This is a genomic window from Streptomyces sp. NPDC002730, from assembly GCF_042888805.1.
Lineage (GTDB): Bacteria > Actinomycetota > Actinomycetes > Streptomycetales > Streptomycetaceae > Streptomyces.
In genome coordinates, this window is the sequence record NZ_JBIAQG010000011.1 from 281130 (window position 1) to 373401 (window position 92272).

Consider the following 92272-nt stretch of genomic DNA (forward strand, 5'->3'; position numbering starts at 1 on the left):
AGACGACGCAGACCTCGGGACCGGCGTGGACGTACACACCGCCGTCGGCCTCGCGGGCGATCGCCGAGCCGACGACATTCACCACGCCGAGGACGCGCGCGCCCTTGCGCTTGAGCTCCTGGACGGCGGCGAGTACGTCGTACGTCTCACCTGACTGGGAGACCGCGATGTAGAGGGTGTCGGGGTCCACGACCGGGTTGCGGTAGCGGAACTCGGAGGCCGGCTCGGCGTCCGCGGGGATGCGGGCGAGGCCTTCGATCAGCCCGGCGCCGATCATGCCGGCGTGGTACGAGGTGCCGCAGCCGAGGATCTTGATCCGGCGCACGCCGCGCGCCTCACGCGCGTCCAGGTTCAGGCCGCCCAGATGCACGGTGGAGAACCGGTCGTCGATGCGGCCGCGCAGCACGCGGTCCACGGCGTCGGCCTGCTCGGAGATCTCCTTGTGCATGTACGTGTCGTGGCCACCCATGTCGTACGACTCGGCCTCCCACTCCACGGTGGTCGGCGTGGCCGTCGTACGCGAACCCTCGGTGGTGTACGTGCGGAAGTCGTCGGCCTTGAGGGTGGCCATCTCCCCGTCGTCGAGGGTGACGATCTGGCGGGTGTGGGCGACCAGCGCGGCGACGTCGGAGGCGACGAACATCTCCTTCTCGCCGATGCCGAGGACGACCGGGGAGCCGTTGCGGGCGACGACGATGCGGTCGTTGAAGTCGGCGTGCATCACGGCGACGCCGTAGGTGCCCTCGACCAGCTTCAGCGACTGGCGGACCTTCTCCTCCAGGGTCTCCGCCTGGGAGCGGGCGATGAGGTGGGTCAGCACCTCGGTGTCCGTCTCGGAGAGGAAGACGACGCCGTCGGCGACGAGCTTGGCGCGCAGCTCGGAGGCGTTGTCGATGATGCCGTTGTGGACGATCGCGACCTTGTTCTCGGGGTCGAGGTGGGGGTGGGCGTTCTCGTCGCTCGGGGCGCCGTGGGTGGCCCAGCGGGTGTGGGCAATGCCGGTGGTGCCGGCGAAGCGCTTGGGGACACGGGCTTCCAGGTCACGGACCCGGCCCTTGGCCTTGACCATCTTCAGCCCGGCGGTCTTGGGGCTGGTGATCACGATGCCCGCGGAGTCGTAACCCCGGTACTCCAGCCGCTGCAGGCCTTCCAGCAGCAGCGGTGCCACATCACGCTTGCCGATGTAACCGACAATTCCGCACATAAAGTCTCTTCCCCTCCATAGGTCAGTGGTGTGCCCGGCAGGCCGGTCAGCCGTAGACGATGCGGCGCAGCTGCCGGAGCGAGAGCTCCGGCGGCGCCACGGCGCGGTGCGGCAGTTCGGCCGCGATCCGCTCGAAGATCTCCGTGTTCGCCAGGCCACCGGACTGCAGCTCGCGGTGGCGGCGGCGGACGAATTCTTCGGTCTTCTCGTCGAAGTACGCCAGCACGTCGAGTACCACCCGGGCTGCCTCACCGCGCTGGAGCGCGGTGCTGCGCACCAGATGGTCGATGAGTTCGTCGTGTGACGATGGGCGGCGTTCGAGCACCCGTAGATATTGCTGGGTGACCTACGGTGTTTGCAACAATCCTGCCCGATTCCGGGCAGATGTCACTCAGAGGCGCTTCAGAACGGCCTGTTTGGCGGTCGCGAACTCGTCGTCCGTCAGTATCCCGGCCTGATGCAGCTCGCCCAGTTCACGCAGACGGCGCAGCAGCGCGTCATGATCGTCGCCGGACGGTGCGGCGGCGGGTGCGGGTGCGGGTGCGACTGCGCCCGGCGTGAGCCGCGGGGGAGTGTCGACGGGCGCCGGGGCGTACGGATGCGGCATACGGGCCACCACGGCCGCCGCGACCAGCGCCATCAGCGGGTCCTTGCGGAAGCCCCACAGCTCCACGGCGTGCGGGTCGTACTTGGGCGGGGCCTTCGTCGGGGCCTTGGTCACGGCGAAGCGCAGATAGCCGTTCTCCAGGCCGATGGAGGGCAGCCACTCCACCGACTCCACATCCTCGAGCGCGAGCGTGCGCGGGCCGCCCGAGGACTTGGACTCCTCGGTCTTCCAGTTCCACTCCAGCCGGATCCGCTCCCCGTCGAAGGTGGCGGTGCCGTCGCCCGCGCCGACGGTGATCGGGAGAGCGGGCCCGGGCAGCAGATAGCCGGTGACAGGGCTGGTCTCCACCCGGTCGAGCAGCAGGGCGTTGCGCACCTCGTCGACGAAGTACTCGGCGACGCCGGTCCGGTCGTTCTCCACCGTCAGCCGGTAGGGGTCGGAGCCGTCCTCCAGCTTGCCGCCGGTGATCTGAAGGAGCGGGTCGGCGCCGTTGCGCAGCCGCAGCCGCAGCCGTCCCGACTTCTTTCCCGGCTCGAAGGAGATCCCGGCGAGCGCCGCCAGGGGTACGGCGACTTCACCGAGGGTCTTCCGCAGCAGGCTCACACCTTTGTCGCTGCCGGGCACGATGCGCACCGTGTCCCCGTCGAAGGTCCAAGTGCCGTCCTTCTGGATGATTTCCGCCATGCGGGGATTCTCCCACCGGCGGTGGCGTACGTGGGTTCGCCCAGGGCGAGTTGGCGAGGGCCCCGGCCCAGGTGATTCCTGTCGGGTCCGGGGGATGTGCAGCGTGGTCTACACCTTGACCGGAGTTGGGGCTCGCGGTACGCATGATGACTGCCGTTCGGTTGCTCAGCACCACAGTTGCTATGCCCGTCGAAGGGACCCAGCCTGTGAGACAGCCCAGAACGTTCCCCCGTCTGTTCGCTTCGCTGCTGCTCGTCGTAGCGGCAGGGATCTCCACCGTCGGGGCCGTGCCCGCGGGCGCGGAACCGGCTCCCGCCGTCCGCCCGCTGGGCCAGATCGTCCCCGCGCCCGCCTCCGTACAGCCGGGCGGAGCGCCCTACACCCTCACCCCGTGGACCCGTATCCGCGTCGACGACCACTCCCGCGCGGCACGGCAGATCGGCACGTACCTCGCCCGGATCCTGCGGCCCTCCACCGGCTACGCCCTGCCCGTCACCGACGACCACCTCCCTGGCGGCATCCAGTTGCGGTTGAGCCCCCGGGACCAGGGCCTGGGCGAGGAGGGCTACCGGCTGGTGTCCTCGCGCGGCTCGCTCACCCTCACCGCCCACAAGCCCGCCGGACTCTTCCACGCTGTACAGACGCTGCGGCAGCTGCTGCCGGCCTCGGTGGAGAAGGACAGCAGACAGCAGGGGCCGTGGAAGGTCGCGGGCGGCACCATCACCGACACCCCGAGGTATGCCTACCGAGGCGCGATGCTCGACGTCTCACGGCACTTCTTCACCGTCGACCAGGTCAAGCGCTACATCGACCAGCTGGCGCTCTACAAGATCAACAAGCTGCATCTGCATCTCTCCGACGACCAGGGCTGGCGGATCGCCATCGACTCCTGGCCGCGTCTCGCCACGTACGGCGGCTCCACGCAGGTCGGCGGCGGACGCGGCGGCCACTACACCAAGAAGGACTACCAGGAGATCCTCGGCCACGCCGCCTCGCGCTATCTGGAGGTCGTCCCCGAGATCGACATGCCGGGACACACCAACGCGGCGCTCGCCTCGTACGCCGAGCTGAGCTGCTCCGGCATCGCGCCGCCCCTCTACACCGGCACCGACGTCGGCTTCAGCTCGCTGTGCGTGCCCAAGCCCGTGACGTACGACTTCTTGGACGACGTGGTACGTGAGCTGGCCGCGCTCACCCCCGGCAGATACCTCCACATCGGCGGCGACGAGGCCCACTCCACCAGCCATGCCGACTATGTGGCGTTCATGGACAAGGTGCAGCCGATCGTCGCCAAGTACGGGAAGACCGTGGTCGGCTGGCATCAGCTGACCGGCGCCGCACCGGCGAAGGGAGCGCTCGCCCAGTACTGGGGCCTGGACGACACGAGCGACGCCGAGAAGGCGCAGGTCGCGCGGGCGGCGCGGAACGGCACCGGGCTGGTCCTGTCGCCCGCCGACCGGGTCTACCTCGATATGAAGTACAACAAGGACACGCCGCTCGGCCTGGACTGGGCCGGCTTTGTGGAGGTGCGGCGCTCCTACGACTGGGACCCGGCGACGTATCTGCCGGGCGCGCCCGGATCCGCGGTCGCGGGTGTCGAGGCGCCGCTCTGGTCGGAGACGATCTCCACCAGCGACCACATCGAGTTCATGGCCTTCCCGAGGCTGCCGGGGGTTGCGGAGCTGGGGTGGTCGCCGGCGTCCACGCATGACTGGGAGGCGTACAAGGTGCGGCTGGCGGCGCAGGGGCCGAGGATGGCGGCGCTCGGGATCGACTTCTACCGCTCGCCGCAGGTGCCCTGGCCTTCGGGCTGAGCCCGACCCCCGGGGCTCCGCCCCTGGGCCCTGCGCCTCAATCGCCGGCGAGGCTCCTGTTGGGGCTCCGCCCCAAGCCCCGCTCCTCAAACGCCGGAGGGGCTGAAGTATCAGCCCGTCCGGCGATTGAGGACACTCCCCCTACGCCCTGCGGGCGTGGGGGGACCCCCTGAAGGGCGTACGGGGTCCGGGGCGGAGCCCCCCTCGCGGCGGGGCGCACCTGTTGCGCCGCTGTTCACACCTCGGCGGACTCGGTCTCGGCCTCCTTGCGGAGGCCGTCCTCGCTCACGCCGCGCTTCCAGTAGCCGACGAACGTGACGCGGCGGCGGTCGAGTTCACGGTCGCGTACGAGATGGCGGCGCAGCGCCTTCACGCTGCCCGACTCGCCCGCGATCCAGGCGTACGCCGCACCCTCGGGCAACTCGGCGGCGCTGACCGCCTCCAGGGCGGACGGCGCGCCCTCGTCCCGTACCAGCCAGGTGATCTGCGCGTCCGCGGCGGTCTTCAGCTCCTGGCGGTCATCGCTGTGCTGCACCTCGAGCCAGACCCGGGCCTTCAGGCCGGCCGGCAGCCACTCGAGGATCGCCGCGGCGGCCGGCAGGGCCGTCTCGTCGGCCCAGATCAGCACCCACTCGGTGTCCACGGGCGGGCGGCAGCGTACGGCGGTGTTGTCGGCGACGGCCGGGCCGAGCACCATCACGCGGTGGCCGGGTGCGGCCCGGCCGGCCCAGCGGCAGGCCGGTCCGACGCCCGCCCCGTCAGCGGCCGACGTCGCGGCGTGGATCGCGAAGTCGATGTCCACCTCGCCCGCCTCGCCCGGGAGTTGGCGCTGCTCCCGCACCGTGTACGAGCGCATCACGGCCCGTACGTCGTCGGGCAGCGCCCGCCAGGCGGCGAAGACGGCGCTGCTGTCACCGGCGTCCACGGGAACCACGGGCGCGTCCTGGTCCGGCTGCGGAAGGAAGAGCGAGAGGGACTGGTCGCGGCCTCCGGCGGCGAAGTCCTTGAGGTCCTCGCCGCCGAAGGTGACGCGGACCATGGACGGGCCGAGCTGCCGGGTCCGTATCACCTGCAGGTCGAAGAAGCGGAACGGGGCGGGCTCGGCCGTCGTCGTCATGGTCAGGCGACCTTCTTCGCGGTCTCGATGGCCTTGGCCAGGTCCTCGAGGATCGGCGCGCACTTGTCGTAGGAGTAGATGGGCTCGGTGACGCGCGGGAAGACCTGTTCGGCCTTGACCGCGGGCAGCTCGGCCCAGGTCGGCTTGGAGGTGAGTGCGGCGGGCTGCAGGGCCGAGGTGCGGTTGTCCATGATGATGATGTCGGCGCCGTACTTGCCGACGTTCTCCCAGCTGAGCTCCTCGAAGAAGCCCTGGGCGTTCGCCTTCGGCTCGACGAACTTCACGCCCAGCTCCTGGAAGTACAGGGTGTCGGCGGACATCTTCGGCACGGAGACGTAGAAGAGGTCCTGGCTGGCGGAGCCGATGAGCACCTTGATGTCCGGCTTGGCCTTGGCGGCCGCGCGCAGCCGGGCCGCGGCCTTCTCGAAGCGGACCTTGGCGGCAGCGGCCTGCTTGCCCTTGACGTCACCGCCGAGGGACTCGGCGAGCTCGGCGTGGCGCTGCAGCGCCTTCTGCATCGTGGTCCCGGCCGCCCACAGCAGAACGCTGGGAGCCAGCTTCATGATCTTGTCCTTGGACTGCGGCGGGACGTACCACGGGTCGTCCTTGGCCCACATATTGGTGATCAGCAGCTCGGGGCTCAGGGCCGCGTACTGCTCGATGTTGAACTCGCCGTATACCTTGCCGATGATCTCGACCTTGTTGATGTCGAGGTCGCCGGCCTGGACGTCGGGCTTGCCGTCCTTGCCCTTGGTCGGGCCGAAGACGCCCTTGACCTCGACGCCGTAGTCGTACAGGGCCGCGGCGGTGCCGATGAACGCGACGATGTTCCTCGGGGTCGTCTTCAACCGGACGTTCGTGCCGCGGTCGTCCTTGAAGGACCAGGGGCCGGACTTCTCGGCGGCCTTGCCCGAGCCGCCCTTGTCGTCGCTCTTGCCGCAGGCGGCGAGCGCGATGCCGAGCCCGAGGGCGCTGCCCGCGGCGAGCACGCCGCGACGGGTGAGATGGGAAGGACGGGCGTTGGGCATGATGATGTCCGTTTTCGTGCGTGCCGGTTCGGCCACTGGCAGTTCGAAAGGCAGGTTAGCCTAACCTTAGCTTCTGTCCAGCGGGCGTCTGCCGCGATGCGCACACCGAGGCCCGATGCGCAGACCGGACCCCGAGGAGCCTGCCCGCAGCCGGTCCGAAAGCGGCCCGAACGCGAACGGGGGGCGACCCTTTCCAGGCCGCCCCCCGTTCACGCGCGCGTCAGCCGGACAGGCCCAACTCCCGTGCGATCAGCATCCGCTGGACCTCGCTCGTGCCCTCGCCGATCTCCAGGATCTTGGAGTCCCGCCACATCCTGGCCACCGGGTACTCGTTCATGAAGCCGTAGCCGCCATGGATCTGGGTGGCCTCGCGGGCGTTGTCGACGGCGACGGTCGACGAGTACAGCTTCGCCAGCGCCGCCTCCTTCTTGAACGGCTCACCCTGGACGAGACGCGAGGCCGCGTCCCGCCAGCCGACCCGGGCCATATGCGCCCGCATTTCCATGTCGGCGATCTTGAACTGGATCGCCTGGTTGGCGCCGATCGGCCGTCCGAAGGCGTGCCGCTCCTTGGCGTACTTCACGGACTCGTCCACACAGCCCTGCGCGAGCCCGGTCGCCAGCGCCGAGATGGCGATCCGGCCCTCGTCGAGGATCCGCAGGAACTGGGCGTATCCGCGGCCCTCCTCGCCGAGCAGGTTGGCGAGCGGTACCCGGACGTCGTCGAAGGACAGTTCGCGGGTGTCCGAGGCGTTCCACCCGACCTTGGAGTAGGGCGCGGCGACGGTGAAGCCGGGAGTGCCGGACGGGACGATGATCGAGGAGATCAGCGGCTTGCCGTCGGGCGTGCGGCCGGTGACCGCCGTGACGGTCACCAGGCCCGTGATGTCCGTACCGGAGTTGGTGATGAAGCACTTGGAGCCGTTGATGACCCACTCGTCGCCGTCCCGGACGGCCGTCGTCCTTGTGCCACCCGCGTCCGAGCCGGCGCCGGGCTCGGTCAGCCCGAATGCGCCGAGCAGCTCGCCCGAGCAGAGCCGCGGCAGCCACTCCTGCTTCTGCTCCTCCGTGCCGAAGCGGTAGACCGGCATCGCGCCCAGCGAGACGCCCGCCTCGAGCGTGATCGCGACGGACGAGTCGACGCGCGCCAGCTCCTCGAGGGCGATGCCGAGGGCGAGATAGTCGCCGCCCATGCCGCCGTACTCCTCGGGGAAGGGCAGGCCGAACAGGCCCATCCGGCCCATCTCGCGGACGATCTCGTACGGGAACTCATGGCGCTCGTAGAAGTCGCCGATCTTCGGTGCGACGACGTCGTGCGCGAACGCCTCGACGGTGCGGCGCAGTTCCTCGTGTTCAGGGGTGAGGCGATGGTCGAGCGACATTGCTACGACTCCTTGTGGGAGAGGGCACGCACGGTGCGGGAGGGGCTTGGACGGCCCAGCTGTTCGGCCATCCACGCGCTGGTGGCGGTGAGCCGGCCGAGGTCGACCCCGGATTCGATGCCGAGGCCGTCGAGCATCCACACGAGGTCTTCGGTGGCGAGGTTTCCGGTCGCGCTCTTCGCGTACGGGCAGCCGCCGAGGCCACCCGCGGAGGCGTCCACGGTGGTCACACCGTGCTGGAGCGCGGCGAAGGTGTTGGAGAGGGCCTGCCCGTAGGTGTCGTGGAAGTGCACGCCGATCGCCGAGGTGGGCACACCCTCCTCGTTGAGCTCGGCGAGCAGGCTCTGTACATGGCCCGGCGTGGCCACGCCGATGGTGTCGCCGAGACTCAGTTCGTCGCAGCCGAGGTCCATCAGCTGCTTGGCGACCCGGACGACCTGGTGGACCGGGACCGGGCCCTCCCACGGGTCGCCGAAGCACATGGAGAGATAGCCGCGGACATGGACCTTGTCGGCGCGGGCCTTGGCGACGACCGGCTCGAACATCGCGAGCGACTCGCCGACGGTGCGGTTGAGATTGCGCTGCGCGAAGGTCTCGGTCGCCGATCCGAACACGGCGATCCGGCGCGCTCCGAGGGCCGTTGCCCTCTCGAGCCCGCGTTCGTTGGGTACGAGGACGGGCAGCGCGACGCCTTCGATGTCGCCGAGCAGCGGGAACAGCTGCTCGGCGTCGGCGAGTTGGGGCACCCACTTGGGGTGGACGAAGCTGGTCGCCTCGATCGTCGTCAGACCGGCGTCGGCGAGCCGGTGGATGAACTCGGCCTTGACCTCGGTCGGAACGACCGTTTTCTCGTTCTGCAGCCCGTCGCGGGCGCCGACCTCGTGGATACGGACGCGGGGCGGCAGATCCTGCACGGGAACGGCCATGGGCAGCCCGTCGGTCATGCTTCCTCCCTCGGGGTGACGACCGCCAGGATCTGGTCCATGGCGACGGTCGAGCCGGGTGTGACGTCCAGCTCGGTCACGGTGCCGGCGTGCGGGGCGGAGATGACGTGCTCCATCTTCATCGCCTCGACGACCAGCAGACTCTGGCCCGCGTCGACCTCGTCCCCGACGGCGACCTTCACCACGGTCACGGTGCCCGGCATCGGTGCGGCCAGGGTGTCGGCGCCGGCGTGCGCGGCGCCGCTCAGGGAGGCCTCGACCGGGTCGTGGTCCAGGACGTGCCAGCTGTCGCCGTCCCGGCCCAGCCAGGTCCCCTCCGGGGAGGGGGCGTGGGTGAAGGTGTGGGTGACGCCGTCGAGTTCGATCGTCACCCGGCCGGGCTCGAGCGCGACAAGGCGGATGCCGGCCCCCCGGCCGGGCAGCTCCGCACCGGCCGCCGCCGCGGCTTCGCCGAGCGCGATCTCCGTGGTTCCGCCCACCGTGCGCGTGCGCACATGCACCGGGTCGCGGCCAGGGATACGGAAGTCATGGACCGTCCAGGCGGGGGTGCCGCCCAGGCGCCAGGCGTTCGACACCGAGAAGGGGTCCACCCAGCCCGCACCCCGCCGCGGGCTCAGCCCGGCCAGTCGTACCGCCGCGGCCGCCGCGTACACCTCGTCCGGGACACCTTCCGGGACCAGGTCGTCCGCCTCGCGCTCCACCAGGCCCGTGTCCAGGTCGCCGGAGACCACCGACTCGTGGGCCAGCAGACGGCGCAGGAAGCCCGCGTTCGTCGGGACGCCGAGGGTGACCGTGTCCGCGAGAGCCGCGCGCAGTTTGCGCAGGGCGGTCGGGCGGTCGGGGCCGTACGCGATGACCTTCGACAGCATCGGGTCGTACAGGCTGCCGACCTCCGTGCCCTCGGCCAGGCCCGAGTCGGTGCGCACCCCGTCGCCCTGCGGCTCGTGCAGCGCGAGGACCGTGCCGCCCGAGGGCAGGAAGCCGCGTGCGGGATCCTCGGCGCAGACACGGGCCTCGACCGCATGGCCCGTGAGGCTGATGTCCTCCTGCGCGAAGGGCAGTTGCTCGCCCGCCGCGACCCGCAGTTGCCACTCGACCAGGTCCAGGCCGGTGATGAGCTCCGTCACCGGGTGCTCGACCTGGAGGCGGGTGTTCATCTCCATGAAGTAGTACGCGGACGGGTCATGGCCAGGGACGATGAACTCCACCGTGCCCGCGCCCCGGTAGCCGCACGAGCGGGCCGCCTGGACCGCGGCCTCGCCCATCGCGGCGCGGGTCTTCTCGTCCAGCAGGATGCTCGGCGCCTCCTCGATGATCTTCTGGTGGCGGCGCTGCAACGAGCACTCGCGCTCCCCGAGGTGGACCACATGGCCGTGGCCGTCCCCCAGGACCTGGATCTCGATGTGCCGGGGCCGGTCGATCCACCGCTCCACAAGGAGGGTGTCGTCGCCGAAGGAGGCACGGGCCTCACGGCGGGCCGCCGCGATCTCCTCGAGCAGCGCCGATTCCACCCGGGTGAGCCGCATGCCCTTGCCGCCGCCGCCCGCCGAGGGCTTCAGCAGCACCGGCATGCCGATCTCACGGGCGGCAGCCGCCAGTTGATCGTCCGTCAGTCCCGAACCGGACGAGCCCGGCACCACCGGGACGCCCGCCGCCTGCACCGTCTCCTTCGCGCGGATCTTGTCGCCCATCAGCGAGATCGCCGAGGCGGGCGGGCCGATGAAGACCAGGCCGGCGTCGGCGCAGGCCTGCGCGAAGCCCGCGTTCTCGGCGAGGAAGCCGTAGCCCGGGTGGACCGCCTCGGCGCCGGTCCGGGCCGCGGCCTCCAGAAGGCGCTCCACGCAGAGATAGCTCTCGGCCGCGGGCGCCGGGCCGATACGGACCGCCGTGTCCGCCTCCCGTACATGCCGTGCGTCCGCGTCCGCGTCGCTGAAGACGGCGACCGATCGGATGCCCATCGCGCGCAGGGTGCGGATGACCCGTACCGCGATCTCGCCTCGGTTGGCGACCAGGACAGTGCTGAACATGGAGGTCCTCACATCCGGAATACGCCGAAGCCGGGCTCACCCAGCGGGGCGTTGGCACACGCGGTCAGGGCCAGACCCAGCACCTGCCGGGTCTCCAGCGGGTCGATCACGCCGTCGTCCCACAGCCGTGCCGTGGCGTAGTAGGCGTTGCCCTGCTGCTCGTACTGCGCGCGGATCGGCTCCTTGAAGGCCTCCTCCTCGGCGGCGGGCCACACCTCGCCGCGCCCTTCGAGCTGGTCGCGCTTGACCGTCGCCAGCACCGAAGCGGCCTGCTCGCCGCCCATCACCGAAATCTTGGCGTTCGGCCACATCCACAGAAAGCGCGGCGAATACGCCCGGCCGCACATCGAGTAGTTCCCCGCGCCGTACGAGCCGCCGACGACGACCGTCAGCTTCGGCACCCGGGTGCAGGCCACGGCCGTGACCATCTTCGCGCCGTGCTTGGCGATACCGCCCGCCTCGTAGTCCCGGCCGACCATGAAGCCCGAGATGTTCTGCAGGAAGAGCAGCGGGATACCGCGCTGGTCGCACAGCTCGATGAAGTGCGCGCCCTTCTGGGCGGATTCGGAGAACAGGATGCCGTTGTTGGCGACGATGCCGACCGGATGGCCGTGGATCCGGGCGAAGCCGGTGATCAGCGTCGTGCCGAACTCCGACTTGAACTCCGCGAACCGGGAGCCGTCCACGATCCGGGCGATCACTTCGCGTACGTCATAGGGGGTGCGGGAGTCGACCGGCACCGCGCCGTACAGCCCGGCGGGGTCCACCTTGGGCTCCTCGGCCGGCTCGACCGACCAGGGGAGCGGGCCGCGCTCGGGGAGCGTCGCCACGATGTTCCGTACGATCCGCAGCGCGTGCGCGTCGTCCTCCGCGAGATGGTCGGTGACGCCGGAGATCCGGGAGTGGACCTCGCCGCCGCCCAGCTCCTCCGCCGTGACCACCTCACCGGTCGCGGCCTTCACCAGCGGCGGGCCGCCGAGGAAGATCGTGCCCTGGCCCCGCACGATGACCGCTTCGTCGCTCATCGCCGGGACGTACGCCCCGCCGGCCGTGCAGGAGCCGAGGACCGCCGCGATCTGCGGGATGCCGGCGCCGGACATCCGCGCCTGGTTGTAGAAGATGCGCCCGAAGTGCTCGCGGTCGGGGAAGACCTCGTCCTGCATGGGCAGGAAGGCGCCGCCCGAGTCCACCAGATACACACAGGGCAGACGGTTCTCCAGAGCCACTTCCTGGGCGCGGAGGTGCTTCTTCACCGTCATCGGGTAGTACGTGCCGCCCTTGACCGTGGCGTCGTTGGCGACGACGACCACCTCGCGGCCGCTGACCCGCCCGATCCCGGCGATCACTCCGGCGGCCGGGGCCTGGCCGTCGTACATCCCCTCCGCCGCGAGCGGGGCGAGCTCCAGGAAGGGGGAGCCCGGGTCGAGGAGGGTGTCCACGCGGTCGCGCGGCAGCAGCTTCCCGCGCGCCGTGTGCCGGGCGCGGGCCTTCTCGCCGCCGCCGAGGCGAGCCGCCGCCAGTCGGCCGCGCAGGCCGTCGGCGAGGTCCTGGTGCGCCGCCTCGTTGGCCTGCCAGGCCGCCGAGGCGGGATCTGCCGCGCTCGCCAGCACGGGTGCCTGCTGCATCGTCTTGAGCCCCCTTGCCCGTACGACTCCGTTGTCGCTTCCGTACGAGGATCAGTTAATGAGCGTTAACGCGTTTCCTCCAGGTTAACGAGCGCTAACAGGCTTGTCTAGAATCAATGCCATGACCACCAGGACGGATGCGCCGAAGCGCCGCGAGCAGATCCTCAAGGAGGCCGCCCGCCTCTTCGCCGAGCGTGGCTTCCACGGCGTCGGCGTAGACGAGATAGGGGCGGCTGTCGGCATCAGCGGACCCGGGCTGTACCGCCACTTCGCGGGCAAGGACGCCATGCTCGCCGAACTGCTGGTGGGCATCAGCGAACGGCTGCTGAGCGGCGGCCGGCTACGGGTGGAGGAGGCCGATGCCGACCCCGAGGTGCTGCTCGCCTCCCTCATCGACGGGCACATCGACTTCGCTCTCGACGACCGACCGCTGATCACCCTTCACGACCGTGAGCTGGACCGGCTGCGCGACAGCGACCGCAAGCTGGTGCGGCAGCTGCAGCGGCAGTACGTCGAGTTGTGGGTCGCCGCGGTACGGGAACTGCATCCGGAAGTCCCCGAGGCGGAGGCGCGGGCGGCGGTCCACGCGGTGTTCGGCCTGCTCAACTCGACGCCGCACCTCGGCTCGTACGGCAGCGGCCTGCCCGGCCGGGCGGCGACGGAGACACTGCTGCGGCGCCTGGCGCACGGGGCCTTCGCGTCGCTGACGGGCTGAAGGCCCGCGCCGGGCGCGGCCGCCGCAGGTCATCGGCCGGGTGCGTCCAGCGTTCGGGATGCCCGGCACGCTGCACGTACCTGACGGCACAATGGTGCTCATGCCGATACCCAGCCGCGCCGCCCTTGTCGACCACCTCGTCCGCTCACGTATCGCCGGAGACGTTGCCACCCCCCGCGACAACAACCTCTCCCACTACCGCAAGCTCGCCAACGGCGACCGGCACTACTGGCTCGGCCTTGAGCTCGGCGACCGCTGGACCGACGAGCAGGACGTGCTGGCCGTGATGGCCGAGCGGTGCGGCGTCAGCGACGATCCCGGGCACCGGCAGGGCCAGGACACCATCGACCCGGAGCTCACCGTCGACGCCCTGGAGCGGATGGCGGCCCGGCTGCGCAAGGCCGTCGCCGGCCGGCAGCGGGTGCTCTTCGCGACCGGTCACCCGGGTGGGCTGCTGGATGTGCACCGACAGACCGCCGACGCGCTGCGGGCCGCCGGCTGCGAGATCGTACGGATTCCGGGCGGGCTGACGGCCGACGAGGGCATGGTCTTCCAGTTCGCGGACGTCGCGATGCTGGAGCGCGGCGCGACCCTGTGGCACACGCACTCACCGGCGCCCATGGCCGCGATCCTCGACGGGCTCGAGCGCGAGGGCCGCGAGCTGCCCGATCTGGTGGTCGCCGACCACGGCTGGGCCGGGTGCGCGGGGCAGCGCGGTCTCGACTCCGTCGGATACGCGGACTGCAACGACCCGGCACTGTTCATCGGCGAGGCGGAAGGCACCCTCCAGGTGACCGTCCCGCTCGACGACCATGTCACCGATCCGCGTTTCTACGACCCGATGACCGCCTACCTGCTGGACGCGGCCGGCCTCTCCTGACCGAGGCCCGGTGTCGGATCCAGATACACGCGCCGGATCGCGGGGAAGCGCTCCCGCAGCTGCTCCTCCGCCTCCTCGCACGCCCACTCGATCTGCCGGGCGCTCGAGGCGTCCCGGAAGTCGACCTTCGCGGCGATCAGGATCTCGGCCGGGCCCTGGACGAGCGTGGTCAGCTCCAGTACGTCCACGATGTGCGGGACGGTGAGGATCTCCTCCCGTACGGCTTCGCGCATCGGCTCGGGGAGCGGGCGGCCGATCAGCAGCTGGGCGTTGCCGCGTCCCAGCACCCAGGCCACGTAGACCAGCAGCACGCCGATCAGGACCGACGCGACACCGTCCCAGACGCCGGAGCCCGTCAGCTGCCCGCCGAGCAGTCCGCCGGCCGCGAGCAGCAGACCGGCGAGCGCCGCGGTGTCCTCCAGGACGACCGTCTTGACCGTGGTGTCGGGGGTCAGCCGCAGAGAGCGGCCGACCGGCGCCGCCGGCCGTGCGGCCTCGGCGCGGAACTGCCGGATGCCCGTACGCAGCGAATGGCCCGCCAGCAGGAAGGCGACGCCGAGCACGATGTACGAGACGAGTGGATCGCCCGGTTCGGCGCTGTGGGTGAGCGTGTGGATGCCGTCGTAGACGGAGAACACCGCACCGCCGACGAACGTCGCGACGGAGGCGAGCAGCGCCCAGACGTAGCGCTCGGGGCCGTAGCCGCGCGGATGGTCCTCGTCGGCCGGCTTCGCACTCCGCTTGAGGGCGGTGAGCAGCAGCAGCTCGGTGACCGTGTCGGCCACCGAGTGCGCGGCCTCGGAGAGCATGGCGCTGGAGCCGCTGATCGTGCCGGCGACGGCCTTGGCCACGGCGATGCCGAGATTCGCCACCGCCGTGAAGATCACCGTGAAGGTGCTCTCCCCTGTGCCCGCAGGCTCATCGCTCGTGCCCGCAGGCTCATCGCTCGTGCTCGCAGACTGTTCGCCGGTGCTCGCAGGCTGTTCGCTCATGTACCGGACCGTATGTCCGATCAGTGGGGTACGCGAACGACGCCTTCCTGGATGACGGAGATGGCAAGCCGCCCGTCCTGGGTGTAGATCCGCGCCTGGCCGAGACCCCGGCCGCCGGACGCCGACGGTGACTCCTGGTCGTACAGCAGCCACTCGTCGGCCCTGAAGGGCCGGTGGAACCACATCGCGTGGTCCAGCGAGGCGCCGACCACGTCGCCGACCGCCCAGCCGCCGCGACCGTGCGCCAGGAGCACCGAGTCGAGCAGCGTCATGTCGGAGACATAGGTGGCGAGGCAGACATGCAGCAGCGGGTCGTCCGCCAGCTTGCCGTTCGCCCGGAACCACACCTGCGAGCGCGGCTCGCGCGGTTCGCCCACGCTGCCGTACGGCGGAGCGTCGACATAGCGCAGATCGACCGCGGCCCGTGCCTCGAGCAGCCGCTCCACGGTGCCGGGGTCGACGAAGTCGCCCGCGTACCGCGGCAGGATCTCGGCCGCCGTCGGCAGGGTCTCCGGTGCGGGCGCGGACGGCATCGCCGCCTGGTGCTCAAGTCCCTCCTCGTACGTCTGGAAGGACGCGGAGAGGTGGAAGATCGGCTGCCCGTGCTGGACGGCGACGACCCGGCGCGTGGTGAAGGAGCGGCCGTCGCGGATGCGGTCGACCGTGTAGACGATCGGCGCGCCCGGGTCGCCCATGCGCAGGAAGTACGCGTGCAGGGAGTGCGCCGTGCGGTCCTCGGGGACGGTGCGGCCCGCGGCGACGAGCGCCTGGGCCGCGACCTGTCCGCCGAAGACGCGCGGTACGAGGGCGGAGCGGGACCGGCCCCGGAAGATGTCCTGCTCGATCTGCTCCAGGTCGAGCAGATCGAGCAGGTCGTCAAGTGCTGGGCTCATGGGAGGAAGGTAACTGTCCTTACAGGCCCATGGACTTGGCGATGATCGACTTCATGACCTCGCTGGTGCCGCCATAGATGCGGTTGACGCGGTTGTCGGCGTAGAGACGAGCGATCGGGTACTCGTTCATGTAGCCGTAGCCGCCGTGCAGCTGGAGGCACTTGTCGATGACGCGGTGGGCGACCTCGGTGCAGAACAGCTTCGCGGACGCGGCTTCGGCGGGCGTGAGTTCGCCCGTGTCCAGAGCCTCCAGCGCGCGGTCGGCCACGGCCTCGGCGGCGTCCACCTCGGCCTGGCAGGCGGCCAGCTCGAACTTGGTGTTCTGGAAGTGCGCGACCGGCTTGCCGAAGACCGTGCGGTCCTGCACGTACTGCTGGGCGAACCGGACGGCGGCCTTGGCCTGCGCGTACGCGCCGAACGCGATCCCCCAGCGCTCGGAGGGAAGGTTCGCGCCGAGGTAGTAGAAGCCCTTGTTCTCCTCGCCGAGCAGGTCCTCGGCCGGGACCTTGACGTCGACGAAGGCAAGCTCGGCGGTGTCGGAGGTCTTCAGGCCGAGCTTGTCCAGCTTGCGGCCGACGGAGTAGCCCGCCGACTTGGTGTCCACCGCGAACAGGGAGATGCCGAAGCGGCGGTCGTCCTCGCGCGGGGCGGAGGTGCGGGCACACACGATCACGCGGTCGGCGTGCACACCACCGGTGATGAAGGTCTTGGCGCCGTTGAGGACGTAGTGCGTGCCGTCCTCCGAGAGCTTGGCGGTGGTCTTCATGCCCGCGACGTCGGAACCGGTGCCCGGCTCGGTCATCGCCAGCGCCCACATCTCCTCGCCGGTGACGAACTTCTCCAGGTAGCGCTTCTTCTGCTCGTCGGTGGCCAGCATCTGGATGTACGGCAGGGCGAGCAGCACATGCACGCCGGAGCCGCCGAAGTTGACGCCCGCGCGGGCCGTCTCCTCGTACATCACGGCCTCGTACTTGTGCGACTCGATGCCGGCGCCGCCGAACTCCTCGTCGACCCGGATGCCGAAGACGCCCAGCTCACCGAGCTTGTAGTAGAAGTCGCGGGGCGCCTGGCCGGCGGCGAACCACTCGTCGTAGACGGGCACGACCTCGGCCTCGATGAAGGCGCGGATGGTCTCGCGGAACGCCTCGTGGTCCTCGTTGAAAACGGTACGGCGCACGGGACGCCCCCTTCCCTTTGCGGCTGACCGCCGCCGCTCTCGCGGAGGTGGTTCACCGCCATCGTGATTGATCAAATGATGGACTAAGCGCTTGCTCAGACTGAAGTTACCGGTCGGTCACCGGGGCTGTCCAGGGTGGGGATCGGTCGTACGCGTCACAGTCTCGGCTCGGTTCCGGCTCGGTTCCGGCTCGGTTCCGGCTCGGTTCCGGCTCGGTTCCGGCTCACAGGGAGCGCAGGGCGAACCAGAGCTCCATCCGTACGTCGGCGTCGTCGAGGTCCTCGTCCAGCAGCGTCGCGCAGCGGGCGATGCGCTGGCGGACGGTGTTGCGGTGGACCTCCAACGCCGCGGCCGTACGGTCCCAACTGCCGTGCAGGGAGAGCCAGCTGCGCAGGGTCTCGACCAGGGCGGGGGAGTCGACGAGCGGGGCGAGACGCATCCGGGCGTGGGCGGCCGCCTCGTCGGGCGAGAGCAGTGCGGCCAGGGAGGTGCCGCGGTGCGTGACCACATCGGTGCGGGTGGCAGCGGCGCGGTGGACGGCCCTGGCCGCCTGGGTGTCGGCGGCGCCGAGCTCCTCGGGGCGGACGGGGGCGCTCACGCCGAGGACCCAGCCGGGCTGCGGGGTCACCTCGCGGTCGGCCGGGAGCAGGATCCGTACGGTGCCGTCCTCGGCCGGGTCGACGAGCGCGCTGCCGAGCCCGGCGCCGAGCGCGGACGCGGCGAAGGGCGTGCCGCGCTCACCGCGCGCGTGCACGACGATCCACCGGTCGGCCCCCAGCAACGGGGCGGTCTCAGCGGGCCGCGCGCCGAGCAGCAGCCGTACGAGAGCGGTACTGCGCCCGGTGCTGTCGGCGCCCTGGTGGGGCGCGGTCAGCAGCGAGAGCAGCACGACGGCGACACCGGCGACGGTGTGGTCACCGGGCTCACGGTGGGGAGTGGCGAGGCCGAGGACGAGCCCTTGGCTGCCGCCGAGGGCGTAGGCGGCGAGATGGGTCCCGCCGACGGCGTCACTGGCGGACGCGGGCGCGGGCCGGCTGGTTTCCCCGGCGGGCGGCCCGCCGTCTGCCGGGCCTCGCCGCGAAGCGGGCGCGGTGGGCGCGGTGGGCGCGGTGGGGTCGGGGGGCGCCCCCTCGGTTCGGGCAGGGGCGGGGTGGGGGACTTCCTCCGTGCCCGCCGACGACGGGTTCACCTGCGGATTCACCGCCTGCGGGTTCGCTCCCTGCGGGCTCACCACCTGCGCCAGCCGCTTCAGCGCCGCCCACGCCTCCGGGCCCGGAGTGCCCCCCGCGGCCGACAGCTCCGTGCCCGAGGCGTCGAGCAGCACCGCCTGGCCGCCCAGGCGGGCCGCCAGCTGGTGGAGGACCGCCGGGACCGGGTCCGGGCGGGCCGCCGCCGTGGCGAGTCCCTGCTGGGCCTGGGTCACCCGGCGCAGCTCCCGGTGGCGGGCCTCGGCCATCAGCCGCCACACCGCGCGGGCCACCGCCGTGAACGGCGTCTTCGGTGGGACCTCCAGCAGCGGCAGTCCGTGCCGGTCGCACGCCTCGATCAGCGCGTCCGGCACCGTGTCGTACACCGGCGCGACGCCGAAGCCGAGTGCTGCCGCGCCCGCCTGCACAATGCGCGACACATACCTGTCGGGGTCCTTCAGCAGCACCCCGGCGCTCATCAGCAGCTCGCCGCCGAGCAGATACGGATAGGGGTCCTCCATCTCCGAGGTGTGCACCCAGTGCAGCACCGTGCCCGCCTCCATCGGCCCGGCGATCTGGCGCAGGCCGAGATCCTCGCGGGCGAGCAGCGCGGCGAGAGGGATACCTGGGGTTGGTGGGGCTGCTGCAGTTTCCGGCATGGACGGTCCATCCATCAGCGGTGTTGAGAATGGATAAAACGTACACTTCAGCGTTGCTTTCCAGCCACCTAGCGTCGTCTCGCACAAGACCTGAGGACCCCGGGGGACGAGACGGAAGGAAAGCCGATGGCTGTCGACTACGCAGTAATCGTTGTCTATCTGGCCGGCATGCTCGGCATGGGCTGGTGGGGCATGCGCCGCGCCAAGTCCAAGAGCGAGTTCCTGGTCGCGGGCCGCCGGCTCGGCCCCTCGATGTACTCCGGCACCATGGCGGCCATCGTCCTCGGCGGCGCCTCCACCATCGGCGGCGTCGGCCTCGGCTACAAGTTCGGCCTCTCCGGCGCCTGGATGGTCTTCACCATCGGCCTCGGCCTCCTCGCCCTCTCGGTGTTCTTCTCCGCGCGCATCGCCCGACTGAAGGTCTACACCGTCTCCGAGATGCTCGACCTGCGCTACGGCGGCAAGGCCGGTCTCATCTCCGGCATCGTGATGTGGGCGTACACGCTGATGCTCGCGGTCACCTCCACGATCGCGTACGCCACCATCTTCGACGTCCTCTTCGACCTCAATCGCACCGCCTCGATCATCCTCGGCGGCGCGATCGTCGTCGCATACTCGACGCTCGGCGGCATGTGGTCGATCACCCTCACGGACATGGTGCAGTTCGTCGTGAAGACGGTCGGTGTGCTCCTGCTCCTGCTGCCCATCGCGGTCGTCAAGGCCGGCGGCTTCAGCGAGATGAAGGCGAAGCTTCCCACCGAGTACTTCGACCCGCTGGGCATCGGCGGCGAGACGATCTTCACCTACGTCCTGATCTACACCTTCGGCATGCTGATCGGCCAGGACATCTGGCAGCGGGTGTTCACGGCGCGCAGTGACAAGGTCGCGCGGTACGGCGGCACGGTCGCCGGTACGTACTGCCTCGTCTACGCCCTGGCCGGCGCCGTCATCGGAACCGCCGCCAAGGTCCTCTACCCGAAACTGCCCAACGCCGACGACGCCTTCGCGACCATCGTCAAGGACGAACTGCCCATGGGCGTACGCGGACTGGTACTGGCCGCGGCCCTCGCCGCCGTCATGTCGACGTCCTCCGGAGCGCTCATCGCCTGCGCCACCGTCGCCAACAACGACATCTGGTCGCGAGTGCGGGGCCTGACGTCCCGGAACGGCGACGACCACGACGAGGTGAAGGGCAACCGCGCCTTCATCCTGATCATGGGCATTGCGGTCATCTGTATCGCCATCGCCCTCAACAACGTCATCGAGGCGCTGACGGTCGCGTACAACCTGCTCGTCGGCGGTCTGCTGGTGCCGATCCTGGGCGGCCTGCTGTGGAAGCGCGGCACCGTGTACGGCGCGCTGGCCTCGGTCACCGTCGGCGGTCTCTCGGTCATCGGCCTGATGGCCACGTACGGAATCCTCGCCAACCAGCCCGTCTACTACGGCCTGCTGCTGTCGCTGGCGGCGTACGTGATCGTCTCCCTGGCGACCAGGCCGACGGACGCGGTAACCCTGGCGAACTGGCGCGAGCGCCTGGCGGGCCGCGGCGCCGAGGAAGAGGCCCCGGCCGAGCCCGTGACCGTAGCCAGCTAAAGTCGTAAATCGCAACGAAGCGTAGGAAAGTAGGAAATCTCATGAGCAGCAACGAACAGCCGCGCGGCCCGATCGACTCGTCCCGTATTCCGCGGTACGCCGGACCCGCGACGTTCGCCCGGCTGCCCCGGCTCGACGAGGTCGGCCGCGCCGATGTCGCCGTGGTCGGCGTTCCCTTCGACTCCGGGGTCTCCTACCGTCCCGGAGCACGCTTCGGCGGCAACGCCATCCGCGAGGCGTCGAGGCTCCTGCGCCCGTACAACCCGGCGCAGGACGCCTCGCCCTTCGCACTCGCGCAGGTCGCGGACGCGGGTGACATCGCCGCGAACCCGTTCAACATCAACGAGGCCGTCGAGACGATCGAGGCCGCGGCCGACGACCTGCTGGGCACCGGCGCGCGGATGATGACGCTCGGCGGCGACCACACCATCGCGCTGCCGCTGCTGCGCTCGGTGGCCAAGAAGCACGGCCCGGTCGCGCTGCTGCACTTCGACGCGCACCTGGACACCTGGGACACGTACTTCGGCGCCGAGTACACGCACGGCACGCCGTTCCGCCGGGCCGTCGAGGAGGGCATCCTCGACACCGAGGCGCTCTCGCACGTCGGCACGCGCGGTCCGCTGTACGGCAAGCAGGACCTGGACGACGACGCCAAGATGGGCTTCGGCATCGTGACGTCGGCCGATGTCTACCGGCGGGGCGCCGACGAGGTCGCCGACCAGCTGCGCCAGCGCATCGGCGACCGGCCGCTGTACATCTCCATCGACATCGACTGCCTCGACCCGGCGCACGCGCCCGGCACCGGCACGCCCGAAGCCGGCGGCATGACCTCCCGCGAACTGCTGGAGATTCTGCGCGGTCTGGCCTCCTGCAACCTTGTCTCGGCCGACGTCGTCGAGGTCGCGCCCGCGTACGATCACGCCGAGATCACCTCCGTCGCCGCTTCCCACACGGCGTACGAGCTGACCACGATCATGTCCCGCCAGATCGCCGAAGGACGCGCCAAGTGACGCACGATCACGACCTGGTACTGCGCCCCACCGAGGCTCAGACCGCGGCCGCGCTGAACCCGCCGCCCGGCCGCAACGGCGGCGACCTCGTTGTCGAATCCCTGCAGGGCCTGGGCGCGACCACGATCTTCGGCCTGCCGGGCCAGCATGCGCTCGGCATGTTCGACGCGCTGCGCCGCTCGCAGCTGGAGTACGTCGGGCTGCGCGTCGAGAACAACGCGGGCTTCGCCGCCGACGCGTACGGCCGGATCACCGGCGAGGTGGCCCCGCTGCTGCTCTCGACCGGCCCCGGCGCGCTGATGTCCCTGGCCGCGCTCCAGGAGGCGGCCGCGGCCTCGGCGCCGGTGCTCGCCATCGGCAGCCAGGTCCCGACGCCCGGTCTCGGCGGCGGCCGCCACGGCTATCTGCATGAACTGCGCGACCAGCAGGCGTCGTTCCGGGACATCGTGAAGTCCGTGCACACCGTCCGTACGGCCTCGCAGATACCGTCCGCGATCGCCGCGGCCTGGCAGTCGGCGCTGACCGCCCCGCACGGCCCGGTCTGGGTCGAGATCCCGCAGGACGTGCTGCTGGCCGAGACGACCCTGCCGGTCGTCACGGCCATGGACGCCACGCCGCAGGAGGTCGTGCCGCGCCCCGAACTGACTGCTGTGGCGGCGCACTTGCTGTCCACCGCATCCCGTCCGGCGATCATCGCGGGCGGCGGAGTCGTCCGCTCCGACGCCTGCGGCAAGCTGCTCGCCCTCGCGGAGAAGATCGACGCGCCGGTCGTCACCACCTTCGGCGGCAAGGGCGCCTTCCCCTGGGAGCACCCGCTCTCGCTCCAGTCCTGGCTGGAGGACCGCCACACCACGGACTTCCTCGAATCCGCGGACGTCGTGCTCGTGGTCGGCTCCGGCCTCGGTGAACTGTCCTCGAACTACCACACGTTCGCACCGCGCGGCCGGGTCATCCAGATCGAGGCGGACGCCGGCAAGCTGGAGTCCAACCACGCGGGCCTCGGCATCCACGCGGACGCGCGCCTCGCGCTGTCGGCGCTGCTGGAGACGGTGGAGGAGCGCGAGGATCCGGCCGCGGCCGAGTCCGTAAGCACGGTCCTGACCCAGGTCCGGGCCCGCATAGCGGCCCAGGACCTCACCTTGGAACAGCAGGTGCTGGCTTCCGTCCGCGAGGCCCTGCCGGACACGTCCCCGAGCTTCTGGGACATGACGATCCTGGCCTACTGGGCCTGGTCGGCCTTCGACGCCCGCCACCCGAACACCATGCACTCGGCCCAGGGCGCGGGCGGCCTCGGCTACGGCTTCCCGGCGGCGCTGGGCGCGGCGGCGGCGGACCGTACTCGTCCGGTCCTCGCGGTCTCCGGCGACGGCGGCGCGATGTACTCGATCGCGGAGCTGGCGACGGCTCGCCAGTACGACCTTCCGGTCACCTGGCTGATCGTGGACGACGGCGGCTACGGCATCCTGCGCGAGTACATGGAGGACGCGTTCGGCGAGGCGACGGCGACGGAGCTGTCCCGCCCGGACTTCGTGGCACTGGCGGAGTCCTTCGGGGTCCCGGCGGTCCGTACGACTCCGGAGTCGCTGAGCGAGGACCTGGCCAAGTCCTTCGCGGAGCCCGGCCCGTCGGTGGTCGTACTCCCGGCAGTCCTCCGCATGTTCGCCCCGACGCACCTCTGAGCTCCCTGCCCGAACTCTCCTGACTCCTGCGCCCTGCTGCTTCTCCCCCCCCGTGGAGCGGCGGGGCGCAGGTCATTCGGCTGCCGCCGGAGCTGATCGAGCAGGGCGGATCCGCCGTTGTTCTCATCCCGGGCGCCCAGGGACAGGCGGACCGGACCTCAAGGGGATGGGCTCGGGGGCGAATTGAGTTCGGCAAAGCTGTGTTCTACCTCTCCGCGCAGCTACGACCACCATGACGAGCACTGGCTCTTGGCGGGGAGGCTGGTCATGGCATGGATCGACCCAAGTTGTGGTGTCGGCAACCGGCCACTGCCGGCGGGACGGCATGCCTGCTGGGTTGTCAGGCCGGCGGGCTATGGCGGTGCCCCGGCAGCTTTGTGGCTGCCGGGGCACAAGCAGGGGCGTGCTGTGTGCCTCAGCTGTAGCTGTTGAAGAGGGTGGTGGAGGTGTAGGCCCAGCTGTTGGCGGTGGCGGTCCAGCCGACGTGGCCGCCGTTGAACATGGCGTCGGGCTTCGCCGTCCAGGTCCACATCTTCACGCCGCCGTCGGCCTGGTGGTTCATCATGGCGAGGTCGTCGCGGCCGTCGCCGTTGTAGTCGCCGGTGACGATCTGCAGGCGCTTGACGTCGAGGTTTCCGGGCGCGCTGTTGAGGGTGACCTTGGCGGAGCCGAACCGGTCCTTGCCGTCGATCTTCTCGAACAGGATGGTGGAGGTCTTGTCGCTGCCGTCGGCGTAGTCGTACCAGAGCAGTGCGTCGTCGTGGCTGTCGCCGTTGAAGTCGCCGGAGTGCGGTTGGGCGCGGTTCCAGTCGAGGGAGTCGCTTTCCCACCACACCGCAGGGGTGGAGAAGCCGCCGTTGGGCTCGGTGGTGAAGACATAGGTCTTCACCGCGTTGGCGCCCTGGCCGTAGAAGACACCGATCTCGTCACGGCCGTCCGCGTCGAAGTCACCGGTGATGAACTTGGTGCGCTCGCGCAACCAGGTGCCCTTCGGCGCGGACCAGGAGGCGAAGGGGGCGTTGAAGGTGCCCTTGTCGGTCGCGGTGAAGGTCCACAGCTTGGTGGTGCCGTCGGGGTAGGCGTACCAGACAGCCATGTCGTCGCGGCCGTCGCCGTTGAAGTCACCGGCCTGCGGCGTCATGTAGCTGATGTGGAAGCTGCCGGCCGGGGCGCTCCAAGCGGCATAGGGGGTGTCGAAGCCGCCGTCGGGCTTGCCGAGCGCCACCCAGATCTTGACGCTGGTGTCGCTGTAGCCGTGGGCGGCGGCCATGTCACCGCGGCCGTCACCGTTGAAGTCACCGGTGATGAACTTCATGGACTTGGCTTCCCAGGCACCGGCGGCCGCGGTGAAGGACTTGAGCGGTGCGCTCAGCGCGCCGTCGCTGGTGCTGTTGGTGGTGCTGTCGGCGGTGCCGAAGAAGGTGTAGGTGGCGTCGCTGCCTGCGGCGAAGTCGTACCAGGCGCCGATGTCGCTGCGGCCGTCGCCGTTGTAGTCGTGGCGGATGGCGGTGCCGCTGGACCACTGCGTTTCGTTCTTCGTGTTGTGGATGACCAGGTTGCCGCGGTCCTGCAGGATGGCCTGCCCGCCTGGGGCAGTGGTCTTGGACTCCCAAAGGGTGGTGGTGTCGGCGGCGTTGCGCACGACCAGGTTCCCGCTGCTTTGCAGCCGAGCGAAGGACCCGGCCTCAGCGGTGCCGGTGGACCACAGGGTCTTGCCTGCGGTGGAAGTGATGACGAGGTTGCCGTCGCTGCGCATGGTCAGCCGGGCTGATGCCGAGGCCAGGGTGTCGCCGGGCAGCAGGTCTTGGCCGGGCGTCAGGCGGGTCCCGAGCTTGATGTTGTCGGCCCTTGCGGCGACGGCGTCGGTACGGGTCTCGGTCTCGCCGAAGCATCCGCCCTGCCAGGACCGGCCGGCGACGGCGACAAGTTCCGGCTTGCCGTTGTTGTCGCGCAGCAGGGGGGCTCCGGTGTCGCCCTTGCAGATCGCGTCGGTCGCTGTCTTCCCGGCAATGTCCAGGCCGGCTTCTTTGGCTGCGTTGACGGTGAACGCGGCGGTGTGCAGCGTGTTGGGCACCCACTCGGTTTTCGTACGGCCGTAACCGGCGACGGTGAGGGTGTCCCCTGCGGCGACGGGAGACGCGGCCGTGGTCACCGGGGCGATGCCCTTGGCAGGCTGGGCCAGGCGAGCCATGACCAGATCGCGGCCCTCACGGGGCACCAGGTCGACGATCTCGCTGACATGCCCATCCGTGGCGGACAGATCAGCGCGGCCGATGGTAGCGACCGTCTTCCACTGTGGCTTTCCGGGCGCCAGCTCAGCGTTGCCGCTGGTGAAGCACGAGGCGGCGGTAAGTATCCACTGGGGTTCGACGAGTGCTCCGGTGCAGGCGCGCTTGGTGTCACCGTCACCAATCTCCAACTTGGCGGTGAACGTGTAGCCGTTGGCGGTGGCTGGACCAGTAGCTGCGTGAGCGGGAGAGGGGCCGAGCATGGCGGCGGCGGCCACGGCTGTCAGGGCGCTCGCAACAGCGGCAGCGCGGGGGCGTGTTGCAGACACGGATTGTTTCCTTACACAACGAGGTTCCGACGGCCGCAGACTGGGGCCTGCCGCCGGGCCGGGGGATTGTCTGCCGTCGGGTCAGCCGGTGACGCGGAGCTCGACGAGGACGGAGCGCTGCCCGGTGTTCCCGGTCTCTCCGATGGGCTTGTAGTCGTTGGCCGCGGCGTTGACCACGGTCTCCTTGCCATCGGCGGTGATGGTCGCCTTCACCGGGTAGGCCTCGGTCCAGATGCCGAAGGCGTCGGGCAGCTCGAGGGTGAGGTATCCCTGCTTGGCGCTGACGTCGAAGCAGTAGGTCTTCTGGCCGGTGCGGGACTTGACCGTGATGTCGGTGGTGCCCTCGCAGGGCACGAGGGTGATGTGGCCGTCGCCCCGCTTGAGGACGATCTGCTGGTCCTTCTGGATCTGAGCGGCGCCGGGGTAGGAGAAGTCCTCCACCGCGGAGGGCATCTCGGAGGCGGAGGCCGGTTCTGCGGCCTGCGGGGAGGCATTTGCGACGCCGAACGTTGTGATCCCGGCGACAGCAGTGATCGCGCCGATCAGACCGGTGAAGAGTGCTGTGCGGGCACGAGATATGGCCACGGTTTCCCCCTGAGGCTCGATGGAGCAAGTGTGAAGATGCGAACACAAGTTACTCGAAAGTAGAACACATGTAGGGTGTTGCGTGTGCATATCCCACCCCCTGGGGGGCGTTGTGGAGTGCCAGGGGGCTTGGGTTCTCACGGCTGGCGGTGACCGCGCCCGTCGCTGATCCTCTTGGCCGGCGACTGTCGCACCAACAGGTGCGCCCGGGGTGGGGGTTGACCTGTGCACACGTGAAGTTGAAATGCGAACGAGGGGGAGCCTGCCGGATGAAACGGCGAACATTCCTTTCCGGAAGATCGAATTCCGGAACGTCATCCCGCGTGGCGGGAAGAACACGCCGGGGGATCAGCAGTGTTGTGCTGCCCGTGGCGCTGGCGGCGGGGCTGCTGGGAGCCACGCCCGCCTCCGCTCAGGAGGATCCCGAAGGCTTCCTCGTCTCTGACCGGGTCGTGGTCGTATCCGCCTGGGAGGACGGCGGGGCGGGAATCAAGGAAGCAGCTGAACAGGCGCTTGTCGGCAACGACGAGGACATCCGGAAGTTCCTCGACGAGGCGCCCACGATCGAGCACGACGACGACTACGTTGACGCCAGCCGGATCTTCAACACCGGTGGCGTGGCCGTGCGCGAGGCGACGAAGAAGGCGCTGAAGGGCACCCCGGATGAGCTGAGTGACTACCTGCGCAGCGGGTGGCAGAAGCCGCTGGAGGAGGACCGGGAGGTCGAGGCCTCCCGCGTCATCAACTTCGGCGGCAATGGGGTCAAGGACGCGGGCAAGGCTGCGCTGAAGGCCGGCCCGGAGGCTGTTGCGAAGTTTCTGGAGAGCGGCCAGTACGAGGCGCAGGAGACCGACAACGAGGTCGAGGTCTCCAAGCTGATCAACTTCGGTGGTCCGAACATGAAGGCCGCCGGGAAGGTTGCGCTGAGGGGCACCGCGGACGACATCACCGAGTTCCTGGAGGTCGGGCAGTTTGTCGCCCGCGACCGCGACCAGGAACATGCCACGATTGCGCAGTTGACCGAGCAGGCCAAGCAGGCCGGTGTCCAGGCCGAGGCCGCCACGAAGAAGGCCGAGGATGCCTCCGCCCGCGCGGTCGCCGCCTCGAACCTGGCCAAGGAAGCCGCCGCGACGGCCGCCCGGGAGACCGCGGATGCCCGCAAGGACGCCAACCGCGCCGCCTACAAGGCCCAGCAGGCCGCCGCGTCCGCGCGGGCCGCGGCCGCCGCCGCCCAGCAGGCCATCGGCGCGGCCAACGCCGCCAACCGGGCCGCCCGCACCGCCGCGCTCGCCGCGGCGCAGACCGCGAACGCCGCCGCCGCGGCGGCGAACGCGGCCAATGACGCCTACAACGCGGCGATCGCCGCGGCCGGGGATGCGAGCAAGGCCGGGGCTGCCAAGCAGGCCGCGGTCGTCGCCCGCAACGCGGCTGTCTTGACCCGTGCCTCTGGCGCCGCCGCGGAGCAGGCCCGCAAGGCCTCAGCTGCCGCCGGTGACGCCGCGGCCGCCTCCCGCAGCGCCGGCGAGAACGCGAACGCCGCCGCCGAGTCGGCCGAGGAGGCCAACCGGCATGCCGAGGCAGCCGGTGTCCACTCCGCCGAGGCCCGCAACGCCGCGGCCGAGGCCCGCCGTCACGCAGGCGCCGCCAACCGTGCCGCGGACAACGCCACCGCCCTGGCGCGCCGCTCGGCGCAGCAGGCGTCCGACGCCCGTGACGCTGCGAACTCTGCTGCTGAACATGCCGAGAAGGCCGCCGACGCCGCCGACCTCGCGGCGAAGTACGCCGGTCAGAGTGCGAATGCCGCCGCCGACGCCCGTAAGTGGGCCGGCGCCGCGAAGGCCGCAGCCGACACCGCGACCGCCGCCCTCGATACGGCCAAGAAGGTCCACCAGGTCGCCCTCGATGTGGAGACCGAGGATCTCGCCTCGCGCAGCGAGGCCGCCCTGGAGCAGGCCCGTACCGAGAAGGACCAGAGCGACCGTCTGATCTCCGCCTCCGCGACCGTCGCCCGCGACGCCCGCGCCCTCGACGCCACCGCCGAGAGCCTGGCCGCCGAGGCGGCCAAGGCGGACGTGGACGTCGCGGCCACCGCGGCCAAGGGCCGCAAGCTCGCCCTGGACGCCCTCAAGCTCCGTGGCCCCTGGCAGCAGCAGGCCGCCAGCACCGCGCTCGGCGGTTCGGACGCCGACGTGCTGGAGTTCCTGCGCAGCGGCTGGAAGAAGGCGGCCCTGGAGGAGAGTCGTGACAAGGTCCTCCAGCTCAGCGTGAGCAGCCCCCATCCCTCGATCCGCCAGGGCGCCACCGAGGCACTCAAGGGCACCCCGGAGCAGGTCGCCGACTTCTACACCAGCGGCCAGTACGTCGTCGGTGAGACCGACCTCGCAGTCGCCGTCTCCAAGGTCAACAACTTCGGCGGGATCAGCGTCAAGGACGCCTCCAAGGCGGCCCTTAAGGTCGGCACCGGCAAGGCCCTGGCCACCTTCCTCGAAGTCGGCCAGTACGGCGCCCGCGTGACCGACGAAGAAGTCATCGCCTCCAAGCTCGTCAACGACGGAGGCGACGAGGTCAAGGCCGCCGCCAAGGCGGCCCTGGCCGGGCCCCCGGACAAGCTGCACGAGTTCGTCACCGTCGGCCAGTACATGGCCGCCCGCAAGGACGGCCTCACCGCCCACCACCGTGCCCAGGTCGAACGGCTCCTCGCCGAAGGCCAGATCATCACCGCCAACGCCCAGGCCAACCGATGGCGCGCGGCCGAAGCCGCCGCCAAGGCCAACCAGGCCTCCGGCGAAGCAGCCAACGCCGCCGCCGAGGCCAAGAAGTCCGCCAAGGCCGCCGAAGGCTACAAGGCCGAGGCCAGGAAATCCGCCGACGCCGCCAGCGCCAGCGCCAACCAGGCAAGCCAGTCCGCGGCCACCGCACGCAACGCCGCAGCCGCCGCTGACCGCGACGCCGACGCCGCCGAAACCTCCGCCACACAGGCCGAGTTCTCCGCCACCTACGCCCGACAGTCCGCCAGGGAAGCGGACGACGCCGCCACACGGGCACGTGCCTCCGCGATCGAGGCCGGCAAGAGCAAAGCCGAGGCCGAAACGGCCGCGAGCCAGGCCTGGACCGATGTCAAGCGCAAGCGCGAGGCAGAGATCGCCGAACTCAAGCGTCAGGCCGAGGAAGCGCAGAAGCAGCAGGCTGAGGCGGAACGGCAGAAGAAGCCGCGCTGCACCTACAGAGAGGGGGCGGTCAACTACTACCCTGCCACCTGCGACGGACCTCTGTCTGATATCGAGTTCAGCGATGTCGTTTCAGTTATGGGCAAGGGCCTGTGGGAGGTTTCCGGCGGCGCTGACATCGAAAGGTGCATCAAGGAACCCACCTGGGGCGGCTGCACCATGGCCGTCGTCGGCGTACTCCCCATCGGCAAGCTCAAGCTCGTCAAGAAAGCCGCCGACGCTGTCGAAGGCATCGCCAAGGGAACACGGGCGGGCAAAGAAGCGGCCGAGTGCCTCGTCAAGCAGGTCGCCCACAGCTTCCCGGCCGGCACCCGCGTTCTGATGGGCGACCGCACCACCCGCCCGATCGAGCAGATCAAGACCGGCGACCAGATCCTGGCCACCAATCCCGAAACCGGGGACACCGGCCCGCGCCGCGTCGACGCAACGATCTACACCCCCGACGACCGCGACTTCACCGACATCACCCTCGACCAGAGCTACGGCGGCGGCTCCCTCACCACGACGGACCGCCACCCCTTCTGGACCGAAAACGACAAGAAGTGGAAGAACGCGGCCGACCTCACGTCGCAGGACAGCCTCCGCACCCCCGACGGCCGTACAGCACAGATCAGCAGCGTCCACCGTCGGACCGGACTCGCCCCCGCCTACAACCTCACCATCAACGACCTCCACACGTACTACGTGCTGGCGGGCAACACCCCGGTGCTGGTCCACAACAGCCGGTGTCTGATCGCCGACATCGCCGGGCCCCAGGGCGAAAAGCTCTGGCTCCCCAAGGGCCGCAAGGCCATTGCGACGGCCAACAACCTGAAGGGTTGGATCTATGACATCAAGGCGGCCGAAGCTACGGCTGCCGGATTCCACAAGAACGTCAAATACGTGCGCGTCATGGATCCGGTGACCAGCGGACCGCATCCATACCCCAACGGCTATATAAGCTATCTCAACGAAGCAGGTCAGATCATCCATCCGATCACGGGGGCAGCAAACATGGCCAAGTCCGACCCCTACTGGCACATTCCGATCCCATGACCCTTGTAGAAGACCTCTTCACGTCCCAGGATTACCGGCGGGCTGCGGAGCCCATCAACTGGGACCCGCTGAAGGAATCAGACGCCCTGGACGAAGCCCAACTCCTGGATTGCAGAGTGTGCCCGACCGCGAATCGTGCGGCACTGCTGTTCGAGATGCGCAGTGCGTTGTTCTATCCAACGGGAAACTCCGCACTCCTCGTGGTTCGCGGACTGCAGCAGTTCCACTGGAGCGGAGCGCCGCAGGAGAAGAAGCTGATGGCATTCTCGGTGACGTCCAGTCGTCCTTCCGGGGCCGACACCGGCGGATTCCGACTGGAGCTGGAGTTCTTCCCTGACGGCGAGGTTTCCATCAGTGGAGGTAGTGCGGACTTCTACCTTCTGGATGTCCACGGGATCCCTGAAGGGCCACCGAGCTACCCGGGGCGCGATCTCGATCAGGTTCGGCATGAGCTGCCGTCGTGGAACTCCGACTGCACGGTGCTGCAGTCGGCCACCACGAGCGGCAAGTGACATAACGGTGCGGCCGAAGCGGCTCGCCAAGGTACTTCCTTGGCGAGCCGCTTCACTGCATGGCGCGAGCGAACGAGGCGCACGCTCAGCCGACCCCGCCCGGATCCTGGTACACGGCGTCGGGCGAGCGCGGAGAACTCACAGATCAGCAGCGTCCACCACCGGACCGGACTCGCCCCCGCCTACAACCTCACCGTCAACGACCTCCACACCTACTACGTGCTCGCGGGGGCCACACCCGTACTCGTTCACAACAGCAACTGTGACATTGGTCGTGAGCTGATCGGTGACGAGAGGTCGAACCACATCCTTGATAATCACAGGTACCCGGGGGCACCAGGCAAGGACGCTTTCCCGAAGGGGTGGTCTGATGACCAGATTCTGAATTCTGTTGCTGACGTGGTGACAAGTCCAAATAGTCAAAGGACCTGGTACAAGGGATCCGCTAAGCATGCCGAGAGAACTCTGAAGACCAGGAAGGGAGTACCTGCGGTCCAGAATGTGATCGGAACCGTGGGAGGGGTGAGAATCCTGGTGCGTTACGAACCTCTCACTGGAAAGGTTCTCACGGCATTCCCTCAGTGAAGAAATGGCTCGATCGATGCGGGTGTAGCATCTTCGATGATTGGAGGATCATGGAGAGAGATGCGAATCTGATGGAAATGTTGCGTCGGCTGGATGATCCCGAATGGCCGGAATTTCCGGCTGACTACAGTGGAACTGAGGCCGCAGCTTCATTCAGCCGCCTGGCTGCACAGATTGGTTCTCACTTCTCGACGCGTTGTGAAATCGATCGAGACATCCAGGACTCCGCTCAGTACGGGCGAATCGAAGTGCCGGGGGAAGCCACAGTTTGCGGGACGAGGATCGTTGTCCTAGTGAGCAAGTTCAAGCCGTTGGCCATGGTGGCGGCCGATAACCCTGACGCCTTCTTGGGTACGGATGAAGCGCGCGCTGAAGGCGAACTCGACGCGAGTGACCTTGAGAAGGTAGAGCAAGCTCTTGCCGGATCGGGGTACGTCGCGATTCCGGAAGAACTTCTTACGAACCGCTATGACGGAGCCACTCGCCTGCGTTTTCACGGTTCTGGGGAGCCTAGTTGGTGGGACCGGTTCTTCGGTTCTTTCTAAGCGATCTCAAGTATCGATTTCCATAACGTTGGCGCCTTGTCGGCCGCATGGGCATTCGTCAACCGGTTGGTGAGAAGGAGTCTTCAGTAGCAAATATAGGCCCCGCCAAGCTGTGCCTGGCGGGGCCTATGTGGTGTCTGACGGCAGTAGTTGACGGCAACGTCAGCGGACGAGGGCGGTGAGCGGTAGTGGTTCGTCGCCGTCCGTGTCCGTCCACCGTTAGCCGGGAGATATGCCGCAACGGCATGGCCTTGCGCGGGTGATCTGCCGTCAGCGCGAGCGATGCGCTGCATAACGCGGCGAAGGCGCGGCTGTTGACTTCCGTGAGGGCGAAGAGAGGTCCGTGGAAGTCGCTGAGCTGGCGATTCAAGCGGGCGAGACGCTCTTGGCGCTGCGACAAGACTCAAGCCGTTGAGATAGGTGGCGACATAGCCGAAGTGCCAGCCCGATAATGACAGCCACTGCGATCATGAGGAGCGACGCTAGTGAGCATCGGGTCCCTTGGTCGGCCGGCGGTCCGCGTCGAGCCCTGGGGTACAACTTGGCCAGGATTACCCGAGCTTGAGTTCTGCCCAGACCGACTTGCCGATGCCGTGGCGACGGGGGGAGCAACCCCAGCGTTCCGCGAGAGCGGCGACGAGGGTGAGGCCCCGGCCGCCTTCATCGTCGAGGGGGCTGAACGAGGTTCGGGGCGACGGTTGTTGGCATCCGCGACCTCCACTCGGAGCATCCCGTCGTAGCGCGCGAGCCGTACCCCGATCTCGCGGCCTGCCGGGGTGCGAGCGTGCCGGATGGCGTTGGTTGCCAGCTCCGAGAGTAAGAGCTCGGCGATCTGGACGGCCTCGCCCTCGACATTCCAAGCAGCGAGCTGTTCCCGCAGCAGTGCTCGTGCACGCCCTGCGCTTCGAGGGCTGCTTGGGAATTGCCACCAGGCTTCGAGGGAGTCGGTGGCGATGGGCACCCCAGTCCCATGGCGATTCGGCACGGGAACCTCCGTGTGGTCGCGAAGTGGAGAAGCAGGCATCTCTAGAGATGTCTCGAGTGAAGCGTGACGAGATGATCCCAGTCAAGAGTTCTCTAGAGATGTTCGCGATTGGCTGTGTGTGTTCATGGGGCGGCGGCTGGTAGGTGAGGGGAGGTGCCTAGGATGTCTAGAGATGATCAGGGAGGACTGTCCATGGGTAGCCAGGGCGCCGGCCGACAGCCCAAGTACCAGCGCATCGCTGCCGAGCTGAAGGCTGCGATCGAGGCGGGCGAGTACGGTCCTGGGGATCGGCTGCCCGGAGAGAACGACCTGATGGCCACCTACGAGGTCGCACGTATGACCGCCAGGCAGGCTCTCGGTGTTCTCCAGTCGGAAGGACTGGTCGAAGCACGCAAAGGTGCGGGCGTCTTTGTACGGGAGTTCAGGCCGATCCGTCGCCATGGCGTGCAGCGACTCTCTCCCCGGCTTTGGGGTGAGGGCCAGTCCGTCTGGGCGGCCGACACCGAGGGCCGGGACCTCGTGGTCGATCTGATTTCGGTGACGGAGGAGGAAGCGCCCGAGGGGATCGCGCGCGTCCTCGATATTGGTGCCGGGGCATCGGCATGTGTGCGCCGCCGAAGGTTCGTACTCGACGGGAGGCCGGTGCTGCTGGCCACCTCCTATCTCGACGCCGAACTTGTGGCGGGAACGGCGATCACGCAGCCGGACACGGGCCCCGGCGGCATCTTTGCCCGGCTCGACGAGATCGGCCGCAAGCCGGTGCGGTTCCGCGAGGAAGTCCGCTCACGCATGCCCAGTGCGGAGGAAGCCGAGCGGCTCGGTCTGGCATCGGGCACCCCGGTCGTCCTCATCTGCCGCACGGCCTTTGCGGAGGGAGGGCGCGCGGTCGAGGTGAACGACATGGTCATGGATGCGTCCGCCTACATCCTGGAGTACGACTTCGAGGCGTGAGGTACTCCGCCTCGCTGGTCCAACCTCCGTGCGTGTGCAGATCACGCCCACGTGACTTCGCGCCCGTCGGCGCCACCGACGTCGACTGCGGCTGATCCTCACGACGCCGTCAAGCCGGAGCCACGAACCCCGACTCGTACGCCGCGATCACCGCCTGCGTGCGGTCCCGGGCCCCCAGCTTCGACAGCACCGCGCTCACATGCGACTTGACCGTCTCCGTGCCGACGACCAGCTGCGCGGCGATCTCCGCATTCGACAGTCCCCGCGCCATCAGCCGCAGTACCGCCGCCTCCCGTTCGGTCAGCGCCGCGCGCTCCATCGCAGCGCGGGCGGCCCGGCTGCCGTACTCCGCTGCCAGCGAGCGCACCGCCGCGGGAAAGAGGAGTGACTCGCCCTCCGCGACCAGTCGCACCGCGTGCACGATCTCCGCGGGGCGCGCCCGCTTGAGCAGAAAGCCGTCGGCGCCCGCGCGCAGCGCCTCGTATACATACTCGTCGTTCTCGAAGGTCGTGATGACCAGGATCTTGGGCGGGTCGTCGACGGTACGCAGTACGGCGCGGGTGGCCTCGATGCCGTCAAGGAGCGGCATACGGACGTCCATCGCCACCACATCGGGCCGCAGTTGCCGCACCAGGGGGATCACCGCGGCGCCGTCCGCCGCCTCGCCGACCACCTCGATGTCCGGCTGGGCCTCGAGTACGGCTCGCAGCCCCGCCCGTACGAGAGGTTCGTCGTCGACAAGCAGCACAGTGATCGGCACCCGGTCAGCGTAGGCCGTCCAGCGGAAGCCCCACGTGCACCCTCCATTCGCCGTCGTACGGGCCGGTGTCGGCCTTCCCGCCGAGCAGCGCCGCCCGCTCCCGGATGCCGCGCAGCCCGCTGCCACTGTCGCGGCCGGTCGAAGTGGCCGGTCCCGAAAGGGGGTTGGTCACCTCCAGCTCAAGCCGGCCGTCGGTGACGGCGATCCGTACGCGCGTCGTCACCGGACCCGCGTGCCGCAGCACATTGGTCAGCGCCTCCTGCACGATGCGGTAGCCCTCCCGGGAAACAGGACCCGGCACATGCTCCACCGGGCCCGTCACCGCGGCGTCGACCGTGGCGCCGGAGGAGCGCGCCGACTCCAGCAACCGGTCCGCGTCGGTGAGCGTCGGACGCCGGCTCACGGGCTGTCCGGACTCCCGCAGCACGAGCAGTACGCGCTCCAGGTCCTCCAGCGCTGCCCGGCCGGTCTCCTCGATGGCGTTCAGCGCCCGGTCGGTGAACTCCGCACTGCCCGCAGCCCTCGCCGCACCCGCCTGCACCACCGCCACCGTCAGTGCGTGCCCGATCGAGTCGTGCAGCTCCCGGGCGATCCGGTTCCGCTCCAACAACTGCTCGGTGCGCTCCTCCAGGGCGGCGAGCCGCTCCGCAGCCGACGGGCCGAGCAGCCGTCGGGCAATGGCCGTGATCAGCTCCCCGAGTCCCACAACGACCGTCAGCAGAGCGACGATCGGCAGCGGCACGAGCAGCGCGTACCACCAGTGATGTCCCGGCACGTCGACCAGCTCGCCCTCGACCGTGCCGCCGCCGGCCGCGGACATGGCCAGATCCACGGACAGCCCGAGCAGGGTCGCGGTGAGGAATCCGGTGAGCAGGCCCAGCGCCAGCCGGATCTCCATCCACAGAGCTGTGCGCCACCGGTCGGCCCAGGTGGCGGACGACTCGGCGGCGATGCCCGAAGCCGACTCCGCGTACCCGTGCGGGGAAAGCAGCAGCCGTGCCTGCAGCCCCTCGGCCAGCCGCATCGCCGGAATGAGTCCCATCAGCCCCAGCAGCACGACCGGCACGTACAGCCGCCCGGTGTCGACGAACAGCCACATGCCCCAGACGATCACGCCGATGAACAGATGCAGCCAGCGGGTGTAGGTCACCGATCGGGTCAGCGGACGCAGGAATCGGGTCAGCGGTCGCGGGAAGCGGTGCATTCCGTCATCGTGCCAGCGCCCCGCTCCCCGCGGCTCCCCCGCACGGGGGAGCCGATCTCCACCGGCGGGGGAGGACCCGGTCACCGCCGGGCGGCCACGCTGGAGCCATGACCAGCATCGACGTCACAGACCTGACCAAGGAGTACGGGACGACCCGTGCCGTGGACCGGCTGACATTCAGCGTGCGGCCCGGCCGGGTCACCGGTTTCCTCGGCCCCAACGGCGCCGGCAAGTCCACCACCATGCGTCTCGTCCTCGCCCTGGACCGGCCCACCTCCGGCACCGCGACCATCGGCGGACGGGCGTACGCAGCGATCGACGAGCCGCTGCGCCATGTCGGCGCTCTGCTCGACGCACAGGCGGCCCTCGGTTCCCGTACCGCCCGTGACCATCTGCGCATCCTCGCCACCACCAACCGGATCCCGGCCGCCCGCGTGGACGCAGTTCTGGAGCAGGCCGGGATCGCGAGCGTCGCGGGCCGAAGGATCAAGACGTTCTCGCTCGGCATGCGCCAGCGCCTCGGGATCGCCGCGGCCCTGCTCGGTGACCCCGCGGTGCTGATGCTGGACGAGCCCTCCAACGGACTCGACCCCGAGGGCATCATCTGGATTCGCGAGCTGATGCGGCAACTGGCCCGCGAGGGCAGGGCCGTCCTCGTCTCCAGCCATCTGATGAACGAAACCGCCTCCTTCGCCGACCATCTCGTCGTCCTCGGCAGGGGCCGGCTGCTCGCCGACACCGGTATGCAGGACTTCATCGACGCGCGGACCACACCGCGGGTGCGGCTGCGCACCAGCGAGAGCGAGCGGCTGCGCACGGCCCTGAGGGGCAAGGGATTCACGCCCGTCGAGGGTGAGGACGGCCGCTGGACCGTGGCAGGCGCCCGGGTGGAGGACATCGGCCCGCTCGCCGCTCACGAAGGCATCCCGATCCTTGAACTCGCCAATGAGGAGGCCACTTTGGAAGAGGCCTACCTCGCGCTCACCGCGGACGAGACCGAGTTCGCCGCACCCCGTCCGGCCGTGGCCCAGGAGGTATGACCGTGTCCATCACGCCCGTAGTCCACTCCGAGTGGCTCAAGATCCGCTCCGTACGCTCCCTCGGCGCAACGCTCGGGTCCGTCTTCCTCGCCACCGTCGCCTTCTCTCTGCTGATGTGCGCGACGCTCGGCACCGAGGAGACCGGCAAGCCCGACTTCGACCCGCTCCGCTCCTCGTTCTTCGGCCTCAACTTCGGCCAGGTCGCGGCCATCTGCTTCGGAGCGCTCGCCGTCTCGGGGGAGTACAAGAACGGTGCCGTCCGCATCTCGCTGGCGGCCGTCCCGCGCAGAGGCGTCTTCTACGCGGCCAAACTTGCCGTCATCGGCGGTCTGGCGCTCCTGGTGGGACTGGCCACGAGCCTGACCTGCTTCCTGGCCGGCCAGGGGTTCCTCGGTGACCGGGGCGTGGGCCTCGGGGCCCCGGGTGCCCTGCGTGTCGTTGTCGGCTGCGGGATCTATCTGGCGCTGATCACCCTGTTCTCGGCCGGACTCGCGGCAGTGCTGCGCAGCGGGCCCGCGGTCATGGGCATCCTCATCCCGTTCCTGCTCATGTTGTCGTTCGTGCTCGGGGACATCTCGGAGGACGGCGGCATCGTCGAGTTCCTGCCCGACCGGGCGGGCCAGCAGGTGCTGCTGCAGGATTCCACCGGCACGCTCGGGCCGTGGAGCGGGCTCGGCGTCCTCGGGCTCTGGGTCGCAGCGGCCCTGTGGGCCGGCCGGCAGTCGCTCCACCGCCGGGACGCCTGAAGGACATCGGCCCGCGGCATCGAGGCCCGCCGTGACTGAGCGCCTGGGAATGGGAACCGCCGCTCCCTGCTGGGTATCTTCACGGGCGTCGTCGACCCGGCGTGCAGAGGTCTGGGGCCGGAACATCAGGGGGATGCGAAATGTCTGCTTTGGGCGGAATGTTCGGGTTTGTATTCGGGGTGTTCGGGCTGCTGTTTGCGGCCTTCGGGATCGGGATGCTCATCTGGTTGGCACGGAGGGGCTCGGAGTACAAGCGGACTCTGCGGGAGGGGCTGGTTGCGGAGGCTCGCTGTCTGGAGACGTTCATGGTGCACCGTTCCTCGGACGGGCATGGGCACAGCGAGCGGCGCCAGATCCTCGGGTTCCGGACGTCCGACGGACGGGATGTGCGGGCCCAGGTCGCCTCGGAGCAGCTCTATGTGGTGGGGGACATCGTGCCCGTGCGGTATCTGCCGCAGCGCCCCGAGCGGGCGGTGCCGGCCGCGGCGCCGCCCGTGCTTGGGGCCATGTCGTATCTGACCGGCGGGGTGCTCGTGGTCTTCACATGCGTGGGGCTCTTCTTCGCCGCGATGGGCTTCGGTCTGGCCGTGTTCATCGACTCGTCGGTCGATGACGGCGGGATCAGTCCGGAGCAGAGCTGGACTGCCGAACCCTAGGTTCTGCCCCGCGGCGTGTTTGGGCCAGGCCGCTCGCCGGGCACCGAAATGGCTGTGGCCGTGCTCAGCACGCGGGTGTGCGACGTAGCGATCAGGGAAGAGCGGCCGCGACCCGCTGGTTGGCGGGCACCGGGCGGGTCGCGCAGTCCGGGTGCCGAAGTTGCCGTCAGCCTTCCATTCACCGGCGAATCCCGCTCAGTCACACCCGCGACCAAGGGCCACGAAGCGGGGCGGGGTCCGGGACGCTCTGTGGGACGTACACTCCACCCATGGGTTGCACATATGCGGTGACGGAGGGCCTGCGACAGGCACCTCGCGCGCTGTGCACCACCGGCCCCGGGGCCCGCTGCCGCGCTTTGCACGGCCACGGCTGACCGGCTCGACGAACCCTCTCCCCCCTTCCGCCCCGCCCGTGGAGCTCTCTCCGCGCAGCCGGGGCTTCTTTCCGGTTTCCGGAACACCGCTCCACTGCTCTGTCTGCTGAGCACCACCCCCTGACTGCTGAGCACCACCCCCGCGACTCCTCGGCGTGCCGTCGGCATCGCCATCGGCGACGGCCGGACCACCGGCCCCGTCGCACCCTCGAGAGGACCCCTGTGAAGTTGAGCGAGTTGCTGGCCGGGCACGACCATGAGGTTCTCCTGGGTGATCCGGAGACGAGGATCACCGCGGGAACGTGCTTCGACGCCCACCGTGTCTCGCCGGGTTCGCTGTTCATCGCGGTGCCCGGTCACTGCGAGGGCGGCCCCGAGCTGGTCGGCCCCGCTCTGGCACGCGGCGCGGTCGCGGTGCTCGTCGACGACGCGGCGCCCGATCTGCCGGCGGCGGTGTGGGCGTCGGCCGCCGGAGTGTGTGTCGTACGGGTGCCGGACACGCGGAAGGCGGCTGCGGTGGTCACCTCCCGCTACTACGGCGAGCCGGGGCGGGAGATGGACATGGTGGCCGTCACCGGCACCAACGGGAAGACGTCGGTGTCGTACATGGTCGAGTCCGTGCTGCGGATCGCCGAGGGCGCACGGGTGGGGGTCATCGGGACGGCCGGCAGCCGGATCGGCGACGAGCTGATCCCGATGCCGAGATCGGTGCTGACCACACCGGAGTCGCCGGACTTCCAGTACCTGCTGGGGTGCATGCGCGACCGCGGGGTGGGCACCGTGGTCCTGGAGGCCACGTCGATGGGCCTGTTGACCCACCGGGTGGACCGCGCGTTCCTCGACGTGGGGATCTTCACCAACCTCACGCAGGACCACCTGGACGACCACGGCACCATGGAGAACTACCGGGACGCCAAACTCCGCCTGTTCCAGGGGCTGTGCCGGCGCGCGGTGGTCAACGTGGACGACCCCGTGGGAGACGGAATCCGGTCGATGATGCCCGGTGCGGTCACCACGTACGCCCTCGACGCCGAGGCCGACTACCGGGCGACCGACCTCAGCATGGACGCCCTCGGGACGCGCTTCACCCTCCACCACGACGGACGCAAGTACCCTGCGGCGATCCCCGTCCCCGGGCGGTTCTCGGTGGCCAACGCGCTGGCCGCCGTGGCGGCCTGCCATCTCCTGGGGCACGACCTGACAGGACTGGTCACCGCACTCGACCGGATGCCCCCGGTCCCGGGGCGGTTCGAACGCTTCGAGACTCCCCGCGGCACGTCCGTGATCGTGGACTACGCGCACTCTCCCGACTCCTTGGACAAGGTGCTCACCGCCATCCGGGACTTTGCCACCGGCCGGGTCATCACCGTCTTCGGCTGCGGCGGCGACCGGGACGACACCAAGCGCGCGCGGATGGGGGAGATCGCCGGGACCCTCTCCGATCTGTGCGTCCTCACCTCGGACAACCCGCGGAACGAAGACCCCGAGACGATCCTGGACCAGATCACGCCGGGTCTCACGGCGACCGGCACCCGGTTCGAGCGGGTCGCCGACCGCCGCCGGGCGATCGCCTTCGCGCTGTCCGCCGCGGAGCGGGACGACATTGTCCTGGTCGCGGGGAAGGGCAGCGAGCCGTACCAGATCGTCGGCGAACAGCTGCTCCCCTTCAGCGACATGGCGACGGTGCGCGAACTCGCCGCTGCGCAGGGGTAGTACGCGGCGCGCAACGCCGGCCACCGCGCCCGGTGGCTCGCTGCGCCACCGGCCGGACTGTGAGACGTGCAACTTCGTACAACTTTTCAGACGCTCGTGAGTCATGTGTGGCGGGTGCGCCGGAGAGCGCGCGCCCGCCACAGCCCAAGGGGACGGGAAGCCTCCATGACTCACCACCGAATATCCCGCCGCGCGCGGGCCGCTGCGGCGGTCCTGGCCGCGGGGACGCTCGTGCCGCTGGCCGCGGCCACGACGCCCGCGGCCGCCGCCACGCCGACGGTCGCCTGTACCTCCAAGAAGGCCGGCCTCGCCGACAAGCTCAGCCAGGACATCACCGCGGCGCTCAAGGGCCGGAAGTCGACGACCGCCGTGCTCGTCAACGACCGGGTCAGCAAGACCAGCTGCGTACTGCGGCCGGACCAGAAGTTCGACTCGGCCAGTGTCGTGAAGGCGACCGTGCTCGCGGCACTGCTCCAGGACGTGCAGATACAGAAGCGCGGATTCACCCAGCGCGAGTTCACGCTGGCCAACGACATGATCACCAAGTCGGACAACGCAGCCACCAGCGCCTTGTGGAAGCAGCTGGGCCTGACGAAGATCAAGAGGTTTCTCACGGCGGCCGGTATGACGCAGACCGTTCCCGGCGCCGACGGCTACTGGGGGCTCACCCAGATCACCGCCCGTGACGAGCAGAAGCTGCTGGCCACGCTGACCGTGCCGAATACCGTGCTCACCGACGCCTCGCGGTCGTACGAGCTCAAGCTGATGCGCAATGTGATCGCCTCGCAGCGCTGGGGCACGCCCGCCGGAGCCCCGTCCACGGTCACCGTCCAGCTCAAGAACGGCTGGCTGTCGCGGGCCACCCACGGCTGGCGCGTACACAGCATCGGCGCCTTCACCGGCAACGGCCACGACTACACGATCACCGTCCTGACGCAGGACAACGCGACCATGAACGACGGCGTGAACACCATCCAGGCCGTCGCCCGCGCGATCCACCTGGACCTCAACCCGACCGCGAACGCGCGCACGGCCGTCACGCCGCCCGCCGTCCCGCGCGAGGCGTTCCCGGCCGTGCCCGAGAGGGGCCCCGCGTCCTAGTGCCCGGCCGGAAACGGTCCACGATCTGCCCGGGACAGGCCCAGGACACGCCCAGGCAGGCTCGGACAGGCCTGGACAGGACCTAGGACAGGCCTGGACAGGACCTAGGACAGGCCTGGGCCGAAAGACCGTACTTTGTTGCAGCGGGATGAAATCCGCTGCTCGCCGCGTTGGTGCCTTCCGGTAGACCAGAACTGGATCTCACGGGAGGCACCACGTGGCGGCGGAGCAGGGGTGGGCGCGGCGGCTGTCCGGTTACGCCTGGCGGTACCGGCGCAATGTGGTGCTCGCGCTCGGGTCCTCGCTGGCCGGTATGGCCGTCATGGCCCTCGTCCCGCTGATCACCAAGGTCGTCATCGACGATGTCATCGGCGACCGTTCGAAATCCATCGGCGTCTGGACCGGGCTGCTGATAGCCGCCGCGCTCGTCGTCTACGCCCTCACCTATATACGCCGCTACTACGGCGGCCGCCTCGCCCTCGACGTCCAGCACGATCTGCGGACCGAGATGTACGGGACGATCACCCGCCTCGACGGCCGGCGCCAGGACGACCTGTCCACCGGACAGGTCGTCGGCCGTGCCACCAGCGACCTTCAGCTCATCCAGGGCCTGCTCTTCATGCTCCCGATGACCATCGGGAACATCCTGCTCTTCCTCATCTCGCTGGTGATCATGGCGTGGCTGTCGCTGCCGCTCACCCTGATCGCGATCGCCGTCGCCCCCGCCCTCTGGTTCATAGCCAAGCGCAGCCGCACCCGGCTGCACCCCGCCACCTGGTACGCGCAGAGCCAGGCGGCCGCCGTCGCGGGCGTCGTCGACGGTGCCGTCTCCGGTGTACGCGTGGTCAAGGGCTTCGGCCAGGAGGACCAGGAGACCGGCAAACTGCGCGAGGTCGGCCGCAAGCTCTTCGCGGGCCGGCTGCGCACCATCCGGCTGAACTCGAAGTACACCCCGGCTCTCCAGGCGGTCCCCGCGCTCGGTCAGGTCGCGATGCTGGCGCTCGGCGGCTGGCTGGCCACCCGTGGCCAGATCACCCTCGGTACCTTCGTCGCCTTCTCCGCCTATCTCGCACAGCTCGTCGGCCCGGTCCGGATGCTCGCCGTGGTGCTGACCGTCGGACAGCAGGCGCGGGCGGGCGTGGAGCGCGTACTGGAGCTGATCGACACCGAGCCGACGATGCAGGACGGTACGAAGGAGCTTCCGGCGGACGCGCCCGCGACCGTCGAGTTCGACGACGTCACCTTCGGCTACGACAAGGAGCGTCCGGTCCTCGACGGCTTCTCGCTGGAGATCCAGCCGGGCGAGACCGTCGCCGTCGTCGGCTCCTCCGGCAGCGGCAAGTCCACCGTCTCGCTGCTGCTGCCCCGCTTCTACGACGTGACGCACGGCGCGGTCCTCGTCGGCGGCCACGATGTGCGCGAACTGACCCTCGACTCGCTGCGGGCCGCCATCGGACTCGTACCGGAGGACAGCTTCCTCTTCTCCGAGACCGTGCGCACGAACATCGCGTACGGAAAGCCCGGCGCTACCGACGAGGAGATCGAGACCGCGGCGCGCGCCGCACAGGCCGACCGTTTCATCGCCGAGCTCCCGGACGGCTACGACACCAAGGTCGGCGAGCACGGGCTCACCCTCTCCGGCGGCCAGCGCCAGCGCATCGCGCTCGCCCGCGCGATCCTCACCGACCCGCGGCTGCTCCTCCTCGACGACGCCACCTCCGCCGTCGACGCCCGCGTCGAGCACGAGATCCACGAGGCGCTCAAGCAGGTCATGGCGGGCCGTACGACCTTGCTGATCGCCCACCGCCGCTCGACCCTCGGACTCGCGGACCGTATCGCCGTGCTGGACGGCGGCCGGCTCGCCGACATCGGCACGCACGAGGAGCTGACGCGGCGCTCGGCCCTGTACCGGCGGCTGCTGACCGACCCGGACGAGCTCGGCGGCGTATCGCCGGGACACCTGCCGCTGCCGGCCGCGGAACCGGCGGAGGACCACACCGTACGGGACGAGCTCGACGCCGAGTTCGACGTCGAGCGCGGCCTCACGCCCCGGCTCTGGGTACGGGAGGAGAACGCCGAGGAGTCCGCGGCCCCCGGCGCCACGCCCGAACTCCTCGCCCAGGTCGAGGCGCTGCCGCCGGCCACCGACACCCCCGACATCGACGAGGCACACGCCGTCCGCCCCGAGCAGGCGTACGGGCTGCGCCGGCTGCTGAGCGGCTTCGGCCTGCCGCTGCTGGTCAGCCTGGCGCTGGTCGCGGTCGACGCGGGCATGAGCCTGGCGCTTCCCATACTGATCCGGCACGGCATCGACAAGGGTGTCGAACAGGTGGCGCTCGGTGCGGTGTGGGCGGCCTCCGCGCTCGCGCTGGTGACGGTCGTCGTGCAGTGGGCCGCACAGATCGGCGAGACCCGGATGACGGGCCGCACCGGCGAGCGCGTTCTCTACTCCCTGCGCCTGAAGATCTTCGCGCAGCTCCAGCGGCTCGGACTCGACTACTACGAGCGCGAGTTGACCGGCCGGATCATGACCCGGATGACGACGGACGTGGACGCCCTGTCCACGTTTCTGCAGACCGGCCTGGTCACCGCGTTCGTCTCGGTCGTCACCTTCTTCGGCATCATGGCCGCGCTTCTCTTCATCGACCTGCAGCTGGCGCTGGTGGTCTTCGCGACCCTGCCGTTCCTGATCGTCGGCACGTTCTTCTTCCGCCGCAAGAGCGTGCAGGCGTACGAGCTGGCCCGCGAGCGCATCAGTGTCGTCAACGGCGACCTGCAGGAGTCCGTGTCCGGGCTGCGGATCGTCCAGGCGTTCCGGCGCGAGCGCGACGGCGGGGCCCGGTTCGCCGCCCGCAGCGACAGTTACCGCCAGGCCCGGGTGCGCGGCCAGTGGTTGATCTCCGTCTACTTCCCCTTTGTGCAGCTGCTGTCGTCGGTGGCCGCGGCCGCCGTGCTGATCGTGGGCGCGGGCCGGGTCGATGCGGGCACCCTCACCACCGGCGCGCTGGTGGCGTACCTCCTCTACATCGATCTGTTCTTCGCGCCGGTGCAGCAGCTGTCCCAGGTCTTCGACGGCTACCAGCAGGCCACGGTCTCGCTCGGCCGCATCCAGGAACTGCTCCAGGAGCCGACCTCGACCGCTGCGGCGAAGGCCCCCGTCGAGGTGCTGTCGCTGCGTGGCGAGATCGCCTTCGAGAACGTCGACTTCGCGTACGGGTCCGCCGACGAACCCGAAGCTGCCCTGAACTCCATCGACCTGCGTATCCCGGCCGGTCAGACCGTCGCCTTCGTCGGCGAGACCGGCGCGGGCAAGTCGACGCTGGTCAAGCTGGTCGCGCGGTTCTACGACCCGACGAGCGGCAGGGTCACGGCGGACGGCAGGGACCTGCGCGACCTGGACCTCACCGCGTACCGGCACCGGCTCGGCGTCGTCCCGCAGGAGGCGTACCTCTTCGCGGGCACGGTCCGGGACGCCATCGCGTACGGCCGCCCCGGCGCGAGCGATGCCGAGGTGGAGGCCGCGGCCCGGGCCGTCGGCGCCCACGACATGATCGCCACCCTCGACGGCGGCTACCTGCACGAGGTCTCCGAGCGTGGCCGCAACCTCTCGGCGGGCCAGCGCCAGCTGATCGCCCTGGCCCGCGCCGAGCTCGTCGACCCGGACATCCTGCTGCTCGACGAGGCGACCGCGGCCCTGGATCTGGCCACCGAAGCCCAGGTCAACCAGGCCACGGACCGTCTCACCGGACGCCGCACCACCCTGGTCGTCGCCCACCGGCTGACCACCGCCGCCCGCGCGGACCGGGTGATAGTGATGGACGGCGGCCGGGCGGTCGAGGACGGCACCCATGACGAACTCCTGGCGCTGGGCGGCACCTACGCCACGCTGTGGCGGACCTTCATAGGGGAGGACGAGCCCGCGGCGGTGTAACGGACTCCCGGGCATCGCAACCATTCCGAGCCCATGTGCGTCGTACGCATGTACGGGACCGTGGCGAGGGGGAACGAAGTGGTGACTGGGGCGGGGAACAGAAGGCTCGGGCGGCTGCTCGCGCAGTGCCTCGCTGTGCTCATGACGGCTGCGGCTCTCACCCTGGCCGGCCCAGGCGCGCAGCGCGCCGACGCCGCCGTCTCCGCGTGTGCCGGACGGCCGCAGAAGACCGTCAAGTTCGCCACCGGCGAGCTGCGCATCTACAAGAACCGGCACTACGCCTGCGCCATCACCATCAGCACCAGGCCCGGCGCGAGGCGGGCCATGTCGGTCTCCCTCCAGGCGCGCGGCGGCCGCGCCGCCGTGGACAAGGGCGTCTTCAAGCGCCAGGCGGGGCCCGTCACCGTCCACGCACTCAACCGCTGTGTACGGGCCACCGGGGCCGTCGCCGGCAGCTCCGGCTCGACCGGCTGGATCCTCTGCTGACGGCCCTCGAGTCAAGCGCCCAGGTCTCCCGCGACAAGGGCTGACGGACCTTCGCGCCAAGCGCTGACGGACCCTCACATCAGCCGCTGACGGACCCTCACATCAAGCGCTGACCGACCGCGCACCCAACTGGGGCTGGCGGGCCGGGCATTGCCCCCGCTAGGTTCACCGCGACCACAGGTGAATCAAGGGGAGGGTGAATGCGCAAGGCGCTCAGATGGCTGCTGTCGCTCGTGGTGCTCATAGGCACCATGAGCGCGGCCGGTGCGACGGCCGGGGCGGCTACCGCCGCAGAGCCGGCGGCCGGCACGGACATCAAGGACCGGATCCTGGCGATACCGGGCATGAGTCTCATCGAGGAGAAGCCGTACCCGGGTTACCGGTACTTCGTCCTCAACTACACACAGCCGGTCGACCACCGGCACCCGGACAAGGGCACCTTCAAGCAGCGGATCACCCTGCTGCACAAGGACACCAACCGTCCCACCGTCCTCTTCACCTCCGGCTACAACGTGAGCACCACGCCGCGCCGCAGTGAGCCGACGGCGATCATCGACGGCAACCAGGTCTCCCTGGAGTACCGGTTCTTCACCCCGTCCAGGCCCGACCCGGCCAACTGGTCCAAGCTGGACATCTGGCAGGCCGCCAGCGACCAGCACCGCGTCTTCAAGGCGCTGAAGAAGATCTACGCCAAGAACTGGCTCACCACCGGCGGCTCCAAGGGCGGTATGACCGCCACCTACTTCGAGCGCTTCTACCCTGCCGACATGGACGGCGTCGTCGCCTATGTCGCGCCCAACGACGTGCGAAACAAGGAGGACTCGGCCTACGACCGGTTCTTCGAGCAGGTCGGCACCAAGGAGTGCCGCGACAAGCTGAACGCGGTGCAGCGCGAGGCGCTCGTGCGCCGTGCGCCGCTGGAGGCCAAGTACCAGCAGGCCGCGGCCACCGAGGGCTACACGTTCAAGACCATCGGCAGCCTCGACAGGGCGTACGAGGCCGTCGTCCTCGACTACGTCTGGGGCTTCTGGCAGTACAGCCTGCTCGCCGACTGCGAGTCGATCCCGGTCGCTGCCACCGCCACCGACCAGGAGATCTACGACTCCGTCGACGCGATCTCCGGCTTCTCCTTCTACACGGACCAGGGCCTGGCGACGTACACGCCGTACTACTACCAGGCAGGCACCGAGCTGGGCTCGCCCGACATCAAGCAGCCGCACCTCAAGGGGCTGAGCCGGTACGGGTACCAGCCGCCGCGGAACTTTGTGCCGCGTGACATCCCGATGCGCTTCAAGCCGTGGGTGATGAACGACGTCGACTCATGGGTCCGGCACAACGCCCGCCACATGATGTTCATCTACGGCGAGAACGACCCGTGGGGCGGCGAGCGCTTCCGGCTCGGCAAGGGCGCCCGCGACAGCTATGTGTACACCGCGCCCGGCGCCAACCACGGCGCCAACGTCGCAGGCCTCGTGCCGGACCAGAAGGCGGCCGCCACCGCATCGATCCTGAAGTGGGCGGGCGTCGCTCCGGCCGCGGTCCAGGAGGACGCGGCGAAGGCGAAGCCGCTGACGAAGTACGACGCGAAGCTCGACAAGCGGGACATCCAGCGGGAGCCGGCGCTGAGGCCGTAACCGCGTTTGCGACAGCGTGGGCTGTGCCCGCCGCGCGTGATCCTCACACGCGGCGGGCACAGCCCACCGGCCTTTCTCCGCCCAGCTGCACATAGAGCGCGGTGGACGGCGGGCACTGCGACCTGTCGGCCACCGCGGACGCCACCTTGAACTCCGGTGCCCGCGGCCCGGATCCGTCGCAGGCGGTCTCCTTCACCTGGCCCTTGCTCGCGTTGTGGACGCAGTCGCCGACGACGGTGTGCGGACCGCCGCCCCCGCCCGGGTCACCGGGATGCGGCGGTTCCAGATTGCGCATACAGGCGTAGCCCCGTCCCACCTCCCCGTCGCCGTCCTCGTCGGTCGCCGGGCGGCTCTCGGAGATGTGCAGCACGAAGTCGGTGGCGACCGGGCACGTGGGGCCGGCCGAAGGCCTCCCGCCGTACCGGGCGATCACCCGGGCCACCGCCTTCTCGCTGGTGCACGGCACTTCACGGAAGTCGCGGCCGCGCGAGCCGCAGTCGCCGGGGCCCAGAAAGACCAGGCCGTATCCGTACGGTGTGGCGGTGGGGCTGCCGATACCGGTGCCGGCGACCGGACCCGTGCCTTCCGTCGCCTGCCGGCAGGCGGCAGTGAGCGCCACCGCCAGTACAAGTACCACTACCGGTGCCAGGGTGCTCACCGCCCCTGCGGACCGCCGCTTCATACGCATCTGTACCCCCACCCCCACCGGCCCTCCGTGCTCCGGGCCGGTCCCCGCCCAGCGTGACCCGCCGAGGCGGGCGCACGCCAGACGCACGGGGTGCTTCGGGACAAATGGGGGGAGTGCGAGGGTGGTGCGCGGCCGGTCCGCGTACGTCAGCTGTACGTCGGCCGAATGTCAGTCGTACGACAGTCCGTGGCCGATGGGGTAGAGCACGCGGGACGGATCGTCCGCCCGCTGTACGGGTACGGGGAGCCGCCCCTCGGGATCGGCGCGGCCCGCGATCACCCGTGCCGCGGCCCGTAGTTCGACATCGGTCCAGGAGTACGCGGCGAGCGCCGCCCGGGCGCCGGCGAGCTGGGCAATGTCGTACGGATTGCGGATGGCGAGCACGACGACCGGGACGCCGGTCGCAACGAGCCTGGACACCAGGGTGCGCTGGCTGCTGGTCGCCGAGACGTTGTACGTACCGACGATCACGGCGTCCTTGCCGCCGGCCGCCGCCACTGCCTCGTCGATCTTCGCGGTGGTCGGGGTGATACCGGTGGACAGTGCGGTGGCGGTGTAGCCCAGTTCGGTGAAGGCCGTCGCCAGGACGGTGGTCGGTGGTCCGGTCGTGCCGGTGGGCGAGGCGGGGTCGGCGCCGACGACCAGGAGGTTGCCGTGCTCGCGTCGGCTCAGTGGCAGCAGCCGGTCCTCGTTGACGAGGAGCGTGGTCGTCCGTTCGGCGATCCGGTCGGCGGCGGCGAGGTGCGCGCGGGTGCCGACGGTACGGTCCACGCCCCGGTGGGAGACGAACGGATGGCGGAACAGCCCCAGTCTCTCCTTGAGCAGGAGGATGCGGAGGATTGACTCCTCGACGCGGGCCACGCTGATCTCGCCGCTCTTGACGGCGCTGAGGACACCGTTCCGGGCGACGGCCAGATCAGGCGGGTTGAGCAGCTGGTCCACGCCGGCCGCGAGCGCGAGCACCGGCACCCGGTGGTCGCCGTACTTGTCCCGTACGCCCTGCATATTGAGCGCGTCGGTGACGACCACGCCGTCGTAGCCGAGCTCTTCGCGCAGGATGCCGGTGAGGATGGGGCGGGAGAGCGTGGCCGGGTCGTTGCTCGGGTCCAGCGCCGGGAACTGGATGTGCGCCGTCATGATCGAGTCGATGCCGGCGGCGATCGCCGCCCGGAACGGCGGAGCGTCGGTCTCCTCCCACTGCGCGCGGGTGTGCGTGATGACAGGGATGCCCGTATGACTGTCGACGGTGGTGTCGCCGTGTCCCGGGAAGTGCTTGGAGGTCGCCGCGATGCCCGCGCTCTGGTAGCCGCGGACCTGGGCGGCGACCAGACCGGCGACGGCGCGGGGGTCGGCGCCGAAGGACCGTACGCCGATGACCGGATTGGCGGGGTTGATATTGACGTCGGCGACCGGAGCGTAGTTCTGGACGATGCCCACCGCGGCCAGCTCGGCCCCGGCGATCTGTGCGGCGGTACGGGCGCCGGACCGTGGTCCGCCCGCGCCCAGCGCCATCGCACCCGGCATCAGGGTGGCGGGCCTGCCGACACGGGCCACAATGCCGTGTTCCTGGTCGGTGGAGATCAGCAGTGGTACGGGCGTGGGCTGCGCGAGCCCGGCCCGCTGGATGCCGTTGGACAGGTCGGCGATCTGGTGCGGGTCGCGTGTGTTGTGCGCCCAGGCGAAGTAGATGATGCCGCCGACGTGGTACTTGGCGACCAGCTCGGCGGCGGTGCGGACGCCCATCTCCTTGATGTTCAGCTCGATGTCGGCCTGATCGGGGGCGGTGGCGGAGTGCCCGTACACCCGCATCACGAAGAGCTGGCCGACCTTCTCCTCGAGGCTCATCCGGGCGATGAGCCGCTTGAGGTGGTGGGAGGGACGGGCGACGGCGGGGGAGGCGGTGACGACGGCACTCGCCGCGAGGGCGGTCGTGGCGCTCGCGGCCGTCGCGGTGAGGAGGGTGCGTCTGGAGAGGCTCCGGTCGTGCATGGGTGCTCCTTCCGGCCTTGCTCGACAAGGGAGTTGAAGGAAACTTCCAAGGATTCACGGACAGCCGGAAAGTTACTGCCAGGTCAAGGGTGTGGCAACAGAAAGGACGCGCGGCGCGCGAAAGGTCACCAGGACGGGGGTCCGCCACCGGCGCTGTCGGAGGGGGGCGCACCGGTGGCGGTGTGCTGCCGGCCGCAGGCGGCTGGAGAGGGGTGGTCGGCGATCGCAGCCAGCAGCGAGGGCCGACACCGCTCTGCGGAGACTCACCAGCAGTACGGCCCGTTAGACGGAGGGGCGTGGGTGCGGGTTCCGGTAAATCGGCGATTCCGCGGAAATGGTGCGGGAGGTACCGGGGGGGCGTTTCGCGCGGTGCGCGGGGCGGTGGGGGTGCGGTGTCCCTTGCGGGGTGCGGGTTGGGGTGACCCGGGGTGCGGGTCCCTTGCGGGGTGCGGGTGTGGGTGCTTGGGGGTGCCCGGTCTCCGCGGTCCGGGCCCTTTGCCCGGTGCGGGTCCCTTCCGGGGTGCGCGTTGGGGTGCCCCGGGGTGCGGGTCCCTTGCGGGGTGCGGGTGTGGGTGCTTGGGGGTGCCCGGTCTCCGCGGGTCCGGGCCGTTTGCGGGGTGCGGGTGTGGGGCCTTGGGGGTGCCCGGTCTCCGCGCCGGGCCCCTTGCGGGGTGCTGATCCCGGGCGCTTGGGCGTGCCCGGTCCTGCGCGGTGGCCGTCTGGGGTCCGCTCCGGGGCTCGTGTCCTGGGCTGCTTTCCTCACCGCGCTTCGCGCGAGTTGCGACGCTTTACGTCCAGAACACGACCCCTGCGCGTCCCCCTGCCAGGGACGGGGGCGGAACCCCTCGGGCGCCCGTCGGCGTTGGGTGCCCCCGGCCTCTCGGGCGCCCGCACTTGTCGGCGGTGGGGCTTAGTCCCCTCGTTCGTGCCGCGAAGCCGCCGGTCTGATCTGTGGCCTGCGGCGCGAAGCTGCCGCTCCGGAGGGGCCTCAGCCCTCAATGTGCTCGCTGGTTGCCGGGGACAAAGCCCCGCGCTCGTGGTCTGCGGCGCGAAGCTGCCGCTCCGGGGCCTCGGTCCGCAACGTTCTCCCACTCGGGTGCCTTTGCCTAACGGCCGCGACGCGAAGCTGTCGCAAGCGGGTGTGGGGCGTTGGCTCCCAAGGCCCTCCTGTCCGGGTGGGACTGTTTTCCTGCGGTCACATGAAGTTGTCGCTCTGTGTTGGGGCTTTGGCCCCCGGGGTGCCAGCCCCCGACCTCTCCCCCCTGGGGGCAGGGCCCCGAGTCTGTGGTCTGCGGCGCGAAGCTGCCGCTCCGGGGGTCTGGGGCCTGCCCCAGTTTCGGGAAGGGGCGGGTAGGGGAACCAACAGGCCCCCCCCGTCACGCGCTCGCCCGCGCCGTGTCCATCCAGTGGCGTTGGAGCGCCTCCACCGTCGCCGTGATCGCCGGGCGACGCGCCGCGCCCGTGCGCCACAGGGCGTACAGGCGACGCATCGGCACCGGATCCAGGCTGACCGCCCGCACCCCCGTCGGCAGCGCCCCGCGGCCGAGGCGCGGGATCATCGCGATGCCCAGGCCCTCAGCGACCAGCGCGATCTGGGTGTGGTACTCCTCGGCCCGGTGGGCCAGATCCGGCTCGCAGCCCGCCGCCCGCAGCGTACGGACCAGCCAGTCGTGGCAGACCGTACCCGGCGGCTGGCAGATCCAGCGCTCGCCCGCCAGCTCCTCGCGGCGCACGGACGTGCGCCCGGCCAGCGCATTCTCCCCCGGCACCAGCAGATCGCACAGGTCATCGCCGATCACCGCCTGCTCCACCCCTTCCGGCGCGGGCAGCGGCGCGATGTCCCAGTCGTGCGCGACAGCGACGTCGATCATGCCCCGGGCCACCAGATCGATGGACAGATGCGGGTCGACCTCGGTCATCCGGGCGTCGAGCCCGGGGTGCTCGCGGCCCAGCTCGGCGAGCACTCCCGGCAGCAGGCCGCGTGCGGCGGAGGCGAAGGCGCCGATGGTGAGCCGCCCCGTCGGCCGCCCCCTGCGCTCCTCCAGCGTGGTCTCCGCGCGCTCGACGATCGCGAGCAACTCCTGTGCGGTGGCGGCCAGATGACGCGCCTCGTCGGTGAGCGCCACGCCCCGCCCCTGCCGTTCCAGCAGCGTCGTACGGGTCTCCCGCTCCAGCTTGGTGATCTGCTGCGACACGGCGGACGGGGTGTACCCGAGGGCGATCGCCGCGGCGGCCACGGAACCATGGACGGAGACGGCGTGCAACGCGCGCAGTCGTCCCAGATCGAGCATGACCGCCCTTCCTTTCGCCAAAGCCTCAGCAGGCATTCGTAAGCAACGCTCAATTCCACCATGAAGAAACCCGCGCTGGTGCTACATGGTCGAGTCCGGTGATCCTCGATCCATGCGTCCCGTACATGTGGCACTCGCCGTCCTCGTCACCGCCGTCTGGGGAGTGAACTTCGTCGTCATCGAGCTCGGACTCGGCCACTTCCCGCCCCTGCTCTTCTCCGCCCTGCGCTTCCTGGTGGCCGCGCTGCCCGCCGTTTTCTTCGTGGGCCGCCCGAAGGTCGCCTGGAAATGGGTGATCGGCGTCGGACTGGCCCTGGGCGTCGCCAAGTTCGGGCTGCTCTTCATCGGAATGGACCGGGGTATGCCGGCCGGTCTGTCCTCGCTCGTGGTGCAGGTCCAGGCCGTCTTCACGGCGGTCTTCGCCGCCGTCGTCCTCGGCGAACGCCCGGGCAGGGTGAGGGTGCTGGGCATGAGCGTCGCCCTGGCCGGTATCGCCGTCGCGGCCGTCGACGAAGGCGCCTCGGGCCCCGTCCTCGCCTTCCTGCTCGTCATCGCGGCCGCCGCCTGCTGGGGTGTGTCCAATGTGCTGACCCGCAAGGCGTCCCCGCCGGACGCGCTGAACTTCATGATCTGGGTGTCCACCGTGCCCGTACTGCCGCTCCTCGCGCTCTCTCTGCTCTTCGAAGGCCCGGCGGACGATCTGGACGCGCTGCGTTCCCTGGACTGGAGCGGGGCAGGGACCATCGTCTACGTCGCCTGGGGCGCCACGGTCTTCGGCTTCGGCGCCTGGGGCTTCCTGCTGCGCCGCTACCCCGCCTCGTCCGTCGCGCCCTTCTCGCTGCTGGTGCCGGTCTTCGGCATGTCCTCCGCGGCGCTGCTGCTGGACGAGTCGGTGAGCCCGCTGCGCTGGGGCGCGGCGGTCCTGCTGGTCGGCGGGGTGGCGCTCACCTCGCTGTCGAGAGCAGGTGCTCCAGGTGCTCCCGTCCCGGCACCAGCAGCCTCGGCAGGTCAGCTGCCTCCGGATGCCAGCGCTTCTCGTACTCCCAGCACAGCCACGTCTCCTCGGTGAGCGTCGCCAGGCACTCGGCGAGCGGCAGTACGCCCGCTCCCAACGGCAGGGGCGCGAGGTCGTCGGCCGATGCGACGTCCTTGACCTGGACATAGCCGAGGAAGGGAGCGAGCGCGGCATGCGCCGCCTCCGGAGTCTCGCCGTCGAGCCAGGGGTGCACCACGTCCCAGATCGCGCCCGCGCTCTTGTGGCCGACCGGGCCGAGGATGCGCGAAACATCGGCGCCGGTGCGGTGCGAGTCGTGCGTCTCGAGCAGGATCCGCACGCCGAGCCCGGCCGCGGTCTCGGCGGCGGCCCCGAGCCGGCGGGCCGCGGTGGCCTCGGCGACGGCCGGGTCCTGGTCGCCGCCGCCGGGAAACACGCGTACATACGGCGCACCCAAGTCGTGGGCCAGCCGCATCAGTTCGTCGAGCTCCTCGTACACCGGAGCGTCGTCACCGGCGGCCGCGACGCCGGTGTATCCGCACACGGTGAGAATCTCCACGCCGGCGCGCTCGAACTCCGCCACCACGGAGGCTCGTTCCCGCGCGCCGATCCCCGGATGCACCGGCTCCTCGGGGTGGGCGCGCAGCTCGACTCCCTGGTAGCCGGTGTCCACAGCGAGCGCGACCACATCGGCGACCGGCATGCCCGGCACACCGAGGGTGGAGAAGGCGAACTTCACTTGACCGTTCCTTCCAGCAGGGGCAGCCGCCAGTCCTGGCCGACCAGATCGGCTCCGTACGAGCGGTGCGGCTTCTCGGCGACGAGGGTGAACCCGGCCCGCTGATAGATCCGGCGGGCCCCGGCCAGTACCTCATTGGTCCACAGCACCAGTTCTCGATACCCCACCTCGCGCGCGAAATCCACGACGGTGCGCACCAGCAGGTCGCCGAGCCCGTGCCCGCGCGCGTCCGGTTCGACGAGCAGCAGCCGCAGGCGTGCGGTCGCCGGGGCGTCGTCCCGTACGCACATGACCGAGCCCACCGGACGCCCATCCAGCTCGGCGATCCACACCCGCTCCAGATGAGGGTCGTGGTCCTGCGCGAAGTCCGCGACGATCCGGGCGACGAGGCCCTCGAAGTCGGCGTTCCAGCCGTACTCGGCGGCGTACAGCGCACCGTGCCGCTGCACGATCCAGCCGAGGTCGCCGGGACCCGGATCGCGCAGCACCGGGCCCTCGCGGTGCGCGGGCCGGCCGCGGCCGAGGATCTCGCGTACGGTCCGCATCGCCGCGGCCAGCCGCGGCCGCTCCTGCGACGGCACCTTGGCGAGCATCGCCCCCACGGCCTCCCGCGAGCGCTCGTCGAGGAGGGCCGCAGCCTCGCGCCCGCGGGCGGTGAGGGTTATCCGCTGCCGCCGCGAATCGAGATCGGAGGGCGCCCGCCCGACCAGCCCGTCCCGCTCGAACTTGGCGAGCAGCCTGCTCAAGTACCCGGCGTCGAGCGAGAGCTCGGCGCGCAGGTCGGCGGCGTCGGTACGGGGGCTGTGGGCGAGTTCGTACAGCACGCGCGATTCGGTCAGCGTGTACGGGGTGTAGAGGTGCTTGCTGTAGTCGAGCGCGCCGATGAGGTTGGTGTAGAAGCGGTTGAAGGCGCGGATTTCATGGATCGGCATGAGCTGCTCCGAGCTTGTCCCTTGACTGAGTCAACGGTATGGCGCAATCCGGGCACCGGCAAGCCCTGCGCCGGCGGGACGGTGCTCCCTGTCAGAGCCTGATGCGAGCGGCGACGGGCAGGTGGTCGCTCCCGGTCGCGGGCAGCGACCAGACCTTGGTGACGGTCGCAGAGCGGGTCATGATCTGGTCGATCCGGGCGACGGGAAAGGCGGCAGGCCAGCTGAACGCGAAACCCGGACCCATCTCCGCGTTGTTCATCTGTGAGGCGACCGGGTCCAGTCCACGGTCGTCCACCGTGCTGTTGAGGTCCCCGAGCAGGATCACCTGGTCCAGCGGCTCGGCGGCGACGGCCGCACCGAGGCGAACGGCGCTCTCGTCCCGCCGGGCGGAACTGAAGCCATCCTTCAACCCGATCCGTACGGACGGCAGATGGGCCACATACACCGCGACCTCGCCCTCCGGCATCCGTACACCGGCCCGCAGACCGCGGTTCCAGCCCGGCCCGATGCCTTCCGGCTTGATGTCCAGCGGCCGTACGTCTGCCAAGGGGTACTTGGACCAGAATCCGACCGTGCCCTGCACGGTGTGGTGGGGATAGTCCGGCGCAAGTGCCGCCGCATAGAAGGGCAGCGCGGACGGCGTCAGCTCTTCGAGGGCGATGAAGTCGGGTTGAGCGCTGAGCAAGGCTCTCGCGGTGCCCGCCGGATCGGTGTTCTCGTCGCTGACATTGTGCTGAAGCGCAATGAGGTCATGTGCGCCTTCTTCTCCGGGCAGCATCAGCCCGCCGAAGAGCCCGAACCAGGCGGCAGCGGGCAGCAGCAACGCAAGCAGGGCGGCGACCGAGCGGCGCAGCAGTGCCAGGCCCAGCAGTACGGGGACGGCCAGACCGAGCCAGGGCAGAAACGTCTCCAGAAGACTTCCCGGACGGCCGACCGCGTTGGGGACGGCGGAGTGAAGGGCCAGGAGTCCGGCGACCACGACGGCGAGCGACGCGAGGACGCGCCCACGCTCCCAGGCCGACCGCCCCTTCGCGTCGTTGCCCCACCGTCGCCGGAATGCCACGCTGCTGTCCACGGACCGTACGACGGAAAATTGAAGGAGCACGTTCCCACTTGCTGGTGGTCAGGGCCCGACGGCGGCGACGGCTCCGCCATCCGCCACCCCTGGCGAGTACGCCCGAGTGCCCTTCAGGGTGCGCGCGCCGACAGGCTCACCCCTTCCCGGGCGGAGCCGTCGACGCCCGTGCCATCAGCTCCGCGCCGATCGTCGCGATGCCCCCCGGCGGCGGCGCCTCCTTGCCCATCGCCAGCCGGCCCGCCCGCGCCCCCGCCTCGTACAGCGGCAGTCGTACGGTCGTCAGCGCCGGCACCGCGTCCACCGAGAACGGGAGGTCGTCGAAGCCGGCCACCGAGATGTCCTCCGGGATGCGCAGGCCCTGGTCGCGCAGGGCCGCGCAGGCGCCCAGTGCGACCGTGTCGTTGGCGGCCACGATCGCCGTCAACTCCGGTTCGCGGCGCAGCAGTTCGAGCGTCGCGTCATAGCCGGAGCGGCGGGCGTACGGACCGTGCACGGTGAGCCGGTCCTGGTTCTCGTCGAGCCCCGCGGCGGCCAGTGCGGCTCGGTGGCCCTCCAGGCGGTGGCGCGTCGTGGTGCGCTCCGCGGGCCCCGCGACGTATCCGATCGTGCGGTGGCCGAGCGCGAGCAGATGCTCGGTGAGCCGCCGTCCGCCGCCCCGGTTGTCGAAGGCAAGCGCGGCGACGACGGCGTCGCTGCCCGGGAGCGGCGGCCGGCCGCAGAGCACCACACGGGTGCCGGCGTCCGCGAGCTTCGCCAGTTTCGAGGTCATCGCCGCGATGTGGTCCGGGTCCTCCAGCGCGCCGCCGGTCAGCACGACGGCCGCGGCCCGCTGCCGCTGGAGCAGGGTGAGATAGGTCAGCTCGCGCTCCGGTGAGCCCCCGGTGTTGCAGACGACGGCCAGCTTCTCGCCGCCCGCCCGCCCGGACCCCTCCTGCCCGCTGATCTCGGTCTGGGCGGCCCCGGCCATGATCCCGAAGAACGGGTCGGCGATGTCGTTGACGAGGATGCCGACCAGGTCGGAGGTGGCCGCGGCGAGCGAACTCGCGGGGCCGTTCAGTACGTAGTCGAGCTCGTCGACCGCGCGCAGCACCCGTTCCCGTGTCGACGCCGCGACCGGGTAGTTGCCGTTGAGCACACGGGAGACGGTGGCCGGGGACACCCGGGCGCGCGCCGCCACATCCGCCAGGGTGACTGTCATCGCTTTCCTCCGCGGGAGATGGAACCGGGCCCTTGTCCGGGCTGCTGTCGGCAGGCTAGCTTCATACCGTGTAGAAAGCGCTTGCTACGGTCATATCGAGGGAACTCGGAACCATCGAGGGGACAGGGAGGCAACTTCGTGACACGCAGGACTGTGCGCATCGCCATGAACGGCGTCACGGGCCGGATGGGATACCGCCAGCATCTGGTGCGCTCCCTCCTTGCGATCCGCGAACAGGGCGGCCTGGACCTCGGGGGCGGCGAGGTTCTCTGGCCCGAGCCGGTCCTCGTCGGCCGCCGCGAGCACGCGCTGCGCGAGATTGCCGAACGGCACGGCCTCACGCACTGGTCGACCGACCTCGACGCCGTACTCGCCGACGACAGCGTCGACATCTACTTCGACGCGCAGGTCACCTCCGCCCGCGTCACCGCGATCAAGCAGGCGATCGCGGCGGGCAAGCACATCTACACCGAGAAGCCGACCGCGACCGACCTGGTCGGCGCACTGGAGCTGGCGCGCCTGGCCGAGGCAGCCGGGATCAGGCACGGCGTCGTCCAGGACAAGATCTTCCTGCCGGGGCTGCTGAAGCTGAAGCGGCTCGTCGACGGCGGCTTCTTCGGCGACATCCTGTCCGTGCGAGGAGAGTTCGGCTACTGGGTCTTCGAGGGCGACTGGCAGGAGGCGCAGCGTCCGAGCTGGAACTACCGCGGTGAGGACGGCGGCGGCATCGTCGTCGACATGTTCCCGCACTGGGAGTACGTACTGCACGAGCTGTTCGGCCGGGTGACGAGTGTGACGGCGCAGGTCGCCACGCACGTTCCGCAGCGCTGGGACGAGCGCGGCAAGCCGTACGCGGCGACCGCGGACGACTCCGCGTATGGCATCTTCCAGCTGGAGGGCGGGGTCGTCGCCCAGATCAACTCCTCCTGGGCGGTGCGCGTGAACCGCGACGAGCTGGTCGAGTTCCAGGTCGACGGCACCCACGGCTCGGCCGTCGCGGGCCTGCGCCGCTGCCGCGTCCAGCACCGCTCCGCCACCCCGAAGCCGGTATGGAACCCGGACCTGCCCGCGACGGAGTCCTTCCGTGACCAGTGGCAGGAGGTGCCGGACAACACGAAGTTCGAGAACGGCTTCAAGGCGCAGTGGGAACTGTTCCTGCGCCATGCCGCGCTCGGCGAGCCGTACCACTGGGACCTGCAGGCGGGCGCGCGCGGTGTGCAGCTCGCCGAGCTGGGCCTGAAGTCCTCGGCCGAGGGTCGCCGGTTCGACGTACCGGAGCTGTCGCTGTGACGATCCGGCTCCTGCACGGGGTGTACGAGCCCCGCACCGAACCGGCCGTGTTCGCTGCGGGAGGCGCGCCGCTCACCTCCCGTACGGTCTTCTCGGCAGCGCATGTCGTCGCCGACCCGTACGCCGATACGTCGTGGGGCTCGCCCGCCGCCGTGGACTGGGACGCGACGCTCGCCTTCCGCCGCCACCTGTGGTCGCACGGGCTCGGCGTGGCGGAGGCGATGGACACGGCGCAGCGCGGGATGGGTCTGGACTGGGCGGGCGCGGCGGAGCTGATCCGGCGCTCGGCGGTGGAGGCGAAGGCGGTGGGGGGCCGGATCGCGTGCGGTGTCGGTACCGACCAACTCGCGGCGGGCGCCGGTTCGTCGGCGTCGGGGGCTGGGTCCTCGGCGGGCGCCGGTTCGTCGGCGTCGCGTGCTGCCTCGTTGGCGGAGGTGCGCGACGCATACGAGGAGCAGCTGGCGCTGGTGGAGGAGAGCGGGGCGCAGGCGATCGTGATGGCGTCGCGGGCGCTGGCGTCTGCGGCGCGGACGTCCGACGACTATCTCGCCGTCTACTCCCACCTGCTGCGGCAGGCTTCGGAACCGGTGATCCTGCATTGGCTGGGGCCGATGTTCGACCCGGCGCTGGAGGGTTACTGGGGCTCCGCCGACCTGGATGCGGCCACCTCGGTCCTCCTGGACGTCATCTCCGCCCACCCGGACAAGGTCGACGGCATCAAGATCTCGCTGCTGGACGCCCAGCGCGAGATCGACCTGCGCCGTCGCCTCCCGGAGGGCGTGCGGTGCTACACCGGGGACGACTTCAACTACCCCGAACTGATCGCGGGCGACGAGCACGGCTTCAGCCATGCGCTGCTCGGGATCTTCGACCCGCTGGGCCCGCCGGCGGCCGAGGCGGTACGGGTGCTGGACACGGGTGATGTCTCCGGGTTCCGTGAACGCCTCGATCCGACGGTCGCGTTGTCCCGCCATCTCTTCCAGCCGCCGACGCGCTTCTACAAGACGGGTGTGGTGCTGCTGGCGTGGCTGGCCGGACACCAGTCGCACTTCACCATGGTGGGCGGCCTGCAGTCGGCGCGCTCGCTGCCGCACATCTGCCGGGCGTACGAACTGGCGGACGGGCTCGGCCTGTTCCCGGACCCGGCGTTGGCGGAGTCCCGTATGAAATCCCTGCTGAGCATGTACGGAGTCGCCCAGTGACCGGTCCGGATGCCGTCGACCTGACCCGCTTCAGCATCAACCAGATGACGGTGAAACAGCTCAGCCTCCCCGAACTCGTCGATGTGTGCGCGGAGTTCGGTATTCCGGGGGTGGGGCTGTGGCGCGAACCGGTGCAGGCGTACGGGGTCGAGGCGGCGGCGAAGCTTGTACGGGACGCGGGGCTGGCGGTCACGAGTCTGTGCCGGGGCGGCTTCCTCACGGCGATCGAGGCAGCTGAGCGGGCGCGTGCGCTGGACGACAACCGCGCGGCGATCGACGAGGCGGCGACGCTCGGCACGGACACGCTGGTCCTGGTCTCGGGCGGACTTCCGCCGGGCAGCCGGGACTTGGTGGCGGCGCGGTCACGTATCGCGGACGCGCTCGCCGTGCTGGCTCCGTACGCGGGGGAGCGGGGCGTACGGCTGGCGATCGAGCCGCTGCACCCGATGTACGCGGCGGACCGGTGCGTGGTGTCCACGCTGACGCAGGCGCTGGACCTCGCGGAGCGTTTCCCGGCGTCGCAGGTGGGCGTGGTGGTGGACACGTACCACATCTGGTGGGACGACACGGCCCCGGCGGCGGTGGCGCGGGCGGGCTCGTCGGCCCGGATCCACGCATTCCAACTGGCGGACTGGACGACGCCGTTGCCGGCGGGGGTGCTGAACGGGCGGGGCCAGATCGGGGACGGGGCGATCGACATGCGGGAGTGGCGGGAACGGGTGGAGGGGGCGGGGTACGGGGGTGCGATCGAGGTGGAGCTGTTCAACGGGGGGCTGTGGTCGCGGGACGGGAGGGAGGTCCTGGGAGAAACGGTGCGCCGGTACGGCGAGCACGTGCTGTAGGGGGCGGGTGTCCTGCGGGGTGCGGGGCTTGGGGTGCATGGGAGTGCCCGGCCTCCGCGGGGTGCGGGCCTTGGGTGCTTGAGGTCACCCGGCCTCCGCGGGGTGCGTGCCCTGGGTGCTTGGGTGTGCCCGGTCTTGTGTCGGTGGCCGTCCGGGGTCCGCTCCGGGGCTCGTGTCCGGTACTGCGCTGCATCCGATATGCGGCTCCGCCGCGTGGTCACCGCGCTTCGCGCGAGTTGCGACGCTTTACGTCCCGAACACGACCCCTGCGCGTCCCCCTGCCAGGGACAGGCCCGGGGGCCCTCGGGCGCCCGTCGGCGTTGGGGCTTTGCCCCCGGGCTCGCGGTCCAGGGGGCACGGCCCCGCGCTTGTGGTCTGCGGCGCGAAGCTGCCGCTCCGAGGGTGTGGGGGCGTCAGCCCCCACTTACCCCTCCCCGCCAGGGGGCCTGGGGGCACCGCCCCCAGTTTCGGGAAGGGGCGGGGTGGGGGAACTCCACGCCCCGCACCCCGTGCACCCGCACCCCGTGCGCCCGCACCGAACATCTGACCGGCGGGCCGAAACCCTCACAGTCGGCCAGAACGCCCATGACTGGCCCACTTTGTCGGCATTCCGCGATTCCGGAAAATTAACTGCCCGAAGTCGTACAACCCTTTCCGCGTGACGCGGGTCTACCTGTCATCAAGGCTCCCGGGGAGGGATCTGGGGGGATCAGGGAGCTCTTGACGGAGGGGGAGTGCGAGGGGCCCGGTCGTCAGACCGGGCCCCCTTGACTGGCCGGACGGGCGACGGGCCCGAGTTGTCCACAGGCCCTCCGCATTGTCGGACCCCGGCGGTAGCGTCGGATCATGTCCAATCCAGCAGTGGTCGAAGGGGTCCTCGAGCGGATCACGTATGCCAACGAGGAGAACGGCTACACGGTCGCCCGGGTCGACACGGGACGCGGCAGTGATCTCCTCACGGTGGTCGGCTCGCTGCTCGGCGCGCAGCCGGGCGAGTCGTTGCGTATGGAGGGCCGTTGGGGCTCCCACCCCCAGTACGGCAAGCAGTTCACCGTGGACAACTACACGACCGTCCTGCCGGCCACGATCCAGGGCATACGCCGTTACCTCGGCTCGGGCCTGATCAAGGGAATCGGCCCCCGGATCGCCGAGCGCATCGTCGAGCACTTCGGCATCGACACGCTCGACATCATCGAGCAGCAGCCGAAGAAGCTCATCGAGGTCCCCGGACTCGGTCCGAAGCGGACGAAGTTGATCGGCGTCGCCTGGGAGGAGCAGAAAGCCATCAAGGAGGTCATGGTCTTCCTCCAAGGGGTCGGCGTCTCCACGTCCATCGCGGTGCGCATCTACAAGAAGTACGAGGACGCCTCGATCTCGGTCGTGAAGAACCAGCCGTACCGCCTCGCCGCCGACGTCTGGGGCATCGGGTTCCTCACCGCCGACAAGATCGCGCAGGCGGTCGGCATACCGCACGACAGCCCGGAGCGGGTCAAAGCGGGGCTGCAGTACGCCCTGTCGCAGTCCACCGACCAAGGGCACTGCTTCCTGCCCGAGGAGCAGCTGATCAGCGACGCGGTGAAACTGCTCCAGGTGGACACCGGCCTTGTCATCGAGTGCCTCGCCGAGCTCGCGGGCGAGGAGGAAGGGGTCGTACGGGAGAAGGTGCCGGCTCCGGACGGCGGCGAGCCGGTCACTGCGGTGTACCTGGTGCCCTTCCATCGGGCCGAGATCTCCCTCGCCGCCCAGCTGCGCCGGCTGCTGGGAGCCGCGGAGGACCGGATGCCGGGCTTCCAGGACGTCGTCTGGGACAAGGCGCTGGCCTGGCTCGCGGAGCGTACGGGCGCGGAGCTCGCGCCCGAGCAGGAGGCGGCGGTCAGACTCGCGCTCACCAAGAAGGTCGCCGTTCTGACCGGTGGTCCCGGCTGCGGCAAGTCGTTCACGGTCCGGTCCATCGTGGAGCTGGCCCGCGCCAGGAAGGCGAAGGTGGTGCTGGCCGCACCGACCGGGCGCGCGGCCAAACGGCTCGCCGAACTCACCGGCGCCGAGGCGTCCACCGTGCACCGGCTGCTCGAGCTCAGGCCCGGCGGCGACGCGGCGTACGACAGGGATCGGCCGCTCGACGCGGATCTGGTGGTGGTCGACGAGGCGTCCATGCTCGATCTGCTCCTCGCCAACAAGCTGGTCAAGGCCGTTGCCCCCGGCGCGCATCTGCTGCTGGTGGGGGATGTGGACCAGCTGCCGAGCGTCGGTGCCGGCGAGGTGCTGCGCGACCTGCTCGCCGACAGCGGGCCCGTGCCGAACGTCCGGCTGACCCGGATCTTCCGGCAGGCCCAGCAGTCCGGCGTCGTCACCAACGCCCACCGCATCAACTCCGGCGTTCAGCCCATCACTTCGGGTCTCTCCGACTTCTTTCTCTTCGTGGAGGAGGAGACGGAGGACGCGGGAAAGCTCACGGTGGACGTGGCGGCCCGCCGTATCCCGGCCAGATTCGGCCTGGATCCGCGGCGCGATGTGCAGGTGCTCGCACCCATGCACCGCGGCCCGGCCGGAGCCGGCACGCTCAACGGCCTGCTCCAGCAGGCGATCACGCCCGCCAGGCCCGACCTTCCCGAGAAGCGCTTCGGCGGCCGTGTCTTCCGCGTCGGCGACAAGGTCACCCAGATTCGCAACAATTACGAGAAAGGGAAGAACGGCGTCTTCAACGGCACGGTCGGCGTGGTCACCTCGCTCCAGCCGGACGACCAGCGGCTGACGGTGCTGACGGACGAGGACGAGGAGGTCCCGTATGACTTCGACGAGCTGGACGAGCTGGCACATGCCTACGCCGTGACCATCCACCGCTCACAGGGCAGCGAATACCCGGCAGTGGTGATCCCGGTCACGACCGGAGCCTGGATGATGCTCCAGCGAAACCTCCTCTACACGGCGGTCACCCGGGCCAAGAAGCTCGTCGTGCTGGTCGGCTCCCGTAAGGCGATAGGACAGGCAGTACGCACTGTTTCCGCAGGCAGACGCTTCACCGCGCTCGACCACCGGCTGACCGGCGGCTGAACGGGATGCGCTGCGCCGGCCGGGTGTGACACCTGGGGCCCGTGGGGTGGCAAACGCCACCCCTGGCTTCCAGAAGCAGGGCGAAGGGGGCAAGATGAGCAGGTTGGCGGCACTGAGTGCCGCCAATAGGCCCAATGGTCGACCCCGAGTGCACTCTCCTGAGCCAAATGGGGGATGGTAGAGACAGTCAGGGCACCTCGAAGAAGAGGCACTACGTCGGTGAGGGATGACGTGAGCGACAACTCTGTAGTACTGCGGTACGCGGACGGTGAACACACCTACCCGGTGGTCGAGAGCACCGTCGGCGACAAGGGCTTCGACATCGGGAAGCTCCGAGCCCAGACCGGTCTGGTGACCCTGGACAGCGGATACGGGAATACAGCCGCCTATAAATCCGCGATCACCTACCTCGACGGCGAGCAGGGCATCCTGCGCTACCGCGGCTACCCGATCGAGCAGCTGGCCGAGCGTTCCACCTTCCTCGAGGTGGCGTACCTGCTGATCAATGGCGAGCTTCCGACGGTCGACGAGCTGTCGACCTTCAAGAGCGAGATCACCCAGCACACGCTGCTGCACGAGGACGTCAAGCGGTTCTACGGCGGCTTCCCGCGCGACGCCCACCCGATGGCGATGCTGTCCTCCGTGGTCAGCGCGCTGTCGACGTTCTACCAGGACAGCCACAACCCGTTCGACGAGAAGCAGCGTCATCTCTCCACGGTCCGGCTGCTGGCCAAGCTGCCGACGATCGCGGCGTACGCGTACAAGAAGTCGATCGGCCACCCCTTCGTCTACCCGCGCAACGACCTCGGGTACGTGGAGAACTTCCTGCGGATGACCTTCTCGGTCCCCGCGCAGGAGTACGACCTGGACCCGGTCGTGGTCTCGGCGCTCGACAAGCTGCTGATCCTGCACGCGGACCACGAGCAGAACTGTTCGACCTCCACCGTGCGTCTGGTCGGCTCCTCGCAGGCGAACATGTTCGCCTCGATCTCCGCCGGCATCAGCGCCCTGTGGGGCCCGCTGCACGGTGGCGCCAACCAGTCGGTGCTGGAGATGCTCGAGGGCATCCAGACCAACGGCGGCGACGTCGACTCCTTCATCCGCAAGGTGAAGAACAAGGAGGACGGCGTCCGCCTGATGGGCTTCGGCCACCGCGTCTACAAGAGCTTCGACCCGCGGGCGATGATCATCAAGGCGGCGGCGCACGATGTCCTCTCGGCGCTCGGCAAGTCCGACGAGCTGCTCGACATCGCGCTCAAGCTGGAAGAGCACGCGCTCTCCGACGACTACTTCGTCTCGCGCAACCTCTACCCGAACGTGGACTTCTACACCGGCCTGATCTACCGGGCCATGGGCTTCCCGACCGAGATGTTCACCGTGCTCTTCGCGCTCGGCCGGCTGCCCGGCTGGATCGCCCAGTGGCACGAGATGATCAAGGAGCCGGGGTCCCGTATCGGCCGCCCGCGCCAGATCTACACCGGCGAGGTCCTGCGCGACTTCGTCCCGGTCGAGGCTCGCTGACACCGGTATTCGCTGACACCCGTACGTGTGCGCGTCCGCGCCTCGTAACCGGCGCAGACAGCGGAAAGCGCCCCGCTGCCGATCCCCCCACGGGTCGGCGGGCGGGGCGCTTCCCATTTCCCCGGAGCGGATTCCCCCCACGGGATCCGGCCGGGCGTCTGCTGGTTGCAGAAGCTCCTCACGCGGTCTGCCGGGGTACGTACGCACGGGAGGGCCGCTCAAAGCTCCCCGGGCACGTGCCCCGGCCAACGCTTGCCTGGGACGTCCCCCAAGACATCCCATGAACGTCCCCCAAGACGTTCTCGGCATCGCCCACTTAGACTCGCGAGGAGTCGCAATGGTTACCCCTAAATATCTGTGATCTAGGTCTCCTTGTGAAGGTCTTGTGACCTACTTGTAGTCACATGAAGGAGCGCAGCCGCAGGCTGTTGGTCACCACAAATACGGATGAAAAGGCCATCGCAAATCCCGCGATCATGGGGTTGAGCAGGCCTGATGCCGCCAGCGGCAGCGCGGCCACGTTGTAGCCGAAAGCCCAGAAAAGATTGCCCTTGATGGTGGTCAGTGTCCGGCGTGCGAGACGGATCGCGTCGGCTGCAACCCTCAGGTCTCCGCGTACGAGGGTCAGATCGCCGGCCTCGATCGCCGCGTCAGTGCCCGTGCCCATCGCCAGGCCCAGGTCCGCGGTGGCCAGCGCGGCCGCGTCGTTCACGCCGTCGCCGACCATGGCGACGCTGCGGCCCTCCGCCTGGAGACGCTTGACCACGACCACCTTGTCCTCGGGCATGACCTCGGCGTACACCTCGTCGATGCCGACCTCGGCCGCGACCGACTCGGCGACCGCCTTGTTGTCGCCGGTCAGCAGCACCGGAGTGAGGCCGAGAGCCCGCAGCCGTGCGACCGCCTCGGCGCTGGTGTCCTTGACCGCGTCGGCGACGGTGAGCATGCCGAGCGCCTTGCCGTCCACGGCCGCGAAGACCGCCGTACGCCCCTCGGTCGCGGCGGAGGCAAGCTCGTCGGGCAGCTCAACGCCCGCGTCCGTGAGCAGCCGCGCTCGCCCGACCAGCACCTCGTGTCCTTCGACGACGCCGCGTACGCCCAGGCCCGGGACGTTCTCGAAGCTTTCGGTGGCGGGAAGTGCGCCGACCCGCTCCTCGGCGCCCGCCGCGACGGCGCGGGCGATGGGGTGCTCCGAGGCGTGCTCCAGTGCGCCCGCGAAGCGCAGCAGTTCATGCTCCTCGGCGGTTTCGGCGACGTACACCCGCTGAAGGCGCATCCGGCCGGTGGTGACCGTCCCTGTCTTGTCCAGGACGACCGTGTCGACCTTGCGGGTGGACTCCAGGACCTCCGGGCCCTTGATCAGGATGCCGAGCTGGGCGCCGCGCCCCGTACCGACCATGAGCGCGGTCGGCGTGGCCAGCCCCAGGGCGCACGGGCAGGCGATGATCAGTACGGCGACGGCGGCCGTGAAGGCCGCGGTCACATCGTCCGTGGCGAGCAGCCAGGCCACCAGCGTCCCGAGTGCGATCAGCAGTACGACAGGGACGAAAACGGCCGAGATCCGGTCGGCGATGCGCTGCACCTCGGCCTTGCCGTTCTGGGCGTCCTCCACCAGCCGGGCCATCCGGGCGAGCTGGGTGTCGGCGCCGATCCGGGTGGCCTCGACGACGAGCCGGCCGGCGGTGTTGACGCAGCCGCCGGTGACCGGGTCCCCCGCGGTCACATCCACCGGCACGGACTCGCCCGTGAGCATGGAGGCGTCGACGGCGGAGGTGCCCTCGACGACGCTGCCGTCGGTGGCGATCTTCTCTCCGGGACGTACGACGAAACGGTCGCCGACGGCGAGCCGGCCGACCGGAATGCGTACCTCCGTGCCGCCGCGCAGTACGGCGACATCCTTGGCGCCCAGCTCCAGCAGGGCACGCAGGGCGGCGCCCGCCTTCCGCTTGGAGCGCGCCTCCAGATAGCGGCCGAGCAGGATGAAGGTCACCACGCCCGCGGCGACCTCGAGATAGATCGTCGAGGCGGCGTCGGCACGTGTGACGGTGGGGTCGAAACCGTGGCGCATGGCGGGCATGCCCGCGTCCCCGAGGAAGAGCGCCCACAGCGACCAGCCGAAGGCGGCGAGCGTGCCGACCGAGACGAGGGTGTCCATGGTGGCCGCGCCGTGCCGGAGGTTGGCCCAGGTGGCCCGGTGGAAGGGCAGTGCGCCCCAGATGGCGACAGGGGCGGCGAGGGTGAGCGAGAGCCACTGCCAGTTGTCGAACTGGAGGGCGGGGATCATCGCCATGAGGACGACCGGCGCCGCGAGCACGGCGGAGACGATCAGGCGCTGCCGGAGGGCGGCCGGCTCCGGGTCGGGGCGCGCCTCGGAGTCCACGGCGGGGTCCGGGCCGGAGTCCACGGCGAGGTCCGGCTCGGGCTCGGGCGGCGGGGGCTGCGCGGCCGAGTAGCCGGTTTTCACCACGGTGGCGATGAGATCGGCGACTTCCATCCCGTGCGGATAGGAGACCTTCGCCTTCTCGGTCGCGTAGTTGACGGTGGCGCTGACGCCGTCCATGCGGTTCAGCTTCTTCTCGACGCGAGCCGCGCAGGAGGCGCAGGTCATCCCGCCGATGGCGAGCTCGACCTGGGATGTATCCACTTCGGGACTCCAGAAAAGGGGGCCGGGTCGTACGGGACCCAGTATCGGACTGGTCGGGTACGACCCGGCGGAGGGCCTTGCGGGTGCGGAGGTGAGTGCTCAGGCCCGCCCGACGAGCTCGTACCCGGCCTCGTCGACGGCTTCGCGCACCGCGGCGTCGTCGAGCGGGGCCTCGGAGATCACGGTCACCTGACCGGTGGAGGCGACCGCCTTCACCGAGGTGACGCCCGGCAGCTCGGAGATCTCGCTGGAGACGGCGCCTTCGCAGTGACCGCAGGTCATGCCCGTGACCTGGTAGACGGTGGTGACGCCGCCGATCTGCACGTCGGCCGTGCCGGTGCCACAGGCGCCGCCGCCGCAGCAGCCGGAGCCGGTCGCCTGGGCGGTTTCGTCCTCGGTCTTCGTCTCGGCGGTCATGGCGTTTCTCCTCTTCGAGGGTGCAACACGTACGAGGTCATGGTGTGCCGGAGGGCCGCGGGAGTGCCGAGCCTTCCTGATGTACTTCAGACTATACCCCTAGGGGGTATTAACGCGCATGCGGACCAGGCCGCGCGTTCCGCTGCTGCTCCTTGGTCCACTCTTCGGCCTGCTCCTCGCCCCGCTGCCCGGCCTGCTTCTCGGCCGGGCAGACGCCGACGATGGGGGCCAGGTAGCGGAACATGACTTTCTTGATCTCTTCGATGTACGCCTGCCGCTCCTCGCCCTCGTGGGCGAGGACCAGGTCGAGCCCCGCCTTGAAGATGGCGAAAATCATGGTCGCGACGCGGGAGAGCTCGGCGGGCGGCGCGTCGGGGAGGAAGCTCGCGACGATCTGCCCGATCCGGGTGAGCAGCACTGCGTGCAGGGCGTCGAACTCCTGCGTGATCTGGCCCGGGACATCGGGACCGTGCACCAGGGCGGCGAAGGCCGGGTTCTCGTGATTGAAGGCGAAGAGCGGATCGAGGACCGCGTCCAGCAGCTGGTCGAGCGGGAGGTCGAGGTTGGCGGCGGTCAGGGCCGCGCCGTGGGACTCGCGCCACTGCTGGAGGAGTCGGCCGCCGAGTTCGACGGCGATGGCCTCCTTGTTCGGGAAGAACTGGTAGAGCGTGCCGGGGGAGACGCCGGCCTCGCGGGCGATGGCGTTGGTGCTGGCCGCGGTGTAGCCGGTGGTGCAGAAGACGTTCGCGGCGGCGTCGAGGAGCTGGGAGATACGGCGCTCCCCGCGGGCCTGGCGGCGGCGCGGCTTGGCAGCCCCTGTGGTCGCCGCGGGCTCCGTGGTCGCGGTGGGCTCCGGGGTCGTGGGCTCCGGCACGTGAAATCCCCAGCTTCCTGACGGTGGTTGACAAACGCGAGTGGTCGCTCGCATTCTTGGTTAATGCGAGCGATAGCTCGTGTTTGCCAGTCTATGGCAATGGTCGACCCATGCTGCCTGCCCGGGGAGCCTGCGCATGGGCCACGGTGAAGGGGACACCGCACCATGTCCGAAGTCAACAGCCCACCGCCGGTCGGGGGATGGACCCGGTTCGTGACCGCGCGGCCGCGGCTCTCGCTGCTGGCCGCGCTGGTGCTCACCGCACTCGCGGTGTTCGCCGGAAGCGGGGTCGCCGAGCGCATGGGGAGCGGCGGCTGGCAGGACCCGGCTGCCGAGTCGACGTATGCGACAGAGGCGCTGGAGCGGGAGTTCCCGGCCTCCCAGCCGAATCTGCTGCTGCTCGTGGACAGCGGACGGGCGAGTGTGGACGACCCGGCGGTCGCCGCCGAGGGACGGCGGCTGGGGGAGCGGCTCGCTGCCGAGAAGGACGTCACGGGTGTCGGCTCGTACTGGGGGACCCGCTCACCCGCGCTGCGCGCCGGCGACGGGCATCAGGCGCTGATCGCGGCCCGGATCGAGGGCGACGAGAAAGCCACCTCCGAGGTGCTGGAGCGGATAGCGCCGGACTTCCGGGGGGCGCACGGCCCGGTGCAGGTCTCGATAGGCGGCCCCGTCGCCCTGCAGCACGAGATGACCACGACCATCCAGGAGGACCTGCTGCGGGCCGAGCTGATCGCTCTGCCGGTGACGCTGGTGCTGCTGGTCATGGTCTTCGGCAGCGCGATCGCGGCACTGCTCCCGCTGGGCGTCGGCATCGTCGCCATCCTGGGGACGAACGCCGTCCTTCGCGGCATCACCGAGTTCGCCGATGTCTCGGTCTTCGCGCAGAACCTCACCACGGCCCTGGGGCTCGGACTCGCCATCGACTACGCCCTGTTCATCGTGCGCCGATTCCGCGAGGAGTTGGCCGATGGGGCCGAGGTGCGGGAGGCGATCGGCATCACTCTGCGCACCGCGGGTCGCACCGTTCTGTTCTCCGCCCTGACGGTGGCCGTGTCGCTGGCCGCGATGCTGGTCTTCCCGCAGTACTTCCTGCGGTCCTTCGCCTACGCCGGGATCGCCGTGGTCCTTCTGGCGGCAGCGGCCGCGCTGGTGCTGCTCCCCGCCGCCCTGATGCTGCTTGGACACCGGGTCAATGCGCTGGATCTGCGCCGCCTTCTCAAGCGTGGCCGGCGTGACGGCACATCGTCCGATGAGGCTGGGGCTGACAAGGCGTCGGCCGAGGACCAGAAAGCGCCCGAGGACCAGAAAGCGGCTGCGGACCAGGAGGCGGCCGGAGCCGGGTGGGCGTGGGTCGCCGGGCTGGTGATGCGCCGGGCCCCCCTGTTCGCGTTCGCCACCGTGGCCGGTCTTGTGCTGCTCGGACTGCCCTTCCTGGGTGTGAAGTTCGGTACCCCCGACGACCGCCAGCTGCCGTCGACCGCCGAGGTCCATGTCGTTCAGCAGCAGATACGGGACGGCTTCCCCGGCAGCCCCGCCGGCGGCCTCGAAGTCTTCGCCGAGGACACCGGTTCCGAGTCCGCGACGACCCCCGCCGAGTACGCCGAGTACCGCGACAAGATCGCCGCCCTCCCGGGTGTGCTGCGGGTGGACGGGCCCGTCACCTCGGGCGGATCCGCCTACCTCACAGTGCAGCCCAAGGGCGAGGCGGTGGGCGAGGAGGCCCAGCGGCTCGTGCATGAACTGCGGGATGTATCGGCCCCGTTCGCGACCTCGGTGACCGGCAGGGCCGCGGTGCTGGAGGACTCCAAGGCCGCCATCGCCGACCGGCTGCCGCTGGCGCTGGCGATCATCGCCATAGTGACGCTGCTGCTGGTCTTCCTGCTCACCGGCAGTGTGCTCATCCCCATCCAGGCGGTCGTGCTCAACGCCCTCAGTCTGACGGCGATGTTCGGCGCAGTGGTCTGGGTCTTCCAGGACGGGCACCTCTCCGGGCTGCTCTCCTTCACCTCCACCGGAGACATCGAGACGACGCTCCCCGTGCTGATGTTCTGCATCGCCTTCGGGCTGTCCATGGACTACGGCGTCTTTCTGCTCTCCCGGATCAAGGAGGAGTACGACCACACGGGTGACCATGAACACTCGGTGAGATTCGGACTTCAGCGCACCGGCGGGCTGATCACCGCGGCGGCCGTGATCCTCGCGGTGGTGATGGTGGGCATCGGCACCTCACGGGTGACCAACACCAAGATGCTCGGCCTCGGAATCGCGCTGGCCGTGCTGATGGACGCCATGGTGGTGCGCAGTCTGCTGGTTCCCTCGGTCATGAAACTGATGGGCGCCTCGACCTGGTGGGCCCCCGGGCCGCTGCGCCGCTTCCATGAACGGTTCGGGCTGACCGAGGGAGAGATATCGCAGCCCGTGACGCAGCCCGTACCGCGGCCGGACTCCGAGCCGGACTCCGAGCCGGATTCGGAGCCGGATCCGGCATCGGAACCTGAATCGGGTTCGGATCCCGACGCGGCACGGGACTGGGTCAAGGCCTGACGCCGCGGTGGACCGCCCACTCCCGGGCCAGGATCGACATAGAGGTGGCGTCGATCCACTGGCCCTCGTGGAGCAGTGCCTCGCGCTCGGTCCCCTCCGCCACAAAGCCGGCCTTCTCATAGGCCCGGATTGCGCGCGGGTTGAAGTTGAAGACGCCCAACGCGATCCGGTTCAGATCCAGTTGCTCGAAGCCGTGCCCGACAACCAGCCGGGTGGCCTCGGTGCCCAGGCCCCGGTTGCGTCCCTTCGGGCCGATCAGGGTGCGGAAGCGGCAGCTGCGGTTGTGTGCGTCCCACTCATGGAGGACGACTTCACCGACGACCTCGCCGCCGGCCCGATCCACCACGGCGAGGTCGAGCCGGTCGGTCCGGTCGTTGCGCGTCCCGTACCAGGCGCGCAGCTGCTCCAGGTCCAGTTGGCCCTCGTGGGCGGACCCGGTGAAGACGCTCACCTCGGGATCGCCCAGAATCGCGGCCATGGCGGTCGCATCCACCCCGGTGAAAGGGCGCAGAATCACCTTCTCGCCAATAAGGGTGGGCTTGACGGAGAAGTCCGCAGTCGGCTGCTGAGTCACTGGGGGATTGTCGGGACAGGCTCCTGCGGTGAGCAACTGATTAAGGTTGACCGCGAGGAAGGAGCCGTCCCCGCATCCGTGCACGCACGCAGGCCTCGCGGGCCCGGCGGCTCCAGATCTGCGGTTCTCAGTCCCTTTTGGCTCTCAGTCCCTGCGGCCCCTGTTCCCGGGGCGATTGGCCACCCAGGCGCGGATCGTGTCCGCGTGCCAGTAGGGCTTGCCGGCCTCCACATGGTCGGGCGGCGGGAGAAGACCGTGCTTGCGGTACGAACGGACCGTGTCCGGCTGCACCCGGATGTGCGCGGCGATCTCCTTGTAGGACCAGAGTCTTCTGTCCGCCATGGTTGTGCCACCTCCCTGCGTGCGCGGCAGCGGCGGCGCGGGGGCCGTCGGGTGAGCTGCGCGCGGACGCTGGTGATCACTGAGCCTGTGCCCGTTGCAACGATGCCGAGCGAGAGGAGGAATGGGGCTGTTGATTGCCTGTGACGGAAGCCCCGGGTAATCGAGACATGCGTGACGAGGAGGCGACAACCGTGACAGAAGTGGTGCGTGAGCCTCAGGCGCCGCAAGAGCGCAGGAAACCGCGCGTCCGCTCGGCGATCGGGAAGGGTTTGTCCGGCGGGCACGGATACATGTCCTGCTCGACGATGGCGAAGAGCTCGACGTCGAGTGCCTGGGCCGCGGCCAGTACGGGCTCCAGCGCGGGCACGCCGGCCGGCGGCTCGCACATCACGCCCCGGCCGACGGCCGGTCCGAACGGCACCTCGTCCGCGACCACTTCGGCCAGGATCTCCGGGTCCACCTGCTTGAGGTGGAGGTAGCCGATCCGCTCCCCGTAGGTCTCGATCAGCTTGACGCTGTCGCCGCCGCAGTAGGCGTAGTGCCCGGTGTCCAGGCAGAGCGAGACCAGGCCGGGGTCGGTGGCGTCGAGGAAACGGCTGACGTTCTCCTCGCTGTCGATATGGGTGTCCGCGTGCGGGTGGACGACGATCTTCAGTCCGTAGCGCTCGCGCACCTCGCGACCCAACCGTTCGGTCTGGGTGGTGAGATCGCGCCACTGTGCCGGGGTGAGGGTGCGGTCCTCCAGTACCTGGCCCGTCTTGTCGTCGCGCCAGAAGGAGGGGATGACGACCAGATGTTCCGCGCCCATGGCCCGGGTGAGTGCAGCGATGTCCGAGACATGCGCCCAGGTCTTCTCCCAGACCGCCGGTCCGTGGTGCAACCCGGTGAAGACCGTGCCGGCCGAGACCTTCAACCCGCGACGGGCGGTTTCTGTGGTGAGGCGGGCGGGATCGCTCGGGAGATAGCCGTACGGGCCGAGCTCGATCCACTCGTATCCGGCGTCAGCGACTTCATCGAGGAAGCGCTGCCAGGGGACCTGCTGAGGATCGTCCGGGAACCACACCCCCCAGGAGTCGGGGGCCGAGCCGACCCGGATGCGGTTCAGGACGGGGGCGGAGGAGGTCATGCGGGTCAGCTTTCCGGCCGCCGAAGAAAGGTGTCAAGGCTTCGTCCGAATGTAAGGACAAAATGTTGACAGGGCTCAGTGAGGAGCACTAGACCTGGGGACAGCCGGCTCCAACCGAAGGGACGCGTATGCCTCAGCCGTACGACGTGATCACGATGGGCCGGATCAGCGTGGACCTCTATCCGCTGCGGACCGGGGTTCCGTTGGCGCAGGTCGACACGTTCGGGAAGTTCCTCGGCGGCTCGGCCACGAATGTCGCGGTGGGTGCCGCCCGGCTGGGCCGGCGGACGGCGGTGATCACCCGCACCGGGCAGGACGCCTTCGGCGACTATCTCCACCAGGCGCTGGGGGAGTTCGGGGTCGACGACCGCTGGGTGACTCCGGTGGCCGCGTACCCGACCCCGGTCACCTTCTGCGAGATCTTCCCTCCGGACAACTTCCCGCTCTACTTCTACCGGCAGCCGAAAGCACCCGATCTCGAGATCCACCAGCACGAGCTGGATATGGCGGCGATCCGCGAGGCGAGAGTCTTCTGGATGACCGGCACGGGCCTGTGCGCGGAACCGAGCCGCACCGCGACGCTGGCCGCGCTCGCCCACCGCGCCAAGTCCGGCACCACCGTCTTCGACCTGGACTGGCGGCCCATGTTCTGGGGAGATCCGGACGAGGCGCGGCCGTACTACACGCAGGCCCTCGCGCAGGCCACCGTGGCCGTCGGCAATCTCGAGGAGTGCGAGATCGCCACCGGTGAGCGCGAGCCGTACGCCGCCGCGCGTGCGCTCCTTGCCGCCGGCGTCGAGCTCGCCGTCGTCAAGCAGGGTCCCAAGGGCGTCCTCGCCGTTCACCGCGACGGGACAAAGGCCGAGGTCCCGCCGGTCCCCGTCGAGGTGGTCAACGGTCTGGGCGCGGGCGACGCGTTCGGCGGGGCGCTCTGCCACGGGCTGCTGTCGGGCTGGGAGTTGGAGCGCATCATGCGGTACGCCAACGCGGCCGGAGCCATCGTCGCCGCCCGCCTCGCCTGCTCCACCGCGATGCCGTATGCCGCCGAGGTCGACCAGGTCCTCGAGGGCGCCCCCGTCCCTCCCGGACCCTCAATCCCGCCCGAACCCTCAATCCCGCCCGGAGCCGCCTCGTGAGTCGCGTCGACATCGGCGAGCTCGTCGGGATCCGCACCCGCCACCCCGAGGCCGTCGCCGAAGCCGCCACCCGGCGGCGCAGGCGGCCCCGGCTCATAGGCGAGAGCGGCCGACTGATGATCATCGCCGCCGACCACCCCGCCCGTGGCGCCCTCGCCGTCGGCGACCGTCACCTCGCCATGGCCAACCGCTTCGACCTGCTGGAGCGGCTCTGCCTCGCCCTCTCCCGCCCCGGCGTCGACGGCGTCCTCGCCACCGCCGACATCCTCGACGACCTGCTCCTCCTCGGTGCCCTCGAGGACAAGGTCGTGATGGGCTCGATGAACCGCGGAGGCCTCGCGGGCGCGGCCTTCGAGCTCGACGACCGGTTCACCGGCCACCGCGCCAAGGACCTGGACCGGCTCGGTTTCGACGCGGGCAAACTGCTGCTCCGCATCGACTACGAGGACCCGGCCTCGCTCGACACACTGCACGCCACCGCCCGCGCCGTCGACGAGATGGCCGAGCGTCAGCTTCCCGTCTTCATCGAGCCCTTCATCTGTCACCGCGTCGACGGCCGCCTCCGCAACGATCTCAGCGCCGAAGCCGTCACCCGGTCCATCGCCATCGCCTCCGGTCTGGCCGGCACCTCCGCGTACACCTGGCTGAAGGTCCCCGTGACCGACGACCCCGAAGACATGGCGGCCGTGATGGAGACCTCGACCCTCCCCGCGGTCCTCCTCGGCGGCGAGATCGGGGACGACCAGCACGGTGCGTACGAGAAATGGCGTGGAGCGCTGCAACTGCCCACCGTCCAGGGACTGGTGGTGGGACGCTCGCTGCTCTATCCGGTCGACGGGGACGTCGCCGGGGCGGTCGATACGGCCGTCGGACTGCTGTAGGGGGTACGGAGAAGGCATGAGCGACGAAAAGCTGCAGGAGCTGTACGTACCGGCGGGTGCCGCGGCGCGGGGCCCCTACGCTCTGCGCATCGACCCCCAACAGGCCGGCTGGGGGTACTCCAGCCTGCGTGTACTGGAGCTGGAGCCCGGCGCCTCACACTCCCTCGCCGCCGGGGACAGTGAGTGGATCGTGCTGCCGCTCGCCGGCGGTTGCACAGTGCGCACACAAGGCGAGACCTTTGAACTGCTGGGCAGGGAAAGCGTGTTCGGCGGAGTGACGGACTTCGCCTATGTGCCGCGCGATGCCCATGCACAGATCGCCTCCGGTGCGGGAGGCCGCTTCGCCCTGGCAGGAGCGAAGTGCGAGCGCCGACTCCCCGCTCGCTACGGCCCCGCGCCGGAGGTACCGGTCGAGCTGCGCGGCTCGGGCAGCTGCTCGCGGCAGGTGAACAACTTCGCCGCGGCAGACACCTTCGTCTGCGACAAGCTCATCGCGGTCGAGGTGCTCACGCCCGGCGGCAACTGGTCCTCGTACCCGCCGCACAAGCACGACGAGCACCGCCCCGGCGTCGAGTCCGAGCTCGAGGAGATCTACTACTTCGAGATCGACCGCGGCGGCATGGGCTACCACCGGGTCTCTCCGTCGAGGCCCGGCGGTACGGACATCCTCGCCGAGGTCCGTACGGGTGACGCCGTCCTCATCCCCGACGGCTGGCACGGCCCGTCCATCGCCGCGCCCGGCCGGGACATGTACTACCTCAATGTGATGGCGGGCCCGGGCGCCACCAGGGAGTGGCTGATCTGCGACCACCCCGACCACGGCTGGATCCGCGACACCTGGCCGGAGCAGCCCGTCGACCCCCGGCTGCCGCTGTACGAGGCCGAGGAGGGCCAGCAATGAGTTCGGGAACGAATACGCGCCGACTCACCGTCGCCCAGGCGCTCGTCGCCTTCCTCGCCCGCCAGTACACCGAGCGCGACGGCCGCCGCCACCGCCTGATCAACGCCACTTGGGGCATCTTCGGCCACGGCAATGTGGCCGGCCTCGGCCAGGCGCTGCTGGAGTCCGGTGCCACTGCGCAGTCCGGGGAGACGCCCCCCGGCCCCGCCATGCCGTACTTCCAGGGCCGCAACGAACAGGCCATGGTGCACGCCGCCGTCGGCTACGCCCGCCAGTCCCGGCGCCTCTCCGCCCACGCCGTCACCACCTCCATCGGCCCGGGCGCGACCAACCTCGTCACCGGCGCCGCGCTTGCCACCGTCAACCGGCTGCCCGTCCTCCTGCTGCCCGGCGATGTGTTCGCGACCCGGCCCGCCGACCCGGTTCTCCAGCAGCTCGAAGTCCCGTACGCGGGCGATGTGTCGGTCAACGACGCCCTGCGCCCCGTCTCCCGCTACTTCGACCGTGTCACCCGTCCCGAAGCACTGATTCCGACGGCGCTGCAGGCGATGCGTGTGCTCGCCGACCCGGCCGAGACCGGTGCGGTCACGCTCGCGCTGCCGCAGGATGTGCAGGCCGAGGCGTACGACTGGCCGGAGGACTTCTTCGCCGAGCGCGTCTGGCAGGTGTGCCGCCCGCGGCCCGACCTGGACGCGCTGGACGCGGCGCGCCGCGCGGTGAGTGCCGCCCGCCGCCCCTTGATCGTCGCGGGCGGCGGCGTCCACCACAGCGAGGCCGAGGAGGCGCTGCGGGCCTTCGCCGAGGCGACCGGCATCCCGGTCGCCTCCACCCAGGCCGGCAAGGGCTCGCTTCCGTACGACCACCCCTGCGACGTCGGCGGCATCGGCCACACCGGCACCGCGACCGCCGACGAGCTGGCCCGTACCGCGGATCTGGTGATCGGTGTCGGCACCCGCTGGTCCGACTTCTCGACCGCCTCCGCGACCCTCTTCCAGCACCCGGCCGTCCGCTTCCTGAACCTCAACATCACCTCCTTCGACGCCCACAAGATGGCCGGTCTCTCCTTGGTTGCGGACGCCCGGACCGCACTGGACGAGCTCGCCGCCGCGCTGGGCACGCGTATGCACGTCGAGCCCGCGTACGAGACGGAGTACGCCGACGACAAGGAGCGCTGGGAGTACCGCGTCGACGCCGCGTACGAGGCCGACGACCCGGATGTCCACCCCACTCAGCCGCAGGTGCTCGGCGCACTCGACACTCTGGTCACCGGGGACGACATCGTGATCAACGCCGCGGGCTCGCTCCCCGGCGACCTCCACAAGCTGTGGCGCGCCCGTTCGGCCGACCAATACCACGTCGAGTACGGCTACTCCTGCATGGGCTACGAGATCCCCGCGGCCATCGGCGTCGCGATGGCCGCGCCTGGCCGACCCGTCTGGGCTCTCGTCGGCGACGGTACGTATCTGATGAATCCCACCGAAATCGTGACAGCCGTGCAGGAGAACATCCCTATCAAGGTCGTCATCCTGCAGAACCACGGATACGCCTCGATCGGCGGCCTGTCCGAGTCGGTCGGCGCGGAGCGCTTCGGCACCGCCTACCGCTACCGGGCCTTGGACGGTACGTACACCGGGGCTCCGCTCCCCGTCGACCTGGCCGCCAACGCAGCCTCGCTCGGAATGCGTGTGATCCGGGCCAAGACGGTGCGTGACCTGCACGAAGCGCTCTCTGAGGCGCGTGAGGCGGACGTTCCCACATGTGTCTACGTCGAGACCGAAACGGCAGACACTGTGTCGGGCGCGCCTCCGGCGCAGGCGTGGTGGGATGTTCCGGTGGCTGAGACCGCGACCCGCCCGTCGGCGGTCAAGGCCCGGAAGGAGTACGACCGGCAAGTCGCAGCCCGACGCCGCCATCTCTGAAGGAGCACGAAATGAAGACCGTCAACCACTGGATCGGTGGCAAGACCGTCGAAGGTGCGTCAGGCAACTGGGGCCCGGTCACCGACCCTGCGACCGGCGCCGTCACCACCCAGGTCGCCCTGGCCTCGGTGGAGGAGGTCGACGCGGCCGTCACGGCGGCGCGGTCGGCGTACGCGACCTGGGGCACGTCCTCGCTCGCGCAGCGGACCGGGATCCTCTTCCGCTACCGCGCACTCCTCGACGCACACCGCGACGATATCGCCGCGCTGATCACCGCCGAGCACGGCAAGGTCCACTCCGACGCGCTCGGCGAGGTCGCCCGCGGCCTGGAGATCGTGGAGCTCGCCTGCGGTATCACCACCCAGCTCAAGGGCGAGCTGTCCACCCAGGTCGCGAGCCGGGTCGACGTCTCCTCGATCCGTCAGCCGCTCGGTGTCGTCGCCGGCATCACGCCGTTCAACTTCCCGGCAATGGTGCCGATGTGGATGTTCCCGCTGGCCATCGCCTGCGGAAACACCTTCGTGCTGAAGCCGAGCGAGAAGGACCCGTCGGCCGCCAACTTCCTTGCCGAGCTGGCTTCGGAGGCCGGGCTGCCCGACGGCGTGCTCAATGTCGTCCACGGCGACAAGGTCGCGGTCGACGCGCTGCTGGCGCACCCGGACGTCAGCGCGGTCTCCTTCGTCGGCTCCACCCCGATCGCCCGCTACATCCACTCCACCGCCTCCGCCAACCACAAGCGCGTCCAGGCGCTCGGCGGCGCGAAGAACCACATGCTGGTGCTCCCGGACGCGGACCTGGACGCGGCCGCGGACGCCGCGGTCTCGGCGGCGTACGGCTCGGCCGGCGAGCGCTGCATGGCCATCTCCGCGGTCGTCGCGGTCAGTTCCATCGCCGATGAGCTGGTGGAGAAGATCCGCGAACGCGCCGAGAAGATCAAGATCGGCCCCGGCGACGACCCGACGTCGGAGATGGGCCCCCTGATCACCAAGGCCCACCGCGACAAGGTCGCCTCGTACGTCACGGGCGCGGCGGCGCAGGGTGCGAAGGTCGTTCTGGACGGCACGGGCCACACGGTCGACGGCTTCGAGGACGGCCACTGGATCGGCCTGTCGCTCCTCGACCACGTCTCCACCGACTCCGACGCCTACCGCGACGAGATCTTCGGCCCGGTGCTGTGCGTGCTGCGTGCGGAGACGTACGAGGAGGGCGTGGCGCTGATCAACGCCTCCCCCTTCGGCAACGGCACCGCGATCTTCACCCGTGACGGTGGTGCGGCCCGCCGCTTCCAACTGGAGATCGAGGCGGGCATGGTCGGCGTGAACGTCCCGATCCCCGTGCCGGTGGGCTACCACTCCTTCGGCGGCTGGAAGGACTCGCTCTTCGGCGACCACCACATCTACGGCAACGACGGCGTGCACTTCTACACTCGGGGTAAGGTCGTCACCACCCGCTGGCCGGACCCGTCGGATGCGCCGACCGGCGTGGACCTGGGCTTCCCGCGCAACCACTGACAGCAACAGTCGACAGGCACCGGGCCCGTACGGAACTCCGTATCCGTACGGGCCGCGCCTTCTCTGTACGGCGCGGCCATCTCGCCCACAGCGGCGCGCCCGCACTTCATGTGCGACGGCACTTCGGGGTCGCCGACATACCGTGGACTGTATATTTCACCCATTTCCTACTTATTGGTTCATTCGTGTGGCCGATAGCGATGGGGGCGCGTTCGTCGTTGAGAGGGCTGTGACCACGCCAACTTCACAGCCCAAGTCGCTCAACCCACGTGCCGAGGGATTGTCTCTGTGGCCCATGTGCACCAGTAGGGAAGGTGCCGTCGCCCTGGTCCGCCCGCGGGAGTGCACCGCGGAACTGGCGGACTTCATGGCGGCCATGGACCTGATCCAGGCCGATTACACCCGCCGCTCCCCCGCGTGACCGCCCCGCATGGGGTCGCACACTTCCGCCGCGGCCCCCTGCCGGAGCCGCAATTGCCACCACCACTGGACATCGTCCACGGTAGGAATCACATGTATGACAGGCATGACCACTTCGGGGCGTACGGCACTCCTGCTGAGCAGTACGACGACGCGTACGCAGCCCTCTCCGGCCAGTGGGACGGTTACAGTTCCGCCGACCAGTGGAACGGCTACGGTTCCGCGTTCGGGCAGGAACCATTCTCTGCTCCGGACCTCGACGTTCTGCAGGGGCGCTGGGAACCGGACGTCGAACTGACGCAGCTGCTGCAGGAAACGCCCGACCCCGTGGAACTGCCGCAGCCCGCAATGGATCTGCGGCGGCCCCCAACGATCGGCCCGTCCTGCCACCGTCGGCGCCCGATGCACAAGGTGAAGCCGAGAGCGTGGAAGCTCGTCCGCAACCAGTCCCTGAACTACGCCATCGCAACGGTGAGTGTGGTCATCATTGCCGTCGTGAGCGTCCTCGGGTGCCTGCTCACGCACGAAATCCTGCGGCATGCCGCTGCCCCTGGTGCCGCGTACAGCCTTTCGCCCTGGTGGCCGGCGCTGGTGTACGGACCCTGGACGGTCGCATCGCTCTCGATCCTGCGAGCCACGCTGCATCGCCGCCGCGCTCCCCACGCCTGGGCCATCGCCCTGTTCTTCTGTGTGCTCGCCGCGCTTACGTGCATCGCCGCGGCGCCCAGGACCCTCAGTGGAGCGGGCGTCGCCGCTCTCCCCGCCATCGCGACCATGGCCTGCTTCCACCAGCTCGTACGCCACATCACGCTCACCCGGCCGGCCCGCCGCGAGGTGGGTTTCTGGTGCAAATCCGCACGCCCCTGCTCAAGTCCTGACCATCCGGAGTCGCTGTAGGCGCAGGACAAGCCGGCAGAAAACGTCGCGAGCAGACTACTGCCCGAGGAGCGCCGTGCCCGGATGGGCAGGAGCTCCTCGGGCAGCAGCAGCTCAGCTGGAACACCGAATCGGCTGGAACAACAGCCAACCGGCTAGGACGGATCGGCTAGAACAGCGAATGCAGCAGCTTGTTCGGCGAACCCGTCCGCGGGTCCTGGACCTTGCCGCTCGTCGCGCCGTTCACCAGCGCGTCCCGGACCTGAACCGGGGTCGCGGTGGCGTGGGTCGCCAGATATAGCGCCGCGACGCCCGCTGTGTGTGGGGTGGCCATCGAGGTGCCGGAGATCGTGTTCGTCGCCGTGTTGCTGTCCTTCCACGATGAGGTGATGTTCACGCCCGGCGCGAACAGATCCAGGCAGGTGCCGTAGTTGGAGAACGACGCCCTCCGGTCCGTGTTGTCCGTCGCGCCAACCGTGATCGCCTCGGGGACGCGGGCCGGCGAGTAGTTGCACGCGTTCATCGGCAGGCCGAGGAAGTTGCCATTACCCGCGGCAATCGAGTAGCTCACGCCCGATGCGATGGACTTCTTCACCGCGTTGTCCAGCGCCGCGTCCGCGCCACCGCCCAGGCTCATGTTCGCCACAGCCGGCTTCTTCGCGTTCGCGGTCACCCAGTCGATGCCCGCGATGACCCCGGCCGTCGTACCGGAGCCCTGGCAGTCCAGGACGCGTACGGCCACGAGCTTGACGCCCTTGGCGACGCCGTACGTCTTGCCACCGACCGTGCCGGCGACATGCGTGCCGTGGCCGTTGCAGTCCTGGCCGTTCTGGCCGCCGCCCACCGTGTCCGTGCCGACGCTCGCGCGGCCGCCGAACTCGCTGTGGGAGGTGCGGATCCCGGTGTCGATGATGTACGCGGTCACATTCGACGCATTGGTGTTGTAGGTGTATGTCTTCGACAGCGGCAGATTCCGCTGGTCGATACGGTCGATGCCCCACGTGGCATTGGTCTGGGTCTCGTTGATGCGGATCGTGGCGTTCTGCTGGACGTACGCCACGCGCGGATCGGCGGAGAGTTTTGCGGCCTTTGCGTCGGACATCGACGCGGAGAAACCCTGGAGAGCCTTGCGGTAGGTGTGGCTGGGCGTGACGCCCAGGTCGGCGGCGTGCGTGGTGCCGTCCTTCAGGACGACAATCCAGCTGTTCTGCACGGCAGTTGCAGTGGGAGCGAGACGAAGATCGCCGATGGGCGCGCTGTGCGCGGTGGGGGAGGCGGCGAACTGGAGACCGGCCGCAAGGGCGATTGCGGGTATCAGCGCCCCGAAGCGCCGGGCAGTGGCTTTCATCTCGTGCACCTACCTTTCGTTGACCGTTAACGGACAAGTACGGGAGTGCATGGTGCCAGGAGCTGCATATGCGCTGACCAGGGTCTCGTGACGTGACGTGCGAAACAAGACAGCATCGCCACTTACTGCATGACGGACCCACACATTGTGAACACCCGTCCGGCCGGGAGGTTGCTCGCAAACCGCCCATGGGACAGCCAGGGCAACGGACGTGTCCGCTAGTGGGCGGGGAACTCCCAGGTGAGCATGGCGAACACCCCGTCGTCCTTCGCGCCCGTCGAGCGGTACGTCGCCAGCGCCGGATCGTTGTCCGTGTCCACGCCGACCCACATGTCGTAGCAGCCCCGCTCCCGCGCCACCTCGATCAGCGCCTCGGTCAGCGCCCGCCCGATGCCGCGTCTGCGGTACGCCGGGTCCACCGACAGCTCGTACAGGCACATCTCCGTGCCCTTGTCGGGGTGGAGCATCTCGATGCCGGAGACCATCCCGGCCGGCGCCCCGTCGACGTACGCGATCAGCATCAGATGCCCGGTGGCGGCAAGGAAACGCTCGGCCCACTCCGCCCGCGGGGGTCCGTCGTAGAGATGCTCGGCCGCGGTGAGCTCGGACACGGTCGTCGCGCGCCGGATGTCCATATGGAGGTCCATGTGGGTCCCTTCCCCCAGGGGCGCATACCGCGTCTGGTGTACGGCGACCGTACTCCGTACTACTTGCGGAGGCTCGTGAGTTCCCCCTGGCGGCAGCCGAGACGGCACAGGGGATCCGCTTAGGGTTTCAAGCATGCAGATCCGACTTCCCCGGCCGCGCGGCCGATGGCTCGCAGGCGTCGCCGCCTTCGCCGTCCTCGCCGGCGCGGGCACCTGGACCGCGGTCGCTGATGACAGCGCACCGCCTGTGCACCGTGAGGACCGGGTGCAGGAGATGCCCGGGGCGAGGATCGACACCTCCTACTTCACGACGGGCGGCAAGGACCGCAGGCCCGCCGTCCTCCTCGGGCACGGCTTCGGCGGCAGCAAGGACGATGTACGCGCCCAGGCCGAGCAGTTGGCCCGCGACGGATATGCCGTGCTGACCTGGTCCGCCCGCGGCTTCGGCGATTCCACCGGGAAGATCGGGCTCAACGACCCGGACTTCGAGGTCAAGGACGTCTCGCGGCTGATCGACTGGCTGGCGGAGCGTCCCGAGGTACAGCTGGACGCGGACGGCGATCCGCGCGTGGGTGTCACCGGCGCCTCGTACGGCGGGGCGATCTCGCTCCTCGCAGCCGGCTACGACAAGCGGGTCGACGCGATCGCACCCCAGATCACCTACTGGAACCTGGCCGACGCACTCTTCCCGAACGGCGTCTTCAAGAAGCTCTGGGCCGGGATCTTCTTCTCGACCGGCTCGACGGGCTCGGCGGGTTCGGTGGCGGGTACGGGCTCGGAACCCCCGGCCGATGAGCCCGCACCGGACGCCCCGGCGGGTCGGGCGGCGGCGCCCGGCGATGCGGCCAAGGCCAAGGCGGCCAAGGCGGCCAAGGCGGCCAAGGCGGCCAAGGCCGAGGCGGCCGGTGCCGCGGTCCCCGCCGCCCCGAGCGGCTGCGGGCGCTTCGAGCCTGCGCTCTGCGCCATGTACGAGCGCGTCGCCGTCGCCGGAAAGCCCGACGCCGCCGCCCGTACGCTCCTCGAATCCCGCAGCCCCTCCGCCGTCGGCGACCGCATCAAGGTGCCCGCGCTCATCGTGCAGGGCCAGGCCGACTCGCTCTTCCCGCTCACGCACGCCGACACCATGGCGAAGAAGATCAGCGCGAACGGCGCGCCCGTCTCCGTCGACTGGATCGCGGGCGGCCACGACGGCGGCGACCGGGAGACCGGCCGCGTCGAGGGCTGTATCAGCCACTGGTTCGACCGGTACCTCAAGCAGGACAAGGGCGTGGATACCGGGCCCGCCTTCCGCGTCAGCCGGACCGGAGGCGTCGACTCCACCGACGGTCAGGCCCTGCTGCGCGGCGCGACCGGCAACGTCTATCCGGGGCTCGGCAGCGGCGCGCGACAGGTCACGCTCAACGGCCGCGCGCAGACCTTCGCCAATCCGGCCGGCGCCAACCCGCCCGCCATCTCGGCCGTCCCCGGCCTCAGCGGCGGCCTCACCCAGCTCTCCTCTCTCGGCCTCGGACTCTCCCTCGACTTTCCCGGACAGTTCGCGCGCTTCGACTCCGCGCCGCTGGCCGAGTCGCTGCGGATCACCGGCTCGCCAACCGTCAAGGTCAAGGTGACCTCGAACAGTGGCGACGCGGTCCTGTTCGGGAAGGTGTACGACGTCGGGCCCAACGGCCGTGAGCAGGTGCTGCCCTCCCAGCTCGTCGCGCCGGTCCGGGTCGAGGGTGCCGAGCACGGCAAGGACGTAGAGCTGACCCTGCCGGCCGTCGACCACGAGGTGGACGCCGGGCACCGGCTGCGCCTGGTCCTGTCCGCGACCGACCTCGGCTATGCGTCTCCGCCCGCCCCCGCCGCGTACTCCGTCGAACTCCTCGGCAGCGGCGCACTGGCCGTGCCCACGGCGCCCGCCGTGAAGACGCAGGCCGCGGGACTGCCCTGGTGGACCTGGGTCCTCCCCGCCACGGGCGCCCTGTTGGCGGCGGCCCTGCTGATCACCGCCCGCCGCCGTGCGGTCGCTCCGGCACCCGACCCCGAGCTCGCCGAAGTGCCCCTGCAGATCACCGGGTTGACCAAGCGGTACTCCAAGTCCGCCGACCGGTACGCCGTACGGGAGCTCTCCTTCCGTGTCGAGAAGGGCCAGGTACTCGGCCTCCTCGGCCCCAACGGCGCGGGCAAGACCACCACCCTGCGCATGCTGATGGGCCTCATCCGGCCGGACGACGGCGAGATCCGTGTCTTCGGCCACGCCATCAGGCCCGGCGCACCGGTCCTCTCCCGGGTCGGCGCGTTCGTCGAGGGTGCGGGCTTCCTGCCGCATCTTTCGGGACGCGACAACCTGGAGCTGTACTGGCGGGCCACCGGCCGCCCCGCGAGTGACGCCCATATCGAGGAGGCCCTGGAGATCGCCGGCCTCGGCGATGCCCTCGCCCGCGCCGTACGCACCTACTCGCAGGGCATGCGCCAGCGCCTCGCCATCGCTCAGGCCATGCTCGGCATGCCGGATCTGCTCATCCTCGACGAGCCGACGAACGGCCTCGACCCGCCGCAGATCCGCGAGATGCGGGACGTGATGATCCGGTACGCGGCCGCAGGCCGGACCGTCATCGTCTCCAGCCACCTTCTGTCGGAGGTCGAGCAGTCCTGCACACATCTGGTGGTCATGGACCGTGGGCGGCTGGTGCAGGCAGGACCGGTCGCGGAGATCACCGGCGAGAGCGACACCCTGCTGGTCACCACGGCGGAGGGGGTGCCGGAGCCGTTGATCGAGAAGATCGCCGCGCTGCCGGGTATCGGTTCCGCGTCCCGTACGGACGAAGGACTGCTCGTACGCCTCGACGGAGCCACCGCCACCGGCATGATCGCCGAACTCCTCCGGCTGGACGTCCCGTTGACGGGTGTCGGTCCGCATCGCCGCCTGGAGGACGCCTTCCTCACCCTGATCGGAGGTTCCGCATGAGCACGCTGGTCGAGTCGGCCCCGGGCTACCGGGCACGGCACACGCTGCCGCTGCGTGTCGAGGCCGTACGGCAGCTGAAGCGCAGGCGGACGCTGGTGATGGCGGGGATCCTTGCCGCGCTGCCCCTCATCCTGATCGCCGCCTTCGCGATCGGCGGCACGCCGGACGGTGGGGACAGCAGCCGGGTGACCCTGATGGACACGGCCACCGCGTCCGGCGCGAACTTCGCCGCCACCTGTCTGTTCGTCTCGGCGGGCTTCCTGTTGGTGGTGCCGGTGGCGCTGTTCCACGGGGACACCGTGGCCTCGGAGGCGAGCTGGTCCTCTCTGCGCTATCTGCTGGCCGCCCCCGTCCCGCGCTCCCGGCTGCTGTGGTCCAAGCTGGCGGTGGCGCTCGGCTTCAGCGCGGCGGCGATGGTGCTGCTGCCGCTGGTCGGTCTGGCGGCGGGGACCATGGCATACGGCTGGGGCCCGCTGAAGCTGCCCACGGGTGGCGGCTCCCTGGCCGCCGGCGACACCGTGGCGCGTCTTGCGCTGGTCGTGGCGTTCATCTTTGTCTCCCAACTGGTTACGGCGGGGCTTGCGTTCTGGCTGTCCACCAAGACCGACGCCCCGCTCGGAGCGGTCGGCGGAGCGGTCGGGTTGACGATCATCGGCAATGTGCTGGATGCGGTGACCGCCCTCGGCTCGTGGCGTGATGTGCTGCCCGCGCACTGGCAGTTCGCCTGGATCGACGCGCTGCAGCCACAGCTGGAGTGGAACGGCATGGTGAAGGGCGCGGCGGTCTCAGTGACCTACGCCCTGGTCCTCTTCGCGCTTGCCTTCCGGAACTTCTCCCGCAAGGACATCGTGTCGTAGGGGATGCCATAGGACATGCCGTACGAGGAGTCGCAGGAGGTCTCGCAGGGCGTGCCGCAGGATGTCTCGCCGGGCTCTTGCTAGACCCAGCCCCGACGAGCCGCTTCCGCTCCCGCCCGGAAGCGGCTCGTCGTGCCGAGGGTAGTGAGCAGTTGACCGACGCGGCGGCTGTACGTACGCCCTGACATGCCGAGCCGGGTCGCGGCCGTCTCGTCCGTGAGCCCGGCCAGCAGGGCCTGCAGGACCGGCTGCAGATGGACGGGTAAGGCGCCGGGTATGGCCTGCCCGGTCAGATCGTCGCCGGTGTCCCACCAGGAGCGGTGCGCACGGACCAGGGCCTGGACGACAACGGGATCGCGGATCAGCAGCAGACCGTTGTAGTGCAGTTCGAGGTCGAGGGGGACGGCCGCGACCGTACGATCCGCGACGATCATCTTGAACGGGATCGAGTCAGTCACCCGGGCCGCGCCGGGACTGAGCCAGGGTGCCGTGAGATGAGTCAGTCCGTGCCGGGGTGCGATCCACCGTACCGTCGCGGTCTGTGCGGCGGCTGTGCGCACGCATGCGCCGGCGAACTCCAGGAAGGGCTCCGGGATGCCGTGGCCCAGTGCGCCGGCCGGATTGTCGAAGCTGAGGAGCTCATGGCGAGCGGAGCGGACCAGGCTGGTCAGGGCCGCTTTCACCTGTGCCACTCCGTGAACCGGCTGCCCCGGCACCTCCCGCAGAACGGCCCGCGAAATCTCCTTTGAAACCTCCTTTGAAACGTCCCGCGAAACCTCCCGTGGGACTTGCCGCGAAACCTCCCGGCCGAGCACGGAGCCCGGAACCATCCCCACGACCATGGCCGATCACCCCCGTCAATCCGCCTGCCAGGCCGCGTGTCAAACCGCCTGACGATCCGCGCGGTCCGTCCCCTCGGAGCCGTGCGCCACTCCATGAACGCATATGGCTGCGCATGGTGACAAGCGGCTGCTCAGGGACTGGCGAGTCCTTGCCAGTCCCTTTGGTTCCGACGCCGGGGCGGGGCACGCTTGAGGCACGAGAGTCGCAGAGTGAGTTGGAAAGAGAGCTGATCGAGCCCTTGAGCCACTGAGGGGGTTGCCCTCCCGGCCGGGGGTAACTTCCGCCCGCCGTTGCCGCATTGAGATCCATCCGCAACTCGTTCGTCTGCTCCTTCGGGCCTCCTCGAACGTCACATTCACAAGTGCTGACGATCCAGGGGAGCCCAGATGAAGCTCTGCGCAAGGACGTACAGGGGAGCGCTGGCCGCGGTTCTGGCCGGCGGCATGCTGCTCACCACCGGCTGCAGTGGAAGCGGCCAGGACAACCGGGCCTCCCGAAGTGGTGCCGAACAGGGGGCGCACGACGGCGCGAAGCCGGCACCCGCGCCGAGAGCGCCGGACGGCGGCGGAGGAGCGCCCGCAGCCGGGACGGACGGTGCGAAGGAGGCCGAGCGGCGCGGCGACGAGTTCCAGGAGTCCAAACCGGCGGCCGACTATCTGTCGACCTTCGCGCTCGACGTGGACACCGCCTCGTACGGCTATGCCCGCCGCACGCTTGCCGACGGGCAACGGCCGAAGCGGGCCGACATCCGGCCTGAGGAGTTCATCAACAGCTTCCGCCAGGACTATCCGAGGCCGAAGAGCAACGGCTTCTCGGTGACGGTCGACGGTGCGCGTCCCCGGAGCGCCGAGGGCGAGGCCGGCGGCGAGGACTGGTCGCTCGTACGCGTCGGACTCTCCACCCGCCCCTCCGACAGCAAGGGCGAACGGCCGCCCGCCGCCCTCACGTTCGTGATCGACATCTCCGGCTCCATGGCCGAGCCCGGCCGGCTCGACCTGGTCAAGGAGTCGCTGGGCATCCTCACCGACGCGCTGCGCGACGACGACTCGATCGCCATCGTCACCTTCAGCGACGAGGCCGAGACACGGCTGTCGATGACCCGGATCGACGACAACCGCGACCGTATCCACACGGTGATCGACGGCCTGGAGCCGACCGACTCCACCAATGTGGAGGCGGGCGTACGGGCCGGTTACGACGAGGCCGTCGAGGGGCGCAGGCGCGGAGCCACCAACCGCGTCGTCCTGCTCTCCGACGCACTCGCCAACACCGGCGAGACCGATGCCGACGCGATCCTCGGCCGGATCGACGATGCCCGCCGCGAGTATGGCATCACGCTCTTCGGCGTCGGCGTCGGCAGCGAGTACGGCGATGCGCTGATGGAGCGGCTCGCCGACAAGGGCGACGGGCACACCACGTATGTCTCCACCAGCGAGCAGGCCAGGAAGGTCTTCGTCGACCAGTTGCCCACCCATGTCGAACTGCGCGCCCGGGACGCCAAGGCGCAGGTGGCCTTCGACCCGAAGACCGTCAAGCAGTTCCGGCTCATCGGGTACGAGAACCGCGCGGTCGCGGACGAGGACTTCCGTAACGACCGTGTGGACGGTGGCGAGATAGGCCCCGGTCACACGGTGACGGCGCTCTATGCCGTACGGCTCCGGGAAGGCGCGAGCGGCCATCTCGCGACGGCTACGGTGCGCTGGCTCGACCCCAATACGCGGGCGCCGCACGAGCAGACGGGCTCGGTCGAGACGGACGCGGTCGACGGCGCGCTGTGGGACGGCGCCTCCAAGAGGCTCCAGGTCACCGCGGTCGCGGCGTACTTCGCCGAGTCGCTGCGGGGCGGTTCGATGCCGGGCGCGCCGGGGCTCGGTGAACTCGCCGAACGGGCCAGGAAGCTGGCGGGCTCGACGGAGGACAGCTCGGTGCGCCAGCTGGCGGACGCGATCGGGCAGGCGCAGCGGCTGAGGGACTGAGCGTGGGGGCCACGGGCGCACTTCGCTGTCCGGAGTCCGCTGTCCGGACTCCGGGGACGGGGCTGTGGCGTCCCGCCTGCGGCGGGGGCCGAGGCTTTCCCTCACGGATCCGGCAGTGTCCGCACCGCAAGGTTGCTGCATCGCCCGCCCCACCGCGCCATGATGTGCGCCATGGCCACTCTTCTGCTCGCCCTAGCCATCATCTCCACAGGCCTGTACGCGGGCATGATGCTGATCTTCCGGACCGGGATCATGCCCGCGCTCGCCCGGCTTTCGGACGACCAGTTCGTGCCGGCCATGAACCGCATCAACGAGACCGTGCCGCGGGCCGTGTTCATTCTGGTCTTCCTCGCGATCATGGTGTTCCCGGCCGTGGCCCTCGCCGTCCCGGTCGACGGCCGCACGGACACCCAGCGGTGGCTGATCATCGCGGGCCTGGTCTGCGCCGTCCTCAACAACCTCATCACCATCGGTGGCAACATCCCGCTGAACAACGCTCTCGCCTCGGCCGAGTCGGCCTCCCCGGCTGTCCCCACCGGCCAGGCGCGCGCCGCGTTCGAGTCCCGCTGGAACCTCTTCCATCTGATCCGGACCCTGTTCACGCTCGCATCGTTTGTGCTGCTGGTCACTGCCGCGCTGTAGCCTCGTACGCCGACATACGGCCCCCACTTGCTTCTGCTGCAGCGAATATCTGTCGCAGCAGGTTCAGAAATTTGCGCGGTGTGTGCCGAGCGTTCATGGGGGTGACGGGCGAAAAAGTAGTACCTGCCCTGCTCGGATGCTCGCGCCGTGCTACCGTTGATCCCAGTTGCAGTTGTGGTTCCCATAGACTTCAAGTGCCTTTGATGGCTTTATGTCATCGGGCACTTTTGTATTTTCGGTGATGTTTTCCGGACGGGGTAATCATCGCGGCGACGCCAGGGTTCGCACCGTGCGAACCCCGGGCACTGCCCCGAAGGAGATATGACATGGCTACTGGCACCGTCAAGTGGTTCAACGCGGAAAAGGGTTTCGGCTTCATCGAGCAGGACGGCGGCGGCCCCGACGTCTTCGCCCACTACTCGAACATCGCCACCCAGGGCTTCCGTGAGCTTCAGGAAGGCCAGAAGGTGAACTTCGACGTCACGCAGGGCCAGAAGGGCCCGCAGGCGGAGAACATCGTTCCCGCCTGACGCTGACACGCACGACACAGCTGGGGCGCGCACCTTGGGGTGCGGGCCCCAGCTCGTTGCTGTTTGCAGGGTTTGCGCGACGCGCCGTAATGGTTTGCCCGCGCCCCCATGATCCGGCCCCAGCCGCCTCATCCTGTGGATCCCAGGCGGCCCGATGCCAGGCGTCGCCATTTTCTGCGCCGGTGCGGCCGGCTTCGTTTCAGTCTTTTATTCGGCTCGTTCTTGCAATTCATTCGGCTCATTCCTGCCGAGAATTCCTCGATACGTGCCATATCGAGGAAGGTTCTCCATGAACCGCTCAGCTCGCACGAACGACCGTTTCTCCAACCCCCGCAAGGGTGGCTCCGCCGGTTCCGACCGGGGCGCCCGCTTCCGCCCGCAGGGCCAGGGTCGCCCCGGCAACCGTTCCGGCGGCTACGGGCGTCGTCCCGCCGCGCGGCAGGGCGAGTTCGCGCTGCCGGTCACCATCACGCCGGCCCTCCCAGCGGCCGCGACCTTCGGCGAACTCGACATGCCGGTCGAGCTGCTGAAGACGCTCACCGGCCTCGGCATGAACGAGCCGTTCCCGATCCAGGCGGCGACGCTGCCGAACTCCCTGGCCGGCCGGGACGTGCTGGGCCGCGGGCGTACCGGTTCGGGCAAGACGCTCGCCT

70 protein-coding genes and 4 pseudogenes (1 of these 74 running past the window's edge) are annotated in these 92272 nt (G+C 69.8%); 39 read left to right on the forward strand and 35 right to left on the reverse strand.

The genetic code is table 11. The features are described 5' to 3' along the window. The 3 genes from glmS to ACFYXH_RS27950 all read right to left on the reverse strand — a co-directional run. Positions 1-1204: the 5' portion of a glutamine--fructose-6-phosphate transaminase (isomerizing) gene (glmS, locus tag ACFYXH_RS27940; RefSeq protein ID WP_327328325.1), read on the reverse strand. It extends 614 nt beyond the left edge of the window; the window shows 1204 of its 1818 coding nt (coding positions 1-1204); its start codon is at positions 1202-1204; its stop codon lies beyond the left edge, outside the window. Positions 1205-1250: 46 nt separating this feature from the next. Continuing rightward, a complete protein-coding gene (locus ACFYXH_RS27945; protein ID WP_327323730.1) occupies positions 1251-1529 on the reverse strand; it encodes a hypothetical protein in 279 nt (92 codons plus the stop codon). Positions 1530-1595: 66 nt separating this feature from the next. Then, entirely contained in the window at positions 1596-2495 is a 900-nt protein-coding gene (locus ACFYXH_RS27950) for a DUF4429 domain-containing protein (protein WP_389568359.1), read from the reverse strand. A gap of 182 nt (positions 2496-2677) precedes the next feature. Here ACFYXH_RS27950 and ACFYXH_RS27955 point away from each other — a divergent pair, with 182 nt between their 5' ends. Then, complete coding sequence (locus ACFYXH_RS27955) at positions 2678-4309, forward strand: beta-N-acetylhexosaminidase (protein ID WP_389568362.1); 1632 nt, start codon at positions 2678-2680, stop codon at positions 4307-4309. A 235-nt stretch (positions 4310-4544) separates the two neighbouring features. Here ACFYXH_RS27955 and ACFYXH_RS27960 read toward each other — a convergent pair whose 3' ends face one another. The 6 genes from ACFYXH_RS27960 to ACFYXH_RS27985 form a co-directional block, all read right to left on the reverse strand. Further along, positions 4545-5426, reverse strand: coding sequence for a siderophore-interacting protein (locus ACFYXH_RS27960; protein ID WP_389568365.1), 882 nt, complete (start codon positions 5424-5426; stop codon positions 4545-4547). 2 nt (positions 5427-5428) lie between these two features. Next, a complete protein-coding gene (locus tag ACFYXH_RS27965) occupies positions 5429-6454 on the reverse strand; it encodes an ABC transporter substrate-binding protein (protein ID WP_389568367.1) in 1026 nt (341 codons plus the stop codon). Positions 6455-6674: 220 nt separating this feature from the next. Then, on the reverse strand, positions 6675-7835 hold the full coding sequence (locus ACFYXH_RS27970; RefSeq protein WP_327323726.1) for an acyl-CoA dehydrogenase family protein: 1161 nt from the start codon (positions 7833-7835) through the stop codon (positions 6675-6677). Between the two features lie 2 nt (positions 7836-7837). Continuing rightward, the gene (locus ACFYXH_RS27975; protein ID WP_389568370.1) at positions 7838-8779 is read right to left on the reverse strand and encodes a hydroxymethylglutaryl-CoA lyase; all 942 of its coding nucleotides are present in this window, start codon (positions 8777-8779) and stop codon (positions 7838-7840) included. After that, positions 8776-10806, reverse strand: coding sequence for an acetyl/propionyl/methylcrotonyl-CoA carboxylase subunit alpha (locus tag ACFYXH_RS27980; protein WP_389568373.1), 2031 nt, complete (start codon positions 10804-10806; stop codon positions 8776-8778). The genes ACFYXH_RS27975 and ACFYXH_RS27980 overlap by 4 nt, the downstream gene beginning before the upstream one ends. Positions 10807-10814: 8 nt before the next feature. After that, positions 10815-12431 (reverse strand): carboxyl transferase domain-containing protein, encoded by a 1617-nt coding sequence (locus ACFYXH_RS27985; protein ID WP_389568377.1) that lies wholly within the window; start codon positions 12429-12431, stop codon positions 10815-10817. Positions 12432-12552: 121 nt separating this feature from the next. Between ACFYXH_RS27985 and ACFYXH_RS27990 the strand changes: the two genes are divergently transcribed. Next, positions 12553-13146, forward strand: coding sequence for a TetR/AcrR family transcriptional regulator (locus tag ACFYXH_RS27990; RefSeq protein WP_362686911.1), 594 nt, complete (start codon positions 12553-12555; stop codon positions 13144-13146). Positions 13147-13246: 100 nt separating this feature from the next. Next, the gene (locus tag ACFYXH_RS27995) at positions 13247-14026 is read left to right on the forward strand and encodes a phosphatase (protein WP_389568381.1); all 780 of its coding nucleotides are present in this window, start codon (positions 13247-13249) and stop codon (positions 14024-14026) included. Here the strand turns inward: ACFYXH_RS27995 and ACFYXH_RS28000 are convergent. The 4 genes from ACFYXH_RS28000 to ACFYXH_RS28015 all read right to left on the reverse strand — a co-directional run bounded on the left by ACFYXH_RS28000 (position 13996) and on the right by ACFYXH_RS28015 (position 18934). Next, a complete protein-coding gene (locus ACFYXH_RS28000) occupies positions 13996-15018 on the reverse strand; it encodes a cation diffusion facilitator family transporter (protein ID WP_389568384.1) in 1023 nt (340 codons plus the stop codon). The genes ACFYXH_RS27995 and ACFYXH_RS28000 overlap by 31 nt on opposite strands. A 20-nt stretch (positions 15019-15038) precedes the next feature. After that, positions 15039-15911: an acyl-CoA thioesterase II gene (tesB, locus tag ACFYXH_RS28005; RefSeq protein ID WP_389568386.1), complete on the reverse strand. Its 873-nt coding sequence runs from the start codon at positions 15909-15911 to the stop codon at positions 15039-15041. A gap of 19 nt (positions 15912-15930) precedes the next feature. Next, on the reverse strand, positions 15931-17088 hold the full coding sequence (locus ACFYXH_RS28010) for an acyl-CoA dehydrogenase family protein (RefSeq protein WP_327323718.1): 1158 nt from the start codon (positions 17086-17088) through the stop codon (positions 15931-15933). 223 nt (positions 17089-17311) lie between these two features. Continuing rightward, on the reverse strand, positions 17312-18934 hold the full coding sequence (locus tag ACFYXH_RS28015) for a PucR family transcriptional regulator ligand-binding domain-containing protein (RefSeq protein ID WP_389568389.1): 1623 nt from the start codon (positions 18932-18934) through the stop codon (positions 17312-17314). Positions 18935-19060: 126 nt separating this feature from the next. On the opposite strand from ACFYXH_RS28015, the gene ACFYXH_RS28020 reads away from it, so the two are divergent. From ACFYXH_RS28020 to ACFYXH_RS28030, 3 genes are read left to right on the forward strand one after another with little or no spacing between them, the layout of a single operon-like run. Then, positions 19061-20527 (forward strand): sodium:solute symporter, encoded by a 1467-nt coding sequence (locus ACFYXH_RS28020; protein WP_389568392.1) that lies wholly within the window; start codon positions 19061-19063, stop codon positions 20525-20527. Between the two features lie 41 nt (positions 20528-20568). Next, on the forward strand, positions 20569-21537 hold the full coding sequence (speB, locus tag ACFYXH_RS28025; protein WP_362686893.1) for an agmatinase: 969 nt from the start codon (positions 20569-20571) through the stop codon (positions 21535-21537). Then, on the forward strand, positions 21534-23216 hold the full coding sequence (locus ACFYXH_RS28030) for a thiamine pyrophosphate-binding protein (protein WP_389568395.1): 1683 nt from the start codon (positions 21534-21536) through the stop codon (positions 23214-23216). The genes speB and ACFYXH_RS28030 overlap by 4 nt, the downstream gene beginning before the upstream one ends. A gap of 415 nt (positions 23217-23631) precedes the next feature. Here the strand turns inward: ACFYXH_RS28030 and ACFYXH_RS28035 are convergent, their stop codons facing one another. Next, a complete protein-coding gene (locus ACFYXH_RS28035; protein ID WP_389568397.1) occupies positions 23632-25773 on the reverse strand; it encodes a trypsin-like serine protease in 2142 nt (713 codons plus the stop codon). A gap of 81 nt (positions 25774-25854) precedes the next feature. Continuing rightward, on the reverse strand, positions 25855-26358 hold the full coding sequence (locus tag ACFYXH_RS28040) for a hypothetical protein (protein ID WP_389568399.1): 504 nt from the start codon (positions 26356-26358) through the stop codon (positions 25855-25857). A gap of 323 nt (positions 26359-26681) precedes the next feature. On the opposite strand from ACFYXH_RS28040, the gene ACFYXH_RS28045 reads away from it, so the two are divergent. The 4 genes from ACFYXH_RS28045 to ACFYXH_RS28060 are packed head-to-tail and all read left to right on the forward strand — an operon-like array spanning position 26682 to position 32262. Beyond that, positions 26682-30620: a polymorphic toxin-type HINT domain-containing protein gene (locus ACFYXH_RS28045; protein WP_389568400.1), complete on the forward strand. Its 3939-nt coding sequence runs from the start codon at positions 26682-26684 to the stop codon at positions 30618-30620. Beyond that, positions 30617-31132: a hypothetical protein gene (locus ACFYXH_RS28050; RefSeq protein WP_389568402.1), complete on the forward strand. Its 516-nt coding sequence runs from the start codon at positions 30617-30619 to the stop codon at positions 31130-31132. Before ACFYXH_RS28045 ends, ACFYXH_RS28050 begins: the two co-directional genes overlap by 4 nt. Positions 31133-31171: 39 nt before the next feature. Further along, the gene (locus tag ACFYXH_RS28055) at positions 31172-31717 is read left to right on the forward strand and encodes an EndoU domain-containing protein (RefSeq protein WP_389568404.1); all 546 of its coding nucleotides are present in this window, start codon (positions 31172-31174) and stop codon (positions 31715-31717) included. Positions 31718-31767: 50 nt separating this feature from the next. Further along, the gene (locus ACFYXH_RS28060; protein WP_389568407.1) at positions 31768-32262 is read left to right on the forward strand and encodes a hypothetical protein; all 495 of its coding nucleotides are present in this window, start codon (positions 31768-31770) and stop codon (positions 32260-32262) included. 257 nt (positions 32263-32519) lie between these two features. On the opposite strand, the pseudogene ACFYXH_RS28065 reads toward ACFYXH_RS28060, so the two are convergent. Next, positions 32520-32733, reverse strand: a pseudogene (locus tag ACFYXH_RS28065) (hypothetical protein); the annotation flags it as partial. A 250-nt stretch (positions 32734-32983) separates the two neighbouring features. Further along, a pseudogene (locus ACFYXH_RS28070) lies at positions 32984-33286 on the reverse strand (ATP-binding protein); the annotation flags it as partial. Positions 33287-33439: 153 nt separating this feature from the next. Here ACFYXH_RS28070 and ACFYXH_RS28075 point away from each other — a divergent pair. Continuing rightward, entirely contained in the window at positions 33440-34198 is a 759-nt protein-coding gene (locus tag ACFYXH_RS28075) for a GntR family transcriptional regulator (protein ID WP_389568410.1), read from the forward strand. A gap of 109 nt (positions 34199-34307) precedes the next feature. Here the strand turns inward: ACFYXH_RS28075 and ACFYXH_RS28080 are convergent, their stop codons facing one another. Both ACFYXH_RS28080 and ACFYXH_RS28085 read right to left on the reverse strand, forming a co-directional pair. Continuing rightward, positions 34308-34958, reverse strand: a complete 651-nt coding sequence (locus tag ACFYXH_RS28080; RefSeq protein WP_389568412.1) for a response regulator — start codon at positions 34956-34958, stop codon at positions 34308-34310. Between the two features lie 4 nt (positions 34959-34962). Continuing rightward, a complete protein-coding gene (locus ACFYXH_RS28085; protein ID WP_389568545.1) occupies positions 34963-36141 on the reverse strand; it encodes a sensor histidine kinase in 1179 nt (392 codons plus the stop codon). A 128-nt stretch (positions 36142-36269) separates the two neighbouring features. On the opposite strand from ACFYXH_RS28085, the gene ACFYXH_RS28090 reads away from it, so the two are divergent. The 8 genes from ACFYXH_RS28090 to ACFYXH_RS28125 all read left to right on the forward strand — a co-directional run bounded on the left by ACFYXH_RS28090 (position 36270) and on the right by ACFYXH_RS28125 (position 47843). Beyond that, positions 36270-37202, forward strand: coding sequence for an ABC transporter ATP-binding protein (locus ACFYXH_RS28090; RefSeq protein ID WP_389568415.1), 933 nt, complete (start codon positions 36270-36272; stop codon positions 37200-37202). Beyond that, positions 37199-37948: an ABC transporter permease gene (locus ACFYXH_RS28095; protein WP_389568417.1), complete on the forward strand. Its 750-nt coding sequence runs from the start codon at positions 37199-37201 to the stop codon at positions 37946-37948. The genes ACFYXH_RS28090 and ACFYXH_RS28095 overlap by 4 nt, the downstream gene beginning before the upstream one ends. A gap of 140 nt (positions 37949-38088) precedes the next feature. Further along, entirely contained in the window at positions 38089-38604 is a 516-nt protein-coding gene (locus tag ACFYXH_RS28100) for a DUF3592 domain-containing protein (RefSeq protein WP_389568420.1), read from the forward strand. A gap of 596 nt (positions 38605-39200) precedes the next feature. Then, a complete protein-coding gene (locus ACFYXH_RS28105) occupies positions 39201-40691 on the forward strand; it encodes a UDP-N-acetylmuramoyl-L-alanyl-D-glutamate--2,6-diaminopimelate ligase (protein WP_389568422.1) in 1491 nt (496 codons plus the stop codon). Between the two features lie 165 nt (positions 40692-40856). Beyond that, on the forward strand, positions 40857-41792 hold the full coding sequence (locus tag ACFYXH_RS28110) for a serine hydrolase (protein ID WP_362686869.1): 936 nt from the start codon (positions 40857-40859) through the stop codon (positions 41790-41792). Between the two features lie 217 nt (positions 41793-42009). Further along, positions 42010-45723, forward strand: a complete 3714-nt coding sequence (locus tag ACFYXH_RS28115) for an ABC transporter ATP-binding protein (RefSeq protein WP_389568425.1) — start codon at positions 42010-42012, stop codon at positions 45721-45723. Between the two features lie 141 nt (positions 45724-45864). Next, entirely contained in the window at positions 45865-46209 is a 345-nt protein-coding gene (locus tag ACFYXH_RS28120) for a hypothetical protein (RefSeq protein ID WP_389568427.1), read from the forward strand. A 200-nt stretch (positions 46210-46409) separates the two neighbouring features. Continuing rightward, on the forward strand, positions 46410-47843 hold the full coding sequence (locus ACFYXH_RS28125) for a S28 family serine protease (RefSeq protein ID WP_389568430.1): 1434 nt from the start codon (positions 46410-46412) through the stop codon (positions 47841-47843). Between the two features lie 43 nt (positions 47844-47886). Here ACFYXH_RS28125 and ACFYXH_RS28130 read toward each other — a convergent pair whose 3' ends face one another. From ACFYXH_RS28130 to ACFYXH_RS28140, 3 genes are all read right to left on the reverse strand, one after another. Then, a complete protein-coding gene (locus ACFYXH_RS28130) occupies positions 47887-48525 on the reverse strand; it encodes a hypothetical protein (protein WP_389568548.1) in 639 nt (212 codons plus the stop codon). 174 nt (positions 48526-48699) lie between these two features. Then, entirely contained in the window at positions 48700-50520 is a 1821-nt protein-coding gene (locus ACFYXH_RS28135; RefSeq protein WP_389568432.1) for a glycoside hydrolase family 3 protein, read from the reverse strand. A 1376-nt stretch (positions 50521-51896) separates the two neighbouring features. After that, positions 51897-52811 (reverse strand): LysR family transcriptional regulator, encoded by a 915-nt coding sequence (locus ACFYXH_RS28140; protein ID WP_389568435.1) that lies wholly within the window; start codon positions 52809-52811, stop codon positions 51897-51899. Positions 52812-52923: 112 nt separating this feature from the next. On the opposite strand from ACFYXH_RS28140, the gene ACFYXH_RS28145 reads away from it, so the two are divergent. Continuing rightward, a complete protein-coding gene (locus tag ACFYXH_RS28145) occupies positions 52924-53880 on the forward strand; it encodes an EamA family transporter (protein ID WP_389568438.1) in 957 nt (318 codons plus the stop codon). Here ACFYXH_RS28145 and ACFYXH_RS28150 read toward each other — a convergent pair. The 4 genes and pseudogenes from ACFYXH_RS28150 to ACFYXH_RS28165 all read right to left on the reverse strand — a co-directional run. Continuing rightward, a pseudogene (locus ACFYXH_RS28150) lies at positions 53774-54544 on the reverse strand (sugar phosphate isomerase/epimerase family protein); the annotation flags it as partial. The gene ACFYXH_RS28145 and the pseudogene ACFYXH_RS28150 sit on opposite strands and share 107 nt — an antisense overlap. Next, positions 54541-55476: a GNAT family N-acetyltransferase gene (locus ACFYXH_RS28155; RefSeq protein WP_389568441.1), complete on the reverse strand. Its 936-nt coding sequence runs from the start codon at positions 55474-55476 to the stop codon at positions 54541-54543. The pseudogene ACFYXH_RS28150 and the gene ACFYXH_RS28155, both read right to left, overlap by 4 nt. A 91-nt stretch (positions 55477-55567) precedes the next feature. Continuing rightward, positions 55568-56539, reverse strand: a complete 972-nt coding sequence (locus tag ACFYXH_RS28160) for an endonuclease/exonuclease/phosphatase family protein (RefSeq protein ID WP_389568551.1) — start codon at positions 56537-56539, stop codon at positions 55568-55570. A gap of 148 nt (positions 56540-56687) precedes the next feature. Further along, the gene (locus ACFYXH_RS28165) at positions 56688-57752 is read right to left on the reverse strand and encodes a LacI family DNA-binding transcriptional regulator (RefSeq protein WP_389568443.1); all 1065 of its coding nucleotides are present in this window, start codon (positions 57750-57752) and stop codon (positions 56688-56690) included. A 138-nt stretch (positions 57753-57890) separates the two neighbouring features. On the opposite strand from ACFYXH_RS28165, the gene ACFYXH_RS28170 reads away from it, so the two are divergent. From ACFYXH_RS28170 to ACFYXH_RS28190, 5 genes and pseudogenes are all read left to right on the forward strand, one after another. After that, positions 57891-59042, forward strand: coding sequence for a Gfo/Idh/MocA family protein (locus ACFYXH_RS28170; RefSeq protein WP_389568445.1), 1152 nt, complete (start codon positions 57891-57893; stop codon positions 59040-59042). Beyond that, positions 59039-60244, forward strand: coding sequence for a dihydrodipicolinate synthase family protein (locus ACFYXH_RS28175; RefSeq protein WP_389568448.1), 1206 nt, complete (start codon positions 59039-59041; stop codon positions 60242-60244). The genes ACFYXH_RS28170 and ACFYXH_RS28175 overlap by 4 nt, the downstream gene beginning before the upstream one ends. A gap of 44 nt (positions 60245-60288) precedes the next feature. Continuing rightward, complete coding sequence (locus ACFYXH_RS28180; RefSeq protein WP_389568553.1) at positions 60289-61086, forward strand: sugar phosphate isomerase/epimerase family protein; 798 nt, start codon at positions 60289-60291, stop codon at positions 61084-61086. Positions 61087-61932: 846 nt separating this feature from the next. Continuing rightward, positions 61933-64134, forward strand: a pseudogene (locus ACFYXH_RS28185) (ATP-dependent RecD-like DNA helicase); the annotation flags it as partial. A gap of 234 nt (positions 64135-64368) precedes the next feature. Further along, entirely contained in the window at positions 64369-65658 is a 1290-nt protein-coding gene (locus ACFYXH_RS28190) for a citrate synthase (protein ID WP_389568451.1), read from the forward strand. Positions 65659-66058: 400 nt separating this feature from the next. On the opposite strand, the gene ACFYXH_RS28195 is transcribed toward ACFYXH_RS28190, so the two are convergent. From ACFYXH_RS28195 to ACFYXH_RS28205, 3 genes are all read right to left on the reverse strand, one after another. Then, complete coding sequence (locus ACFYXH_RS28195; protein WP_389568555.1) at positions 66059-68266, reverse strand: heavy metal translocating P-type ATPase; 2208 nt, start codon at positions 68264-68266, stop codon at positions 66059-66061. 135 nt (positions 68267-68401) lie between these two features. Further along, a complete protein-coding gene (locus ACFYXH_RS28200) occupies positions 68402-68719 on the reverse strand; it encodes a heavy-metal-associated domain-containing protein (RefSeq protein ID WP_389568453.1) in 318 nt (105 codons plus the stop codon). A 109-nt stretch (positions 68720-68828) separates the two neighbouring features. Continuing rightward, positions 68829-69593, reverse strand: a complete 765-nt coding sequence (locus tag ACFYXH_RS28205; RefSeq protein ID WP_389568455.1) for a TetR family transcriptional regulator — start codon at positions 69591-69593, stop codon at positions 68829-68831. Between the two features lie 165 nt (positions 69594-69758). Between ACFYXH_RS28205 and ACFYXH_RS28210 the strand changes: the two genes are divergently transcribed. Then, positions 69759-72140: an MMPL family transporter gene (locus ACFYXH_RS28210; RefSeq protein WP_389568458.1), complete on the forward strand. Its 2382-nt coding sequence runs from the start codon at positions 69759-69761 to the stop codon at positions 72138-72140. Here ACFYXH_RS28210 and ACFYXH_RS28215 read toward each other — a convergent pair. From ACFYXH_RS28215 to ACFYXH_RS28225, 3 genes are all read right to left on the reverse strand, one after another. Then, positions 72130-72714: a GNAT family N-acetyltransferase gene (locus tag ACFYXH_RS28215; RefSeq protein WP_389568461.1), complete on the reverse strand. Its 585-nt coding sequence runs from the start codon at positions 72712-72714 to the stop codon at positions 72130-72132. The two genes, ACFYXH_RS28210 and ACFYXH_RS28215, sit on opposite strands and share 11 nt — an antisense overlap. 144 nt (positions 72715-72858) lie before the next feature. Continuing rightward, positions 72859-73056 (reverse strand): helix-turn-helix transcriptional regulator, encoded by a 198-nt coding sequence (locus ACFYXH_RS28220; RefSeq protein ID WP_389568464.1) that lies wholly within the window; start codon positions 73054-73056, stop codon positions 72859-72861. A 214-nt stretch (positions 73057-73270) separates the two neighbouring features. Further along, the gene (locus ACFYXH_RS28225; RefSeq protein ID WP_389568467.1) at positions 73271-74182 is read right to left on the reverse strand and encodes a sugar phosphate isomerase/epimerase family protein; all 912 of its coding nucleotides are present in this window, start codon (positions 74180-74182) and stop codon (positions 73271-73273) included. Between the two features lie 128 nt (positions 74183-74310). Between ACFYXH_RS28225 and iolC the strand changes: the two genes are divergently transcribed. From iolC to ACFYXH_RS28260, 7 genes are all read left to right on the forward strand, one after another. Next, positions 74311-75318 carry a 5-dehydro-2-deoxygluconokinase gene (gene iolC / locus ACFYXH_RS28230; RefSeq protein WP_389568470.1) on the forward strand — a complete coding sequence of 336 codons (1008 nt, stop codon included), beginning with the start codon at positions 74311-74313 and terminating at the stop codon, positions 75316-75318. Next, entirely contained in the window at positions 75315-76199 is an 885-nt protein-coding gene (locus tag ACFYXH_RS28235) for a deoxyribose-phosphate aldolase (RefSeq protein ID WP_389568473.1), read from the forward strand. Before iolC ends, ACFYXH_RS28235 begins: the two co-directional genes overlap by 4 nt. A gap of 16 nt (positions 76200-76215) precedes the next feature. Further along, positions 76216-77100: a 5-deoxy-glucuronate isomerase gene (gene iolB / locus ACFYXH_RS28240; RefSeq protein WP_389568475.1), complete on the forward strand. Its 885-nt coding sequence runs from the start codon at positions 76216-76218 to the stop codon at positions 77098-77100. After that, positions 77097-79019: a 3D-(3,5/4)-trihydroxycyclohexane-1,2-dione acylhydrolase (decyclizing) gene (gene iolD / locus ACFYXH_RS28245; RefSeq protein ID WP_389568478.1), complete on the forward strand. Its 1923-nt coding sequence runs from the start codon at positions 77097-77099 to the stop codon at positions 79017-79019. The genes iolB and iolD overlap by 4 nt, the downstream gene beginning before the upstream one ends. Positions 79020-79030: 11 nt before the next feature. Beyond that, entirely contained in the window at positions 79031-80530 is a 1500-nt protein-coding gene (locus ACFYXH_RS28250; RefSeq protein ID WP_389568482.1) for a CoA-acylating methylmalonate-semialdehyde dehydrogenase, read from the forward strand. Between the two features lie 295 nt (positions 80531-80825). Next, positions 80826-80951, forward strand: coding sequence for a hypothetical protein (locus tag ACFYXH_RS28255; RefSeq protein WP_385311660.1), 126 nt, complete (start codon positions 80826-80828; stop codon positions 80949-80951). A 92-nt stretch (positions 80952-81043) separates the two neighbouring features. Continuing rightward, on the forward strand, positions 81044-81847 hold the full coding sequence (locus ACFYXH_RS28260; RefSeq protein WP_389568485.1) for a DUF2637 domain-containing protein: 804 nt from the start codon (positions 81044-81046) through the stop codon (positions 81845-81847). Between the two features lie 148 nt (positions 81848-81995). On the opposite strand, the gene ACFYXH_RS28265 is transcribed toward ACFYXH_RS28260, so the two are convergent. Together ACFYXH_RS28265 and ACFYXH_RS28270 are read right to left on the reverse strand one after the other, a co-directional pair. Then, on the reverse strand, positions 81996-83183 hold the full coding sequence (locus ACFYXH_RS28265) for a S8 family peptidase (RefSeq protein ID WP_389568488.1): 1188 nt from the start codon (positions 83181-83183) through the stop codon (positions 81996-81998). 209 nt (positions 83184-83392) lie between these two features. Further along, the gene (locus ACFYXH_RS28270; RefSeq protein WP_389568558.1) at positions 83393-83809 is read right to left on the reverse strand and encodes a GNAT family N-acetyltransferase; all 417 of its coding nucleotides are present in this window, start codon (positions 83807-83809) and stop codon (positions 83393-83395) included. Between the two features lie 145 nt (positions 83810-83954). Between ACFYXH_RS28270 and ACFYXH_RS28275 the strand changes: the two genes are divergently transcribed. Together ACFYXH_RS28275 and ACFYXH_RS28280 are read left to right on the forward strand one after the other, a co-directional pair. Then, complete coding sequence (locus ACFYXH_RS28275) at positions 83955-86771, forward strand: alpha/beta fold hydrolase (protein WP_389568491.1); 2817 nt, start codon at positions 83955-83957, stop codon at positions 86769-86771. Next, positions 86768-87628, forward strand: coding sequence for an ABC transporter permease (locus ACFYXH_RS28280; protein WP_327323679.1), 861 nt, complete (start codon positions 86768-86770; stop codon positions 87626-87628). Before ACFYXH_RS28275 ends, ACFYXH_RS28280 begins: the two co-directional genes overlap by 4 nt. Before the next feature lie 80 nt (positions 87629-87708). On the opposite strand, the gene ACFYXH_RS28285 is transcribed toward ACFYXH_RS28280, so the two are convergent. Further along, the gene (locus tag ACFYXH_RS28285; RefSeq protein ID WP_389568494.1) at positions 87709-88311 is read right to left on the reverse strand and encodes a DNA-binding response regulator; all 603 of its coding nucleotides are present in this window, start codon (positions 88309-88311) and stop codon (positions 87709-87711) included. Between the two features lie 546 nt (positions 88312-88857). Between ACFYXH_RS28285 and ACFYXH_RS28290 the strand changes: the two genes are divergently transcribed. The 4 genes from ACFYXH_RS28290 to ACFYXH_RS28305 form a co-directional block, all read left to right on the forward strand. Beyond that, the gene (locus ACFYXH_RS28290) at positions 88858-90447 is read left to right on the forward strand and encodes a von Willebrand factor type A domain-containing protein (protein WP_389568497.1); all 1590 of its coding nucleotides are present in this window, start codon (positions 88858-88860) and stop codon (positions 90445-90447) included. A gap of 171 nt (positions 90448-90618) precedes the next feature. Then, the gene (locus tag ACFYXH_RS28295) at positions 90619-91089 is read left to right on the forward strand and encodes a DUF1772 domain-containing protein (protein WP_389568500.1); all 471 of its coding nucleotides are present in this window, start codon (positions 90619-90621) and stop codon (positions 91087-91089) included. Between the two features lie 326 nt (positions 91090-91415). Continuing rightward, positions 91416-91619, forward strand: coding sequence for a cold-shock protein (locus ACFYXH_RS28300; RefSeq protein ID WP_165245126.1), 204 nt, complete (start codon positions 91416-91418; stop codon positions 91617-91619). 289 nt (positions 91620-91908) lie between these two features. Further along, on the forward strand, positions 91909-92272 hold a 364-nt coding region (locus ACFYXH_RS28305), incomplete at its 3' end, for a DEAD/DEAH box helicase (RefSeq protein WP_389568503.1).

Coding starts and splice junctions, on each gene's coding strand:
- ACFYXH_RS27995 (WP_389568381.1), top strand. CDS start 13,247: ATGCCGATACCCAGCCGCGCCGCCCTTGTCGACCACCTCGTCCGCTCA.
- iolD (WP_389568478.1), top strand. CDS start 77,097: ATGAGTTCGGGAACGAATACGCGCCGACTCACCGTCGCCCAGGCGCTC.
- ACFYXH_RS28110 (WP_362686869.1), top strand. CDS start 40,857: ATGACTCACCACCGAATATCCCGCCGCGCGCGGGCCGCTGCGGCGGTC.
- ACFYXH_RS28195 (WP_389568555.1), bottom strand. CDS start 68,266: ATGACCTGCGCCTCCTGCGCGGCTCGCGTCGAGAAGAAGCTGAACCGC.
- ACFYXH_RS28075 (WP_389568410.1), top strand. CDS start 33,440: ATGGGTAGCCAGGGCGCCGGCCGACAGCCCAAGTACCAGCGCATCGCT.
- ACFYXH_RS28275 (WP_389568491.1), top strand. CDS start 83,955: ATGCAGATCCGACTTCCCCGGCCGCGCGGCCGATGGCTCGCAGGCGTC.
- ACFYXH_RS27965 (WP_389568367.1), bottom strand. CDS start 6,454: ATGCCCAACGCCCGTCCTTCCCATCTCACCCGTCGCGGCGTGCTCGCC.
- ACFYXH_RS28120 (WP_389568427.1), top strand. CDS start 45,865: ATGACGGCTGCGGCTCTCACCCTGGCCGGCCCAGGCGCGCAGCGCGCC.
- ACFYXH_RS28020 (WP_389568392.1), top strand. CDS start 19,061: ATGGCTGTCGACTACGCAGTAATCGTTGTCTATCTGGCCGGCATGCTC.
- ACFYXH_RS28000 (WP_389568384.1), bottom strand. CDS start 15,018: ATGAGCGAACAGCCTGCGAGCACCGGCGAACAGTCTGCGAGCACGAGC.
- ACFYXH_RS27980 (WP_389568373.1), bottom strand. CDS start 10,806: ATGTTCAGCACTGTCCTGGTCGCCAACCGAGGCGAGATCGCGGTACGG.
- ACFYXH_RS28220 (WP_389568464.1), bottom strand. CDS start 73,056: ATGGCGGACAGAAGACTCTGGTCCTACAAGGAGATCGCCGCGCACATC.
- ACFYXH_RS27950 (WP_389568359.1), bottom strand. CDS start 2,495: ATGGCGGAAATCATCCAGAAGGACGGCACTTGGACCTTCGACGGGGAC.
- ACFYXH_RS28250 (WP_389568482.1), top strand. CDS start 79,031: ATGAAGACCGTCAACCACTGGATCGGTGGCAAGACCGTCGAAGGTGCG.
- ACFYXH_RS28050 (WP_389568402.1), top strand. CDS start 30,617: ATGACCCTTGTAGAAGACCTCTTCACGTCCCAGGATTACCGGCGGGCT.
- ACFYXH_RS28295 (WP_389568500.1), top strand. CDS start 90,619: ATGGCCACTCTTCTGCTCGCCCTAGCCATCATCTCCACAGGCCTGTAC.
- ACFYXH_RS28200 (WP_389568453.1), bottom strand. CDS start 68,719: ATGACCGCCGAGACGAAGACCGAGGACGAAACCGCCCAGGCGACCGGC.
- ACFYXH_RS27990 (WP_362686911.1), top strand. CDS start 12,553: ATGACCACCAGGACGGATGCGCCGAAGCGCCGCGAGCAGATCCTCAAG.
- ACFYXH_RS28225 (WP_389568467.1), bottom strand. CDS start 74,182: ATGACCTCCTCCGCCCCCGTCCTGAACCGCATCCGGGTCGGCTCGGCC.
- ACFYXH_RS27970 (WP_327323726.1), bottom strand. CDS start 7,835: ATGTCGCTCGACCATCGCCTCACCCCTGAACACGAGGAACTGCGCCGC.
- ACFYXH_RS28060 (WP_389568407.1), top strand. CDS start 31,768: ATGGAGAGAGATGCGAATCTGATGGAAATGTTGCGTCGGCTGGATGAT.
- ACFYXH_RS28280 (WP_327323679.1), top strand. CDS start 86,768: ATGAGCACGCTGGTCGAGTCGGCCCCGGGCTACCGGGCACGGCACACG.
- ACFYXH_RS27960 (WP_389568365.1), bottom strand. CDS start 5,426: ATGACGACGACGGCCGAGCCCGCCCCGTTCCGCTTCTTCGACCTGCAG.
- ACFYXH_RS28210 (WP_389568458.1), top strand. CDS start 69,759: ATGTCCGAAGTCAACAGCCCACCGCCGGTCGGGGGATGGACCCGGTTC.
- ACFYXH_RS27985 (WP_389568377.1), bottom strand. CDS start 12,431: ATGCAGCAGGCACCCGTGCTGGCGAGCGCGGCAGATCCCGCCTCGGCG.
- ACFYXH_RS28270 (WP_389568558.1), bottom strand. CDS start 83,809: ATGGACATCCGGCGCGCGACGACCGTGTCCGAGCTCACCGCGGCCGAG.
- tesB (WP_389568386.1), bottom strand. CDS start 15,911: ATGAGCCCAGCACTTGACGACCTGCTCGATCTGCTCGACCTGGAGCAG.
- ACFYXH_RS28125 (WP_389568430.1), top strand. CDS start 46,410: ATGCGCAAGGCGCTCAGATGGCTGCTGTCGCTCGTGGTGCTCATAGGC.
- ACFYXH_RS28255 (WP_385311660.1), top strand. CDS start 80,826: ATGTGCACCAGTAGGGAAGGTGCCGTCGCCCTGGTCCGCCCGCGGGAG.
- ACFYXH_RS28015 (WP_389568389.1), bottom strand. CDS start 18,934: ATGCCGGAAACTGCAGCAGCCCCACCAACCCCAGGTATCCCTCTCGCC.
- ACFYXH_RS28180 (WP_389568553.1), top strand. CDS start 60,289: ATGACGGTGAAACAGCTCAGCCTCCCCGAACTCGTCGATGTGTGCGCG.
- ACFYXH_RS28290 (WP_389568497.1), top strand. CDS start 88,858: ATGAAGCTCTGCGCAAGGACGTACAGGGGAGCGCTGGCCGCGGTTCTG.
- ACFYXH_RS28100 (WP_389568420.1), top strand. CDS start 38,089: ATGTCTGCTTTGGGCGGAATGTTCGGGTTTGTATTCGGGGTGTTCGGG.
- speB (WP_362686893.1), top strand. CDS start 20,569: ATGAGCAGCAACGAACAGCCGCGCGGCCCGATCGACTCGTCCCGTATT.
- iolB (WP_389568475.1), top strand. CDS start 76,216: ATGAGCGACGAAAAGCTGCAGGAGCTGTACGTACCGGCGGGTGCCGCG.
- ACFYXH_RS28130 (WP_389568548.1), bottom strand. CDS start 48,525: ATGAAGCGGCGGTCCGCAGGGGCGGTGAGCACCCTGGCACCGGTAGTG.
- ACFYXH_RS28140 (WP_389568435.1), bottom strand. CDS start 52,811: ATGCTCGATCTGGGACGACTGCGCGCGTTGCACGCCGTCTCCGTCCAT.
- ACFYXH_RS28165 (WP_389568443.1), bottom strand. CDS start 57,752: ATGACAGTCACCCTGGCGGATGTGGCGGCGCGCGCCCGGGTGTCCCCG.
- ACFYXH_RS28260 (WP_389568485.1), top strand. CDS start 81,044: ATGTATGACAGGCATGACCACTTCGGGGCGTACGGCACTCCTGCTGAG.
- ACFYXH_RS27955 (WP_389568362.1), top strand. CDS start 2,678: ATGCCCGTCGAAGGGACCCAGCCTGTGAGACAGCCCAGAACGTTCCCC.
- ACFYXH_RS27975 (WP_389568370.1), bottom strand. CDS start 8,779: ATGACCGACGGGCTGCCCATGGCCGTTCCCGTGCAGGATCTGCCGCCC.
- ACFYXH_RS28155 (WP_389568441.1), bottom strand. CDS start 55,476: ATGCCGATCCATGAAATCCGCGCCTTCAACCGCTTCTACACCAACCTC.
- ACFYXH_RS28145 (WP_389568438.1), top strand. CDS start 52,924: ATGCGTCCCGTACATGTGGCACTCGCCGTCCTCGTCACCGCCGTCTGG.
- ACFYXH_RS28135 (WP_389568432.1), bottom strand. CDS start 50,520: ATGCACGACCGGAGCCTCTCCAGACGCACCCTCCTCACCGCGACGGCC.
- ACFYXH_RS28095 (WP_389568417.1), top strand. CDS start 37,199: ATGACCGTGTCCATCACGCCCGTAGTCCACTCCGAGTGGCTCAAGATC.
- ACFYXH_RS28090 (WP_389568415.1), top strand. CDS start 36,270: ATGACCAGCATCGACGTCACAGACCTGACCAAGGAGTACGGGACGACC.
- iolC (WP_389568470.1), top strand. CDS start 74,311: ATGCCTCAGCCGTACGACGTGATCACGATGGGCCGGATCAGCGTGGAC.
- ACFYXH_RS28300 (WP_165245126.1), top strand. CDS start 91,416: ATGGCTACTGGCACCGTCAAGTGGTTCAACGCGGAAAAGGGTTTCGGC.